Source organism: Mesorhizobium sp. KR2-14, from assembly GCF_040049255.1.
GTDB lineage: Bacteria > Pseudomonadota > Alphaproteobacteria > Rhizobiales > Rhizobiaceae > Pseudaminobacter.
Map to the genome: position 1 here is coordinate 338,748 of NZ_JBDZDR010000004.1, position 101,029 is coordinate 439,776.

Annotated in this window: 99 protein-coding genes and 1 riboswitch (1 of these 100 running past the window's edge); of the genes, 67 read left to right on the forward strand and 32 right to left on the reverse strand. The window is 63.2% G+C overall.

The window, feature by feature from the left end:
• From ABLE86_RS13780 to ABLE86_RS13790, 3 genes are all read left to right on the forward strand, one after another.
• Nucleotides 1-428, forward strand: the 3' portion of a protein-coding gene (locus tag ABLE86_RS13780; protein ID WP_348779524.1) for a DUF1489 family protein. It extends 10 nt beyond the left edge of the window; the window shows 428 of its 438 coding nt (coding positions 11-438); its start codon lies beyond the left edge, outside the window; it ends in the stop codon at nt 426-428.
• Nucleotides 429-493: 65 nt separating this feature from the next.
• Entirely contained in the window at nt 494-1,231 is a 738-nt protein-coding gene (locus ABLE86_RS13785; RefSeq protein WP_348779525.1) for a VWA domain-containing protein, read from the forward strand.
• Nucleotides 1,228-1,923, forward strand: a complete 696-nt coding sequence (locus tag ABLE86_RS13790; protein WP_348779526.1) for a DnaJ domain-containing protein — start codon at nt 1,228-1,230, stop codon at nt 1,921-1,923. Before ABLE86_RS13785 ends, ABLE86_RS13790 begins: the two co-directional genes overlap by 4 nt.
• Before the next feature lie 46 nt (nt 1,924-1,969).
• Here the strand turns inward: ABLE86_RS13790 and ABLE86_RS13795 are convergent, their stop codons facing one another.
• Nucleotides 1,970-3,397, reverse strand: a complete 1,428-nt coding sequence (locus tag ABLE86_RS13795; RefSeq protein ID WP_348779527.1) for a D-alanyl-D-alanine carboxypeptidase family protein — start codon at nt 3,395-3,397, stop codon at nt 1,970-1,972.
• Between the two features lie 272 nt (nt 3,398-3,669).
• Between ABLE86_RS13795 and ABLE86_RS13800 the strand changes: the two genes are divergently transcribed.
• The 3 genes from ABLE86_RS13800 (at nt 3,670) to clpA (ending at nt 7,052) form a co-directional block, all read left to right on the forward strand.
• The gene (locus ABLE86_RS13800) at nt 3,670-3,996 is read left to right on the forward strand and encodes a phasin family protein (protein WP_348779528.1); all 327 of its coding nucleotides are present in this window, start codon (nt 3,670-3,672) and stop codon (nt 3,994-3,996) included.
• 261 nt (nt 3,997-4,257) lie between these two features.
• Nucleotides 4,258-4,587 carry an ATP-dependent Clp protease adapter ClpS gene (gene clpS / locus ABLE86_RS13805; protein WP_348779630.1) on the forward strand — a complete coding sequence of 110 codons (330 nt, stop codon included), beginning with the start codon at nt 4,258-4,260 and terminating at the stop codon, nt 4,585-4,587.
• A gap of 8 nt (nt 4,588-4,595) precedes the next feature.
• Nucleotides 4,596-7,052: an ATP-dependent Clp protease ATP-binding subunit ClpA gene (clpA, locus tag ABLE86_RS13810; RefSeq protein ID WP_348779529.1), complete on the forward strand. Its 2,457-nt coding sequence runs from the start codon at nt 4,596-4,598 to the stop codon at nt 7,050-7,052.
• A gap of 65 nt (nt 7,053-7,117) precedes the next feature.
• Here the strand turns inward: clpA and ABLE86_RS13815 are convergent, their stop codons facing one another.
• Nucleotides 7,118-7,537 (reverse strand): VOC family protein, encoded by a 420-nt coding sequence (locus ABLE86_RS13815; protein WP_348779530.1) that lies wholly within the window; start codon nt 7,535-7,537, stop codon nt 7,118-7,120.
• Nucleotides 7,538-7,831: 294 nt separating this feature from the next.
• On the opposite strand from ABLE86_RS13815, the gene ABLE86_RS13820 reads away from it, so the two are divergent.
• Complete coding sequence (locus ABLE86_RS13820; protein ID WP_348779531.1) at nt 7,832-8,554, forward strand: AzlC family ABC transporter permease; 723 nt, start codon at nt 7,832-7,834, stop codon at nt 8,552-8,554.
• Complete coding sequence (locus ABLE86_RS13825; protein ID WP_348779532.1) at nt 8,551-8,898, forward strand: AzlD domain-containing protein; 348 nt, start codon at nt 8,551-8,553, stop codon at nt 8,896-8,898. Before ABLE86_RS13820 ends, ABLE86_RS13825 begins: the two co-directional genes overlap by 4 nt.
• Nucleotides 8,899-8,944: 46 nt before the next feature.
• On the opposite strand, the gene ABLE86_RS13830 is transcribed toward ABLE86_RS13825, so the two are convergent.
• The gene (locus ABLE86_RS13830) at nt 8,945-9,370 is read right to left on the reverse strand and encodes an HIT family protein (RefSeq protein ID WP_348779631.1); all 426 of its coding nucleotides are present in this window, start codon (nt 9,368-9,370) and stop codon (nt 8,945-8,947) included.
• Nucleotides 9,371-9,455: 85 nt separating this feature from the next.
• Here ABLE86_RS13830 and ABLE86_RS13835 point away from each other — a divergent pair, with 85 nt between their 5' ends.
• Nucleotides 9,456-9,785 (forward strand): multidrug efflux SMR transporter, encoded by a 330-nt coding sequence (locus ABLE86_RS13835; protein ID WP_348779632.1) that lies wholly within the window; start codon nt 9,456-9,458, stop codon nt 9,783-9,785.
• A 3-nt stretch (nt 9,786-9,788) separates the two neighbouring features.
• On the opposite strand, the gene ABLE86_RS13840 is transcribed toward ABLE86_RS13835, so the two are convergent.
• Genes ABLE86_RS13840 through ABLE86_RS13850 form a run of 3 tightly spaced genes read right to left on the reverse strand, consistent with a single transcriptional unit; the run spans nt 9,789 to nt 12,270 of the window.
• Nucleotides 9,789-11,012: a GNAT family N-acetyltransferase gene (locus tag ABLE86_RS13840; RefSeq protein WP_348779533.1), complete on the reverse strand. Its 1,224-nt coding sequence runs from the start codon at nt 11,010-11,012 to the stop codon at nt 9,789-9,791.
• Nucleotides 11,013-11,063: 51 nt separating this feature from the next.
• Entirely contained in the window at nt 11,064-11,792 is a 729-nt protein-coding gene (locus ABLE86_RS13845) for a glycerophosphodiester phosphodiesterase (RefSeq protein ID WP_348779534.1), read from the reverse strand.
• A gap of 13 nt (nt 11,793-11,805) precedes the next feature.
• Nucleotides 11,806-12,270 (reverse strand): RidA family protein, encoded by a 465-nt coding sequence (locus ABLE86_RS13850; protein WP_348779535.1) that lies wholly within the window; start codon nt 12,268-12,270, stop codon nt 11,806-11,808.
• Between the two features lie 134 nt (nt 12,271-12,404).
• On the opposite strand from ABLE86_RS13850, the gene ABLE86_RS13855 reads away from it, so the two are divergent.
• The 14 genes from ABLE86_RS13855 (at nt 12,405) to lpxB (ending at nt 26,744) form a co-directional block, all read left to right on the forward strand.
• Nucleotides 12,405-13,232, forward strand: coding sequence for a cell envelope integrity EipB family protein (locus ABLE86_RS13855; RefSeq protein ID WP_348779536.1), 828 nt, complete (start codon nt 12,405-12,407; stop codon nt 13,230-13,232).
• 278 nt (nt 13,233-13,510) lie between these two features.
• Nucleotides 13,511-14,293 carry a 30S ribosomal protein S2 gene (gene rpsB / locus ABLE86_RS13860; RefSeq protein ID WP_348779537.1) on the forward strand — a complete coding sequence of 261 codons (783 nt, stop codon included), beginning with the start codon at nt 13,511-13,513 and terminating at the stop codon, nt 14,291-14,293.
• Nucleotides 14,294-14,420: 127 nt separating this feature from the next.
• A complete protein-coding gene (tsf, locus tag ABLE86_RS13865) occupies nt 14,421-15,344 on the forward strand; it encodes a translation elongation factor Ts (RefSeq protein ID WP_348779538.1) in 924 nt (307 codons plus the stop codon).
• A gap of 154 nt (nt 15,345-15,498) precedes the next feature.
• Nucleotides 15,499-16,221 carry a UMP kinase gene (gene pyrH / locus ABLE86_RS13870; protein ID WP_348779539.1) on the forward strand — a complete coding sequence of 241 codons (723 nt, stop codon included), beginning with the start codon at nt 15,499-15,501 and terminating at the stop codon, nt 16,219-16,221.
• A 45-nt stretch (nt 16,222-16,266) separates the two neighbouring features.
• Complete coding sequence (frr, locus tag ABLE86_RS13875; RefSeq protein ID WP_348779540.1) at nt 16,267-16,827, forward strand: ribosome recycling factor; 561 nt, start codon at nt 16,267-16,269, stop codon at nt 16,825-16,827.
• Nucleotides 16,824-17,585, forward strand: a complete 762-nt coding sequence (locus ABLE86_RS13880; protein ID WP_348779633.1) for an isoprenyl transferase — start codon at nt 16,824-16,826, stop codon at nt 17,583-17,585. The genes frr and ABLE86_RS13880 overlap by 4 nt, the downstream gene beginning before the upstream one ends.
• Before the next feature lie 11 nt (nt 17,586-17,596).
• The gene (locus tag ABLE86_RS13885; protein ID WP_348779634.1) at nt 17,597-18,409 is read left to right on the forward strand and encodes a phosphatidate cytidylyltransferase; all 813 of its coding nucleotides are present in this window, start codon (nt 17,597-17,599) and stop codon (nt 18,407-18,409) included.
• A gap of 107 nt (nt 18,410-18,516) precedes the next feature.
• Nucleotides 18,517-19,656 (forward strand): RIP metalloprotease RseP, encoded by a 1,140-nt coding sequence (gene rseP, locus ABLE86_RS13890; protein ID WP_348779541.1) that lies wholly within the window; start codon nt 18,517-18,519, stop codon nt 19,654-19,656.
• A 219-nt stretch (nt 19,657-19,875) separates the two neighbouring features.
• Nucleotides 19,876-22,278: an outer membrane protein assembly factor BamA gene (gene bamA, locus ABLE86_RS13895; protein ID WP_348779542.1), complete on the forward strand. Its 2,403-nt coding sequence runs from the start codon at nt 19,876-19,878 to the stop codon at nt 22,276-22,278.
• 51 nt (nt 22,279-22,329) lie between these two features.
• Complete coding sequence (gene lpxD / locus ABLE86_RS13900; RefSeq protein WP_348779543.1) at nt 22,330-23,373, forward strand: UDP-3-O-(3-hydroxymyristoyl)glucosamine N-acyltransferase; 1,044 nt, start codon at nt 22,330-22,332, stop codon at nt 23,371-23,373.
• 7 nt (nt 23,374-23,380) lie between these two features.
• Complete coding sequence (fabZ, locus tag ABLE86_RS13905) at nt 23,381-23,848, forward strand: 3-hydroxyacyl-ACP dehydratase FabZ (RefSeq protein WP_348779544.1); 468 nt, start codon at nt 23,381-23,383, stop codon at nt 23,846-23,848.
• Between the two features lie 13 nt (nt 23,849-23,861).
• The gene (gene lpxA, locus ABLE86_RS13910) at nt 23,862-24,695 is read left to right on the forward strand and encodes an acyl-ACP--UDP-N-acetylglucosamine O-acyltransferase (protein ID WP_348779545.1); all 834 of its coding nucleotides are present in this window, start codon (nt 23,862-23,864) and stop codon (nt 24,693-24,695) included.
• Nucleotides 24,670-25,572 (forward strand): UDP-2,3-diacylglucosamine diphosphatase LpxI, encoded by a 903-nt coding sequence (gene lpxI / locus ABLE86_RS13915; RefSeq protein WP_348779546.1) that lies wholly within the window; start codon nt 24,670-24,672, stop codon nt 25,570-25,572. The genes lpxA and lpxI overlap by 26 nt, the downstream gene beginning before the upstream one ends.
• Nucleotides 25,569-26,744, forward strand: coding sequence for a lipid-A-disaccharide synthase (gene lpxB, locus ABLE86_RS13920; RefSeq protein ID WP_348779547.1), 1,176 nt, complete (start codon nt 25,569-25,571; stop codon nt 26,742-26,744). Before lpxI ends, lpxB begins: the two co-directional genes overlap by 4 nt.
• Before the next feature lie 70 nt (nt 26,745-26,814).
• Here the strand turns inward: lpxB and ABLE86_RS13925 are convergent, their stop codons facing one another.
• The gene (locus ABLE86_RS13925) at nt 26,815-28,029 is read right to left on the reverse strand and encodes an NADP-dependent isocitrate dehydrogenase (RefSeq protein ID WP_348779548.1); all 1,215 of its coding nucleotides are present in this window, start codon (nt 28,027-28,029) and stop codon (nt 26,815-26,817) included.
• 260 nt (nt 28,030-28,289) lie between these two features.
• Here ABLE86_RS13925 and ABLE86_RS13930 point away from each other — a divergent pair, with 260 nt between their 5' ends.
• The 4 genes from ABLE86_RS13930 to rpsD all read left to right on the forward strand — a co-directional run bounded on the left by ABLE86_RS13930 (nt 28,290) and on the right by rpsD (nt 31,191).
• Nucleotides 28,290-29,156, forward strand: a complete 867-nt coding sequence (locus tag ABLE86_RS13930) for an RNA methyltransferase (protein ID WP_348779549.1) — start codon at nt 28,290-28,292, stop codon at nt 29,154-29,156.
• On the forward strand, nt 29,149-29,937 hold the full coding sequence (gene murI / locus ABLE86_RS13935) for a glutamate racemase (RefSeq protein ID WP_348779550.1): 789 nt from the start codon (nt 29,149-29,151) through the stop codon (nt 29,935-29,937). Before ABLE86_RS13930 ends, murI begins: the two co-directional genes overlap by 8 nt.
• A 156-nt stretch (nt 29,938-30,093) precedes the next feature.
• Nucleotides 30,094-30,282: a DUF3008 family protein gene (locus tag ABLE86_RS13940; protein WP_348779551.1), complete on the forward strand. Its 189-nt coding sequence runs from the start codon at nt 30,094-30,096 to the stop codon at nt 30,280-30,282.
• Nucleotides 30,283-30,573: 291 nt separating this feature from the next.
• Entirely contained in the window at nt 30,574-31,191 is a 618-nt protein-coding gene (rpsD, locus tag ABLE86_RS13945; RefSeq protein ID WP_348779552.1) for a 30S ribosomal protein S4, read from the forward strand.
• A gap of 211 nt (nt 31,192-31,402) precedes the next feature.
• On the opposite strand, the gene ABLE86_RS13950 is transcribed toward rpsD, so the two are convergent.
• Nucleotides 31,403-32,302, reverse strand: a complete 900-nt coding sequence (locus tag ABLE86_RS13950; RefSeq protein WP_348779635.1) for a hypothetical protein — start codon at nt 32,300-32,302, stop codon at nt 31,403-31,405.
• 217 nt (nt 32,303-32,519) lie between these two features.
• Between ABLE86_RS13950 and ABLE86_RS13955 the strand changes: the two genes are divergently transcribed.
• A complete protein-coding gene (locus ABLE86_RS13955; protein ID WP_348779636.1) occupies nt 32,520-33,080 on the forward strand; it encodes a nitroreductase in 561 nt (186 codons plus the stop codon).
• A 40-nt stretch (nt 33,081-33,120) separates the two neighbouring features.
• Here the strand turns inward: ABLE86_RS13955 and ABLE86_RS13960 are convergent, their stop codons facing one another.
• Nucleotides 33,121-34,002 carry a CoA ester lyase gene (locus tag ABLE86_RS13960; RefSeq protein WP_348779553.1) on the reverse strand — a complete coding sequence of 294 codons (882 nt, stop codon included), beginning with the start codon at nt 34,000-34,002 and terminating at the stop codon, nt 33,121-33,123.
• Complete coding sequence (locus ABLE86_RS13965) at nt 34,002-34,460, reverse strand: MaoC family dehydratase (protein ID WP_348779637.1); 459 nt, start codon at nt 34,458-34,460, stop codon at nt 34,002-34,004. The genes ABLE86_RS13960 and ABLE86_RS13965 overlap by 1 nt, the downstream gene beginning before the upstream one ends.
• A gap of 146 nt (nt 34,461-34,606) precedes the next feature.
• Here ABLE86_RS13965 and ABLE86_RS13970 point away from each other — a divergent pair, with 146 nt between their 5' ends.
• Nucleotides 34,607-35,746, forward strand: coding sequence for a DUF2336 domain-containing protein (locus ABLE86_RS13970; protein WP_348779554.1), 1,140 nt, complete (start codon nt 34,607-34,609; stop codon nt 35,744-35,746).
• 107 nt (nt 35,747-35,853) lie between these two features.
• On the opposite strand, the gene parE is transcribed toward ABLE86_RS13970, so the two are convergent.
• The 15 genes from parE to ABLE86_RS14045 all read right to left on the reverse strand — a co-directional run bounded on the left by parE (nt 35,854) and on the right by ABLE86_RS14045 (nt 49,624).
• Entirely contained in the window at nt 35,854-37,902 is a 2,049-nt protein-coding gene (parE, locus tag ABLE86_RS13975) for a DNA topoisomerase IV subunit B (protein ID WP_348779555.1), read from the reverse strand.
• Nucleotides 37,903-38,113: 211 nt separating this feature from the next.
• Nucleotides 38,114-38,392, reverse strand: coding sequence for a helix-turn-helix transcriptional regulator (locus ABLE86_RS13980; protein WP_348779556.1), 279 nt, complete (start codon nt 38,390-38,392; stop codon nt 38,114-38,116).
• Between the two features lie 4 nt (nt 38,393-38,396).
• A complete protein-coding gene (locus ABLE86_RS13985; RefSeq protein WP_348779557.1) occupies nt 38,397-38,714 on the reverse strand; it encodes a type II toxin-antitoxin system RelE/ParE family toxin in 318 nt (105 codons plus the stop codon).
• A 53-nt stretch (nt 38,715-38,767) separates the two neighbouring features.
• The gene (gene gcvP / locus ABLE86_RS13990; protein ID WP_348779558.1) at nt 38,768-41,578 is read right to left on the reverse strand and encodes an aminomethyl-transferring glycine dehydrogenase; all 2,811 of its coding nucleotides are present in this window, start codon (nt 41,576-41,578) and stop codon (nt 38,768-38,770) included.
• Between the two features lie 16 nt (nt 41,579-41,594).
• Nucleotides 41,595-41,963, reverse strand: a complete 369-nt coding sequence (gcvH, locus tag ABLE86_RS13995) for a glycine cleavage system protein GcvH (RefSeq protein ID WP_348779559.1) — start codon at nt 41,961-41,963, stop codon at nt 41,595-41,597.
• Nucleotides 41,964-41,970: 7 nt separating this feature from the next.
• Nucleotides 41,971-43,068, reverse strand: a complete 1,098-nt coding sequence (gene gcvT, locus ABLE86_RS14000) for a glycine cleavage system aminomethyltransferase GcvT (protein ID WP_348779560.1) — start codon at nt 43,066-43,068, stop codon at nt 41,971-41,973.
• 148 nt (nt 43,069-43,216) lie between these two features.
• Nucleotides 43,217-43,303, reverse strand: a riboswitch (glycine riboswitch).
• Between the two features lie 141 nt (nt 43,304-43,444).
• Nucleotides 43,445-43,831 carry a helix-turn-helix transcriptional regulator gene (locus tag ABLE86_RS14005; protein WP_348779561.1) on the reverse strand — a complete coding sequence of 129 codons (387 nt, stop codon included), beginning with the start codon at nt 43,829-43,831 and terminating at the stop codon, nt 43,445-43,447.
• Between the two features lie 181 nt (nt 43,832-44,012).
• Entirely contained in the window at nt 44,013-44,804 is a 792-nt protein-coding gene (locus ABLE86_RS14010) for a molybdopterin-binding protein (RefSeq protein ID WP_348779562.1), read from the reverse strand.
• Between the two features lies 1 nt (nt 44,805).
• Nucleotides 44,806-45,594 (reverse strand): cytochrome b/b6 domain-containing protein, encoded by a 789-nt coding sequence (locus tag ABLE86_RS14015; protein ID WP_348779563.1) that lies wholly within the window; start codon nt 45,592-45,594, stop codon nt 44,806-44,808.
• Nucleotides 45,595-45,794: 200 nt separating this feature from the next.
• Nucleotides 45,795-46,631: an S-formylglutathione hydrolase gene (fghA, locus tag ABLE86_RS14020; RefSeq protein ID WP_348779564.1), complete on the reverse strand. Its 837-nt coding sequence runs from the start codon at nt 46,629-46,631 to the stop codon at nt 45,795-45,797.
• Nucleotides 46,628-47,032, reverse strand: coding sequence for a type II toxin-antitoxin system VapC family toxin (locus ABLE86_RS14025; RefSeq protein WP_348779565.1), 405 nt, complete (start codon nt 47,030-47,032; stop codon nt 46,628-46,630). Before ABLE86_RS14025 ends, fghA begins: the two co-directional genes overlap by 4 nt.
• On the reverse strand, nt 47,022-47,291 hold the full coding sequence (locus tag ABLE86_RS14030) for a hypothetical protein (RefSeq protein ID WP_348779566.1): 270 nt from the start codon (nt 47,289-47,291) through the stop codon (nt 47,022-47,024). The genes ABLE86_RS14025 and ABLE86_RS14030 overlap by 11 nt, the downstream gene beginning before the upstream one ends.
• 60 nt (nt 47,292-47,351) lie before the next feature.
• Nucleotides 47,352-48,008 (reverse strand): DUF1345 domain-containing protein, encoded by a 657-nt coding sequence (locus tag ABLE86_RS14035; protein ID WP_348779567.1) that lies wholly within the window; start codon nt 48,006-48,008, stop codon nt 47,352-47,354.
• A 1-nt stretch (nt 48,009) separates the two neighbouring features.
• On the reverse strand, nt 48,010-48,483 hold the full coding sequence (locus ABLE86_RS14040; protein ID WP_348779568.1) for a YaiI/YqxD family protein: 474 nt from the start codon (nt 48,481-48,483) through the stop codon (nt 48,010-48,012).
• A 13-nt stretch (nt 48,484-48,496) separates the two neighbouring features.
• Nucleotides 48,497-49,624 (reverse strand): S-(hydroxymethyl)glutathione dehydrogenase/class III alcohol dehydrogenase, encoded by a 1,128-nt coding sequence (locus ABLE86_RS14045; protein ID WP_348779569.1) that lies wholly within the window; start codon nt 49,622-49,624, stop codon nt 48,497-48,499.
• 130 nt (nt 49,625-49,754) lie between these two features.
• Between ABLE86_RS14045 and ABLE86_RS14050 the strand changes: the two genes are divergently transcribed.
• The 15 genes from ABLE86_RS14050 to ABLE86_RS14120 all read left to right on the forward strand — a co-directional run bounded on the left by ABLE86_RS14050 (nt 49,755) and on the right by ABLE86_RS14120 (nt 67,985).
• Nucleotides 49,755-50,189 (forward strand): ion channel, encoded by a 435-nt coding sequence (locus ABLE86_RS14050; protein ID WP_348779570.1) that lies wholly within the window; start codon nt 49,755-49,757, stop codon nt 50,187-50,189.
• 96 nt (nt 50,190-50,285) lie between these two features.
• A complete protein-coding gene (locus ABLE86_RS14055) occupies nt 50,286-52,298 on the forward strand; it encodes an acetyl/propionyl/methylcrotonyl-CoA carboxylase subunit alpha (RefSeq protein ID WP_348779571.1) in 2,013 nt (670 codons plus the stop codon).
• Between the two features lie 139 nt (nt 52,299-52,437).
• Nucleotides 52,438-55,974, forward strand: coding sequence for a DNA polymerase III subunit alpha (dnaE, locus tag ABLE86_RS14060; protein ID WP_348779572.1), 3,537 nt, complete (start codon nt 52,438-52,440; stop codon nt 55,972-55,974).
• A 503-nt stretch (nt 55,975-56,477) separates the two neighbouring features.
• A complete protein-coding gene (locus ABLE86_RS14065) occupies nt 56,478-57,368 on the forward strand; it encodes a VOC family protein (RefSeq protein ID WP_348779573.1) in 891 nt (296 codons plus the stop codon).
• Nucleotides 57,365-58,198, forward strand: a complete 834-nt coding sequence (gene kdsA, locus ABLE86_RS14070; RefSeq protein WP_348779574.1) for a 3-deoxy-8-phosphooctulonate synthase — start codon at nt 57,365-57,367, stop codon at nt 58,196-58,198. Before ABLE86_RS14065 ends, kdsA begins: the two co-directional genes overlap by 4 nt.
• A gap of 98 nt (nt 58,199-58,296) precedes the next feature.
• Nucleotides 58,297-59,571, forward strand: a complete 1,275-nt coding sequence (gene eno / locus ABLE86_RS14075) for a phosphopyruvate hydratase (RefSeq protein ID WP_348779575.1) — start codon at nt 58,297-58,299, stop codon at nt 59,569-59,571.
• A gap of 167 nt (nt 59,572-59,738) precedes the next feature.
• Nucleotides 59,739-60,056 (forward strand): septum formation initiator family protein, encoded by a 318-nt coding sequence (locus tag ABLE86_RS14080; protein ID WP_348779576.1) that lies wholly within the window; start codon nt 59,739-59,741, stop codon nt 60,054-60,056.
• Nucleotides 60,057-60,241: 185 nt separating this feature from the next.
• Entirely contained in the window at nt 60,242-61,285 is a 1,044-nt protein-coding gene (gene pdhA, locus ABLE86_RS14085) for a pyruvate dehydrogenase (acetyl-transferring) E1 component subunit alpha (protein ID WP_348779577.1), read from the forward strand.
• Between the two features lie 15 nt (nt 61,286-61,300).
• On the forward strand, nt 61,301-62,692 hold the full coding sequence (locus tag ABLE86_RS14090) for a pyruvate dehydrogenase complex E1 component subunit beta (RefSeq protein ID WP_348779578.1): 1,392 nt from the start codon (nt 61,301-61,303) through the stop codon (nt 62,690-62,692).
• A gap of 15 nt (nt 62,693-62,707) precedes the next feature.
• Entirely contained in the window at nt 62,708-64,063 is a 1,356-nt protein-coding gene (locus ABLE86_RS14095) for a pyruvate dehydrogenase complex dihydrolipoamide acetyltransferase (RefSeq protein WP_348779579.1), read from the forward strand.
• 11 nt (nt 64,064-64,074) lie between these two features.
• A complete protein-coding gene (locus ABLE86_RS14100) occupies nt 64,075-64,713 on the forward strand; it encodes an SGNH/GDSL hydrolase family protein (protein WP_348779580.1) in 639 nt (212 codons plus the stop codon).
• Between the two features lie 15 nt (nt 64,714-64,728).
• Entirely contained in the window at nt 64,729-66,174 is a 1,446-nt protein-coding gene (lpdA, locus tag ABLE86_RS14105) for a dihydrolipoyl dehydrogenase (RefSeq protein WP_348779581.1), read from the forward strand.
• Between the two features lie 79 nt (nt 66,175-66,253).
• Nucleotides 66,254-66,538 (forward strand): GlsB/YeaQ/YmgE family stress response membrane protein, encoded by a 285-nt coding sequence (locus ABLE86_RS14110; RefSeq protein WP_348779582.1) that lies wholly within the window; start codon nt 66,254-66,256, stop codon nt 66,536-66,538.
• A gap of 8 nt (nt 66,539-66,546) precedes the next feature.
• Nucleotides 66,547-67,524 (forward strand): lipoyl synthase, encoded by a 978-nt coding sequence (gene lipA / locus ABLE86_RS14115; protein ID WP_348779583.1) that lies wholly within the window; start codon nt 66,547-66,549, stop codon nt 67,522-67,524.
• Nucleotides 67,524-67,985, forward strand: coding sequence for a type II toxin-antitoxin system RatA family toxin (locus tag ABLE86_RS14120; RefSeq protein ID WP_348779584.1), 462 nt, complete (start codon nt 67,524-67,526; stop codon nt 67,983-67,985). Before lipA ends, ABLE86_RS14120 begins: the two co-directional genes overlap by 1 nt.
• On the opposite strand, the gene ABLE86_RS14125 is transcribed toward ABLE86_RS14120, so the two are convergent.
• The gene (locus tag ABLE86_RS14125; RefSeq protein WP_348779585.1) at nt 67,986-68,471 is read right to left on the reverse strand and encodes a CinA family protein; all 486 of its coding nucleotides are present in this window, start codon (nt 68,469-68,471) and stop codon (nt 67,986-67,988) included. It abuts the gene before it with no gap.
• Complete coding sequence (locus ABLE86_RS14130) at nt 68,468-69,664, reverse strand: bifunctional 2-C-methyl-D-erythritol 4-phosphate cytidylyltransferase/2-C-methyl-D-erythritol 2,4-cyclodiphosphate synthase (RefSeq protein WP_348779586.1); 1,197 nt, start codon at nt 69,662-69,664, stop codon at nt 68,468-68,470. Before ABLE86_RS14130 ends, ABLE86_RS14125 begins: the two co-directional genes overlap by 4 nt.
• Before the next feature lie 169 nt (nt 69,665-69,833).
• Here ABLE86_RS14130 and dusB point away from each other — a divergent pair, with 169 nt between their 5' ends.
• From dusB to hflX, 8 genes are all read left to right on the forward strand, one after another.
• Nucleotides 69,834-70,844, forward strand: a complete 1,011-nt coding sequence (dusB, locus tag ABLE86_RS14135; protein ID WP_348779587.1) for a tRNA dihydrouridine synthase DusB — start codon at nt 69,834-69,836, stop codon at nt 70,842-70,844.
• Nucleotides 70,841-71,977 (forward strand): nitrogen regulation protein NR(II), encoded by a 1,137-nt coding sequence (locus tag ABLE86_RS14140; RefSeq protein ID WP_348779588.1) that lies wholly within the window; start codon nt 70,841-70,843, stop codon nt 71,975-71,977. Before dusB ends, ABLE86_RS14140 begins: the two co-directional genes overlap by 4 nt.
• A complete protein-coding gene (ntrC, locus tag ABLE86_RS14145) occupies nt 71,974-73,428 on the forward strand; it encodes a nitrogen regulation protein NR(I) (protein WP_348779589.1) in 1,455 nt (484 codons plus the stop codon). The genes ABLE86_RS14140 and ntrC overlap by 4 nt, the downstream gene beginning before the upstream one ends.
• A 158-nt stretch (nt 73,429-73,586) precedes the next feature.
• Entirely contained in the window at nt 73,587-75,839 is a 2,253-nt protein-coding gene (locus ABLE86_RS14150; protein ID WP_348779590.1) for a PAS domain-containing sensor histidine kinase, read from the forward strand.
• Nucleotides 75,829-77,190, forward strand: coding sequence for a sigma-54 dependent transcriptional regulator (locus ABLE86_RS14155; RefSeq protein WP_348779591.1), 1,362 nt, complete (start codon nt 75,829-75,831; stop codon nt 77,188-77,190). The genes ABLE86_RS14150 and ABLE86_RS14155 overlap by 11 nt, the downstream gene beginning before the upstream one ends.
• Before the next feature lie 34 nt (nt 77,191-77,224).
• On the forward strand, nt 77,225-78,601 hold the full coding sequence (trkA, locus tag ABLE86_RS14160) for a Trk system potassium transporter TrkA (protein ID WP_348779592.1): 1,377 nt from the start codon (nt 77,225-77,227) through the stop codon (nt 78,599-78,601).
• A gap of 284 nt (nt 78,602-78,885) precedes the next feature.
• Nucleotides 78,886-79,134, forward strand: coding sequence for an RNA chaperone Hfq (gene hfq, locus ABLE86_RS14165; protein ID WP_348779593.1), 249 nt, complete (start codon nt 78,886-78,888; stop codon nt 79,132-79,134).
• On the forward strand, nt 79,135-80,532 hold the full coding sequence (gene hflX, locus ABLE86_RS14170; RefSeq protein ID WP_348779594.1) for a GTPase HflX: 1,398 nt from the start codon (nt 79,135-79,137) through the stop codon (nt 80,530-80,532). It begins immediately after the preceding gene.
• A gap of 8 nt (nt 80,533-80,540) precedes the next feature.
• On the opposite strand, the gene mazG is transcribed toward hflX, so the two are convergent.
• Nucleotides 80,541-81,365 carry a nucleoside triphosphate pyrophosphohydrolase gene (gene mazG, locus ABLE86_RS14175; RefSeq protein WP_348779595.1) on the reverse strand — a complete coding sequence of 275 codons (825 nt, stop codon included), beginning with the start codon at nt 81,363-81,365 and terminating at the stop codon, nt 80,541-80,543.
• A 97-nt stretch (nt 81,366-81,462) separates the two neighbouring features.
• Nucleotides 81,463-82,512, reverse strand: a complete 1,050-nt coding sequence (locus tag ABLE86_RS14180) for a LacI family transcriptional regulator (RefSeq protein WP_348779596.1) — start codon at nt 82,510-82,512, stop codon at nt 81,463-81,465.
• Nucleotides 82,513-82,743: 231 nt separating this feature from the next.
• On the opposite strand from ABLE86_RS14180, the gene ABLE86_RS14185 reads away from it, so the two are divergent.
• The 6 genes from ABLE86_RS14185 to ABLE86_RS14210 all read left to right on the forward strand — a co-directional run bounded on the left by ABLE86_RS14185 (nt 82,744) and on the right by ABLE86_RS14210 (nt 88,819).
• Nucleotides 82,744-83,997: an ABC transporter substrate-binding protein gene (locus ABLE86_RS14185; protein ID WP_348779597.1), complete on the forward strand. Its 1,254-nt coding sequence runs from the start codon at nt 82,744-82,746 to the stop codon at nt 83,995-83,997.
• A 139-nt stretch (nt 83,998-84,136) separates the two neighbouring features.
• Nucleotides 84,137-85,018, forward strand: coding sequence for a sugar ABC transporter permease (locus tag ABLE86_RS14190; protein WP_348779598.1), 882 nt, complete (start codon nt 84,137-84,139; stop codon nt 85,016-85,018).
• Nucleotides 85,015-85,896, forward strand: coding sequence for a carbohydrate ABC transporter permease (locus ABLE86_RS14195; protein ID WP_348779599.1), 882 nt, complete (start codon nt 85,015-85,017; stop codon nt 85,894-85,896). The genes ABLE86_RS14190 and ABLE86_RS14195 overlap by 4 nt, the downstream gene beginning before the upstream one ends.
• Nucleotides 85,897-85,963: 67 nt before the next feature.
• Complete coding sequence (ugpC, locus tag ABLE86_RS14200) at nt 85,964-87,079, forward strand: sn-glycerol-3-phosphate ABC transporter ATP-binding protein UgpC (protein ID WP_348779600.1); 1,116 nt, start codon at nt 85,964-85,966, stop codon at nt 87,077-87,079.
• A 10-nt stretch (nt 87,080-87,089) separates the two neighbouring features.
• Complete coding sequence (locus ABLE86_RS14205; protein ID WP_348779601.1) at nt 87,090-88,133, forward strand: hypothetical protein; 1,044 nt, start codon at nt 87,090-87,092, stop codon at nt 88,131-88,133.
• The gene (locus ABLE86_RS14210; protein ID WP_348779602.1) at nt 88,130-88,819 is read left to right on the forward strand and encodes a D-lyxose/D-mannose family sugar isomerase; all 690 of its coding nucleotides are present in this window, start codon (nt 88,130-88,132) and stop codon (nt 88,817-88,819) included. Before ABLE86_RS14205 ends, ABLE86_RS14210 begins: the two co-directional genes overlap by 4 nt.
• A 74-nt stretch (nt 88,820-88,893) precedes the next feature.
• Here the strand turns inward: ABLE86_RS14210 and ABLE86_RS14215 are convergent, their stop codons facing one another.
• Nucleotides 88,894-89,850, reverse strand: a complete 957-nt coding sequence (locus tag ABLE86_RS14215) for a phytanoyl-CoA dioxygenase family protein (protein WP_348779603.1) — start codon at nt 89,848-89,850, stop codon at nt 88,894-88,896.
• Nucleotides 89,851-89,961: 111 nt separating this feature from the next.
• Here ABLE86_RS14215 and ABLE86_RS14220 point away from each other — a divergent pair, with 111 nt between their 5' ends.
• Nucleotides 89,962-90,828 (forward strand): AraC family transcriptional regulator, encoded by an 867-nt coding sequence (locus tag ABLE86_RS14220; RefSeq protein WP_348779604.1) that lies wholly within the window; start codon nt 89,962-89,964, stop codon nt 90,826-90,828.
• Nucleotides 90,829-90,897: 69 nt separating this feature from the next.
• Here the strand turns inward: ABLE86_RS14220 and ABLE86_RS14225 are convergent, their stop codons facing one another.
• Together ABLE86_RS14225 and ABLE86_RS14230 are read right to left on the reverse strand one after the other, a co-directional pair.
• Complete coding sequence (locus ABLE86_RS14225) at nt 90,898-91,599, reverse strand: polysaccharide deacetylase family protein (RefSeq protein WP_348779605.1); 702 nt, start codon at nt 91,597-91,599, stop codon at nt 90,898-90,900.
• Between the two features lie 12 nt (nt 91,600-91,611).
• On the reverse strand, nt 91,612-92,346 hold the full coding sequence (locus tag ABLE86_RS14230; RefSeq protein ID WP_348779606.1) for a glycosyltransferase family 25 protein: 735 nt from the start codon (nt 92,344-92,346) through the stop codon (nt 91,612-91,614).
• Between the two features lie 334 nt (nt 92,347-92,680).
• Here ABLE86_RS14230 and ABLE86_RS14235 point away from each other — a divergent pair, with 334 nt between their 5' ends.
• The 8 genes from ABLE86_RS14235 to ABLE86_RS14270 all read left to right on the forward strand — a co-directional run bounded on the left by ABLE86_RS14235 (nt 92,681) and on the right by ABLE86_RS14270 (nt 100,755).
• Entirely contained in the window at nt 92,681-93,895 is a 1,215-nt protein-coding gene (locus ABLE86_RS14235; RefSeq protein ID WP_348779607.1) for a septal ring lytic transglycosylase RlpA family protein, read from the forward strand.
• 131 nt (nt 93,896-94,026) lie between these two features.
• A complete protein-coding gene (locus ABLE86_RS14240) occupies nt 94,027-95,190 on the forward strand; it encodes a D-alanyl-D-alanine carboxypeptidase family protein (RefSeq protein WP_348779638.1) in 1,164 nt (387 codons plus the stop codon).
• 92 nt (nt 95,191-95,282) lie between these two features.
• Nucleotides 95,283-95,954 carry a dTMP kinase gene (tmk, locus tag ABLE86_RS14245; protein WP_348779608.1) on the forward strand — a complete coding sequence of 224 codons (672 nt, stop codon included), beginning with the start codon at nt 95,283-95,285 and terminating at the stop codon, nt 95,952-95,954.
• Entirely contained in the window at nt 95,951-97,006 is a 1,056-nt protein-coding gene (locus ABLE86_RS14250; RefSeq protein WP_348779609.1) for a DNA polymerase III subunit delta', read from the forward strand. Before tmk ends, ABLE86_RS14250 begins: the two co-directional genes overlap by 4 nt.
• Nucleotides 97,007-97,095: 89 nt before the next feature.
• A complete protein-coding gene (gene metG / locus ABLE86_RS14255) occupies nt 97,096-98,649 on the forward strand; it encodes a methionine--tRNA ligase (RefSeq protein WP_348779610.1) in 1,554 nt (517 codons plus the stop codon).
• Nucleotides 98,650-98,651: 2 nt separating this feature from the next.
• Entirely contained in the window at nt 98,652-99,443 is a 792-nt protein-coding gene (locus ABLE86_RS14260; protein WP_348779611.1) for a TatD family hydrolase, read from the forward strand.
• A gap of 3 nt (nt 99,444-99,446) precedes the next feature.
• A complete protein-coding gene (locus tag ABLE86_RS14265) occupies nt 99,447-100,265 on the forward strand; it encodes an MBL fold metallo-hydrolase (protein WP_348779612.1) in 819 nt (272 codons plus the stop codon).
• 19 nt (nt 100,266-100,284) lie between these two features.
• A complete protein-coding gene (locus ABLE86_RS14270; protein WP_348779613.1) occupies nt 100,285-100,755 on the forward strand; it encodes a YbaK/EbsC family protein in 471 nt (156 codons plus the stop codon).
• Nucleotides 100,756-101,029: the final 274 nt, after the last annotated feature.

Genomic DNA, 101,029 nt, shown 5'->3' on the forward strand with positions numbered 1-101,029 from the left:
ACCTCATAAAACTCTGCGTCGGCTGCGACAGCGTCGAAGACCTGGAAGAGTGGATAGCCTTCCGGCTCGACGAGCGCCGGCGTGCGGGCGAACCGGTCGAACAGTACCATACGACCCGAATGGTCCCGACACGGCGCGACGAGCTCCTCGACGGCGGCTCGCTCTATTGGGTCATCAAGGGCAGCGTCCAGTGCCGCCAGCGGCTGGTGGATATCCGGCCTTTCGTCGACGACGAGGGGATTTCGCGCTGCCACCTGGTGCTCGATCCGGCGGTGGTGCGCACCGGTTGGCAGCCGCGCCGCGCCTTCCAGGGCTGGCGTTATCTCAAGGCCCCTGACGCTCCGGCCGATCTTGGCGCCGGTCAGGCCGGTCTGGCGGAGATGCCGGCGAAACTCAGGCAGGAGCTTGCGGAGCTAGGGCTTCTCTAGCTCCGGCAGCCAACCAGCTCGCTCCGGCCTTGCAAGCTTGCCGGCGCCGCTACATCTTCATGCGCATGAGCGAGCAGAAGCCACCAGCCCCGAAAGGCAGCAGCGGCGCCGTTTCCTCCGGCCCGCGCTCCAGCGCGCAGGATATCTCGGCCTTCGTCAACAAGGCGAGGGAGCTCGCGGCCACGGGAACGGGCTCCGGCCGTCTCATTTTAGCGCTGGACGCGACGATGAGCCGCCAGCCTACCTGGGATCTCGCCTGCGCATTGCAGGGCGAGATGTTCGATGCCGTTGGCAAAGCCGGTGCGCTCAATGTCCAGCTTGTCTATTTTCGCGGGCTGGGCGAATGCCGCGCCTCCAAATTCGTGGCCGACACCGCCTCCCTGAAGCGTCTGATGACTGGGCTCGAATGCCGCGGTGGGCACACGCAGATCGGCAAGGTGTTGTCGCATGCCCTGAAAGAGACATCCCGGGGCAAGGTTGAAGCGCTGGTCTATATCGGCGATGCGATGGAGGAAGATGTCGATTCGCTTTCGGTGAAGGCCGGGCAGCTAGGCCTTCATGGCGTGCCGGTATTTCTGTTCCAGGAAGGGCAGGACCATCTCACCGAGGCTGCTTTCAAGGAAATCGCCCGGCTTTCCGGCGGTGCCTGGTTCCGCTTCGACCGAACATCGGCTGCCAACCTGGCAAAGCTCCTGTCGGCCATTGCAGTCTACGCCACGGGCGGGTTGAAGGCGCTTGAAGCGCGCGGCAGCAGCGAGGATCGGCTGCTTCTAAGCCAGTTGCGCGCAGGTGGCCGGCCATGAGTGTCTTGCTCGGGCTGCTGGGAACTGCGGCGATTGCGCTGTTGGTGCTCGCCCTGTTCGTTCGCACAGATGCCTCTGCGCTTGCCCGCAGTTTGCGCATCGCCGGCCCGGCGCTTGTCGGGATTGTGGGCGTTGGCCTGCTTCTGCTCGGCCGCGTCGGCGTTGGCGGCATGCTCGTGTCTGCGGCGGCCGCCTGGTATGCCAACGGCCTGCGTCGCACTCGGCCCCAAAGGGCTCCGCCCGGCCGCTCCACGGTGCGCACTGCCGCACTGGAGATGGTTCTGGATCACGAAACCGGCAGGCTGGACGGGCTGGTGCTTGCCGGAAGATACGAGCAGAAGCAGCTCGCCTCGCTCGGCCTCAGCGCGCTTTTGGAGCTGTACTCGGAACTTTATAGCGATTCCGAGAGCCGCCAGCTCCTAGAGAGTTATCTTGATAGCCGGTTTCCCATCTGGCGAGAAAACGCGCAGCCTGGTGGTGGTCACCGGCATGGTGTTGCGCCAGGTTCTGGCGCCATGACTAAGGAGGAGGCCTACCAGATCCTTGGTCTTGAAGCGGGGGCCACCCCGGCGGATGTCCGCAAGGCGCATCGCCGATTGATGCAGCGTCTGCATCCCGATGTCGGAGGCTCGTCTTTCCTGGCGGCGCGGATCAACGAAGCCAAGGACATTCTGCTCACCAATCACGACTAGATCTCCTTCGACGCGGATACAACCGGGAGTGTTTCAGGCCTGACTGCTAGTTCTGTACTGCGTAGCAGCTGATCTTCTGCTTCTTCAGCGCGGCGCAGGCGTCCCAGGCGGCAACCTTGGAGCCGAAGCCGCCGAAGCGCGCGCGGTAGTAGGTCACGCCGCCCTTCTCGAAGGGGACAGTGAACGGCGAAGCCTTGCGAAGCGGGCCGGGAGCCACCTTGGTCGTCTTCTCCAGGATGGCTTCGGCCTCGGCGCGGCTAGGCGAAGAGGCGATCTGCACCACCCAGCCCGAAGGGGCGGCTACGGAAGCGGTCTTGACCGGATCGACCTGCGGGGCGGCAACGGCTGCCTCAAGCGCCGCCTGCGGGCGCGGAGCCGGGTCTGCATAGGCCTGCAGGGTGGGGGCGGGGACTTCTTCCGGCGTTGGCTCTGCCTTGGCCTGTTCGAAGGGCACGGCCGGCGCTTCATCCATGTCGACCGCGGCCTCGGCCACCAGTGCTTCGGTGTCGGGGCGCATGTCCGGCGTCGGAGCATCCTGCTTCGGCAACTGCAGCTTGCCGACAGCGTCGAACTGGGTGCTGCCAGCCTTTGCCACCAGCGGAGCGGCCTTGCCGCCATTGGAGGCAGCCGGCAGATACTTTGCGATCAGGTCGGTCATGTGCTTGTCGCGGCTTGCGCCGCTAGCACCGCCCATCACCACCGCAACGATGCGGCGGTTTCCGTCCGTCACCGACGAGACGAGATTGAAGCCGGAGGCGTTGGTAAAGCCGGTCTTGATGCCGTCCACGCCCTTCACGCGACCGAGAAGCCGATTGTGGTTCGGCATGACCTGGCGGCCGAAGGTGAAGGAGCGCGTCGAGAAATAGCCGTAGTACTGCGGGAAGTGCTCCCGCAGCGCGATGCCGAGCGTGGCCATGTCGCGCGCGGTCGTGAACTGGCCCGAATTCGGCAGGCCGTTCGCATTGCGGAACACCGTTCCGTTCATGCCGAGGCTGCGCGCCTTGGCGGTCATCATGCGGGCAAAATTCTCTTCCGAACCGCCGAGCATCTCGCCAAGGGCGGTCGACGCGTCGTTGGCGGATTTGGTCACAAGGGCGAGGATGGCGGATTCGACCGAAACCGATCCGCCGGCGCGGACGCCGAGCTTGGTGGGCGGTTCCGCCGCAGCCTTGGCGGAGAAGGGAACGCGCGTCTCCTTGGTGATCTTGCCGCGCGATAGTGCCTCGAACGTCAGGTAGAGCGTCATCATCTTGGTGAGGGAGGCCGGATAGCGGCGCGAATCCGCATTCGCCGAGAACAGCGTCTTGCCAGTGTTCGCGTCCACCACAAGGGCGGCGTACCTGGGGTTCTGCTTGCTTTGCGCGGCGGCTGGAGCGGCTATCGCGAGGCTGATGACTACGGCGAGAAGGCCTGCAATCGCGGATCGTGCGGAGAAGGCCTGCCTGAAGGCAGCGCCGGCAAACGCTTGACGCACTGTTTCACCCTTTGATTGTTGTTGCACTTTGAGGCGGCAAGGGTCCTGCCTCACTTGGCGGGACAGTAGGTCCACTGCGTTACCAATCCGTTTATGGTAACCGGGACGTTCACCTTTTTAGTCGAGTTTTAGAAGGAATTGAGGCAGCGGCCGCGTGGGTCCGGTCTCCCGGCATTGCATTGACTTTTTGTGCACTGCACAATAAGTTTATTGCGACGCAAAATAGCATGCGCCGAAACCACCAGCTGCACACGCGGAAAGGGAATGCGCAAATGTTGCAATTCGAAGAGATCAACAAATTCGGCAAATCGTTCGTCGACAGCGGGCTGAAGAGCTTCGCTGCCGTTTCCAAGAATGCCCAGGCCATTGCCGTCGAGACGACCGAGTACGGCAAGAAGTCGTTCGATGCAGGTGCCACCACGCTCGAGCGCGTGATGACCTCCGGTTCGCTGGAAAAGGCGCTGGAGATCCAGGTTGACTATGCGCGGCAGGCCTATGAAGGGTTCGTCAGCGAAGCCACCAAACTCGGCTCGCTCTATGCAGACCTCGCGAAGGAGGCTTACGGGCCGTTCGAGGCCATGGTAAGCAAGACGAAGTAGGTTTAGTCAAACGCTTCGGGGTTTTCGCCCCGCTGCAAGCCCGGTTGCGTGGCGCAGCCGGGCTTTGTCGTGTTTCGGTCCTGGGGGATCACGAAAGGGAGAAATCGTCGGCTTCCCGGACCGCAAGCATATTGTCACCCACACAGAAGAGCTTAAAATCTCAAATTGATTACCTACATTCCGTTTTCGGGTGAGGAACTCGCGAAAGACATGGAACTTGTGAAGAGCGTCGGGGGCGCCATGACAATGCGAATGGCGCGTATGCAGAGTGGCGGTGACGGAGGAAACACCCCCGGGAGGGGAACGGCGGTCATCACACGCACAAAGGCCAAGACCAAGAAGCCGAGTCTCTATCGGGTTTTGATCCTCAACGACGACTACACTCCGATGGAGTTCGTGATTCACATTTTGGAGCGCTTTTTCCAAAAGGATCGCGAAACCGCCACACGCATCATGTTGCATGTTCACAATCATGGCGTGGGCGAGTGCGGGGTCTATACGTTCGAAGTGGCAGAGACCAAGGTGTCTCAGGTCATGGACTTTGCCCGACAGAATCAACATCCGCTGCAATGCGTGATGGAGAAGAAATGAGGTTTTGAATGCCGGCTTTCTCCCAGGGCCTCGAAAAGGCGCTTCACCAGGCGCTCACCTTTGCCAATGAGCGTCATCACGAATACGCAACGCTCGAGCATCTGCTGCTGGCCTTGATCGACGACGCCGAGGCGGCGGCGGTCATGCGCGCCTGCAACGTGGACCTCGAAGAGCTCCGGCGCACCGTCATCAATTACATCGATACCGAGCTGGATAATCTCGTTACCGGCTATGATGAGGATTCCAAGCCGACGGCCGGATTCCAGCGCGTTATCCAGCGCGCGGTCATCCACGTGCAGTCGTCCGGCCGCGAAGAGGTTTCGGGCGCCAACGTGCTGGTTGCGATTTTCGCCGAGCGGGAAAGCCACGCTGCCTATTTCCTGCAGGAACAGCAGATGACCCGTTACGACGCGGTCAACTACATTTCGCACGGCATTGCCAAGCGCCCGGGCGCCAACGAGACCCGTACACCGCGCGGCGCCGAGGATGATCAGACCGGCTCGCACGGCAATGATTCCTCGGAAGACAGCGGCAAGAAGAAGCAACAGGATGCGCTGAGCGCTTATTGCGTGGACCTGAACAAGAAGGCCCGCGCCGGCAAGATCGATCCGCTGATCGGTCGCGCGGAAGAGATCAACCGCACCATCCAGGTGCTGTGCCGCCGCTCCAAGAACAACCCGCTCTATGTGGGCGATCCCGGCGTCGGCAAGACGGCCATCGCCGAGGGCCTGGCCAAGCGCATTGTCGAGGGCGACGTTCCCGACGTCCTTGCCGACGCGACCATCTTCGCGCTCGACATGGGCACGCTGCTGGCCGGCACCCGTTATCGCGGCGATTTCGAGGAGCGGCTGAAGCAGGTCGTCAAGGAGCTGGAAGAGTATCCGGGTGCGGTTCTGTTTATCGACGAGATCCACACCGTCATCGGCGCGGGCGCTACGTCCGGCGGTGCGATGGATGCCTCGAACCTGCTCAAGCCGGCACTGTCGTCCGGCGCGATTCGTTGCATCGGTTCAACTACTTACAAGGAATTCCGTCAGTTCTTTGAGAAGGACCGCGCGCTGGTGCGGCGCTTCCAGAAGATCGACGTGAAGGAGCCGACCGTCGACGACGCGATCGAGATCATGAAGGGCCTGAAGCCCTACTATGAAGAGTTCCACAAGGTGAAATACACCAACGACGCCATCAAGGCGGCGGTGGAACTGTCGGCGCGCTACATCAGCGATCGCAAGCTGCCTGACAAGGCGATCGACGTGATCGACGAAACTGGCGCTTCGCAGATGCTGCTGCCGGAAGGCCGCCGCAAGAAGACGATCGGCATCAAGGAGATCGAAGCGACCATCGCCACCATGGCACGCATTCCGCCCAAGACGGTTTCGGCCGACGACGAGCAGGTGCTGGCCAATCTGGAAAGCGAGCTGCGCCGCGTCGTCTATGGCCAGGATACCGCCATCACCGCGCTTGCCTCGGCAATCAAGCTGGCACGCGCGGGCCTGCGCGAGCCTGAGAAGCCGATCGGCTCCTATCTGTTTTCCGGCCCCACCGGCGTCGGCAAGACGGAGGTTGCCCGGCAGCTCGCCTCGTCACTGGGCGTGGAGCTGATCCGCTTCGACATGTCGGAATACATGGAGCGCCATACCGTTTCGCGGCTCATTGGCGCGCCTCCCGGCTATGTCGGCTTCGACCAGGGCGGTTTGCTGACCGATGGCGTCGACCAGCATCCGCACTGCGTGCTGCTGCTCGATGAGGTCGAGAAGGCCCATCCGGACCTATTCAATATCCTGTTGCAGGTCATGGATCACGGCAAGCTGACCGATCATAACGGCAAGCAGGTCGACTTCCGCAACGTCATCCTGATCATGACGACCAATGCGGGCGCGGCCGACATGGCCAAGGCTGCAATCGGCTTCGGCTCGTCCAAGCGCGAGGGCGACGACATGGAGGCGATCAACCGGCTGTTCTCGCCGGAGTTCCGCAACCGTCTCGACGCGATAATCCCCTTCGGCTCGCTGCCGGTGCCGGTGGTGCATCAGGTGGTGCAGAAGTTCGTGCTCCAGCTGGAAGCACAGCTTTCGGAGCGTGGCGTCACTTTCGACCTGTCGCCCGAGGCCGTCGCCTGGCTGGCCGACAAGGGCTACGACGAGCGCATGGGTGCGCGGCCGCTTGGCCGGGTCATCCAGGAGCACATCAAGAAGCCGCTTGCCGAGGAGGTACTGTTCGGCAAGCTCAAGAAGGGCGGCACGGTTCGCGTCACGGTCGAGACGAAGGAAGGCGGCGAGACCGGCCTGAAGCTCGAGACCATCGCCGACGAGGTGCCGGTCAAGCCGAAGAAGGAAGAACCGCGCAAGGCCCCGGCCAAGAAGCCCGCGGCGAAGAAGGCGGCCGCCAAGAAGGCGGTCGCGCAGAAGCCAAAGGCTCGCGACGGAAACAAGCGCAGCCTGGTGCCGCAATTGCCCCGCAAGGGCTGATCTGACGGCGCACGGCTAGTGAATGGACCGCCGGCTGCAAGATGCGGCCGGCGGTCTTTTTAGGTTCATACGCCGAAGCTTACGAAACCGGCCTCGCTGATCGCCCAGGCCGGGTTCCAGGCTATCTCCCATGCATGCTCGTCCGGATCGGCGACATAGCCGCTGAACCCGCCATGCGGCGGTTCGACCGGCGCCTTGAGCAGGCGGCCGCCGCTGGTAACCAGCCGGTCTATGGCGGCCTGCACGTCGCTGCGCTGCGGTACGTTGTGGCCCAGTGCAAACGCGCCGGGCTGCATGGGCTTGCGCCCCATATCGGCGGCAAGCGCGCTTTCCAGCCACGTGCCGAGCATGAAGCCGTTCATCTGGTAGAAAACGATTTCGTCGTTCTCGAACACCGGTTTCCATCCAAAACCCTCGACGTAGAACCGGCGCGAGCGGGCAAGATCGCGGATGCCGAGTGTGATGACTGAGATTTGCTGTTGCATGACCATATCCCTAACGTTTCCGCGGCGCACCATGCGGCGCGGTTTCCGTCATGGGACTTGGCGCGACGCGCCAGCCAGAGCTTCCCCGAGGAAACGACCGGGCTAACCAAACCGGTCCGCCTTTTTAGACGGTCGAAGGCTAGCGGCTACTTTCCGCCCGTTCAAGAATCGACGCGGTTGTCTCCTGACAATCCTTCCCCGGCTGGCATAAGACTTTGGCGTCGTGCCGTTTTTCGCCCCATGCTAATCAGCGCTTCGATGTCCGACGAATCTGCCCCCATAACCCGGAACATTGTGCTCGCCCAGACCGGGCGCGGCAGATGGTATCTGCGCGGGGTGCAGACGGCGGTTTCGGTGCCCGGCCTCATCCTGGCCAGCGCCTTCATCGGCTTTGCGGGCCTTGCAAAGGAATCAGGCCTCACGCTCGGCCAGGCCGTTTTCATGACTGGCTTCGTCTGGGCGCTGCCGGCGAAGGTGGTGCTGATCGGCGCAATTCTTTCGGGGGCCTCGCTGCCTGCCGCCGCTCTGGCGGTTGCGCTGTCTTCCATCCGCCTCACGCCGATGGTGGTGGCGCTGGTGCCGGAACTGAAGGGCCCGCGCACGCCGAAATGGGTGCTCTACTTCCTGTCCCATTTCGTCGCGGTCACATCCTGGGTTCTGGCCATGGAGCGGCTCAGCCGCATACCGCGTGAGATGCGTACTACCTACTATGCGGGACTGGGCTCGACGCTGCTGCTGGTCAACGTGGCCGTGGTGGCCTGTGTGTTCCTTCTGGCGGAAAACATGTCGCCGCTCGTCTCGGCGGCTCTCTTTCTGCTGACGCCGATGTATTTCCTGACCTCGCTGTGGGGCTCGGCGCGGGAGCGGGCAGGGCATGTCGCGATGGTGATGGGGCTCGTGCTCGGCCCGGTCTTTCACGCCCTCTGGCCGGGATTTGACCTGCTGGCGGCCGGCCTTTGCGGCGGGCTGGGCGCCTATGCCTATCATCGATTGTCGCGAAGGCGGGCGCTGTCATGACCTTTCAGTCTGTCGATGCCTGGTGGTGGCCGTTCCTGTTCATTCTTGTCGCGGGTTGGCTCGCGACCGATAGCTGGCGGTTCCTCGGCGTATATCTGGGTGGCCGCATTTCGGAAAAATCCGATATTCTGGTGCTGGTGCGCACCATCGCAACGGCGCTCGTTGCGGCGGTCATCGGAAACCTGATCATATTTCCCAGCGGGGCGCTGGCGGCAGCGCCCATCGTGCTGCGAATGGGTGCGGTGGTCGTGGGCTTTGCTGCCTATATGCTGCTCGGCCGGCGCGTGCTCGCCGGCATCGTCGCCGCCGAGATTGTCCTCGCCGTGGGGCTTTTCACGCTATAGGCGCAGAGCGAGGCCGGAACACCTCGGTTCCGGCCGAAAGGTCGACTCAGGCGGAAGCCAGGGCGGCGCGCAGCTTCTCGGCGTTCGCGACCAGCACTTCCTGCTGTTCCATCTGCCCGGTGTGGGGCTTCAGCGCCACGCCCTCGAACCGCGGCAAAATGTGGACGTGCAGGTGGAAGACCGTCTGGCCAGCGGCGGGTTCATTGAACTGCATCACGGTCACGCCGTCAGCTTCGAAGGCTCGCTTTGCAGCGCGGGCGATCTTCTGAACGGCGGCCATGAGGGGGCCAAAGGTTGCCGGGTCGGCATCGAGAAGGTTGCGCGAGGGCGCCTTGGGCACCACCAGCGTGTGGCCCGTGCCTTGTGGCATCAGATCCATGAACGCAATCGCGTGCTCGTCCTCATAGACCTTGTGCGCCGGCAGTTCGCCGCGAAGGATCTTGGCGAACACATTGGTATCGTCGTATCTCATCATCTGCCCTCTCGTCGTCAGCGTGTTCGCGTCATAGTCGTTTCGGGGGCTTCCCGCAATCAACCGGTCAGGAATGCGAATGCAGTTGAACTATGTCTTTCTGGTCGTCGCCATCGTCTTCGAGGTCATGGCAACCGCGGCGTTGAAGGAGACGCACGGTTTCACCCGGCCTTTGCCGTCAGTGGCCACCGCCATCGGCTACGCGCTGGCATTCTACTTCCTGTCGCTTGCGGTGCGCAGCATGCCAATCGGCATCGTCTATGCCATCTGGAGCGGGGCCGGCATCGTCCTCATCACCGCAATCGGCTGGATCTGGTTCCGCCAGGCGCTCGACCTGCCGGCGCTGGTCGGCATGGGCTTCATCGTGGTGGGGGTTGGCATCATCAACCTGTTTTCAAAGACCGTGGTGCACTGAAACCTAGTCGTCACGAGGGGAGAGGTCCTTCCGGAACGGCCGGTGCTCGTCCAGATATTCGCCGATCTCCCGCACTTCCTCGCGCTCGCGCTCGAGATAGGCGGCGACCGCATTGCGCAGGCCGGCATGAGCGATGTAGTGGGCAGACTGGGTGGTGACCGGCCGGTAACCTCGCGCCAGCTTGTGCTCGCCCTGGGCGCCGGCTTCGACGACCCTGAGCCCGCGGGAGATCGCAAAGTCGATCGCCTGGTGGTAGCAGACTTCGAAGTGCAGGAAGGGATGGTCTTCGATGCAGCCCCAGTTGCGGCCGTAGAGAGTGTCGGAGCCGATGAAGTTGATGGCGCCGGCCACATAGCGGCCGTTGCGCCGCGCCATCACCAGCAGCACATCGTCGCGCATCCGTTCGCCAACCAACGAAAAGAAGGTGCGGTTGAGATAGGGCCGGCCCCATTTGCGGCTGCCGGTATCCATGTAGAAGGCGAAGAAGTCGTCCCAGACGCGTTCGGTGAGATCGCTGCCGGTCAGCCAGTCAATTTCGATGCCTGCCGCCAGCGCCTCGCGCCGCTCCTTCTTCAGGGACTTGCGCTTGCGCGAGGCGAGCGTTTCCAGAAAACCCTCGTAGCTCGAATACCCCTCGTTAAAGAAATGGAACTGCTGGTCGGTGCGGGTAAGGAAGCCGGCCGTGCTCAGCGCCGCCATGTCATCCCGCGTGGCGAATGTGACATGGGCCGACGACACGCCGAGCCGCTCGGTCACCAGCCTGAGCCCGGAGGCGAGGGCGGCCCTGACGGAGCCGGCATCGGCTGAACGGCTTGCGAGCAGCCTCGGACCGGTTGCAGGCGTGAAGGGCACGGAAACCTGCAGCTTGGGATAATAGCGCCCTCCGGCACGTTCGAACGCGTCGGCCCAGCCGTGATCGAAGACGTATTCGCCTTGGCTGTGCGATTTCAGATAGCAGGGCACCGCGCCAAGCAGAATGCCGTGCGGGTCTTCGAGGCGCAGATGGTGTCCCATCCAACCCGCGCGACGCACGGCGCAGCCAGAATCTTCCAGAATTTTCAGAAAATCGAATGAAATGAACGGGTTATACGGAGCGGATGAATCGCCGCGTGAAGTCCCGGTCAGGCTGTCCCACTCCGCCTTGGTGAAACCGCCCATCCCGTCCGCGACGCGGATGGCGTAGTCGCCATCCGCTCTTGTCCTATCGCCGTCCCGCGTGCTGTCCATGAGGGTTTAGATACGTGGCCCTTTCGACAGTACAAGAGGCGGGCGGCACATTCAGGCCGCCCGCACCGGATCCGGCTCGAAACCTTCGAACGTCATCTGGTCGGCATGGGCGAAGGTCTGCTCCACCCCTGCCTGGGTGCACACCGTCCAGGTGATGACAGGCATGTGCAGCCTTTCGCGCACGAACCGCACGAAGCGGTTGGGCAGGTCGGACACGCTGTAAGACACAAACGAGATGTCGTGCGCGAGCATGGAGAAATGCGCCTCCAACTCGTGGTCCTTGGTACCGTAGGCGGTCAGGCCAGTTGGAATCGTGCCGGCATGCGCCGGAAACTGGCGGATCAGCCAGTGGTCGAAGGACATGATTGCCGCCTCGCCACGATAAGCATGGAGTAGCGCACAGACCTTTTCCACCAGGCCTTCGTCCCGGCCGGGAATGCCCTTCAGTTCGACCACCAGCGGCACGCGGCCGCGGACATGATCGAGCAGTTGCTGCAGGGTGGGAACATAATCGGCCGTGCCGCCGATGCGCAGTGCGCCCATTTCGGCGGCGGTGCGCTGCCAGACATAGCCTTCCGTGCGCGCCAGCCGCTTCAGGTCGTCGTCATGGAACACGACGGGCACGCCGTCTGCCGACAGATGCACGTCGCATTCGATGGCGTAGCCCCGGTCGATGGCACGGTCGAAAGCCGATAGCGTGTTCTCCCACACGGCCTTGTTGAGGTCGTGGTAGCCGCGATGCGCGATCGGCCGCGCCACCAGCCAGGACAGGTCGGTCATGGTTCCACTTGCCTCAGGCGACTTCGACAATGGCTTCGACTTCGACCGAGGCGTTGAGCGGCAGCATCGCCACGCCCACAGCCGAGCGCGCATGCTTGCCCGCTTCGCCCAGCGCGGCGACGAGGAAGTCCGACGCGCCGTTGGCCACGAGGTGCTGTTCGGCAAAGCCGGGCGCCGAAGCCACGAAGACGGTGATCTTCACCAGGCGCTTGATCCGCTCCAGGTCGCCCAGGGCGGCCTTGATCTGCGCGAGAACATTGATGGCGCAAAGCTTGGCGGCTTCCTGGCCGCCGGCGGTGTCAACGTCCTGGCCGAGCAGCCCGGTGGCCCCCAGCTTGCCGTCCTTCAGCGGCAACTGGCCGGCGGTGAACACGAGGTTGCCGCTCTGCATGAAAGGCACATAGTTGGCCGCCGGCGCGGAAGCCACAGGCAGGGTAACGCCGAGCTGGCTAAGCCGGTTTTCGATTGTGTCGGTCATAGTCATTCCCTATGTCTTGGGTTGGAAATTGGTTGTCGCGCGCAAACTGCTATTTTTGCCTAGCTTCCGCCACGACTTTTTTTAAAACTGACCTCATCAGCGGTCCGTGGGGATCGCGCCACCGGAGCGTCTCCATGCGCGCATCGCGCCTTGCCCTTCTCGCCTTGGTCCCTTCTCTTGCCTTGGGCGTCGTTCCGGCTTTCGCCGGTGCTCCCCTGGTGCCGCATCGCGCCGTCTACGACTTGTCTCTCGACAAGGCTTCCGACCGCTCCGGCATTTCCAGCCTCGCCGGCCGGATGGTGTATGAGTTCAACGGCTCTCCCTGCGAAGGCTACACGGTCAAGTTCCGATTCGTCACCCAGATCGCGACCGGCGGGAACGCGCGCATGACAGATCAGCAGACCACTACCTTCGAGGATGCCGACGGCAAGACATTCAGCTTCGTCACCAAGTCCTTCGTTGACCAGCATCTCGATCACGAGGTGAAGGGCATGGCCACGCGCGAAGCGAACGGCGTCAAGGTCGCCATGGATAGGCCGGAAAAGAGCACGCTTGAACTGCCCGCAACGCAATTTCCCACCCAGCACCTGGTCGAGCTGATCGACAAGGCCAAGGCTGGCGAGACTTTTTACGAGACCAGCCTGTTCGATGGTTCCGAGGACGCCGACAAGGTCATGACCACCACCATCGTCGTCGGCAAGCAGGCCGGGGTCGACAAGGCCGATCCGGAAACGGGGGCGTTGAAGACCCTGGCCAAGGACAAATACTGGCCGGTCGACATCGCCTATTTCGATGAAAGCTCCGGGGGCGGGGAAGAGGTGCCGGAATACCGCATCAGCTTCAAGCTGCACGAGAACGGGCTGACGCGTGACCTGGTCATGGACTATGGCGAGTTCTCCATGGCCGGCAAGCTGGTCGACCTCACCCTTTTCGATACGCCCACCCAGGTCTGCAGCAAATAGCGGGGGGCCTGCGGCAGCGCGGCTGCGCCCCTTGTGCGAGCGCTGGAGGCAAAGGCGCATTGAAATCCACCAGACGGCGCCGGCTGTGCTTGCTTTTCCGCCGTCATCCCTCTATATGCGCCCCCATTCCACACACGGACTTTGGTGTCCGCCGGGAGAAATCCGGCTGAAACCTCCGGTGGCATGGAAAGGGCAGGCGGAGGCCATGGGCTTCATGGCGCAAACCTCCCTCGAAATGTCGGATGTCCGTGGAGGCCAACCGGAAAGGATAAAGAACAATGGCTCTGCCTGATTTCAGCATGCGTCAGCTTCTGGAAGCTGGCGTTCACTTCGGTCACCAGACTCACCGCTGGAACCCGAAGATGGCGCCCTACATCTATGGCGCCCGCAACAACATCCACATCATCGACCTGTCGCAGTCGGTTCCGCTGCTGCATCAGGCTCTCAAGCAGGTTTCCGACACGGTTGCCAAGGGCGGCCGCGTTCTCTTCGTCGGCACCAAGCGCCAGGCTTCGGACATCGTTGCCGACGCCGCGCAGCGTTCGGCCCAGTACTACGTCAACTCGCGCTGGCTCGGCGGCATGCTGACCAACTGGAAGACGATCTCCAACTCGATCCAGCGCCTGCGCAAGCTTGACGAACTGCTGGCTGGCGAAGCCCAGGGCTTCACCAAGAAGGAGCGTCTGAACCTCGAGCGCGAGCGCGAGAAGCTGGACAAGGCCCTCGGCGGCATCAAGGACATGGGCTCGACGCCGGACCTGATGTTCGTGATCGACACCAACAAGGAAGCGATCGCGATCCTCGAGGCCAAGCGCCTCGGCATTCCGGTTGTCGCCATCGTCGACTCCAACTGCGACCCGGACAAGGTCGACTTCCCGATCCCCGGCAACGATGACGCCGCCCGCGCGATCTCGCTCTACTGCGATCTGATCGCTCGCGCCGCCATCGACGGTATCGCCCGCCAGCAGGGCGCGCTGGGCATGGACGTCGGCGCTTCCGCCGAAGCCCCGGTCGAGCCGACGCTCGACGAGGCGCCGGAAAGCACCGCCCCCGAGGCGTAATGGCGCCGGGGGCCGTGGCCCGGCCCCCGATTTTTCCCGGATCGGGCGCGCATTGTCGCGCAGGCGTCAGGCGCATCATCGAAAAGTCGGTGGTGCGCCCACGCATTTCTAACAAAGAGGCTAAAGAATGAGCATTTCAGCAGCACAGGTCAAAGAACTCCGCGATATGACCGGCGCGGGTATGATGGATTGCAAGGCTGCGCTGGCCGAGACCGGCGGCGACATGGAAGCCGCAGTCGACTGGCTGCGGGCCAAGGGCATCGCCAAGGCCGACAAGAAGGCCGGCCGTACCGCGGCCGAAGGCCTGATCGGCGTTGCCGGCGACGGCAACAAGGCTGTCGTCGTCGAGGTCAACTCGGAGACCGACTTCGTGGCCCGTAACGATGCCTTCCAGGAGATCGTCCGCAACGTGGCCCAGGTCGCGCTCGGCATCGAGGGCGAGGGCGACGCCGTTGCCGCTGCCCCCTATCCGGGTTCCGAAAAGTCCGTCGCCGACACGATCAAGGATGCAATCGGCACCATCGGCGAGAACCTCAGCTTCCGCCGCGCGGCCAAGCTGTCGGTTCCGGCGGGCGCGGTTGCGACTTATGTCCACAACTCGGTTGCCGAGGGCCTCGGCAAGCTGGGCGTTCTGGTGGCCGTCGAGACCACCGGCAATGCCGATGCCGCCCGCGCTTTCGCTCGCCAGGTGGCCATGCATGTTGCCGCCACCAACCCGCTGGCCCTGAACGCCGAGCAGATCGATCCTGCCGTCGTCGCCCGCGAAAAGGCGATCTTCGCCGAGCAGGCCCGCGAATCGGGCAAGCCCGAGAACGTCATCGAGAAGATGATCGAAGGTCGCCTGCGCAAGTTCTACGAGGAAGTCGTTCTGCTGAAGCAGGGCTTCGTGCTGAACCCCGACCTGACGGTCGAGGCAGCTCTCAAGGAAGCCGAGAAGGAAATCGGCGCTCCGGCCAAGATCAGCGGTTTCCTGCGTTTCGCCCTCGGCGAAGGCATCGAGAAGCAGGAATCCGACTTTGCGGCTGAAGTTGCGGCTGCGGCGAAGCAGTAACACTCTTCAAGCCTAATTGACGGTTGACGAACAGGGCATCGCGTGACAACGCGGTGCCCTTCGTGTATCGCAGCTTGCAATGCCGGTTGGCTGCACGGCGCCTCGCGCCGGCGTGCATTTCATTTAAACAAACAAAAGATCCAGCGAGGACAGGATGACGGTCAAACCCTTGTACCGGCGTGTGTTGCTGAAGGCGTCGGGTGAGGCGCTGATGGGTGAGCAGCATTTCGGCATCGACGTTTCGGTGGTGGACCGCATCGCCTCCGATATCGCTGAGGCCCGGGCCCTGGGCGTCGAAGTCGGCGTCGTCATCGGTGGCGGCAATATCTTTCGCGGCGTGGCCGTGGCCTCCAAGGGCGGCGACCGCGTGACCGGCGACCACATGGGTATGCTGGCCACCGTCATAAATTCGCTTGCGCTGCGCACCTCGCTGGTCAAGCAGGGCGTCGACGCGGTGGTGCTTTCGGCAATTGCCATGCCGGAGCTCTGCGAGAGCTTCTCCCAGCGCCAGGCGACCGCCTATATGAACGCGGGCAAGGTCGTGATTTTCGCCGGCGGCACCGGCAATCCCTTCTTCACCACCGATTCGGCCGCAGCGCTGCGCGCGGCAGAGATCGGCGCCGATGCGCTGTTCAAGGGCACGCAGGTTGACGGCGTCTATTCCTCCGATCCGAAGATCGACCCCACCGCGACGCGCTACGACCGCATTACCCATGCCGAGGTGATCGCCAAGGGGCTGACAATCATGGATACGGCAGCAATTGCGCTTGCGCGCGAAAACAACATTCCGATAATCGTCTACTCGATACACGAGCAGGGCGGTTTCGGTGAAATCCTCAGGGGCGGTGGCCGCTGCACGGTCGTCGCCGAAACGTAAACCGCAGTGATGGCCTGACGGACTTAAGGTCAAGGAGAGTAAGAGATGAGCAACGGGGCAGATTTCAACGACATCCAGAGGCGCATGGAAGGCGCGATCAACGCCTTCAAGCACGACCTGGCATCGCTGAGAACCGGGCGCGCGTCCAGCAACCTGCTCGATCCGATCCAGGTCCAGGCCTATGGCTCGGCCATGCCGATCACGCAGGTGGCCACCGTTTCCGTACCCGAACCGCGCATGATCTCGGTCTCGGTCTGGGACAAGTCGATGGTGGGTGCTGTCGACCGCGCCATTCGCGAATCCAATCTCGGCTTCAATCCGATCGTCGACGGCACCACGCTGCGCATTCCGCTGCCGGAACTCAACGAGCAGCGCCGCAAGGAACTCGTCAAGATCGCTCACACCTACGCCGAGAACGCCCGCGTGGCGGTGCGCCACGTGCGCCGCGATGGCATGGACCATCTCAAAAAGGCCCAGAAGGACGGCGAGATCAGCGAGGACGATTCCCGCACGCAGTCGGATCGGGTCCAGAAGCTCACCGACGAGACGATCAGCACGATCGACAGCCTTCTTTCCGGGAAGGAAGCCGAGATCATGCAGGTCTGAGGCGTGACTGGCCAAGCCGGCGGCATGAAAGCGAAGATATGACGACGCCTGCGCATGTCGCGATCATCATGGATGGAAACGGCCGTTGGGCAAAGGCGCGCGGGCTTCCGCGCGTCGCTGGCCATCGCGCAGGCGTGGAAGCGCTTCGCCAGACGGTGCGGGCTGCCGCAGACCAGGGAATTTCCTGGCTGACCGTCTACGCCTTCTCCTCGGAGAACTGGTCTCGGCCGAAATCCGAAGTCAGCGACCTGATGGGGCTGCTTCGCATATTCATCCGCCGCGATCTGGCCGAATTGCACCAGAACGGGGTGAGGGTGCGCATCATCGGGGAGCGCGACGGCCTGCAGCCCGACATTGCGGCACTGCTGCACGAAGCCGAGGCGCTCACCGCCGGCAATTCCGCCATCAATCTGGTCATCGCATTCAACTATGGCGGCCGCGACGAAATCGCGCGCGCGGCGCGCAAGATCGCCGAGCGGGTTGCCGCCGGAACTCTTGCGCCTGAAGACATTGACGTCGAAACCGTTTCCGCTGCTCTCGACACCGCCGAAATCCCCGATCCCGATCTGGTGATCCGCACCAGCGGCGAAATGCGCCTTTCCAACTTCCTGCTCTGGCAGGCAGCCTATAGTGAACTCGTATTCATGCCTTGCTACTGGCCCGATTTCACCAAGAGCCATCTGGCCGAGGCGCTGGAGCAGTACGCCTCCCGCGAGCGCCGTTTCGGCGGCTTGCTCGCCAGCGGCGCGGCATCTTGAGCACCAGACAAATGAGCAACCTGCAGCTTCGCGTCATTTCGGGCATCGTCATGGCGGTGGTGGTGCTGGGCCTCACCTGGCTCGGCGGCCTGCCGTTCCGCGTCCTGTCGTCAGCCATTTCGCTGGCGATCTTCTATGAATGGTGCGCCATGTCGCGCACCGAAGCCAATGGCGCGCATCAGTGGTTTTCGGCGGCTCTGCTCGCCGTGGTTCTGCTGGCGCTGCTTGGCGGTTTGCCTGCGGGCGGGGTGCTGCTTGCGCTGGCCGGTGCCGTTCTGGTGTCCGCCGGCTTCGGCCTCGTGCGCGGGCAGGGCAACTGGACTGCCGCCGGTCTCGCCTATGCCGGCCTGTCCGGCATCTCGCTGGCATTTCTGCGCGGGAGCGGCCAGACGGGGCTGATAGCCGTGCTGTTCCTGTTTGCCGTGGTGTGGGCGACGGACATCCTTGCCTATTTCGTCGGCCGCGCCGTCGGCGGCCCGAAGCTTGCTCCCTCGATCTCTCCTGGCAAGACCTGGAGCGGCGCCATTGGCGGCACGGCATGCGGCGTGGCTGCCGGCCTGGCGGTGGCGGTTTGGGCTGGCGCCTCGCTGCTCGTCATCCTGCCGGTGGCGATCCTCCTGTCCGTGATCTCGCAGATCGGCGACCTGTTCGAATCATGGGTCAAGCGCCGACACGGCGTAAAGGACTCCAGCCATCTCATTCCCGGCCATGGCGGCGTCATGGATCGCGTCGACGGGCTTGTTGCGGCGGCCTTCGCGCTGTACTTCATCGGCATGCTGCTTGGCGGCGTCGCGGATCCGGTTGGCGGGTTGTTCCCCCGCTAGTCAGCCTCCCGGGCCGGAATAGGCGAGCGGGCGCCTTGGATTTGCCGGGATCGGCATGACACTCGCGACGCGCGCTTGGCGGGACGATTTGTTTTGGGAGCATGACATTGAACGAGATACTTCCGGCGATGTTCGGCACCAGCAGCCTGCTTTTCGGCACGATTATCCCGTTCCTCTTCGTGTTGACGGTCGTCGTCTTCGTGCACGAGATGGGGCACTATCTGGTCGGCCGCTGGTGCGGCATCGGCATTAAGGCCTTCTCGATCGGCTTCGGCCCGGAACTGATCGGCTTCAACGACCGGCACGGAACGCGCTGGAAGCTTTCGGCCATCCCTCTTGGAGGCTACGTCAAGTTCGTCGGCGACATGAACGTGACGAGCGCCCCAGATGCCGAAGGCGCCGAAGCCTTGTCCGAAGCCGAGCGCAAGGTAGCCTTCCACACCCAGCCGGTTTGGAAGCGCGCCGCCACTGTGTTCGCCGGGCCGCTGTTCAACTTCCTGCTCACGATCGCCGTCTTCACCGTAATTTTCTCGCTCTATGGGCGCTTTGTCTCCGAGCCGATGGTAGCCGAGGTGCGGCCCGACAGCCCGGCCGCCGTGGCGGGCTTCGAGCCCGGCGACCGGTTCGTCAGCGTTGAAGGCGAGCGGGTGGAGACGTTTTCGGATGTCCAGCGCCTGGTTTCGGGCAGGACCGGCGAAAAGACAGTCTTCATGATGCTGCGCGGCGGCAAGGAAATCACCCTGACCGCCACGCCCGAGCCGATGGAGCAGACCGACGCGCTCGGCAACAAGCTCAAGGTCGGGGTCATCGGCGTCGTCAACGACGAGCAGCTCGGCCGACCGCGGATCATCCACTACAGCCCGGTCAGCGCCTTCGTCGAGGCGGTGAACGAAACCGGCACCATCATTGCCCGTACCGGACAGTTCCTGCAGCGTTTCGTGGTCGGTCGCGAGGACAAGTGCCAGCTCGGCGGCCCCGTCAAGATAGCCGGCATGGCGGGCAAGGCGGCCAAGCTCGGCTTCGAATGGCTGGTCCAGCTCGTCGCTTTCCTGTCTGTGGGAATTGGATTTCTCAACCTGTTGCCGATTCCCCCGCTGGACGGCGGCCATCTGCTCTTCTATGGCGTGGAGGCAGTCATCCGTCGCCCGGTGCCGGAGCGGATGATAGAGACATTCTATCGAATCGGCATGCTGATCGTTTTGGGCTTCATGATGTTCGTTTTCTGGAACGATCTGTTTGGATGCTGAAATTTATGAAGAAATTTGGCCAGCGCAGGGGCTCGTTGAGAGGGCGTTTACCATCCGCGTCGATATGCGTGACGCGAATGTCACGCGGGAACGCTAAGTAAATGCAAATTAACCAGAAGCCTTGCGTGTAGGGAAAATCCGGTTAATACGGTAGGGGAAATTGGCCGCACGTCCGGTTTTCTCGCCGTGGGGACTACGAGAAAAAGGTATAATAGCCCGATGAAGGCAGCATCGAATTTTCTAAGCGCCGCGTCCGCGGTGGCTATGTCCGCTTCTTTGGCCGTTCCGGGGGCCGCCGTCGTGCAGCTTTCCGCTGTTTCGGTCGCTTCGGCTGCGGTTATCAGCAATGTCGAAGTGCGGGGCAACAAGCGCATCGAGGCGTCGACGATTCGTGACTACGTTGCCGTTCGTCCCGGCAAGTCGTTTTCCGCCGCCGATATCGACGAGGCCGTAAAGCGCCTCTTCGCCACCGGGCTGTTCTCCGACGTCCGCATCAACCAGGTGGGCTCCACGCTGGTCGTGCAGGTTTCCGAGTTGCAGGTCGTCAATCAGGTCCTGTTCCAGGGCAACAAGAAGATCAAGGACGCGCAGCTCTCCGGTACGGTGCAGCTCAAGCCGCGCGGCGCCTTCTCGACCGCGACGATGGAAGCTGACGCCGAGGCGATCCGCGAGTCCTATCGCCGTATCGGCCGCAACGACGCTACGGTGACCCCGCAGGTCATGGATCTGGGCGAAAACCGCGTCAACGTCGTCTTCAACATCAAGGAAGGCGAGCGCACCAAGATCGCCGCGATCAATTTCGTCGGCAATCACGCCTTCGGCTCGCGCCGCCTGGCCGATGTGATCTCGACCAAGAAGTCGACGATCCTGTCCTTCCTGCTGCGCGACGACGTCTATGACGAGCAGCGCCTGCGTGCCGACGAAGAGGCGCTTCGCCGCTTTTACTACAACCGTGGCTATGCCGATTTCCGCGTGGTCTCGGCGTCCGGCGACCTCAATGAGGCGACCAACACCTACACCGTGACCATCACGGTCGACGAAGGCGATCGCTATACCTTCGGCGATGTTGCCGTCGAGACCTCGATCCCCGAACTCAATGCGGCCGAGCTGCAGTCGATCGTGAAGACCCGCTCTGGCGGCGTCTACAGCGCCAAGAATGTCGAGGAATCGATCATCGCGCTGACGGAATCGGTTGCGGGCAAGGGCTACGCCTTCGCGCAGGTCACGCCGCGCGGTGACCGCAACTTCCAGAACCACACCATCTCGGTCGCCTATACCATCGACCAGGGTGCAAAGGCCTATGTCGAGCGCATCGAGATCCGTGGCAACGACTACACCCGCGACTATGTGATTCGCCGCGAGTTCGACGTCAGCGAAGGCGATGCCTTCAATCAGGTGCTGATCCAGCGTGCGAAGAAGCGCCTTGAGGGCCTTGGTTTCTTTGAGAGCGTTCAGGTTTCGACCGCGCCAGGCAGCGAGCCCGATCAGGTCGTGCTCGTCGTCGATGTGGTGGAGAAGGCCAGCGGGGAGTTCTCGATCGGCGCCGGCTACACCTCTGGCGGCGAGGCGCCCGGCCCGTCGGTGGAAGGCTCCATCACCGAGCGCAATTTCCTCGGCCGCGGCCAGTATATCCGCCTCTCGGCCGGTGGCGGCCGGAACGCGCGCGACTTCATGGTCTCGTTCACCGAGCCCTATTTCCTGGGCAGCCGCGTCGCGGCGGGCTTCGACGTCTATCGTCAGACCCGTACCTTCACCAACTACGAGAACGAGCTGAACGGCGGCACGGTCCGCTTCGGCCTTCCGATTACCGAAACCCTGTCGACGCAGCTCGCCTACAACCTGACCCAGGAAAAGTACAAGTTCCGGGGCGATTGCACGGTCGAGAACGCCGGTAAGGAGTCGGATGATCCAACCAAGGCCGCGCCCTGCGGTCCTGATGAGATTTCTCCGGCCATCGTCGACGGCGTCAAGAACAGCCCGTGGGTGAAATCGTCGGTTTCCGGCACATTGCTCTACAACACCATCGACGACATGAAGAACCCGCATTCGGGTATCTACGCGGCGTTGACCACGGAAGTGGCGGGTCTTGGCGGCGATGCCAGGTTTGTGAAGGTCACCGGCCGCAGCAGCTACTATCAGACCCTGTCGGAAGAGTATGACATCGTCGGTCTGGCGAGCGTTGGCGGCGGTCACGTCGCGGGCTACGGTTCCGACAATCTGCGTATCTTCGATCACTTCCAGAGCAATGATCGCATGATCCGCGGTTTCGAATATGGCGGCATCGGCCCGTACGATCCTCGGAACGACGATCATGTCGGCGGCACCAGCTATCTCAATGCTTCGGCCGAAGCTCAGTTCGCGCTCCCGGTCATTCCGGAGAGCCTCGGGCTGCGCGGCGCAGTCTTCGCCGACGCGGCCACCCTGTTCGGCAACAAGATTCCTGTCAGTCAGGGCGGTGTGGACATCGTCGGCAAGGGCATGGAATGGCGTGCATCGATTGGCGCCGGCCTGATCTGGGCCTCGCCGTTCGGTCCGCTGCGCGTCGACTACGCCATCCCGGTCGTCAAGCAGGATGGGGATGCGGTGCAGAACTTCAACTTCGGTATTTCGACCCGCTTCTGATCGAAAGCTGGCAAACTTCCGGGCCGTCTGGGCCCGGAAGAAAAGGTACACATGTCCGACCCGGTCTTCTTCGTGCCGTCGCGCCGTTTCACGGCGCTTGAGATCGCGAACCTCACCGGCGCGGAGCTCGTCGATGCCAGCCTTGCCGAGAAGGTGGTTTCCACCATTGCTCCCGCCAGTGAAGGCAGCAGCGACGCCCTGGTTTTCATCGAAGGCAAGCGCAATGCCGGCAGCGTGGAGAGGCTTCGCGCTGCCGCGGTGCTCTGCACGCCGGATATAAGCGGTTTGATTCCTTCGGGAATCGCGGTTCTGGTTACGCCCAAGCCGCAGGTGGCTTTCGCCCAGGTCGGCCGGCTTTTGTTCCCCGCTGCCGCTACGCCCAGCACCATGACCGGCGAGACCGGTATCTCGCCGCGCGCATATGTGGATGCCAGCGCGAAACTTGAAGACGGGGTGATCGTCGAGGCTGGCGCGGTGATCGGTCCCGGCGTTGCCATCGGCACCGGCACCATCATCGCCCCCAACGCCGTGATTGCGGCCAATACGCAGATCGGTCGCGACTGTTATGTCGGCCCGAATGCCAGCGTCCAGTGTGCGTTCGTCGGCAATCGCGTCGTCATCCACAGCGGCGCCAGCGTCGGCCGCGAGGGCTTCGGCTTCGTCGGCGGCGCCCGCGGGCCCGAACGCATCCCGCAAATCGGCCGCGTCATCGTCCAGGACGACGTCGAGATCGGAGCCAACACCACGGTGGACCGCGGCACCATGGCCGATACGATCATTGGCGAGGGCACAAAGATCGACAATCTGGTCCAGATCGCCCACAACGTGCGCATCGGCCGCGGCTGCATCATTGCCGGGCACTGCGGCATTTCCGGTTCCGTCACCATCGGCGACTACGTCATGATGGGCGGTCGCGTCGGCCTTGCCGATCACCTCACGATCGGTAGCGGCGCCAAGCTGGCCGCTGCCAGCGGTTTCATGAACGACGTGCCTGCCGGCGAAGTGTGGGCTGGCCTGCCGGCTCGGCCCATGATGGAATTCATGCGCGATGTTGCCACCATCCGCAAATTGTCATCAAAGCCCAAGAGGGGGTGAGACGAACATGGCCGATAACGCCGTAACGACACTCGAAGCTGTCGATATTCTCGGTCTTCTGAAGTTGCTGCCGCACCGCTATCCGATGCTGCTGGTGGACAGGATTGTCGACATCGACGGCGACAATTCCGCGGTCGGCATCAAGAACGTCACGTTCAACGAGCCGCATTTCGCCGGCCATTTCCCGGACCAGCCAGTCATGCCGGGCGTGCTCATCATCGAGGCGATGGCGCAGACCGCCGGCGCGATCTGCATCAAGAGCCAGGGCGACGACAAGCCGTCGCTCGTCTATTTCATGACCATCGACAACGCCAAGTTCAGGCGGCCGGTGGTTCCGGGCGATCGTCTTCACATCCATGTGAAGAAGTTGAAAAAGCGCGGCAATATCTGGCGTTTCGCTTGCGAAGCCATGGTTGACGGGGCAAAGGCTGCGGAAGCGGAAATTTCGGCGATGATGTCGCCGCCCACGGCCTGACCAGCGAGAATTTATGCAGACTGAAACCTTCGTCCATCCATCGGCCGTTGTCGAGCCGGGAGCGCAGCTTGGTGCCGGCGCACACATCGGGCCATTCTGCCATGTCGGCCCAGAGGTGGTGATCGGCGCGGGCACGCGGCTCATCAGCCATGTCACCGTCCTCGGCGCCACCACCCTTGGCGAGAACTGCACCGTGCACTCGCAGGCCGTGCTGGGCGGTTTGCCGCAGAACATGAGCCACAAGGGCGGCCGCACGACGCTGACGATCGGCAACAACTGCACGATCCGCGAATTCGTCACCATGAACACCGGTACGGACAATTCGCGCGGCGCAACCATCGTCGGCGACAACTGCAACTTCCTTGCCTATTGCCATGTCGCGCATGACTGCGTCATCGGCAACAACGTCACCTTCGCCAACGGCGCCACGCTGGCCGGCCATTGCGAGATCGGCGACAATGTCGGCATTGGCGGCCTGAGCGCGGTGCACCAGTTCGTGCGCGTCGGCCGCAACGCATTCCTCGCCGGCGGCTCCATGATCGCGGGCGACGTGATTCCCTTCGGCATCGCCGTGGGTAACCGCGCGAAGCTGCGCGGCCTCAACATGGTCGGCCTGCGGCGCTCGGGCATGTCGAAGGCGGAAATCAACACGTTGCTGCGCGCTTACAGAACGATCTTCGACCGCAGCCGTCCCGTCAGCGAGAATATCGAGATCGCGCGGGCTGAGTTTGCGGATTCGCCGACCGCGATGCTGATCGTCGATTTCATCAGCGACCGCGGCAAGCGCCACTACACCGTTCCGCCAGTGAAGGGTGCCGTCGATGACGACGCCGACGATCAGGACTGAGCCGGAGATCCGGATCAAGCTTGCTCCCGGAGACAGGGTAGGTATCGTCGCGGGCAGCGGAAGACTGCCCATCAACGTGGCCGAGCGCCTGGTCGCAAGCGGCCATGCGCCCTTCGTGGCCATGATCGAGGGCGAGGCAGACCCCGCATCTCCGCTGGCCGCTTGCGAGCACGATTTCCTCGAACTGGAAAACTTTGCCGGCCTCGTGCCGATGCTGAAACGCCGCGGTGTCACCCATGTCATCCTGGCCGGCGGCGTAGACCGTCGCCCGAAATGGCAGAAGGTGCGCCCCAGCCTCATGCTGTTGAGAATACTTCCGCGGGCAATCGCCGCCCTGACGCGTGGCGACGACGGGTTGCTGTCGGCTCTCGTCAAGGGCCTGGAAGGCTTTGGCCTCAAGGTCGTGGGCGCGCATGAGGTCGTGCCCGACCTGCTCGCGCCCTCCGGCCTCATGACGCGCGCAGCGCCGCAGAAAGCCGATTGGGCGGATCTTGATGCCGGTCTGGAGGCGGCGCTGGCTATCGGCCGGCTGGATATCGGCCAGGGCGCGGTTTCCGTCGGCGGCCGCGTTATCGCCCTGGAGGGCATCGAAGGCACGGATTGTCTGCTTGCGCGCGTGGCCGACATGCGTGACCATGGCCGCCTCGCGGGCAGGAAACGGGGGGTTCTGGTGAAGTGCGCCAAGCCGGGGCAGGAGAGGCGGGCCGACCTGCCCGCAATCGGGCCGACCACCGTCGAGGGCGCCCACTCGGCCGGCCTTGCCGGCATTGGCGTGGAGGCCGGCAGCGCCTTCGTGCTCGACTACGGCGAGATGGTGAAGCGCGCGGATGAGCTCGGGCTGTTCGTTATCGGCCTGACCGCCGGTGAGCGGAAATGACGGTTTCGCCGCCGCTAAAAATTGCAATCGTGGCCGGAGAAGAGTCCGGGGATCTCCTTGGCGCAGATCTCGTTCGCGCCTTGCAGCGCGCCACGGGGCGCGATGTGGAACTGGTTGGCATTGGCGGCCGCCACCTTCAGGCGCTGGGCCTGAACCCGCTTTTCGACGGCAGCGAGATCGCCCTGATGGGCTTTACCGCGATCCTGCGCGACCTGCCGCGGCTGATCCGCCGCATTGGCGAAACGGCCAGGGCAATCGCCGCCTCGAAGCCAGACTGCCTCATCACCATCGATAGCCCGGATTTTTCGCTGCGCGTCACCACCAAGGTGCGCGCGCTGAACCCCGACATTCCCATCGTCCATTATGTCTGCCCCAGCGTTTGGGCGTGGCGGCCGGGGCGAGCCAAGGCCATGCGGCCGCATGTCGACCGGGTACTGTGCATCCTGCCGTTCGAAGTTTCGGAACTCGACCGCCTCGGGGGTCCTCCGGGCACCTATGTCGGCCACCGGCTGACGCAGGAGCCGGGTGTGATCGCTGCATCCGCCGCTCAGGCGCAACCGCGCGACCTTTGGGCCTCGCGGGAAAAGACGCTGCTTCTGCTGCCCGGCTCCCGCCGCGGCGAGGTTAGGGGTCTTCTGGAGCCTTTCGGCGAGACGGTGACGGCGCTGCGTGCGCGTGGCCACCGCCTGCGGCTTCTCCTGCCTACCGTGCCGCACGTGGCCGAAACTGTCCATGCCGCCGTTGCCGGCTGGGAACAGCAGCCCGAAATCATCCTGGAGCCGTCGCGCAAATGGCAGGCCTTTGGAGAGGCCGATGCCGCGCTGATCGCTTCGGGCACAGTGTCGCTCGAGCTGGCGCTGTCGGGAGTGCCAATGGTTTCGGCCTACAAGCTCGACGCCATCGCCAGGGTCCTGCAGGGCATGGTCACCGTATGGTCCGCACTTCTGCCCAACCTGATTGCGGATCGCGCAATCGTGCCGGAATTTTATGATCGCTATGTGCGGCCTGAAAACCTGGCCCGGCAGCTTGAGGCGCTCTTTGAGGACACCGGCTTCCGCGCCTGGCAGAAGGACGGTTTTGCGGAAGTCGCCCGACGCATGGCAACCTCCCGACCCTCCGGCGAGATCGCGGCCGAAGCAGTGCTTGCCGAGATCGCGAGAAAAGCTGACTAGCTGGCCGGCTGACTTCACAATGAAGTAGCCCCGGATCACTCCGGGGCTTTTTCCGTCAGGGCTGCGTGTCTCAGGCCGACATCGCGGCGCGCAGGTTCTCGTCGATCTTGTCGAGGAAACCGGTGGTGGAGAGCCAGGGCTGGTCGGGGCCGATCAGCAGCGACAGGTCCTTGGTCATGAAGCCGGCTTCAACGGTCTGCACGCAGACGCGCTCCAGCGCGTCGGCGAACTTCTTCAGCTCGGCGTTGTTGTCCAGCTTGGCCCGGTGGGCCAGGCCGCGCGTCCACGCGAAGATCGAGGCGATCGAGTTGGTCGAGGTTTCCTCGCCCTTCTGGTGCTGGCGGTAGTGGCGGGTAACGGTGCCGTGGGCGGCCTCGGCCTCAACCGTCTTGCCATCCGGCGTCATCAGCACCGAGGTCATCAGGCCGAGCGAGCCGAAGCCCTGCGCAACCGTGTCAGACTGCACGTCGCCGTCGTAGTTCTTGCACGCCCACACATAGCCGCCCGACCACTTCAGGCTGGAAGCGACCATGTCGTCGATCAGGCGGTGTTCGTACCAGATCTTCTTTTCCTTGAACCGCGCCTCGAATTCCTGCTCGTAGACCTCCTGGAACAGGTCCTTGAAGCGGCCGTCATAGGCCTTGAGGATGGTGTTCTTGGTCGACAGATAGACCGGGTAGCCGCGCAGCAGGCCATAGTTCAACGAGGCGCGAGCAAAATCGCGGATCGACTCGTCGAGGTTGTACATGGCCATTGCCACGCCCGAGCTCGGCGCGTCGAACACCTCGTGCTCGATGACCTGGCCGTCTTCGCCCACGAACTTGATGGTCAGCTTGCCCTTGCCGGGGAACTTGAAGTCGGTGGCGCGGTACTGGTCGCCGAAGGCGTGACGGCCGACGATGATCGGCTGGGTCCAGCCCGGCACCAGGCGCGGCACGTTCTTGGCGATGATGGGCTCGCGGAAGATCACGCCACCGAGGATGTTGCGGATGGTGCCGTTGGGCGACTTCCACATCTTCTTGAGGCCGAATTCCTCGACGCGCGCCTCGTCGGGCGTGATGGTCGCGCACTTGACGCCGACGCCGTACTGCTTGATCGCGTTCGCCGCGTCGACCGTCACCTGGTCGTCGGTGGCGTCGCGGTGCTGGATGCTGAGGTCGTAGTACTTCAGATCGATGTCGAGGTAGGGGTGGATCAGCTTTTCTTTGATGAACTGCCAGATGATGCGGGTCATCTCGTCGCCGTCGAGTTCGACGACGGGATTGTCCACCTTGATTTTTGTCATTGAAATGCCTCGTTCTGGGAGCGGAACCCGATGGTTCCAGCGGTTTTACGAAGGGAGTCCGGGCCCCTATAGCAAAGCGGGGGGAACCGCGCAAACGCTACCGCCCCGCCATGGGCAGGCGGCTTGCCGCGGCAGCCCAGTCCAGGCGCGGAAGGGCAGAATTGCAGCCGAAAATACCGCACCGGCCATGCCTGCGGCGGTTTCGTTTCGTTTAAACTTGTGCAAGACAGGGCGCCGGAAAACCGGCTTTGAATAGGACAATGGCAGGCACGGATCGCGACAAAACCCTCATCACCGGCGGCCCGGCAATCATCCTGGTCGAGCCGCAGCTGGGCGAGAACATCGGCATGGTGGCGCGCGCCATGGCCAATTTCGGGCTTTCGGAACTGCGGCTGGTCAATCCACGCGACGGCTGGCCGAGCGAGAAGGCGCGTGCGGCCGCGAGCAAGGCAGACCATGTCATAGATGGCGTGGTGGTGTTCGAGACGCTGGAGCAGGCGGTGGCCGACCTGAACTTCGTCTTCGCCACCACGGCGCGCGAGCGTGACGGCTTCAAGCCTGTACGCGGCCCGGAAGAGGCGGGAACGGCGCTGCGCGGGCGCACGGCGGCTGGCGAGCGCACCGGCATTCTGTTCGGGCGCGAGCGCTTCGGCCTGTCGAACGAGGAAGTCGCCCTGGCCGACGAGATCGTCACCTTCCCGGTCAACCCGGCTTTCGCCTCGCTCAACATCGCCCAGGCGGTGCTGCTGATGTCCTATGAATGGATGAAGTCCGGCTTCGTGACCGGCGAGCAGACGCCGTTCACGGGCCCGGAGCTGACCCCGGCCAGCAAGGAACAGCTGAACGGCATGATCGGGCATCTGGAGGCCGCGCTTGACGCGCGTGGCTATTTCCGCCCCGCGGCCAAGAAGCCGAAGATGGTCGACAATCTGCGCGCCGTGCTGACCCGTCCGGCCTTCACGCTGGAAGAGATCAAGCTTCTGCGCGGTGTGATATCATCGCTGGATTATTTCTCGCCGAAGGCACCGCGCGGTGCGGGCTATCCGGAAAGAAAAGCGAAAGCAGATCGTGATACGCATGACGTCAACGAGACCGTGAAAGGCGAGGGACCCTCGAAGGATGACTGATCGGCCGGTGCTGATGTTCGATTCCGGCATTGGCGGGCTCACCGTGCTGCGCGAGGCGCGCGTGCTGATGCCCGACCGCCGTTTCGTCTATGTGGCCGACGATTCCGGCTTTCCCTATGGCGACTGGGAGGAAGAGGCGCTGAAGCGGCGCATCGTGGACCTCTTCGCCGGGCTGCTCGAGACCCATCGGCCGGAAATAGCGGTCATTCCTTGCAACACAGCCTCCACGCTCGTTCTGTCGGACCTGCGTGCCGCGTTCCCGCAAACGCCTTTCGTTGGCACCGTGCCGGCCATCAAGCCTGCGGCCGAGCGCACTCGGTCCGGGCTCATTTCGGTTCTCGCCACGCCGGGCACAGTCAAGCGTGCCTACACGCGCGACCTTATCCAGTCCTTCGCCAATGAGTGCCATGTGCGGCTGGTCGGCAGCCAGAATCTGGCCCGCATGGCGGAGGCCTATATCCGTGGTACGGCGCTGGACGATCAGGCCGTCAAGGCCGAGATCTCGCCCTGTTTCGTCGAGCAGGATGGCCAGCGCACCGACATCGTCGTGCTGGCCTGCACCCACTATCCGTTTCTGGCCAATGTGTTCCGCCGGCTTGCACCCTGGCCGGTAGACTGGCTGGATCCCGCCGAGGCGATTGCGCGCCGTGCGCTGTCGCTCCTCGCGCCGTCCACGAACACCGAGCCGGAGCACGAGCCCGACGTGGCGATCTTCACCTCCGGCAAGCCGGATTTCCCCACGCGCCGGCTGATGCAGGGTTTCGGCCTTTCGGTAGGTTGAGCGTTTTATCGGAACCTGATGCCGATCCGCGGGTTTTCCTGATTGCGCCGTGCGTCCGATTGGACGCGCAAGGGGTAACGACCTGCCCGGCAGAACCTTCTCCAAACACCTCCGATGTTGAGATGGCGCGCGGGGCCGTCACAAGGAGTCGAAACCATGCCTGCCACATCCAAAGCCCAGCAAAAGGCAGCCGGGGCCGCGCTTGCGGCCAAGCGGGGCGAAACCAAGGTCAGCTCGCTCAAAGGCGCGTCCAAGCAGATGTACGAATCGATGAGCGAGAAGCAGCTCGAGGAATTCGCCGAGACCAAGCGCGAAGGCCTGCCCGAGCACAAGGCCAAGCACTGACTTATGCACGCGGGCACCAGCGCCGGTCGCTGAGAGCCGGCCGGTGCTGGACGCCGGTGTGTAGAACAGCTACTTTCCGTAAGCACTCGTCCAAATGCGTTGACTTTCCGCGCGGCGTCACATATTGACCCGCCAGCCGTGCAGCGATGCGCGGTCTACGTGTCCCGTGGGTTTTTCCGCCAGCTTTGCGCGGGAAATCCTGTCAGGTCTCGATAAAGGAGGCCAGAGGAGGGCGCGTTTCCTTCGCTCGGAGCATGAGGTTCCGGGCATATTTGTTTGAAAGGGAATGCGATGAGCAAGCGCGAATCCGCCAAGTATAAACTCGACCGCCGTCTTGGCGAAAACATCTGGGGCCGTCCGAAGTCTCCGGTCAACAAGCGCGAATACGGCCCGGGCCAGCACGGCCAGCGCCGCAAGGGCAAGCTCTCGGACTTCGGTCTGCAGCTGCGCGCCAAGCAGAAGCTGAAGGGCCACTACGGCGACATTTCGGAAAAGCAGTTCCGCAAGACCTATGACGAGGCCAACCGCCGCAAGGGCGATACGCCGGAGCACCTGATTGGCCTGCTGGAGTCGCGCCTGGACGCCATCGTCTACCGCGCCAAGTTCGTTCCGACGATCTTCGCTGCACGCCAGTTCGTCAACCACGGCCACATCAACGTGAACGGCCGCCGCGTCAACATCGCTTCGTACCGCTGCAAGGCCGGCGACGTGATCGAGGTCCGCGAGAAGTCGAAGCAGCTCACCATCGTTCTGGAAGCTGTCTCCCTCGCTGAGCGTGACGTGCCGGAATACATCGAAGTCGACCACAACAAGATGGTCGCCACCTATCTGCGCGTGCCCGGCCTTTCCGACGTGCCGTTTGCGGTCCAGATGGAACCGAACCTGGTCGTCGAATTCTACTCGCGCTGATTTCGGTCATCGCTACGATTTTTCAAAGGCCGCCTTCGGGCGGCCTTTGTCATTTCAGGCTCTGTTGATTGCGGCAGTCGTTCTCTGAATGCGCCTCGGCCTGGAATGAGGCAGCCTGCGACGTACCGCCCGGCGCTAACGGGTATCCAGGGAAAAGGCAGCAGCCTCACCGACGGACCGAAGCAGCAAAATCGGCGAACTTGGCGCCCGCTCAGTCCGCGCCGTCGTCGGGATCGGTCGCGTTGTTCTCATTGGCCACGACCTCGACGTCCTGATTGTGCCCGGCAACGACCGTGAAATCGCGCTGGTAGATGCGATCACGGTTCTTGGCCACGATGGTGTAGTCGCCTTCGGAAAGCACCATGGAGGCAAAGGCGCCGACGCTTTCGCGAACCGGATCTCCGGATGTCGTCAGCACCGACCAGGAGGTGTCGGCCAGCGCCTCGCCGCCTTCTTCGCGCACCAGCTTGAGCGTCACTTCAGCGGCGCGGTGCTCGACGGTTGCCTCCGTCAGCTTGCCGGCCTCCACGCGGATGTCGGACCGGATCACCGCATTCACAGAGCCGTAGGTGGAGACGACGTGATAAGTGCCGGCGTTGAGCCGAACGATGGAGTTGGCGCTCACATCCGGAATGATCAGCGCGCGGTCGCCGTCTGCGCCGGCCTGCGCCTCGTAGATCGAGAAGCGCAGCTTGTCGGAAGGAATGCGCACGCCGCCGGCCAGAACCGCATCGAGCTTCAGCCCGCCCGCATCCAGCACAACGTTTTCGTGCTTGGGCTGCGAGCCGACGGTAATGCGCTTCGTGGCCCCCGCGCGCCCGAACGAGGCATGAACCAGATAGCTGCCCGGCTCCAGCCGGAACAGGCTGGTGCCGCCCTCTGCCGAGGCGACCAGCGGCAGCTTCCCGTCAGGCCCCGGCTCCGGGCGAAACACCCGCCACACCAGTCCGCGATTGATCTCGCTGCCCTTGTCGGTCAGCTTCGCCGCAAGCGTCACCTCGCCGGTCGCCTGCGGGCCGGCCGGCGTGCCGCCGTGGGACGACGAATAGCCGGTGATGGCGGGCAGCTTGAGGCCCTGAATCGGGTTGACCTCCTCGGCCGAACTCGCCATGGGCGACAGCGCAAATGCCGCGGCAGCGGCAATGGTCGGCAAATGTCTTGAGAATCCGGCGAGCATGGCTTGTTTGAAGCGGAATGCGGTGGCAATTTCAAGTCAGCAGTTCAAGCGCCAGTACCGCAAATAGCCAAAAGCCGCCGCAGCTCTGTCGGCCGCGCTTCAGCCAAAAAACCAGGAGAATGCCGTGACGCAGTCACCGATCATAGAATTCATGCTGAACAGAAGCTCGGCGCCGATCCCCGAGCTGCGCGAGCCGGCACCCAATGACTCCGAAATCGAAACGATGCTCACCATCGCCTCGCGAGTGCCGGACCATGGCCGGCTGGAGCCTTGGCGCTTCATTCTCTATCGCGGCGAAGCCCGTCACCGCATCGGCGAGCGGCTTGCCGCGCTTGCAGAGGCCCGGGAGGGGCCGCTTACCGAAGGCCGGCGCCAGCAGGAACTGACGCGCTTCTCGCGCGCACCGCTGGTCATCGGCGTGGTTTCGAGCCCCAAGGAAAACCCAAAAATTCCCAAGTGGGAAATGTTTCTCTCCGCCGGCGCGGCGGCCATGAACCTGGTCATTGCCGCCAATGCACTCGGCTACAAGACCAACTGGATCACCAACTGGTATTCCGACGTGGAGGAGGGCAGGCGCATCCTCGGCCTGGCTCCGCACGAAAGGGTCGTCGGTTTCATCCATATCGGCACTTTCGACGGCGCAGGGCCCGAGCGCCCGCGCCCGGAGGTCACCAGCCTTTACGGCGACTATTCGGGGCCCTGGGAAGAATAGGCTTCTTTTGCGCGTCGAACCTGCCGGGCGCAATTTGCGCCTAGGCCGCAACGCCAGCCGCCCGCGCCCGCGCCAGAAGGCGCTCGGCGCGGAGCAGGTGGGGGCGGTCATACATCTGCCCCTCCAGTGCCACGACGCCCGGATTTTCCGCGGCCTGGAATGCGCTCACCACGGCCTGCGCATGCGCGACCGCTGCGGGCGAAGGCGTGAAGACCTCGTTGATGACCGGCACCTGCGCGGGGTGGATGGCCATCTTGCCCGTAAACCCGTCGCGCTCGGCCTCCTCGCATTCGCGGCGGAAGCCATCCATATCGCGAAAGTTCGGGAAAACCGTATCGATTGCCGCAACCTCCGCCGCCGCTGCGCCAAGAATTGTCATGGCGCGGGCAAGGCGGAACACGTCCATGTAGCGCCTTTGCTCGTCGCGCGTTGCGCGCGCGCCAATCGCCGCCGAAAGGTCTTCTGCGCCCCAGGTCAGCCCGGCCAGCCGCGGGCTGGCGCCGGCATAGCTTCCGGCGGCCAGCGTGCCGGCGGCCGTTTCGGTGACGATGGGCAGTATGGCGATGCCGCCATCCGGCAGCCCGTTTTCAGCCTCCAGCACGCGCAGTTTCACCGAAAGGCGCTGCACATCCGCGCCACTGTTCGACTTTGGCAGCATGATGCCCGCGGGGCACGCCGGAACCAGCGCGGCCAGGTCATCGTCGGTCAGGCCGGTCGACAGGTCGTTAACGCGGACATAGACCGCCGGGCCCTTTTTATCCTGTTGTGCTCGCAGGGACTCGGCGGCCGTTACGCGCGCGGAAACCTTGTTCTGCGCCGACACTGAATCTTCCAGGTCGACGATCACCACGTCGGCTTCCGACGAAAATCCCTTTTCCAGCTTCCGTTCCGAATCGCCGGGTACGAACAGCAACGAACGCATTAGACCGAAACCGTCTTCTTCTTCATCATCGCCTGGCGGATGCAGCGGGCCACCAGCACGCCGTTCTGGTTATAGGCGCGATGCTCGAATTCGACGATGCCGCGATCCGGCTTGGATTTCGAATCGCGCACTGAAAGAACCTCGCTCTCAACCCGGATCGTATCGCCGTGGAAAACCGGATTGGGAAAAACCGTCTCGGTCATGCCAAGATTGGCGATGGTGGTGCCCAGTGTCAGGTCATGAACCGAAATGCCGATCATCAGCCCGAGCGTGAACAGGGAATTGACGAGCGGCTTGCCCCATTCGGTCTTGGCGGCGAAGTCGAAGTCGATATGCAATGGCTGCGGGTTCAGCGTCATGGTCGAGAACAGCATGTTGTCGCCCTCGGTAACCGTTTTGGTCAGCGTATGGCGAACGACCTGGCCGACGGTGAACTCTTCAAGATACAGCCCTGCCATCATCTCCTCCTCTGCCTCAGCCGCTTGATAGTCTCCGCCACCGGCGGCGACAAGCAGGTTAACGGATATGGTGAACTGTTCGTAAACCATTTTTCCCTAGCGTGTGTGCAGGGGGCGCCGGGACTGCCGGCGAATAGGTCGTCGGAATGATTGTCGGACATTTCCTGAAATGGTTGGACACGGCTCGTGTATCCGAGCGCGCGGCGGCAGCAAGCGCGCTGGCCCGGGCCTATGTGCAGAAGGAACTCCCCTTCGAGGATCGCTGTGCCGCCGAAGCGGCGCTGACGTTCCTGTTGGACGATCCTTCCGCAAAGGTTCGGCAGGCCATGGCCGAGGCGCTTTCAATGAGCCGCCATGCGCCGTTCCAGGTCGTCAGCGTTCTGGCCGGCGACCAGCCTGAGGTCGCCGCGTCCGTCATCGCCCGTTCTCCGCTCTTGACCGATGCCGACCTGATCGATCATGTCGCCTCGGGCTCGGGCGCCACCCAGAGCCTTATCGCCAGCCGCCCCATCGTTTCCATGGCGGTTTCTGCCGCCATTGCCGAGGTTGGCGAGGCCGAAGCGTGCCTCGCGCTCCTGTGCAACGACGGGGCCGAGATAGCGATGCTCAGCTTCCGTCGCATGGCCGAGCGCCACGGCGATGTCGCGGTGGTTCGCGAAGCGCTGATCGCCGACACTCGCCTTCCATCCGATTGCCGCCACATGCTGCTGGTCAAGGTGGGGGAGGCGCTGAAGCGCTCGCCGCTTGTCGTGGCGTTGATGGGTGAGGCCCGCGCCGAGCGCGTTCTGCGCGATGCTTGCGTACGTGCCTCGCTGACGCTGATCGAGACCACGCCTTCGCAGGAACATGCAGCGCTCATCGAGCACCTGCGCCTGCGCGGCGACCTGACATCCGGTTTCCTCATTCGGGCCATAGCGCACGGCAAGGTGGATTTCTTCGGTGCTGCAATGGTCGCCCTGACCGATCAGGGCGAGGCGCGCGTGCGCGCGCTGCTGGCCAGTGGCCGCGACGTGGCGCTGGCGGCCCTGTTCCGCAGTGCAGGTCTTGCAGCGGCCACACATGGCGTCATTCTCGTCGCGCTGAAGGTCTGGCGCGAGGTCGCCGACGGCAAGCGCATCGCCGGTGCGCAGGAAGTCAGCTGGCTCATGCTCCAGCGGCTTGGCGACACGCAGGCCGAACGCGATCTGGCGAGCCTGCTGAAGGCAATTCACGTCGATGCGCTGCGCGACAATGCGCGCCGGCATGCTCTCTCCATTGCCGCCTCAACGGACCTGCGCGCGGCCTGACCCGGCCGCTCCTCGGTGGGGAATTCAGTCGGCGCGGGTTGGCTGGAAGAAGCCTTGAAGCCCCGCCGCGCCGGTTCCTTATCTTGGCTGCGCGCGCGGCATCTTGATCAGATGTCCAGTTCCCGTGCGTATTCAGCGCGCTCCTGGATGAAGCGGAACCGCGCCTCCGGCTTGGTGCCCATCAGCGCATCGACGGAAGACTTCGTCACCTCTTCGTCCTCCACGATGTCGACGCGCAACAGCGTGCGCTTCTTCGGGTCCATCGTGGTTTCCTTGAGCTGCGCCGCCATCATCTCGCCCAGGCCCTTGAAGCGGCCGATCTCGATCTTGCCGCGTCCGGTGAACTCGGTGCGCAGCAGTTCATCCTTGTGCGCATCGTCGCGCGCATAGGCGGTCTTGCCGCCCTGGCTAATGCGATAGAGCGGCGGCACGGCCATGTAGAGATGACCGCCGCGAATGAGCTGAGGCATCTCCTGGTAGAAAAAGGTGATGAGCAGCGAGGCGATATGCGCGCCGTCCACGTCCGCGTCGGTCATGATGATCACGCGGTCGTAGCGCAGGTCCTCCTCGCGGTATTTCGAGCGCGTGCCGCAGCCCAGCGCCTGGATCAGGTCGCCGATGAGCTGGTTCGAAGTCAGCTTGTCGTGGCCGGCGCTGGCAACGTTGAGGATCTTGCCGCGCAGCGGCAGAATTGCCTGCGTGGCGCGGTCGCGCGCCTGCTTGGCCGAGCCGCCGGCCGAATCGCCCTCCACGATGAACAGTTCTGCGCCTGCCGCCGCATTCTGCGTGCAGTCGGCCAGCTTGCCGGGGAGGCGCAGCTTGCGCACTGCGGTCTTGCGCGAGACTTCCTTTTCCTGGCGGCGGCGCAGGCGCTCGTCGGCGCGCGCGATCACCCATTCCAAGAGCTTGGTGGCTTCCTGCGGATTGTCGGCCAGCCAGTGGTCGAACGGGTCGCGTATGGCGGTTTCCACCAGGCGCTGCGCCTCGATGGTCGCCAGCTTGTCCTTGGTCTGGCCGACGAATTCCGGCTCGCGGATGAACACCGACAGCATGCCGGCGGCCGAGATCATCACGTCTTCGCTGGTGATCACCGAGCCGCGCTTGTTGCCGACCAGTTCGGCATAGCCGCGCAGGCCGCGCGTCAGCACGTTGCGGAAGCCGGCCTCATGCGTGCCGCCTTCGCCCGTCGGGATGGTGTTGCAGTAAGAATTGAGGAAGCCGTCGCCGCCATACCAGGTGACGGCCCATTCCATCGAACCGTGACCGCTCTGGCGTTCGCTCTTGCCCGCGAAGATCTCGCGGGTGACCTGCATCTCTTCACCCAGCGAGGCGGCGAGATAGTCCTTCAGGCCGCCCGGAAAATGCAGCGTGGCCTTCGCCGGTGTCTGGTCCTTTTCCTTGATCAGCAGCGGGTCGCAGTTCCAGCGGATTTCGACGCCGCCGAACAGATAGGCCTTGGACCTCGTCATGCGGTAGAGCCGCGCCGGCTCGAACCTGGCTTCCTTGCCAAAAATCTCGGGGTCGGGGCGGAAGCGGGTCCTGGTGCCGCGCCGGTTGTGCACCTCGCCGAGATGCTCCAACTCGCCGAGTGGCTTGCCGCGCGAAAAACGCTGGCGATAGAGCTGGCGGCCACGCGCCACTTCCACCTCGAGAAGGTCAGAGAGCGCATTGACCACCGAAACGCCGACGCCGTGCAGGCCGCCGGAGGTCTCGTAGACCTTGGAGTCGAACTTGCCGCCGGAGTGCAGGGTGGTCAGGATGACTTCCAGCGCCGGCTTCTTGAACTTAGGGTGGGGATCGATCGGAATGCCGCGGCCGTTATCGGTGACGGTCAGGAAACCATCGGCGCCAAGCTCCACATCGATGAAGGTGGCGTGCCCGGCCACCGCCTCGTCCATGGAGTTGTCGATGACTTCGGCAAACAGGTGGTGCAGCGCCTTCTCGTCGGTGCCGCCGATATACATGCCCGGCCGCCGGCGCACCGGCTCCAGCCCCTCAAGAACTTCAATATCGGCTGCGCTATAGCTTTCGCCGCTCTCCTTGGCCGGCTGCGGCGCGCGCTTGGCGGCGGCTTGCACCAGCGGGTCGGCCGGACGCGAGGTGGGGAGCGGCGGCTGCTTGCCGAGATTCGCAAAAAGATCGGTGCTGTCGTCCATAGGGCGTACGGATTTCCAGTGATTCGAGTTGACTGTGATATTGCCACGCTTTGCGTCGCGCGCGACAGGGTTCCCGTTCCGTTCGGGGAAATATGGGTGCTTTCTACAGGCTTCCGGCCGCAAAGCTCAAGGGGGCGGCGCCGGTAATGTTCGAGTTGGCGTTTTAGGGGCTCTGAGCAGGCGATGGGAGGCCGACGCGCCCTTCGGCCGCCTACTCGGGCACCAACTCAAGTCGCAGGCGCGTGCCGGTGGCGGCAGCATAACGCCGCAAGGTCGCCAGAGTCGGCGAAACACCGCCGCCCTCAAGCCGTGCCACGGCCGATTGCGTGGTGCCGATCTTCTCCGCGAGCTCGGCCTGAGACAGATGCGCGTCGTTGCGGGCTCGGATCAGTGCCTCGATGATCTCATATTCGGCGTTCGCTTCGTCGTATTCCTTGCGAAATTCCGAATCTTTCATCCAGCGCTTTTTGAGTTCCGAAATCTTTGTCATGACGTCACTCTTTCATACGCTCGCGGGCAAGGCTCAGTGCCCCGGCAGGTGTCTTCTGGGACTTCTTGACGAAGACATGCAGAATGATCACGCGGCGTCCGGTGACGGTCAGGTAGATGCCTCTGGCTATGCCATCGGGCCCTTTGGCCCGAAGCTCCCAAAGCTTGCCTTCGAGATGTCTGACATGCGGCTGCCGCATGCGGTCCAGCCCGAGTGTCTCAACCATCTCCATCAGCCGCAGAAGCCGCGCCCGGAGCGACACAGGCAAGGCCTCAAGCTCGTCATCGACTTCCTTGCCAAGCGTCTCGACCGTCCAGCCCATAGCGCTATATAGCGGATGCGCTATGGGCTTTCAACGGCGAGCGGGGTGGCCGCTTACTCTGCTGCGCCGAGATACTCGCTCAGCGGCGGGCACGAGCAGACCAGGTTACGGTCGCCGCCGACATTGTCGATGCGCGAAACCGGCGGCCAGTATTTTGCCGCGGTGTCGGCATTGCCGGCCGGGTAGGCGGCCTCGAGCCGCGAGTAGGGGTGCGTCCACTCGCCGGCCAGTGCTTCGGCTGCCGTGTGGGGAGCATTGACCAGCGGGTTGTCCTCGCGCGGCCACTCGCCCTTCGCCACCTTCTCGGCCTCGCCGGCAATCGCGATCATCGCCTCGCAGAAGCGGTCGACCTCGTGCTTGGGCTCGGACTCGGTCGGCTCGACCATCAGCGTTCCGGCCACCGGCCAGGACATGGTCGGCGCATGGAAGCCGTAGTCGATCAGGCGCTTGGCCACGTCCTCGACGCTGATGCCGGCTTTGTCCTTCAGCACGCGGGTGTCGAGGATGCACTCATGCGCCACGCGGCCGTTGCGGCCCTTGAACAGCACGGGGAAGTGCGGCTCGAGCTTGGCAGCAACATAGTTGGCGCTGAGGATGGCCGTCTCCGTGGCGTGCTTCAGCCCTGCGGCACCCATCATGCGGATATACATCCAGGTGATGGGCAGGATCGACGCGCTGCCGAACGGGGCGGCCGACACCGCATGCAGCGAGCCTTCGGCGACATGGCCCGGCACGTAGGGCTTCAGATGCGCCTTGACGCCGATCGGGCCGACGCCGGGGCCGCCGCCGCCATGCGGGATGCAGAAGGTCTTGTGCAGGTTCATGTGGCAGACGTCCGCGCCGATGTCGCCCGGACGCGCCAGTCCGACCAGCGCGTTCAGGTTGGCGCCGTCGAGATAGACCTGCCCGCCATGCTCGTGGATGACCGCGCAGATGTCGCGGATGCCTTCCTCGAACACGCCATGCGTCGAAGGGTAGGTGATCATCAGCGCTGCAAGGTTGTCTGCATGCTGGGCAGCCTTGGCCTTCAGGTCCTCCACGTCGACATTGCCGTCGTCGTTGCAGTGAACCACCACCACGCTCATGCCGGCCATGGCGGCGCTGGCGGGGTTGGTGCCGTGCGCCGAGGACGGGATAAGGCAGATATTGCGGTGATGGTCGCCGCGCGACTGGTGGTAATGGCGGATCGCCAAGAGGCCGGCATATTCGCCCTGGCTGCCCGCATTGGGCTGCAGTGACACGGCGTCGAAGCCGGTGATCTCTGAGAGCCAGCGGTCCAGATCGTCGATCATCTCACGATAGCCGACGGAATGGCCGGCCGGCGCGAAGGGATGCAGGTTGGCGACCGACGGCCAGCTCACCGGCATCATCTCGGCGGCTGCGTTGAGCTTCATGGTGCAGGAGCCGAGCGGGATCATGGCGCGGTCGAGCGCCAGGTCCTTGTCGGCGAGCCTGCGCAGGAAGCGCATCATGTCCGTCTCGGAGCGGTTCTCATGAAAGACCGGCTGGGTGAGGAAACCCTTGGCCCGCGGGTTGGCGGGCAGGGACACCTTGTCGGCTGCGGCAGGCGTCGCACCGAACAGCGCGGCGATCGCCGCAAGGTCGGCCTCGGTCGAGGTCTCGTCGAAGGTCACGCCGACGCGGTTCTCGTCGAAGATGCGCAGCAGCCGGCCGTCCTTCTCGGCGGCCGCAGCGATCTCCTTGGCTTTGCCCTTCGTGACGACCGTTACCGTGTCGAAGCGGCGCGCGCCCGCCACTTCCACGCCGGCAGCCGCGAGACCTTGCGCCAGCCGCTCGGCCAGTACGTGAACCTGCGTGGCGATCGACTGCAGGCCCTGCGGGCCGTGCCAGATCGCATAGGACGCCGCCATGTTGGCCAGAAGCGCCTGCGCCGTGCAGATGTTGGAGGTCGCCTTGTCGCGGCGGATGTGCTGCTCGCGCGTCTGCAGCGCCAGCCGGTAGCCGGGGCGACCGTCGGCATCGACCGACTGGCCGACGAGGCGACCCGGCATCAGGCGGGTAAGCGCGTCGGAAACGGCGCAATAGGCAGCGTGCGGGCCGCCATAGCCCATCGGCACGCCGAAGCGCTGCATCGAACCGCAAGCAATATCGGCACCGAGCTTGGCAGGCGCCTCGGAAATGGTCAGCGACAGCGGATCGGCGACGAAGATGACGATTGCGCCGGCCGCCTTGGCCTTCTGTATGGTTGCGGCATGGTCGCCATAGACGCCGTGCGTGTCAGGCCAGGAGACGATGAGGGCGGCGGTGTTGTCGCCGATAGCCTCAGCGCCGACCGTGATGCCGAGTGGCTCGGCGCGCGTCCTGACCACGTCGAGCGTCTGCGGGTGCAATTCACCCGCCAGAACGACTTCGCTGCGCTTCTCGCGGTGGTGACGGAAGGCGATGCCCATGGCCTCGGCCACGGCGGTCGCCTCGTCCAGCAGCGAGGCGGAGGCGACCGGCAGGCCGGTCAGTTCCGTCACCAGCGTCTGGAAGTGGAACAGCAGTTCCAGACGCCCCTGGCTGATCTCGGACTGGTAGGGCGTATAGGCCGTGTACCAGGCCGGATTTTCGAACAGGTTGCGCTGAATGACCGGTGGTACCCGGCACCCGTGGTAACCGGCGCCGATGAAGCTTTTCAGCACCGTGTTCTTCGCCATCTTGGCCGACAGTTCCGTTAGCGCGTCCGCCTCGCTTGCGGGCGCCGGCAGGTCCAGCGCGCGGTCGAGCCGGATCGACTTCGGCACGGCCTGTGAGATCAGCGTCTCGACTGACGGCACGCCGAGCACGGCCAGCATGGCGCGCGCGTCGGCCGTGCTCGGGCCGACATGGCGCGTTTCGAAGGGGTAGGGGGCAATGGTCATTCAGTCACCTTTGTCCTTATCCGATAAGGGCTTTGTAGCCTGCTTCGTCGAGCAGGCCCGTAAGCTGGCTTTCGTCCGCCAGCTTCATCTTCCACAGCCAGCCGTCGGTGGTGGCTGCCGAGTTGACGAGCGCCGGGTCGGACGACAGGGCTGCATTGGCTTCGATGATCTCGCCGTCGACCGGCGCATAAACGTCGGAAGCCGCCTTCACGGATTCAACGACGACGGCCACGTCGCCTTTGACAACCTTGCGGCCGCTTTCCGGCAGTTCCACGAAAACCAGATCGCCGAGCTGTTCCTGGGCGTAGTCGGTTATGCCCACGGTCGCCACGCCGCCCTCGACGCGGATCCATTCGTGGTCGTCAGTGAAATAGGTGGTTGCCATGAGAAATTCATCCTTTGCGATAGCGATGCTGCATGAAGGGTAGTGGGTGTATCTCGACGGGCACCTTGGTGCCGCGCACGTCTGCGAAGAGTTTTGTCTCGGGCGCCAGCGCCACCGAGACGTAGCCCATGGCCACAGGCGAACCGACGGACGGTCCGAAGCCGCCGGACGTGATGCGTCCGACCGGGTTGCCCGCCTCGTCGAAGAGGCTTGCGCCGGCGCGCACCGGCTGCCGGCCCTGCGGCTTCAGCCCCACGCGCTTTTCGGTCGCGCCTTTCTGGATTGCAGCGCGCAGCGCCTCCGCGCCCACGAACTGGCCGGAAGCGCGAAGATCCTTGGAAATGGCCCACATCAGCCCCGCGTCAATCGGGTTTGTCTCAGGTGTGATGTCTTGGCCGTGCAGGCACAGGCCGGCTTCCAGCCGCAGGCTGTCGCGGGCGGCAAGGCCGACCCACATCACGCGCTCGTCGGCAAGCAGCGTCTCCAGCAGCGCGCGGGCGTCGGCTTCCGGCAGGCCGATCTCGAAACCGTCCTCGCCGGTGTAGCCGGAACGGCTCATGAACCAGTCCTTGCGCGGCTCGAAGCCATGCATGAACAACAGCTCGCCTGTTTCCACCCCGGCGCGCGAAAGGGCGGCCCACGCCTCGGGGCCCTGTATGGCGAGGAAAATGCGGTCGAGAGGTGTAATCGTGCAGTCGAGGCCCTGGGCCAGCTCGCGCAGATGCGCCTCGTCTACGGCTGCGTTTCCGGCATTGGCCACGACCATGAAGCGATCGGCGCCGAGCCGGGTGATGATCAGGTCATCGATTACGCCGGCCTGCTCGTTGAGGAGGAAGGTGTATTTTGACTGGCGCTCTGCAAGCGCGAGAGGATCGAGCGGGCAGGCCTTGGCCAGAAGGGCCGCTGCCTCGGGTCCTGAGACCTCGAAAAGCTTCATGTGCGAGATGTCGAATAGGCCGACATGCTCGCGCGTATGCTGGTGCTCGGCCATCACGCCGGGCGTATAGGTAAGCGGCATCGACCATCCGGCGAATGCGCCAAAGCGCGCGCCGGCGGCACGATGCAAATCCTCGAGGGGAAGGTTCCTGGTGTGGGCGCCCGTCATGACATCTCCAGAGTCGCACGTGTTCAGCCGCTACTGCGGCAGTCCGTGCCCCTCTGTCTGAAGCCTGAGAGACTCGCGCAACCGGAACTCTGTCGGCAGCGCTTACACCTTCGGCGCGGGGTGTTACCCCCGACTTTCCAGAGCGTCTTTCCCGTCCACGGTTCTTTTGCCTGAGAGATTTCGGGCGATTTCCCCTTCGGCGACAGCTTCCGCTGTTCTCTCCCGCAAACAGGTGGGTCCGTTTCCGAACCCGCGACGACTCATAGCTAGACCATGGCGGACACTTTGTCACGCCTCTTGGGCTGAAAGCGCGATTTTAATGTCGCCGAAGGTGCGACTGGGCGAAAATGAAAATATTGGGATTGCTGCGGCCCTGCTAGCCGGCGAGGCGTTCCATGTCGCTCTGCAGCCGGCGGATCAGATGGCCGGTTTCCGCGTGAAGGTTGCGAAGCTTGCCGAGCTGGGCGCCCAGCACTTCCATTGTTTCGTCCTCGTGGTCATCGCCGGTTTCCACGGGCGCGGTGCCGATGCCGTGCAGCACCCAGCACGGGCTCACGCCAAGCAGGCCGGAAAGCATGCTGAGCCGTTGCGCGCCCGGCTGCGAGCGGTCGCACTCCCAGGCCTTGATGGTGGATGCTTTGACGCCGAGCCTAAGTGCGAGCTGCCTGATGCTCATGCCACTGGCCTCACGGGCCCTGGAAAGCCGGCCGCCAATGGTGTCGAAATCCGGAACTTCGTCGTAAATATTCGTGGTGTCGGACACCCGATTTGCCTCCTGTGGTTGGCTGGTTTGTCGCGCTCGCGGAAACAGAGCGCGGGTCGTCAAGGATGGTGCACCGGGGCGGCGGTGGCAAGTTTTTGCCGGTAAAATCGTGTAAATGCCTGTATTTAGGCGAGTTTCCTGCGCTGCTTGACGCGCCGCGTCGTGGCGAATCGTCGAACCTTCAGATGCCGCCATACCAGTCGTAGCCGCGATCCTCCCAATATCCGCCGCGCCCGTCTCCGATGTTGGCGAAGCTGTCCACCAGCTCGATCTTGCGCAGGTATTTTGGCATCTTGTAGCCGAGCTGGCGCTCCACCCGTACGCGTAGCGGCGCGCCGTTCTCGACTGGCAGCGGTCCGCCGTTGAGGCCATATGCCAGGATGGTCTGCGGGTGGCGTGCATCGACCATGTCGACCGAGCCGTAATATTTGATCGGCCCGTCCTCGTCGTTGTCTATCGTGTCGAGGCAGTAAAACACCGCATAGCGGGCCTCAGGCTTCACCTTGGCCATGTCCAGCACCAGGGCCAGCGGCACGCCGGTCCATTTGGCAATGCAGCTCCAGCCCTCGACGCAGTCGTGCCGGGTGATCTGGGTGCGGGAGGGCATGGCCATCAGCTGGTCGCGTGAAAGTGACAGCGGATTTGCGACCAGGCCGGTGACTTCCAGCCGCCAGTCGGCGAAATTGTTGGCGAGCAGCCCCTTGTAGGTGTCGTCGTCGGGGGCGGTCACGCCGTTGGGGCGCTGTGGCTGGCGGATGTCGGCCTCGGTATATTCCTGCGCCAGCGCATCGCGACCGGCCAGCAGCCGCTGCACACGGTAGGTCAGGTCGTTGGCGCGCTCCAGCATATGCCGCACGCTGCTGTCGGTGTCGGACAGCGAATCGAAGGCATCGCAGCCCGACAGCGCCAGGCCGGATCCGCCGAGCGCGGCGGCCGTCAGGAAGCGGCGGCGGTTGATGCGGAAGCCAGCCACGTCACGTCTCCTTGTCACTGTCCGGCGGATCGGCCCGATACCACCCGGTGACGACCGACCGCAGCTCGTTTATCGGCCCAGCGGCAACGATCATCACCATGTGGACGATGAAGAAGGCGACCAGCAGCAGCATCACCGTGAAATGGATGGTGCGCGCGGTCTGGCGCCCGCCCAGAATGTCGGTCAGGAATGGGATCACCGTGTCCATGCTCGGCGACATCGCAAGCCCGGTCAGGATCATCAGCGGCAACAGGATCAACAGCACCGTTGCGTAGGACAGCTTCTGCAACGTGTTGTAGCGCCGCCCGTGATGGAAGCGCAGCCGGGCATGGTCGGCTATGTCGCCGGGCAGGTTTTTCAGGTCCTCCACGCGCGGCGCCAAGTCCCGGCGCAGATGGCCGTTGACGATGCTGGCGACGAGCCAGACAAGCAGCGTGCCGGAAAGCACCCAGGCGAAGAAGAAATGGATCACGCGGCCGGTGGCGAGATCCTGATAGGAGGGGATGGTCGCCCAGGCGGGGAAGGCGCGGGACTGCGGGTTATCCTTCGGACCAGAGAGCGCCAGCACGCCAGTGGTGTCGAAGCGATGGCCGAAGACCTCGGTGTAACCCTTTGGGCCATCGGCGGTATTTTCGGCCTTGAACCTCAGCACCGCATTGTCGAAGCCGAAGCCGGACTGCTTTCCGATGTAGAGCGCGGGATGGGCGTTGAAGATTTGCAGGCCGCTGAGCAGCAGGAAGAACAGTGCAATTGCCCAGACCCAGTGGGTCAGGCGGGTCCAGGCAGACATGCGGTATATCAGGTTCCCGGCACTGGCCCGTGCCGGTCCCGCTTTATCTGGCGCTCCCTTGAATGCCGCTCTCTCCATCCGCCTGGACCTCCGGACGCTCGGGATATCCCGACGCGCCTTGGTCAACGCATATTACCGCCAGGCGGTGGAGATGACAGCGCTGGTTTGGTCGCGGCAATGACAATGTCGCGACGGCAGCGTTACCTGGCCAGCCGCTCGGCATGCCAGCGGAGGTGGTCGTCCATGAAGGTCGAGATAAAGAAATACGAATGGTCATAGCCTTCGCGCATGTTCAGCGTCAGCGGAATGCCGGCTGCCTTGCACGCCTCGTCCAGCAACCACGGCCGCAGCCCGTCTTCCAGGAAGCCGTCCGCCGAGCCCTGGTCGACCAGGAATTCGGGGAAGCGCTTGCCGTCCTCGATCAGGGCCACTGCATCATAGGCCCGCCATGACGCTTCATCCGCGCCGAGATATTTTTCGAACGCCGGCTTTGACCAGCCGGCCACCATCGGACGCGTGATCGGCGCGAAAGCCGAGCAGCTCTTGAAGCGCTCCGGTTGCTTCAGCGCGATGGTCAGGGCTCCGTGGCCGCCCATGGAGTGGCCGAAGATCGCCTGGCGCGACATGTCGGCGGGAAATTCCTTCGCGATGAGGGCCGGAAGCTCCTCGGTGATGTAGGAATACATGCGGTAGTTCGTTGAGAACGGCGCCTGCGTGGCGTCGAGATAGAAGCCTGCGCCGCAGCCGAACTGCCAGTTGTCCTTCTCGTCCGGAATGTTTTCCCCTCGCGGGCTGGTGTCGGGGCACACCACGATCAGTCCGAGCTCTGCGGCCAGCCGGCGGTATTCGCCCTTGTCCATGACGTTCTGGTGGGTGCAGGTCAGGCCCGACAGATACCAGACGGCCGGGCAGGGGCCGTCCTTGGCCTGCGGCGGCACGAAGACAGCGAAGGTCATGTCGCAGGCGCACGCCTCGGACGCATGGGAGTAGACGCCCTGGACGCCGCCATGGGATTTTGCGGTGGAAATGGTTTTCATGAAATCGGCTCGATCAGTTCGGTTGGGATGTTGAGAGTGCCGGCAAGTGCCGCAAGGCGCCTGTCGGCGGTGATGAGGGGCTCTCGCCGTTCCAGCGCGAGGGCGAGATAGAGGCAGTCGTAGACCGGGTGGTGCAATCTCAGCGCCAAAGCCAAGGCTTGCGGCAGCACCTCGGCATCGGAGACCAGTTCGGTCATGGAAAGCTGAAGGATTTCAATACACTCGACGCACCTTTCAGGGGGCAGTTCACCGCCGCGAGCGCGCTTGCAGAGAACATTGGCGGTTTCCACCAGCAGGAACGTCGGGGCTATGAGCCCCGGCAGAGCCCGAAACGGATCCGCCGCCGTGCTGAACTCTGTATCCACGAACCAGTGACTAGCCACGCTGGCATCAATGATCATCGTCCAGCCCGGACAGATCTTTACCAAGATTGCTTTCGCGATCCGAGCGGATCTCATCGATGATCTGCTGGCCGGAGGCGCGCCTTGAACTTGCGCGAATTACTTCCATCCGGCGGACGATTTCTTCCCGGCTGGGCTTGGCCTTCTCGGCCAACGCTTCCCGGGCGAGCTGCTCGGTCGACTTGCCGGCGACCCTCGCCCGCTCCTTCAGCCGCAAAAGCACTTCGTCGGGAATGTTCCTGATGATCATGCTGCCCATGGAGTTTCTCCGAGTGATATCACAATGATATCACCGTCGGCCGGGCATGCAAGCAAGGCGTCAGCTCGCCAGCGAAACCACCAGGTTCACCGCGGCGGCGACGATCACCGTGTTGTAGAAGAACGAGATGATCGAATGAACCATCGCGGTGGCGCGCATGGTCGTTCTGGTGATACCGGTGTCGGCGGTCTGCGCGGTCATGCCGATCACGACCGAGAAGTACAGAAAGTCCCAGCCGCAAGGGCGCTCGGTGCCGGGGAACTCAAGGCCGCCGACCGGTCTCCTGCTGCGCCTGTCGCTCGCGTCCGTGTCCTTGTCACCCTTCCAGTAAAGATTGGCGTAGTGCAGGCTGGCCATCGTGTGGATCGTGAACCAGCCGAGCGGCAGCGAAAGCATGGAAAATGCGAGCCAAAATGGGTGCGGAATCTGCTTCGCGTTCATCAGCACGAAGAGCGAGCCGACCGCCACGCACACCACTGCAAAGGTCACCAGGAAGATGATCCAGACCGGTTCGTCTGCTTCCTGCGCGCGGCGACTCAGGAAGTCAGGCGTCAGGCGCGGCATCTGCCGCAACACCAAGGCGATGTAGGCGATGAAATAGACATTCGCGCCGATCGAATAGGACAGCGGGTGCTGCAGCAGCATGGCGACGACCAAGGCTACCACACCGGCCGCGGCGCTCATCAGGAAAATGACATGCCGGCCGAAAGGCTTCATTTCATCCCTCCGCGGTGCGGGCAGTCTGAAGCGCGCGCCGAGCCGTCTGGTCGAGCGCCCCCAGGAAGCGGGAGCGATCCTGTGGCGTGAAGGATGCGTTATAGCCCTTGCTCTCGCCGGTTTCGCGCAGATGTTGCTTCAGGTCGCGCATGGCCACCGCCATGCCGATCGTTTCGGGCGTGAAGGGCTTTCCGGTCACCCCCAGCACATGCGCGCCCAGCGCCACGGTGCGTGCGGCCAGCGGAATGTCGGCCGTCACGACGATGTCGTTCGGGCGCGCATGCTCGACGATCCAGTCATCGGCCGCATCCGCGCTCTTGGAAACCACGACGTGGCGCACCATCGGGTCGCGGGAAGGGCGCAGGCCCCCGTTGGACACGAAGGTGACCACAAGCCCCAGCCGGTCCGCGACCTTCTCTGCCTCGGCCTTCACCGGGCAGGCGTCAGCATCGACATAGATGATCGGGTCCGGCATGGGTTTTCTCGGCTCAGTACAGCACGACCGAGCGGATGGACTTGCCCTGGTTCATCAGGTCAAAGCCCTTGTTGATGTCTTCCAGCGGCATGGTGTGGGTGATCATCGGGTCGATCTGGATCTTGCCCTCCATGTACCAGTCGACGATCTTCGGCACGTCGGTGCGGCCGCGCGCGCCGCCGAAGGCGGTGCCCTTCCAGGTGCGTCCGGTGACCAGCTGGAACGGACGGGTCGAGATTTCCTGGCCGGCGCCGGCGACGCCGATGATGATCGATTCGCCCCAGCCGCGATGCGCAGATTCCAGCGCCTGGCGCATCACCTTCACGTTGCCGGTGCAGTCGAAGGTGTAGTCGGCGCCGCCGATTTGGTCGGCCCCGCGCTTGGTCATGTTGACCAGATAGGGCACGATATCGCCATCGACCTCGGTCGGGTTGACGAAATGCGTCATGCCGAAGCGCTCGCCCCATTCCTTCTTCTCGTTGTTGAGATCGACGCCGATGATCATGTCGGCGCCGGCCAGGCGCAGGCCTTGGATGACGTTGAGGCCGATGCCGCCCAGGCCGAACACGATCGCGGTCGCGCCGATCTCCACCTTGGCGGTGTTGATGACCGCGCCGATGCCGGTGGTGACGCCGCAGCCGATGTAGCAGATCTTGTCGAAGGGCGCGTCGGGATTGACCTTGGCCAGCGCGATCTCGGGCAGAACGGTGAAGTTCGAGAAGGTCGAGCAGCCCATGTAGTGGAAGATCTTGTCCTTGCCGATGGAGAAGCGGCTGGTGCCGTCGGGCATCAGGCCCTGGCCCTGCGTCGAGCGGATGGCCGTGCACAGGTTGGTCTTGCGGCTGAGGCAGGACGGGCAGGAGCGGCATTCGGGCGTGTAGAGCGGGATGACGTGGTCGCCCTTCTTAAGCGAGGTCACGCCCTTGCCGACGTCGACGACGACGCCCGCGCCCTCATGGCCGAGGATGGCCGGGAAGATGCCTTCCGGGTCGGCGCCCGACAGGGTGAACTCGTCGGTGTGGCAAATGCCGGTCGCCTTGATCTCGACCAGAACCTCGCCTTCGCGCGGTCCCTCGAGATCGACTTCCATGATCTCCAGCGGCTTTCCGGCGGCAACGGCCACGGCGGCACGGGTTTTCATCAGGCAAGTCCTCCAGGGTATGGAATGGTGTCAGAATCTCTTCGGCGGGTCTTTCGGCCCCCGGCAATGGCTAAGCGAAATACCCGCTTTTTGCCATAGCAGAGCCACCATCTACATTATAAGCTCCAGAATGGTAGCCAATCTGCTCCTCGCTACGATTTTCGAGGTTCTGACCTTCCTTGTCCATGCTGCCGGCTTGATCGGCCTTACCCATGTGATCGCCTATCTCCTCGCCCACCCGCTCATCGACGGCAAACAGGGCGAAAAAGTCTTCGCCATGGCGGTGCTGGCGCTCGGCCTCTTTCTGCTCGTCAGCGTCGAAATCGCGCTTTGGGCTGGCGGCTTGCTGGCCCTGGGCGCGTTCAAGCACTTCGAAGAAGCGTTCTATTTCTCCACCTCGGCCTTCGCGACCATCGGATTCAACGACGTCGCACCGGCCAGGGAATGGCGGCTGCTCACCTCGATGGAAGGTGTCACGGGCTTCCTTATCATGGGCTGGACGGCGGCCTATCTTGTCACCTCCGGCATCCGTTTCGGCCCCTTCGAGCGCGACAAGCATTTTTGAGGGCAACGTCCGCGCGGCTGCGCTCGTCATTCCGGCACTTGAGGCGTGGCGGGATAGCCCATAGAACTGGAGGCTCGTCAGGGGAAAGACGTCTGCATGTTCAAGAAGATATTGATCGCCAATCGAGGCGAGATCGCCTGCCGCATCATCAAGACCGCTCGCCGCATGGGCATTGCCACGGTCGCCGTCTATTCCGATGCCGACCGCGACGCGGTGCATGTCGAGATGGCCGACGAGGCGGTGCATATCGGCCCTGCCGCAGCGGCGCAAAGCTATCTGCTGCCAGAAAAGATCATCGAGGCGTGCAAGGCGACGGGGGCCGAAGCCGTGCATCCCGGCTACGGCTTCCTTTCAGAGCGGGCGTCGTTCTGCGAAACCTTGGAAAGCGAAGGGATCATCTTCATCGGCCCGAAGTCCAAGGCCATCCGCGCCATGGGCGACAAGATCGAGTCGAAAAAATTCGCCAACCATGCCCGGGTCAGCACCGTGCCGGGCTATCTGGGCGTGATCGAGGATGCCGACCATGCAGAGCGGATCGCCGGTGAGATCGGCTATCCGGTGATGATCAAGGCGTCCGCCGGCGGCGGCGGCAAGGGCATGCGCGTCGCCTGGGACAGGGCCGAAGTGCGCGACGGTTTTGAGCGCGCCCGCTCCGAAGCAAAAAGCTCCTTCGGCGACGACCGCGTCTTCATCGAGAAATTCATCGTCGAACCGCGTCACATCGAGATTCAGGTGCTGGCCGACGCATATGGCAACGCCATCTATCTCGGCGAGCGCGAATGCTCGATCCAGCGCCGCAACCAGAAGGTTGTCGAGGAGGCGCCGTCGCCTTTCCTTGATGAAAAGACGCGGCATGCCATGGGCGAACAGGCGGTCGCGCTGTCGAAGGCGGTGGACTACCAGAGCGCCGGCACGGTGGAATTCATCGTCGACCGCGATCGCAATTTCTACTTCCTAGAAATGAACACCCGCCTGCAGGTGGAGCATCCGGTGACCGAACTCGTCACTGGCGTCGACCTGGTCGAGCAGATGATCCGCATCGCGGCCGGTGAGAAGCTGGCAATCCGCCAGGAAGTTGTGCGGCTGAACGGCTGGGCGGTGGAAAGCCGGCTCTACGCCGAAGATCCCTATCGCAACTTCCTGCCTTCCATCGGCCGGCTCACCCGTTACCGGCCTCCGGAGGAAGGAACATTCGGTGACATCGTCATCCGCAACGACACTGGGGTAACGGAAGGCTCCGAGATTTCGATGTTCTACGATCCGATGATCGCAAAACTCTGCACCTGGGCGCCGACCCGGCTGGAGGCGATCGACGCCATGTCGGAGGCGCTGGACGAGTTCGTGGTCGACGGCATCGAGCACAACATTCCGTTCCTCTCGGCGCTGATGCAGCATCCACGCTGGCGCGAGGGCCGTCTCTCCACCGGCTTCATTGCCGAGGAATATCCCGACGGCTTTGCGCCGATGAAGCCGGACGACAATGAAAAGGCGGTGCTGGCTGCCGTCGCAACGGCGGTCGAACTGTTGCGCCGCGACCGTCTCGACCGGCTGACCGGGCGGCTGGCGCCGCATTCGGGCGTGCTGAAGCCGGACTGGGTGGTGCGCCTGGATGACGAATACATCCCCGTATCGATCGGCGAGGGCATGGTATCGATCCCCATGGAAATCGACCTCTCCGTCGCCGGAGGCAAGCTGCTGACGGTCATTTCCGACTGGCGCCCAGGCGAGCCGGTGTGGCGCGGAACGGTTGGCGGCCATACGGTGGCAGCTCAGATCCGGCCGATCAACAACGGCGTCCGCATTGCCTGGCGCGGGCTTTCGGCGTCCGCGCGCACCATGCTGCCGCGCACGGCCGCGCTCGACAAGCTGATGCCGGCCAAGGTTGCGCCCGACACGTCGAAGCTGCTGCTGTGTCCGATGCCGGGCCTCGTCGTGTCGATCGCGGTTGCCGAAGGGCAGGAGGTCAAGGCCGGCGAGACGCTGGCCGTGGTCGAGGCGATGAAGATGGAAAACGTGCTCCGCGCCGAGCGCGACCTTACTGTTGAGAAAATCATCGCCCAGCCGGGCGACAGCCTGGCCGTGGACGCGGTGATCATGGAGTTCGCATGAAGCGCGCCGTCTGACGGGCCCGACCGGCGCGACGAACGCCACGTTGCGCCGCCTTCCTGTGATGGTTACCTATTCGGACTGGACCCGGCCACTCTCATTCGAGACAATGGCCTGATCCGACTCTCGAAACGAAATGCCGATGACCAGCGACCGACCGCCGCGCGACCCTATCCTGCGTAGTGCTCTTTCAGCGCGAGCCAATGCAGCGCCCAAGGCGCCCGAAACGCCGACGCGCGCCTTCGTCCACCTGCGCGTCCACTCGGCCTATTCGCTGCTGGAAGGCGCGCTGCCGGTCGGCAAGATCGTCGGTCATGCGGTGAAGGACGAAGCGCCGGCCATCGCCGTCACCGACACCAACAATCTTTTCGGCGCCCTGGAGTTTGCCCAGAAGGCCACCAAGGACGGCGTGCAACCGCTGGTGGGCTGCCTGCTCTCCGTCGATTTCAGTGACGGCACCGATGCCAGCCCCGTCCGCAAGCAGGGCGTGGAACTCCATTCGGTGGTTCTGATCGCCGCGACCGAAGCCGGCTATGCCAATCTGGTCCGCATCGTCAGCCGCGCCTATCTGGAAACGCCGTCGGGCGAGCCTGTGCACGCCAAGCTCGAATGGGTCGGCAATCTGTCCGAAGGCATCATCTGCCTCTCCGGTGGGCCGCGCGGGCCGATTGGCACCGCCCTCAAGAGCGGGCACGCCGAACTCGCGGAAAGCCGGCTGCTGGCCTTGCACGCAATGTTCGGTGACCGGCTCTATGTCGAGCTGGAGCGTCTTGGCGGCTACGACCGCGCGGTGGAAGCCGCGACCATCGATCTCGCCTACCGCCACCGGCTACCGCTTGTGGCCACCAACGAGGCCTTCTTCCCGGCGCGCGGCGACTATGAGGCGCATGACGCGCTGATCGCCATTGCCGAGGGCTCGGTTGTCGCCGAGGACAACCGCCGGCGGCTGACGCCTGACAATTTCCTGAAATCCCAGAAGGAGATGTCGCAGCTCTTTGCCGATCTGCCCGAAGCGATCGACAACACGATCGAGATCGCCCGGCGCTGCTCGTACTATACGCAGACACGGAAACCGATCCTGCCGCGCTTCGCCGGTGCCGATGTGGCTGATGCCGAAGCCGCCGAAAGGGCGGAGTCCGAGGAACTGGCGCGTCAGGCCCGCGAAGGCCTTGCCAACCGCATCGCCACGCGCGGCATCCACCCCGGCTTCACCGAGGAGCAGTATCGCGAACGCCTGGAGTTCGAGATCGGCATCATCCAGCGCATGAAGTTCCCGGGCTACTTTCTCATCGTCTCGGACTTCATCAAATGGGCCAAGGCGCAGGGCATTCCGGTGGGGCCGGGCCGCGGATCGGGCGCGGGCTCGCTGGTCGCCTATGCGCTCACCATCACCGACGTCGACCCGCTGCGTTTCTCGCTGCTGTTCGAGCGCTTCCTCAACCCCGACCGCGTCTCGATGCCCGACTTCGACATCGACTTCTGCCAGGACCGGCGCGAAGAGGTGATCCGCTACGTGCAGGCCAAATATGGCCGCGACCAGGTCGGCCAGATCATCACCTTCGGTACGCTGCAGGCGCGCGCGGTGCTGCGCGACGTAGGTCGCGTGCTACAAATGCCCTATGGCCAGGTCGACCGGCTGTGCAAGATGGTGCCGGCCAATCCCGCCAATCCAGTCACGCTTGCTCAGGCCATCGAGGGCGAGCCGCGCTTTGCGGAAGAGGCCGAGCGCGAGCCCATCGTTCAGACGCTGCTCGACATGGCGCAGAAGCTGGAGGGCCTCTACCGCCACGCCTCCACCCACGCCGCCGGCATCGTGATCGGCGACCGTCCGTTGTCGGAACTGGTGCCGATGTACCGCGATCCGCGCTCGGATATGCCGGTCACCCAGTTCAATATGAAATATGTCGAGCAGGCGGGGCTGGTAAAGTTCGACTTCCTCGGCCTGAAGACGCTTTCCGTGCTGCAGACGGCCGTCAAGCTCATCAGCCGGCGCGGCGTTGATATCGATCTTGCCCAGATCCCGCTCGACGATCCCAAGACCTATGCCATGCTGTCGCGCGGCGAAACAGTCGGCATCTTCCAGGTTGAAAGTGCCGGCATGCGCAAGGCGCTGATCGGCATGAAGCCCGACTGCATCGAGGACATCATCGCGCTGGTGGCGCTCTACCGCCCGGGCCCGATGGAAAACATTCCCATCTACAACGCCCGCAAGCACGGCGAGGAGGAGATCGCCTCCATCCACCCCATGATCGACCATCTGGTGAAGGAGACGCAGGGCGTCATCGTCTACCAGGAGCAGGTCATGCAGATTGCACAGGAGCTGGCCGGCTACTCGCTCGGCGAAGCCGACCTTCTGCGCCGCGCCATGGGCAAGAAGATCCGCGCCGAGATGGACAAGCAGCGCGAGCGCTTTGTCTCGGGCGCGGTGGAAAAGGGCGTCAGCAAGCAGCAGTCCGATTTCATCTTCGACCTGCTGGCAAAGTTCGCAGACTACGGCTTCAACAAGTCGCACGCCGCCGCCTACGCCATCGTCTCCTACCAGACGGCCTATCTGAAGGCGCATTACCCGGTCGAGTTCCTCGCCGCGTCGATGACCTACGATATGTCCAACACCGACAAGCTGTCAGACTTCCGGCAGGATGCGTTGCGACTGGGCATCGACGTGGTGCCGCCTTCGGTCAGGACCTCATACAGGCCCTTCGAGGTCGGCGAGAACCGCATCTTTTATGCGCTCGCCGCCATCAAGGGCGTGGGCGAGGCGGCGGTCGATCACATCGTGGCCAAGCGCGCCGAAAAGCCCTTCGAGGATCTGGAGGATTTTTGCGAGCGCATCGATCCCAAGATCGTCGGCAAACGCGTCTTCGAAAGCCTGATCAATGCCGGCGCGCTGGATTGCTTCGGCCACGACCGTGCTTCGCTGATGGCGGGGGTGGAGCGCATGATGGGCCTTGCCTCGCGCTCACAGGCCGATGCAGCCGCCGGCATAACCGACATGTTCGGCGCGGCTTCGCCCAGCCGCCAGAAACAGCTGCATCTGCCCGCCGCCGAGCCGTGGCTGCCTGCAGACCGGCTGCACCGCGAGTTCCAGGTCGTGGGGTTCTATCTCTCCGCCCACCCGCTTGACGAATACAAGGCGGTGCTCGGGAAGATGCGTGTCCAGACCTGGACCGAATTTTCCGCTGCCGTGAAGCGTGGCGCCACCGCCGGGCGTCTGGCCGGCACCGTCACCTCCAAGCAGGAGCGCAAGACCCGCACCGGCAACAAGATGGGCGTGGTGATGTTCTCCGATACTTCGGGCCAGTACGAGGCGGTGCTGTTCTCCGAGGCGTTGGCGCAATATCGCGACCTGCTCGAGCCCGGCAAATCGGTCGTCATCACCGTCGCGGCAGAGAACCGGCCCGAAGGCGTCAACCTGCGCATCCAGACCGCGCATTCGCTGGAGGACGAGGCCAGCCGCGTGCAGAAGGCGCTGCGCGTGTATCTGCGCGATGTCTCGCCGCTCAACATGCTGGCCAACCAGCTCACCACGAAGGGCGAGGGGCAGGTGAGTTTTGTCGTGATCAAGGACAACGCCCAGGGCGAGGTCGAGATCGAGCTTCCCAATCGCTATCGCATATCCCCGCAGATCGCCTCCGCCATGCGCGCGGTGCCCGGCGTGGTCGAGGTGGAGCTGGTGTAGGACTGGCGATCGGCAGGACGGCCGGAAAGGCCGCCGCCGACCGCATCTGCATCGGACTGCCGGTTGAGAGTCCGAGCCCCGGGGCCCCGGAACCTCCGCATCTCGCTTCGCTCATGCTCCGGCCCGAGGACGACGGAAGAAAGGCTGCGGCATACCTTCAACGTCGTGTCCAACAACCTTCGACAATCTGCAGGAACCTTCAACAAGTTGAGATTGATTGTGCCCAGTAGCCCTCGACGCTGGCGATTGGCGTCGGCCGCCCCACTTCCGTCATCCTCGGGCCGGAGCACGAGCGTAGCGAGTGCGGAGGTTCCGGGGACCCATGCTGGTCGGCCAAAGCTGCCGCTGCGGTGCAGAAAGAGGGCCGCAGATTTACTCAGACGAGCGCGTCCGATGACCGCCCGTCTTATCAGGTTCAACGGCCAGACGCGAAAGCGGGCGTGGCGACGATGGAGCGCGCCGGCGCTTGAACGCGCGCGAAAATTCGGGCACATGGCAGCACGATGAGCACCACCGCCAGTCCTCGCGAACTCGACCACCTCGTGCTGCCGACCGCGGCGCTCGACACGGCGCGCATCCGGCTTGAGGCGCTCGGCTTCACCGTCGCACCCATAGGCGTGCATCCGTTTGGCACCGAGAACGCCTGCATCTATCTGGCCGACGGCACATTTCTCGAACCCTTGGTGGTAGGAGATCCGGCCAAGGCTGCCGAGGCGGTGGCGGCCAACAACGTGTTCGTCGCGCGCGACCAGGCATTTCGTGAGCGCAATGGTGCGGAAGGGCTTTCGGCGGTGGTATTCGCCACGCGCAACGCCGATGCCGACCATGACGCATTCGTGCGCGCCGGCGTGTCGGCAGGTCCCCGGCTCGATTTCTCGCGGCCCTTCGTCGACGCCTCCGGCAAGGAAGACACCGCCTCCTTCCGGCTGGCTTTTGCCGCCGAGACTGCGGTGCCGGACACCTTCTTTTTTACCTGCGAGCGCGCGAACGCGCCCAAGGTCGACCGCTCCGCGCTTCAGGCCCACACCAACGGCGCGCGGCGTATCACGGCCGTTGTGGGCTGCGCCGAAGACCCCGCCGGCCACAGGCAATTCTTCGAGGCCGTCACTGGTGCTCCGGTTACGTCGCCCGCAGCCGGCCGGATCGAAGTCTGCCTGCCCAATGCCGCGATCGCGATCGCGGACGCGGCCGGCTTCAGCATCGAGTTCGGGCTGGATGCGCCGTCCGGCTCGCCGCTGCGGCTTGCGGCAATCGTGTTTGGCGTCGCCAGCCTCAGCCAGGCCAAGGCCCATTTCGATGCCGGCGGCGTCGGCTACCAACAGCGCGGCAGCCGGCTGGTAGTGCCGCCAGCGGCCGGGCAGGGCGCTATTTTCGCTTTCGAGGAGCTTTCATGAACGCGCCGAATTCGTCAGTCACCGTGGGCAAGGCAATCTTCGGCAACAGCGCGCCGCTGGCGCTGATCGCCGGGCCTTGCCAGCTCGAGTCCCGCCAGCATGCCTTCGACATGGTCGGCGCGCTGAAGGAGATCACCGAGCGGCTGGGCATCGGGCTCGTCTACAAGTCCAGCTTCGACAAGGCCAACCGCACGTCGCTGTCGGGCAAGCGCGGTGCCGGGCTCGATGCGGCATTGCCAGTCTTCGAGGACATCCGCAAGGAGTTCGGCCTGCCGGTGCTGACCGACGTGCACACCGAGGAGCAGTGCGCCCTCGTCGCGCCGTCGGTGGACATCCTGCAGATCCCCGCCTTCCTCAGCCGCCAGACCGACCTTCTCGTCGCCGCCGCCAAAACCGGCAAGGTGGTCAATGTGAAGAAGGGCCAGTTCCTCGCGCCCTGGGACATGAAGAACGTGGTGGCCAAGGTCGTCGGCTCGGGCAATGCCAATGTGATGGTCACCGAGCGCGGCGCTTCCTTCGGCTACAACACGCTGGTCTCGGACATGCGCTCTTTGCCGATCATGGCCGAGATGGGCGCGCCGGTGATCTTCGACGCCACCCACTCGGTGCAGCAGCCGGGCGGGCAGGGCGGCTCTTCGGGCGGCGAGCGGCGCTTCGTCGAGACTCTGGCGCGGGCGGCCGTGGCCGTGGGCGTCGCCGGCGTTTTCATCGAAACGCACCAGGACCCCGACAACGCCCCCTCCGACGGCCCCAACATGGTGCCCCTGAAAGACATGCCGGCATTGCTCGAAAGGCTGATGGCGTTCGACCGGGTGGCCAAGGGCAAATGAGCGGTGCATTCCGGCTTTGCCGGGGCGTACTAGATTGCCTTTTTCCCGGCTTTCGCTAAGAGGCACGAATATTTCCGCCACATCCGAGGGACCCTTCAATGACCGCCATCATCGACATCATCGGCCGCGAAATTCTCGACAGCCGCGGCAACCCCACCGTGGAAGTGGACGTGGTGCTGGAAGACGGCTCGATGGGCCGCGCAGCCGTGCCTTCGGGCGCCTCGACCGGCGCGCATGAGGCTGTGGAATTGCGCGACGGCGGGCCGCGCTATCTCGGCAAGGGCGTGGAGCGTGCGGTTGAGGCCGTCAACGGCGAGATTTTCGAGGCCCTCGGCGGCATGGAAGCCGAGCACCAGGCCGAGATCGACCAGACCATGATCGATCTCGACGGCACCGCCAACAAGAGCCGCCTGGGCGCCAACGCCATCCTCGGTGTTTCGCTCGCTGTCGCCAAGGCCGCGGCCGTGGCCTCCAACTTGCCGCTTTACCGTTATCTCGGCGGCCCCAACGCCCGCGTGCTGCCGGTGCCGATGATGAACATCATCAATGGCGGCGCCCATGCCGACAACCCGATCGATTTCCAGGAATTCATGATCATGCCGATCGGCGCGTCGTCGTTGCGCGATGCCGTGCGCTGGGGCTCGGAAATCTTCCACACGCTGAAGAAGCGCCTCAAGGACGCCGGTCACAACACCAATGTCGGCGATGAGGGCGGCTTCGCGCCGAACCTCAAGAGCGCCCAGGCGGCCCTCGACTTCATCATGGAGTCGATCGAGCAGGCCGGCTACAAGCCGGGCGACGACGTGGCAATCGCCCTCGACTGCGCGGCGACCGAGTTCTTCAAGGGCGGCAACTACGTCTACGATGGCGAGCGGAAGACCCGCGACCCCAAGACCCAGGCCAAGTATCTGGCCAAGCTTGCTGCGGACTACCCAATCATCTCGATCGAGGACGGCATGGCCGAGGACGATTGGGAAGGCTGGAAGATGCTGACCGACCTCGCCGGCGACAAGGTGCAGCTGGTCGGCGACGACCTCTTCGTTACCAACACCGCGCGCCTGCGCGACGGCATCCGCATGGGCGTGGCCAACTCCATCCTGGTCAAGGTCAACCAGATCGGCTCGCTCACGGAGACCCTGGATGCGGTGGAGACCGCTCACCGCGCGGGCTACACCTCCGTCATGTCGCACCGCTCTGGCGAGACCGAGGACTACACCATCGCCGACCTCGCGGTGGCGACCAATTGCGGGCAGATCAAGACCGGCTCGCTCGCCCGTTCGGATCGGCTCGCGAAATACAACCAGCTCATCCGCATCGAGCAGGAACTGGGCAAGCAGGCGCGCTACGCCGGCCGCTCGATTCTCAAGGGCTGAGCCGCGCTGCTTTTCCAGCGCAATCCTGATTCAAGGGCGGGGGCAACCCCGCCCTTTTTCATCGCCGGATCGGTTTCGGACGATGCCGCTCCGGCGCTCCAATCGTCGCCGTCGTAACCGGACATTAAGCATGATTGGTCCACAAGGAAGCGTCAGGGATTTGCGCCATGTGGACACGTCAGCACAAAGAAAGAAAAACCGGCCGGCTCATCGTGCCTGGCCTGGCAGTGCTCTTCCTTTCCTATTTCGGCTTTCACGCCTACCACGGCGAGCTGGGCATCTATTCCAAGTATCAGCTCAAGGCGCAGGCGGCCGGTCTGCAGTCGCAGCTGGATGCCATGCGTGCCAAGCGCATCGAGCTTGAGCGGCGGGTTCAGCTGTTGCATGATGGAACCCTGGAAAAGGACATGCTGGACGAGCAGGCCCGCAAGGCGTTGAATCTGTCCCATGCGGATGAGCTGACAATCATCCGCTCTTCGGATTGAGTAGATTAACCGAAAGTCGGTTAATCACTATTATTCCCAATGATTGCAGGCAGTTAGTTGCATGCCTGCCATGCATTTTCCGCATGGCGAAAGTGCGAATTGCGTGCTAGCGTCAATCCAGATCGGAGAGGCGACAAGCTCGGCTTCTCCAATGTCCGCAAAGAGACATTACCAGGGAGTGATGCATGGCTTCTGTCGCCAGGAAGGCGTCCGCTAAATCGAGGGCGGACGGCAAATCGAATTCCGCGCTCGTGGCGCCGAAACCCGCCGAGTTCACCCGGGATCAGGAACTCAAGGCCTATCGCGACATGCTGTTGATTCGGCGCTTCGAAGAGAAGGCCGGCCAACTTTACGGCATGGGCTTCATCGGTGGCTTCTGCCACCTCTATATCGGCCAGGAAGCTGTCGTCACCGGCATGCAGATGGCGCTGCGGGAAGGCGACCAGATGATCACCGCCTATCGCGACCATGGCCACATGCTTGCGATGGACATGTCGCCGCGTGGCGTGATGGCCGAGCTGACCGGTCGCCGTGGAGGCTACTCCAAGGGCAAGGGTGGCTCCATGCACATGTTCTCCAAGGAGAAGAATTTCTATGGCGGCCATGGCATCGTCGGCGCCCAGGTGTCGCTGGGCACGGGCCTGGCCTTCGCCAACCGCTATCGCGACGACGGCAGGGTTGCGCTGACCTACTTCGGTGACGGCGCGGCCAACCAGGGCCAGGTCTATGAAAGCTTCAACATGGCCTCGCTGTGGAAGCTTCCCGTGGTCTACATCATCGAGAACAACCGCTACGCCATGGGCACGTCGGTCACCCGTTCGTCGGCCGAGACCGATTTTTCGCACCGCGGCGCGTCGTTCAAGATTCCCGGCATTCAGGTCGACGGCATGGATGTGCGCGCGGTGAACTCCGCCGCCGATCTGGCAGTCGAATGGTGCCGCACGGGCAAGGGCCCGATCATCCTTGAAATGCTGACCTACCGCTATCGCGGCCACTCCATGTCGGACCCGGCAAAGTATCGGACCAAGGAGGAAGTGCAGAAGATGCGCTCCGAGCACGATCCGATCGAGCAGGTCAAGGCGCGCCTGTTTGACAAGAAGTGGGCGACGGAGGACGAGCTCAAGGCAATCGACAAGGAAGTCCGCGACATCGTCGCCGATTCCGCCGAGTTCGCGCAGACCGATCCCGAGCCGGATGCGTCCGAGCTCTACACCGACATCACGCTGTAAGGGGAGCGCAGAGACATGCCGATCGAAATTCTCATGCCCGCGCTCTCGCCCACCATGGAAGAGGGCAACCTCGCGAAGTGGCTCAAGACCGAAGGCGACAAAGTCGTCGCCGGTGACGTGATTGCGGAAATCGAAACCGACAAGGCCACCATGGAAGTGGAAGCCGTAGACGAAGGCACGCTCGGAAAAATCCTGGTTCCTGCCGGCACCGAGGGCGTCAAGGTCAATACGCCGATAGCTGTCCTGTTGGGCGATGGCGAAAGCGCTGCCGATATCGGCAAGGCGAAGGCTGCGCCCGCCGCGCCGGAAGCCGCGCCTCAACCGGTGTCCGAAGCCGTCCAGGAAACGAAGGCTGAGGAGAAGGTTCCGGCCGCGCCGAAGGTAGAAGTGGCCGCAGACCCCGATATTCCCGCCGGCACCGAAATGGTGACGATGACGGTTCGCGAAGCGCTGCGCGATGCGATGGCCGAGGAGATGCGCCGCGATCCCGACGTTTTCGTCATGGGTGAAGAGGTTGCCGAATACCAGGGCGCCTACAAGATCACGCAGGGGCTTCTGCAGGAGTTCGGCCCGCGTCGCGTCGTCGACACCCCGATCACCGAGCATGGCTTTGCCGGCGTTGGCGTGGGCGCGGCGATGGCCGGCCTGAAGCCGATCGTCGAATTCATGACCTTCAATTTCGCCATGCAGGCGATCGACCAGATCGTAAACTCGGCGGCCAAGACGCTCTACATGTCGGGCGGCCAGATGGGCGCGCCGATGGTCTTCCGTGGCCCGAATGGCGCAGCTGCCCGCGTCGCCGCGCAGCACTCGCAGTGCTATGCGGCCTGGTACAGCCACATCCCTGGCCTGAAGGTGGTGATGCCCTATACGGCTGCCGACGCGAAGGGCCTGCTCAAGGCTGCCATCCGCGATCCGAACCCGGTCATCTTCCTCGAGAACGAAATCCTCTACGGCCAGTCCTTCGACGTGCCGAAGCTCGACGATTTCGTGCTGCCGATCGGCAAGGCGCGCATCCATAAGGCTGGCAAGGACGCCACCATCGTCTCGTTCGGCATAGGCATGACCTATGCGGTCAAGGCGGAGGCCGAGCTGCGCGAAATGGGCATCGATGTCGAGATCATCGATCTGCGCACCATTCGCCCGCTCGACTTCGACACCATCATCGCTTCGGTGAAGAAGACCAATCGTCTGGTCGTGGTCGAGGAAGGCTTCCCGCAGAGCTCGGTCGGCGACTATATCGCCAACCAGGTCTCGCAGCGCGCCTTCGACCATCTCGATGCGCCGGTCATCACCATTGCCGGCAAGGACGTGCCGATGCCTTACGCCGCCAATCTCGAAAAGCTCGCATTGCCGAATGTCGGCGAGGTGGTCGAGGCGGTCAAGGCCGTCACCTATCGCGGCTGAGGGAGGGCGCGGAAAATGCCGATCAACATCACCATGCCCGCCCTTTCGCCGACCATGGAAGAGGGCAACCTCGCCAAGTGGCTGGTCAAGGAGGGCGACAAGGTTTCGCCCGGCGACGTGATCGCCGAGATCGAGACCGACAAGGCGACGATGGAAGTCGAAGCCGTCGATGAAGGCACCGTTGCCAAACTGGTCGTTCCGGCCGGCACGGAAGGCGTGAAGGTCAATGCCGTGATCGCCATTCTGGCGGGCGAGGGCGAAGATGCAGGTGCCGCTGCCAAGGCTGACAGTGGCGCCAAGCCGGCTGCTCAACAGCCCGAAGCGGCAAAGGCAGCCCCGGCAAAGGCCGAGGAAGCCAAGCCTCAGCCCGCGCCGGCCGCTCAGCCTGCTCAACTCGCCGCTGCGAACGGTGCGGCAGTGTCCTCCGGGGCACGCTTCTTTGCGTCTCCGCTGGCACGTCGCATCGCCAAGGATGCCGGCGTCGATCTTGCCGCGCTGACTGGCACCGGCCCGCATGGGCGCGTGGTGAAGGCCGATGTGGAAGCGGCGATCGCCGGTGGCGTCGCCAAGGCTGCCCCGGCAGCCGCACCGGTCGCGGGCGTTCCGGCTCCGGCCGCCAAGCCGATGTCGGACGAGGTGCTAAAGCTGTTCGAGGCGGGCTCCTACGAGCTCATCCCGCACGACAACATGCGGAAGGTGATTGCGCGGCGTCTGGTTGAGGCCAAGACCACCATCCCGCATTTCTACCTGACACTCGACTGCGAACTCGATGCGCTGCTGGCGCTTCGTGCGCAGCTCAACGCGGCAGCCCCGATGCGCAAGACGGAAAAGGGCGACGTGCCGGCCTACAAGCTGTCGGTCAACGACCTGATCATCAAGGCGATGGCGCTGGCGCTGCGCGACGTGCCGACCGCCAACGTGTCGTGGACAGATACGGCCATGATCCAGCACAAGCACTCGGATGTCGGCGTCGCCGTCTCGATCCCGGGCGGGCTGATCACGCCCATCGTGCGCCGGGCCGAGGGAAAGAGCCTGTCCACCATCTCCAACGAGATGAAGGACCTGGCCGCGCGAGCCCGCGACCGCAAGCTGAAGCCCGAGGAGTATCAGGGCGGCACCACGGCGGTTTCCAATCTCGGCATGTTCGGCGTCAAGGATTTCTCCGCCGTCATCAACCCGCCGCACGCGACCATCCTGGCCATTGGCGCAGGCGAGGAGCGGGCGGTGGTGAAGAGTGGCGAGATCAGGATCGCCAACGTGATGTCGGTGACGCTGTCGACGGATCATCGCGCGGTCGATGGCGCGCTGGGCGCCGAACTGCTCGGTGCCTTCAAGCGGCACATCGAGAACCCGATGGGCATGCTGGTCTAGGAGCGGGCCCGGTGAAAACCGTCCTCTGCTACGGCGACTCGCTGACCTGGGGTTACAATGCCGAAGGTCCTTCACGCCATGCGCTGGAGGACCGTTGGCCGAGCGTGCTCCAGGCGGCGCTGGGAGACGAGGTGCGGATCATAGCCGAAGGCTTGAACGGCCGCACCACCGCTTTCGACGACCACTCGGCCGGCGAGGATCGCAACGGCGCGCGCATGCTGCCGACGCTGCTCGGCACGCATTCGCCGCTGGACCTGATCATCATCATGCTCGGCTCCAACGACATGAAGCCCTGGGTCCATGGCAATCCGCTTGCCGCGAAGCACGGCTTGGGGCGGCTGGTGAAGATCGTGCGCGGCCACGCCTATCCGCTGGAGGCGGAAGCGCCGCAGATCCTGCTGGTTTCGCCGCCCCCGATCCGCGGCACCGAGAATGTGGAGTTTGCGCAAATGTTCGCCGGCGGCGACGTTGCGTCGGCCAAGCTGGCGGGCCTCTATTCCGCGCTGGCCGATGATGCCGGCTGCGGCTTTTTCGACGCAGGCTCCGTTGCCGAAACCACGCCGCTCGACGGCGTGCATCTGGATGCCGCCAACACACGCAAAATTGGCGAAGCGCTCGCGCCTCTGGTGCGGGTCATGCTTGCGCTTTGATCTTTGGAGATGACTGTGGCCGAAAACTATGACGTGATCATCATCGGTTCCGGACCTGGCGGCTATGTCACGGCAGTGCGCTCGGCCCAGCTCGGCTTCAAGACGGCGATCGTCGAGCGCGAGCATCTCGGCGGCATTTGCCTGAACTGGGGCTGCATTCCCACCAAGGCGCTGCTGCGTTCGGCAGAGATCATGCACTATGCCGAGCACGCCAAGAACTATGGCCTGAAGATCGACGGCACGGTCAGCGCCGACGTCAAGGCTGTGGTGGATCGCTCGCGCGGCGTTTCGGCGCGTCTGAATGGCGGCGTCGGCTTCCTGATGAAGAAGAACAAGGTCGACGTGATCTGGGGTGAGGCGAAGCTGTCGAAGCCGGGCGAGATCGTCGTCTCGAAGTCTTCGAAGAAGCCGATGGAACCGCAGCATCCGGTGCCCAAGAACGTCAAGGGTGAGGGCACCTACCCCGCCAAGCACATCATCCTTGCGACCGGCGCGCGCCCGCGTGCGCTGCCCGGCATCGAGCCGGACGGCAAGCTGATCTGGACCTATTTCGAGGCCATGGTCCCGCAGGAACTGCCGAAGTCGTTGCTGGTCATGGGCTCGGGCGCAATCGGCATTGAGTTCGCCAGCTTCTACCGCACCATGGGCGTCGACGTGACCGTGGTCGAAGTCATGCCGGCGGTGATGCCAGTCGAGGATGCGGAGGTCTCGGCCTTCGCCAAGAAGCAGTTCGAAAAGCAGGGCATGAAGATCCTTCTCGAGGCCAAGGTGACCAAGGTCGAGAAGGGCGCGAACTCCGTCACCGCCCATGTCGAACTCAAGGACGGCAAGGTCGAGAAGATCACCGCCGACCGAATGATCTCGGCCGTCGGCGTGCAGGGCAATATCGAGAACCTCGGGCTGGAGGCGCTCGGCGTGAAAACCGACCGCGGCTGCGTCGTCATCGACGGCTACGGCCGCACCAACGTGCCGGGCATCTATGCAATCGGCGACGTTGCCGGCCCGCCCATGCTCGCCCACAAGGCCGAGCATGAGGGCGTGATCTGCGTCGAGAAGATCGCCGGCCTGCCGAACGTCCACCCAATGGACAAGCTGAAGATTCCGGGCTGCACCTATTGCAACCCGCAAGTCGCCTCGGTCGGCCTGACCGAAGCCAAGGCCAAGGAAGCCGGCTACGACATCCGCGTCGGCCGCTTCCAGTTCGGCGCCAATGGCAAGGCCATCGCGCTCGGCGAGGATCAGGGCTTCGTCAAGACCATCTTCGACAAGAAGACCGGCCAGCTTCTCGGCGCGCACATGATCGGCGCGGAAGTGACCGAACTGATCCAGGGTTTTGTGGTGGCGATGAACCTCGAAACCACCGAGGAAGAGCTGATGCACACGATCTTCCCGCATCCGACCCTTTCGGAGATGATGAAGGAGAGTGTGCTCGACGCCTACGGCCGCGCGTTGAACGCATAGCCGCAGGCGCCCCGCCGGGCTGTTGTTTCGGTAGCTGGTGGCTTATATGGTCTTGGCAAACGGTCGCCAGGAGACTGTGATGGACCAAAGCGTTGGTATCATGAGCATGCCGGGAGTCGGCTTTTTCGGCATGCTCGTCATCGGCTTTCTCGCCGGCTATGTCGCCGAGAAGACCATGAACCGCGACCACGGATTTCTCACCAACATCCTGGTCGGCATCGCAGGTTCGTTTGTCGGCGGCACGCTGGCTGGCCTTCTCAAGGTCCATTATTACGGCTTCTTCGGCAATCTGCTGGTCGCCATAGCCGGGGCGATCATCATTCTCTGGATATTCGGCCGCGCGCAGCCGGCGCGGCCACGCTAGGAACAGACATGGTTACAGTGCTCGATTTCGTTTCGGCCCCACAGCGCGTGCGGCACCCGGAAAAGGCCCACCGGCCCGACCAGGAGGTGCTGCGCAAGCCGGATTGGATCCGCGTCAAGGCGCCGGTGTCCAAGGGCTACATGGAAACGCGAGAGATCGTGAAGTCGCACAAGCTGGTGACGGTGTGCGAGGAGGCGGGCTGCCCGAATATCGGCGAGTGCTGGGAAAAGAAGCACGCCACCTTCATGATTATGGGCGAGATCTGCACCCGCGCCTGCGCCTTCTGCAACGTGGCGACGGGCAAGCCGCTGCCGCTCGACCCGAACGAGCCTGAGAGCGTGGCCAAGGCTGTAGCCCAGATGGGGCTTTCGCACGTTGTCATCACCTCGGTCGACCGCGACGATCTGGCGGACGGCGGCGCACAGCATTTCGCCGATGTGATTTATGCCATCCGTGCCCTGAACCCCGCGACCACCATCGAAATCCTGACGCCGGACTTTCTGCGCAAGGACGGCGCGCTGGAGATCGTGGTGGCGGCCAAGCCCGACGTGTTTAACCACAATCTCGAGACCGTGCCGTCGAACTACCTGACCGTGCGGCCCGGCGCGCGCTACTTCCACTCCATCCGCCTGTTGCAGCGGGTGAAGGAACTCGACCCGTCGATCTTCACCAAGTCCGGCATCATGGTCGGGCTCGGCGAGGAGCGCAACGAAGTGCTGCAGCTGATGGACGACCTGCGCAGCGCCGATGTCGACTTCATGACCATCGGCCAGTACCTGCAGCCGACCAAGAAGCACCATGCGGTGAAGAAGTTCGTCACGCCTGAGGAATTCAAGTCCTACGAGACGATCGGCATGACCAAGGGCTTCCTTCTGGTCGCTTCGAGCCCGCTGACGCGTTCGTCGCACCATGCCGGCGACGACTTCGCAAAGCTGCGCGCCGCCCGCGAAGAGCATCTCAGGAAGACTGCCAAAGCTTCCGACTGATGCCAAAATTCGAGACCATACGCCGAGTGTCCCACGCGCCGGACCAGATGTTTGCGCTGGTTGCGGACGTGGAGAAATATCCGCAGTTCCTGCCTTTGTGCGAGGGGCTGACCGTGCGTTCGCGCAAGGAGCGCGACGGCCGCACCGTCCTCGTCGCCAGCATGACCGTGGGCTACAAGGCGATAAGGGAGACCTTCACCACCCAGGTCCACCTGAAGCCGGACGAGAATACGATCGACGTGAAGTACCTCGATGGTCCGTTCAAATATCTGACCAATATCTGGCGCTTCGATGACGCTGACGTCGGCGCGACCGACATCCATTTCTTCATCGATTACGAGTTCAAGAGCCGCGTTCTCGGTGCGCTGATGGGGGCGATGTTCGACCGCGCCTTCCGCATGTTTGTGGAGGCGTTCGAAAAGCGCGCGACCGAAATCTACGGCCCGGCCAAGGTGGCCTGATCAGCCGAGGGCCTTCAGGCCCATGGAAAGAGCGGTCCGCACCGTCTGGTGGCGGATGAAATCGCGCCCTTCATTCGGAAAGACGCGGCTCTCCGCGATGGTCGGCTGGCCCCGCAGCGCCAGCCCAAACCAGACAAGCCCGACCGGCTTTTCTGCCGAACCGCCATCTGGACCGGCAATGCCGGTGACGGCGAGCGCGATGTCCGCGCGGGAGTTGGCTAAGGCGCCAGCGGCCATTTCCAGCGCGGTTTCGCGCGATACCGCGCCGTGCGCCTGCAGCGTGGCGGCGGAAACGCCCAGCATGTCCATCTTGGCTTCATTGGAATAGGTGACGAAGCCGCGGTCAACCACGGCCGAAGAACCCGGAATGTCGGTCAGGGCGGCTACGATCATGCCGCCCGTGCAGGACTCGGCCGTCGCCGCCATGATGCCGTGGCGCGCACAGGCCTTCAGGAAACTGTCGGCGAGTTCGCGCAACTCGTTCATTCGGGCAGTTCTCCGGGGTAGACCACGCTTGCCGTGGCGATTGCCGCGATGCCTTCCTCGCGGCCGACGAAGCCAAGCCGCTCATTCGTCGTCGCCTTGACCGAAACGCGGCCTTGGTCGATACCGAGCATGTCGGAAAGCGCCGCCGTCATGGCCTCGCGATGCGGTCCGACGCGCGGGGCCTCGCAGATCAGCGTGATGTCGGCATTGGCGATGCGACCGCCCTTCGAACGCACCAGCTTGACGGCGTGTTCTACGAAGATGCGCGAGGCAGCACCTTTCCACTGCGGGTCCGAAGGCGGGAAATGGGTGCCGATGTCGCCTGCGCCGATTGTCGCCAGCAGGGCATCCGTCAGCGCGTGCAGGCACACATCCGCATCGGAATGGCCGGAGAGCTTCTTGCTGTGGGGAATGTCGACACCGCACAGCGTCACATGATCGCCCGGCTCGAAGCAATGCACGTCATAGCCATTGCCGGTGCGCACGTCCGGAAAGCTGCTGTTCGAGGCGGAAAGACGTTGGTCGGCCATGGCGATATCCCTTGCCCAGGTCAGTTTCACATTGTCGGGCAGGCCGGGCACGATACGCACCGGCATGCCGATCCATTCGGCAATCGCCGCATCGTCGGTGAAGTCGTTGCGGCTTTGTGCATGGGCCTGCTGGTGTGCTGCGAGGATCGCCTGGTATGGAAAGCCCTGTGGCGTCTGCGCGGCATGCAGCCCGGCCCTCGCAACGGTTTCAGCGATCGTGCCGTCCGCCGCCTCGCGCTTCAGAGTATCCGAAACGGGCAGGGCAGGCAGCGCGCCGTGACCTCCGTCGATGGCAGAAATGACGCGGTCGATGAGCGAGGCGTCGACGAAAGGACGCACGCCATCATGGATCAACACCTTAGCGGGGCGATGCTCGCCCAGAGCCAGAAGGCCCAGGCGTGTCGAATCCTGCCTTGTTGCTCCGCCATGCACCACTATGACCCGATCGGCGAGTTCGCCCAAGGCTGCGCGCAGCAGTTCGCCGTCGTCGGGGTGAATCACGACAGCGACGGCGCCGATGCCGGGGTGATCAAGAAAAGTTGCAACCGTGCGGGCAAGAACCGCCCGGCCGCCGATATTGCGATATTGTTTGGGACCATCCGCCTGGCCAGCACGTTCGCCACGGCCGGCGGCAACAATCACCACGGCGGTGGAGGCTGGCATGTTTGACGATTCCGGTTCGCGTTTTTCCATGGCTGAGGCTTAGTCGCAGCCCGCGTGGAAGGCCAGACTTTTCCCGCCGGCGCCTTGTCCGCGCCACTTTCCCGCATTGCACAATAGGTGCGAACTGTTTAGAAAATAAGCATACAGGAATATTGCTCGGTATTTGTGCATGCCAGAAATCCCAACCCACGCGGAACCGCTCGAAATTGGCGGCGTGAAAATCCGTAATCGGGTTTTCCTGGCGCCGATGTCTGGCATCACCGATGACGCCTTCCGCAAACGCGCCTATGCGCATGGTGCCGGGCTTGTCGTGTCGGAGATGGTTGCGAGCGGCGAGCTTGCAAAGGGGCATTCCGAATCTGGGCGGCGCATTCGTCATTCCGGCCTGCCGGTGCACATGGTGCAGCTTGCCGGCCGCGAAGCGAAACATATGGCCGAGGGCGCGCGTATCGCCGCCGGCGAAGGCGCCGACATCATCGACATCAATATGGGCTGTCCCGCAAAGAAGGTGACCGGTGGCTATGCCGGCTCGGCACTGATGCGCGATCTCGATCATGCCGTGTCCCTGATCGATGCCGTTGTCGGCGCGGTGGATGTGCCTGTGACCGTGAAGATGCGGCTCGGCTGGGACGAGGCGGCCCTCAACGCGCCGGTGCTGGCGCGGCGGGCAGAAGATGCCGGTGTCCGTATGGTCACGGTGCACGGCCGCACGCGCTGCCAGTTCTATCAGGGCAAGGCCGACTGGCGTGCCATTGCACGCGTCAAGGAGGCGGTTTCCATCCCCGTTGTGGCCAATGGCGACGTATGCAGCCCCGCCGATGCCGCGGAGATCCTGACGCAGTCCGGCGCGGACGCCGTCATGGTCGGGCGCGCCAGCTATGGAGCGCCGTGGACGGCAGGCGCCATCGCCACCGGGGGCAATGCAGGCGTACCGCGCGCAGCCAAGGAGCTGGCCGACTATGTCGTCGCGCATTACGAGGACATGCTGGCGCTCTATGGCGTGGAGAGCGGCTTGCGGCAGGCGCGCAAGCATCTCGGTTGGTACCTCGATCGCCATGCGGAGGCGACTTCGGCGGAACTGCGCAAGGCCGTGATGACAGCGCTCGATCCGTCGGCGGTGATCCGCAGCCTGCGGGAGGCGTTCGCAGTCTCCGATGCCGATGCGAGGGACGCCGCATGAGCGCGAATGATGTCTCTCGCTTCGCCGACGCCGCGCAGATCGTGCTGAACACGATCCGCCGTCCGGTAATCATGATCGGCCCCGACGACCACATCACCTATGCCAATGCCGATGCCGAGGACTTTTTCCGCGTGAGCGCCGCCATGCTCGCCCGCACGACACTGGACCGTTTCGTGCCCTTCGGCAGCCCCATCCTGGCGCTCATCGAGCAGGTGCGCGAGCGGCTTGCTCCGGTCAACGAATATCGGGTCGATATTTCCTCGCCGCGCCTGGGCGTCGAGAAGATCGTCGATATCTATGTCGCGCCGGTGCCGGAACTGCAAGGCTCGGTGGTGGTGATGTTCCAGGAACGCTCGATGGCCGACAAGATCGACCGGCAGATGACGCATCGCGGGGCGGCGCGTTCAGTCACCGGCCTTGCCGCCATGCTGGCGCACGAGATCAAGAACCCGCTCTCGGGCATCCGCGGCGCTGCGCAGATTCTTGAGACGGTCGTTTCGGACGACGATCGCGCCTTGACCCGGCTGATCACCGAAGAGACGGATCGCATCGTGGCGCTGGTCGATCGCATGGAGGTGTTTTCGGACGAGCGGCCGATCGACCGCCATCCGGTCAACATTCACGTTGTCCTGGATCGGGTGAAGGCCATTGCGAGGAACGGGTTCGCAAGCAAGATCAACATATTGGAGGAATATGATCCATCGCTTCCTCCCGTCTTTGCCAATCGGGATCAACTGATCCAGGTGTTCCTCAACCTGGTGAAGAATGCCGCCGAGGCCATCGGTACGCGCACGAACGGCGAGATAACACTTTCCACGGCGTTTCGCCCGGGCATGCGGGTCTCGGTACCCGGGTCGCAGGATCGCGTTTCGCTGCCGCTCGAATTTTGCGTGCATGACAACGGACCCGGTGTGTCGGAGGATATTCTGCCGATCCTGTTCGATCCCTTCATCACCACAAAGCCCAACGGCTCGGGCCTGGGGCTCGCGCTCGTTGCCAAGATCGTGGGCGAGCATGGCGGCGTCATCGAATGCGAGTCCACACCACGGGGCGCGACATTTCGGGTGCTGATGCCGGCGTGGGCGGACACGTCCCTGCCTCGCGGCGAAACCGACGAAGGGGGCAGGGAATGACGCTGCGCGGCAACATATTGGTGGCCGATGACGACGCTGCGATCCGCACCGTGCTGAGCCAGGCTCTGTCGCGCTCGGGCCATGAAGTGAGGGTTACCTCCAACGCGGCCACGCTATGGAGATGGGTAGCGGCAGGCGAGGGCGACCTGGTTATCACCGACGTCGTCATGCCGGACGAAAACGCCTTCGACATGCTGCCGCGCATTAAGAAGGCGCGACCGGATCTGCCGGTGATCGTCATGAGTGCGCAAAACACGTTCATGACGGCGATCCGCGCATCCGAAACCGGCGCCTATGAGTATCTGCCGAAGCCGTTCGACCTCACCGAACTGCTGAACATCGTCAATCGCGCCCTGTCCGAGCCGAAGCAGCCGAAGCTCGAGACGCGCAGCGACGAACAAGCGGAGGCAATGCCGCTGATAGGGCGCTCTGCGGCGATGCAGGACATCTACCGGATGCTGGCACGCATGATGCAGACCGATCTGACGGTGATGATCTCGGGCGAATCCGGCACCGGCAAGGAACTCGTTGCCCGTGCCCTGCACGAATTTGGCCGGCGCCGCAACGGGCCCTTCGTTGCCATCAATATGGCGGCTATCCCGCGCGATCTTATCGAGTCGGAGCTTTTCGGCCACGAGAAGGGCGCCTTCACCGGGGCCCAAAGCCGTTACTCAGGCCGATTCGAGCAGGCGGAAGGCGGCACGCTGTTCCTGGACGAGATCGGCGACATGCCGATGGAGGCGCAGACGCGCCTGCTGCGCGTGCTGCAGCAGGGCGAGTACACCACCGTTGGCGGCCGTACGCCGATCAAGACCGACGTGCGCATCGTTGCCGCGACCAACAAGGACCTTCGCGCCGGTATCAGCCAGGGGCTGTTCCGCGAGGACCTGTTCTACCGCCTGAACGTCGTGCCGCTGCGCCTGCCCCCCCTGCGCGAACGCTCGGAGGATGTTCCGGACCTCGTCCGGCATTTCTTCAAGCGCGCCGAGAGCGAGGGATTGCAGGCGAAGCGAATTTCCGGCGGCGGCCTCGAACTGATGAAGCGCTATCCGTGGCCCGGCAATGTGCGCGAGCTGGAAAATCTTGTCCGGCGCCTGGCCGCGCTTTATCCGCAGGATGAAATTTCCACGGAGATCATCGAATCCGAGTTGCGCACCAGCCCGGAGCCGACCGCGGAAGGCGGGGCAGTTCCGCATGAGCTGTCGATCGGACAGGCCGTGGAGATGTTCCTGCAGCGCTATTTCGCGTCTTTCTCCGGTGACCTGCCTCCGCCGGGCCTTTATGAGCGCATTCTGGCGGAGGTGGAGTATCCTCTTGTGCTCGCCTCGATGACGGCGACCCGGGGAAACCAGATCAAGGCGGCGGAGTTGCTGGGTCTCAACCGCAATACTTTGCGCAAGAAAATCCGTGAACTTGGCGTAAACGTTTATCGCAATTCCAAGCAGAACTGATTTCTCCGGGGGATATCGAAAAAATCCGCGCCAATCTTTTCGGCGGCTGACCGCTCTTGTTGCATAATCGCCACAATGCGTTGCATAGGTCGACGCAATTGCGGTCTTGTAGCGGTGGCATGGCGAATCAGGCGAAAAAATCGGGGCGGACAACGGTCGTGCCAGAGGCAAGCGTGGAAGGGCGGCGCCTGCTCGCTCTGCCCGGCATCCTGGCCATCGTCGGCGCGCTGCTGACGGCGGCGATTTCCTTCGCGATATTGGTCGGGGCCACGCCGCTGACACCGAATGAGACGATCACGCTGATCATCATCGGTGTGAATGCCGCCTTCATCCTGTTCCTTGTCGGCCTGATCGTGCGGGAAGTTCACCGCATCCTCTCGGCACGGCGCGTCGGAAAGGCTGCATCCAGGCTGCATGTGCGCATCGTCACGATGTTCGCGCTGGTTGCGGCCATCCCCGCCATCACTGTGGCAGTCATCGCCTCCATCACGCTCAACATCGGTCTCGACCGCTGGTTCGAAATCCGGACCAAGACGATCGTCAACTATTCGCTTTCGATCGCTGACGCGTATGTCCAGGAAAATGCGCGCAACCTGCAAGGTACCACGCTGTCCATGGCCTATGACCTGGACAATGCGCGCACGCTCTACAATCTCGACCGCACCGGGTTCCGCAATTTCATGAGCCAGCAGGCCGTGGGTCGCGCGCTGGCCCATGCCGCTCTGATCAATGCTGACGGCTCATTCGTCATGACTGCGCAGACGCCGGCCGAGTTTGCCATGCCCGAACCGCCCGCGGGAGCGGTGGAGACGGCGGCGGACGGCAAGCCGGTGCTGATCGAGCCGCGCACGCGCAATATTGTGGGCGCCATCATAAAGCTGCGTGAGCTCGACGGACTCTATCTCTACACGATGCGGCTGGTTGACCCCGAGGTCATCAAGGCGCGCGAGATCGTTCGCGCCAATGCGGACGAATACAGGGGGCTGGAAGCCAACCGGCGCACGTCGCAGGTGGCAATCGCGCTTCCCTATCTGTCGCTCACGCTGATCGTTGTTCTCTCCGCAATCTGGACCGGCATCGCGGTTGCCGACAGGCTCGTGCGACCGATCCGCCAGCTGATCGGCGCGGCCGATGAGGTTGCCACCGGAAACCTGGACGTTTCCGTGCCGGTGCGCCCCTCCGATGGCGACGTCGCCTCGCTGGGCAACACGTTCAACAAGATGCTGCTGCAGCTGAAATCGCAGCGCGATGAAATCCTGGGAGCCAAGGACCTAGCCGACGAACGGCGTCGATTCTCGGAGGCCGTGCTCGAGGGCGTTACCGTAGGTGTCATCGGCGTCGATCCGTTCGGCACCGTCACCATCGTCAACAACTCCGCCGAAACCATGCTGGCAATCTCGGCCGACGCTTCGGTGGGGCAGAACCTCTCGGTGATCCTGCCGCATGTGGGCCGCGTCTTTGAAATCGCGCGCACCTCAAGAAAGCACGTTTACCGCGAGCAGGTCACTTTCTACAGGGCCGGGGCGGAGCGCACATTCAATGTGCAGGTGACGATCGAGGAAGGCGACGGCGAGAAGCAGGACAAGTCCTATGTCGTCACGGTCGACGACATCACCGACCTGTTGCAGGCGCAGCGGTCTTCCGCCTGGGCCGACGTCGCCCGCCGAATTGCCCACGAGATCAAGAACCCGCTGACACCGATCCAGCTCTCGGCTGAGCGCATTCGCCGGCGCTACGGCAAGGTGATCACCGAGGATCGCGAGGTGTTCGACCAGTGTACGGACACCATCATCCGTCAAGTCGAAGATATCGGTCGCATGGTCGACGAATTCTCGGCCTTCGCGCGCATGCCGAAGCCCGAGATGAAGAACATCGACCTGCGCGAGCCGCTTCGCGAGGCTTCGTTCCTGGTCGAAGTCAGCCGGTCGGAAATCGCCTTCGAACGCGATTTCGGCACCGAGCCCCTCAAGGGCACATTCGACAGCCGCCTTCTTTCCCAGGCGTTCGGCAACATCATCAAGAACGCCTCCGAGGCGATCGAATCGGCCCAACGCGAGAACGGGGAAAAGGGTGCTATCCGCATCCAGGCGCGGCGCGACGGCTCCATGTTCCGTATCGATGTCATGGATAACGGCAAGGGCTTGCCGCGCGAAAATCGTCAGCGATTGCTCGAGCCGTATATGACCACGCGCGAGAAAGGCACCGGCCTCGGCCTCGCGATTGTCAAAAAGATCGTCGAAGACCACGGCGGCCGGTTGGAGCTCCATGACGCACCGGCCGATTTCTACGAGGGTCGGGGCGCGATGGTCAGCATACTGTTGCCTTCGACGGCCGAAGCCCCGACGCCGCAGCGCGGCGAAGTAAGTGTTGAGAACGAAGTGAAAACTGAAAAGGTCGGTAATGGCATCTGACATTCTTGTCGTCGATGACGAAGAAGATATTCGAGAGCTCGTCGCCGGTATCCTGAGCGATGAAGGCCATGAAACGCGAACGGCGCACGACGCCGACAGCGCGCTGGCGGCAATTGCCGACCGTGTTCCCAGGTTGGTGTTCCTCGATATCTGGCTGCAGGGGTCGCGCCTGGACGGCCTGGCGCTGCTGGACGAGATCAAGGTCATGCACCCCAACCTCCCGGTGGTGATGATTTCGGGCCACGGCAACATCGAGACGGCGGTTTCGGCGATACGGCGGGGTGCCTATGACTTCATCGAAAAGCCGTTCAAGGCCGACCGGCTGATTCTGATCGCCGAAAGGGCGCTGGAGACGTCGAAGCTGAAGCGCGAGGTCTCTGACCTGAAGATGCGCACCGGCGACTCGTTCGAACTCATCGGCATGTCGTCGTCCATGACCCATTTGCGCCAGACCATCGAGCGCGTGGCCCCGACAAACAGCCGCATCATGATTGTCGGCCCATCCGGTTCGGGCAAGGAGCAGGTGGCACGCGCGATCCACGCGATGTCGTCGCGCAAGAACGGGCCCTTCGTCTCGGTCAATGCCGCGACCATCACGCCCGAGCGCATGGAGATCGAGCTTTTCGGCACAGAATCCAATGGCGGCGAGCGCAAGGTCGGCGCTTTGGAGGAAGCACACCGTGGCATCCTCTACCTGGACGAGGTGGCCGACATGCCGCGCGAGACCCAGAGCAAGATCCTGCGCGTGCTGGTCGACCAGCAATTCGAACGGGTGGGCGGTACCAAGCGTGTGAAGGTGGATGTGCGAATCATCTCCTCAACCGCGCAGAACCTGGAGGCAATGATCGCCGAGGGGCGCTTCCGTGAGGATCTCTATCACCGGCTTGCGGTGGTGCCTGTAGTGGTGCCCGGGCTGGCAGAGCGGCGCGAGGATATTCCCTATCTCGTCGACGGCTTCATGAAGCAGTACGCGCGGCAAGCCGGCATCAAGCCGCGCCGCATCGCCGACGATGCAATGGCGGTTCTGCAGGCGCACAACTGGCCGGGCAACGTGCGGCAGCTGCGCAACAACATCGAACGCTTGATGATTCTCGTGCGCGGCGACGGCGCGGATACACCGATCACTGCCGACCTGCTGCCGGCGGAGATTGGCGACGTGATGCCGCGCGCGCCCAGCCAGTCGGACCAGCACATCATGGCGCTGCCGCTTCGCGAAGCGCGGGAGATGTTCGAACGGGAATATCTGATCGCGCAGATCAACCGTTTCGGCGGCAACATCTCGCGCACCGCGGAGTTCATTGGTATGGAGCGTTCGGCGCTACATCGCAAACTGAAGTCGCTCGGGGTTTAGCTTGTTTCATTCGCATATCCGGTCGGCGGTTTAGATGCGTGTCATTATCTGCGGGGCAGGGCAGGTCGGCTACGGCATTGCCGAGCGGCTTGCCGCTGAGAAGAACGACGTTTCGGTCATCGACACGTCGCCGGAACTGATTCACGCTATAATGGACGCGCTGGACGTGCGTGGCTTCGTTGGCCACGGCTCGCACCCGGAGGTGCTGGAGGCAGCCGGGGCGCAGAACGCCGACATGATCATCGCCGTCACACTCTACGACGAGGTCAATATCGTCGCCTGCGAGGTGGCGCACGCGCTCTTCAACGTGCCGATGAAGATTGCGCGCATCCGCGCCCAGTCGTATCTCAGGCCGCACTATCAGGACCTTTTCTCGCGCGAGCACTTGCCGATCGACGTCATCATCTCGCCGGAGATGGAAGTGGGCGAGATGGTGCTGCGGCGCATCGCCATTCCTGGCGCAATGGACGTGGTGAGCTTTGCCGAGAACAAGATCGCGATGGTGGCGATCGAGTGCCTGGAGGATTGCCCGGTCGTCCACACGCCTCTCTCACAGCTTTCCGATCTGTTCCCGGACCTGCCATCGACGGTTGTCGGCATCGTGCGGGCTGGCAAGCTGTTCATCCCGCGCTCGGTTGATCGTCTCGAACCGGAAGACGTCGCCTATGTGGTGACGACCAAGGACCAGGTGCGCCGCACCCTTGGCCTCTTCGGCCATGAGGAACAGGAGGCCACGCGAATCGTCGTTGCCGGCGGCGGCAATGTCGGCCTCTACGTCGCCAAGATGATCGAGCAGCGGCAGTCGCGCACGAAAATCAAGATCATCGAAGCAAACCGCGACCGTGCCATCACCGTTGCCGACGAGCTTCGTCGAACCGTGGTGCTTAGCGGCAGCGCTCTGGACCAGAACCTGCTTTTGCAGGCGGACATCCAAGATGCGGACCTCATGGTCGCGCTGACCAACAACGACCAGGTGAACATCCTGTCCAGCGTCATGGCCAAGCGTCTTGGCTGCAAGGCCAACCTGGCGCTGATCAACAATCCGACCTATCAGGATCTGACCAAGTCGCTCGGCATCGATGCGCATGTGAACCCAGGGGCCGTCACCATTTCGCGGGTGCTACAGCACGTTCGCCGTGGGCGCATCCGCGCCGTGCACAGCGTTCAGCGGGGCGCGGCGGAGATCATCGAGGCCGAGGCCCTGGAGACCTCGCCGCTGGTGGGGGCATACTTGCGCGACCTCAACCTGCCGCATGGCATTCGCATCGGCGCGATCTACCGCGATGGCCAGGTGATCAAGCCCAGCGGCGGATCGAAAATTCAGCCAAAGGACCGGGTGGTCATATTTGCGCTTGCCGAAGCGGTGCGGCAGGTGGAGCAGATGTTCCGCGTCAGCCTCGAATTCTTCTGATTTTCCTAACGTAAACTGGTATTGTCATGGCGTTTTACGCACACGCTCAGGATTCTCCGGCCGGGCCGAAAATTGCAGATGGTTGTGCTCAAACTTTTGTCGCAACCGGAATTTTTGGCGTTGCAGAAGAAACGCCGGCCTGATAACCGCATAAGTGGAATTACTTTGATACAACTCGTTCTGCTTGTCGCAGACGCGGCAAGGGGCGGTTTGCACGCTTGACACAGGCTTGTAACTTTGGCGCAGTGGCCGGCAAATCGACGGGGTCGAGAAAGATAAGAAAAATGGCGGAACGCACGCAAAATCTCCAGGATCTGTTCCTGAATTCTGTTCGTAAGAGCAAGAACCCACTCACGATCTTCCTCATTAATGGCGTCAAGCTTACAGGCGTTGTGACCTCGTTCGACAACTTCTGTGTCTTGCTGCGCCGCGACGGGCATTCACAACTCGTCTACAAACATGCAATCTCTACCATCATGCCGAGCCAGCCGGTTCAGATGTTCGATGGTGAGGAAAATTCTCAGGGAGCCTGATTGGCCCAAGACAAGAACGCCGGAAACGGCGAGCGCAGGCCCGGGAACAATGGCCCGGGTCTCACCCCCGGTGAGAAGCTGACAAGCGCTGTTGTTGTCGTACCTGTTCTAACGCGCCAGCCGCGCGGGGAGGACGATTCGAATCGCCCCCGCATGACGCGCTCGTCCGAGGCTCGCCTCGAAGAGGCGGTAGGTCTGGCGGCCGCGATCGATCTCAATCCGGTTCACACCGCAGTCGTGACGGTGAACGACCCGCGCCCGGCCACCCTGCTGGGCAGCGGCAAGGTCGATGAGCTTGCCGAGGTGGTCAAGGAGACCCATGCAGAGTTGGTGATCGTCGATCACCCGCTTACGCCGGTGCAGCAGCGCAATCTGGAAAAGGCGACGAACGCCAAGGTGCTCGACCGCACCGGCCTGATTCTCGAAATCTTTGGCCGGCGTGCGCGCACCAAGGAAGGCACGCTGCAGGTCGATCTCGCTCATCTCAACTACCAGAAGGGCCGGCTGGTGCGCAGCTGGACCCACCTTGAGCGCCAGCGCGGCGGCGCCGGTTTCCTCGGCGGCCCCGGCGAAACGCAGATCGAAGCGGACCGTCGTGCGCTTCAGGAAAAGATCATCAAGCTCAAGCGCGAGTTGGAGACGGTGCGCCGCACCCGCGACCTGCATCGCGCCAAGCGCCGCAAGGTGCCGTTTCCGGTCGTTGCGATCGTCGGCTACACCAATGCCGGCAAGTCCACCCTGTTCAACCGGCTGACCGGAGCAGGCGTGCTGGCCGAGGACATGCTGTTTGCCACCCTCGACCCGACTTTGCGCCGGGTGCGCCTGCCACATGGCACGCCGATAATCCTGTCCGACACGGTTGGCTTCATCTCCGATCTGCCGACTCATTTGATTGCCGCCTTCCGAGCCACGCTGGAAGAGGTGGTTGAGGCCGATCTGATCATCCATCTGCGCGATATTTCAGACCCGGACACTGCCGCGCAGGCGGAGGACGTAGAGCGCATTCTTGGCGATCTCGGCGTCGATCCCGCGGATGACATGCGAATCATCGAGGTCTGGAACAAGATCGACCGCCTGGACGAAGGCAATCGCGCGCGTCTTCTGGCCGAGAGCGAGCGCGGAAAGCCTGCGCCGCCGATCGCCGTCTCCGCCATAACAGGCGAGGGCATCGACACACTCACGGGGGCGCTGATCGAAGAGCGATTGTCGGGAGAGTTGAAGCCGATAACGGTCGAGCTTGCGCCCGACCAGCTTGGTTTGATCGACTGGCTCTATCGGAACGGCGATGTCGTCAAACGCGCTGACAACGAGGACGGCAGTGTGACGATTTCCATGCAGGCCACGGCGGCTGCATGCGAGGAGATCGAAGCCAGATTAAGACGTCACAACAAGGGGTAGGGCGCGCGTTACTTCGCGCCCTTTGCCTGCTGCCAGAGCGCTTCCATTTCCTCCAGCGTTGCCTCCTGCAACCTCTTCCCAGACTTTTCCAGCGCACTCTCCACATGATGGAAGCGCGTGCGGAACTTCTCGTTGGTGCCGCTCAGTGCGGCCTCCGAATCGATTCCCAGATGGCGCCCGAAGTTGACGAGCGCGAACAGCACGTCGCCGAATTCGTCCTGGATCGCGGCTTGGTCGGCGCTGGCCATCGCTTCGCGAAGCTCGCCGATCTCTTCCTCGATCTTGTCGAGGATCGGTGCAGCCTCCTTCCAGTCGAAGCCGACACGCGCCGCCTTTTCCTGTAGCTTCAACGCACGTGTGAGCGCCGGGAATGCGACGGGAACGCCGTCGAGAAACCCACTGCCATGGTCCTCCGGATCCTGGCCGCGAGCCAAGCGCGCTTCGCGCTTCTCGGCCTTCTCTTCCGCCTTGATCGATTCCCACATGCCCTTGGCCATGCCGGCGCCGCGCGCCTCTTCGTCGCCGAAGACATGCGGGTGGCGGCGGATCATCTTCGTGGTGACCGCCTCCACCACATCGCCGAAATCGAACTCGCCGGCCTCCTTGGCCATCTGCGCGTGATAGACCACCTGTAGAAGAAGATCGCCCAGTTCCTGGCGCAGGTCGTCGAAATCGCCACGCGCGATTGCGTCGGCGACCTCATAGGCTTCCTCGATTGTGTAGGGCGCGATAGTCTGGAAATTCTGCTCGATGTCCCACGGGCAGCCGGTGACCGGTGCGCGCAGCGCGGCCATGATTTCAATCAGCCGCGAGATGTCTTTGGATGGCTTCATGGCCGTGTACTAGCCCTGTTACAGCGGATGTTCGGCCGGGCGTGTTTGCCGCTGGCGCCGGTCATCATCGATGATTGGAGGGGTTAAAGCCGATCGCTCATGTCGTCGCAACAAAATTGAGTTCTGGCTTCTGCAGGATCTGCAACTCGTTCGGATCGCGCCCGGCTATTGCCGCCAGCAGAGCGCGCCCCATCTGCCAGCCAGCATCGGTAATATCTTCGTAGATCGTGTCGATCTGGGGGCGTACGAGGTTGAAAAGCCCGGAGGTGCGCTTGGCGACAATTCCGATGTCCCGGCCCGGGTTCAGCCCGCGATCGCTGATTGCGGCCATCACGGCAAGCGCGGAAACCTCGCCGCCGCAGACATAGCCGTCGGGCGGATTGGGTTCGCCCAAGCGCTGGAACACTTGTGCCTGGATGTCTGCTGCGGAGCTGTCGAGGTCGACGCCTTCCGCCAGTTCGAAGGAGACGCCAGATTCGCGTACAGCGCTCATGAAACCATACTGAACGTGTTGGAAAAACGTGAAACGGCGCGGCGGCATGATGATCGCCAGCCGTTTGCGGCCGCTTCCGATCAAACGCTTCGTTGCTTCGTAGGAGAAGCTGTAATTGTCGAAATCCACATAGGGATGAGGGGTGCCGAGCTCGGTGCGCCCGTGACACACAAACGGGAAGTCGTGCTCGAGCAGCAGCTTCACGCGTTCGTCGAATGGTTCGGTGCGCGAGAAGACGATGCCGTCCGCCATGCGGTTGCGCATGATATGGCGTACGGGATCGGTGCTCGGCGCATTGGCGAAATGCGGCGTGACCACCAGGTGATAGGCCGTGTTGCGCAGCGCCTCCGTCAGGCCGCGGATCAACGACGTGCTGAAGCCCAGTATCTCTTCATGGGGATCGAGCACGAGCGTGATGACATTCGTGCGCCCTGTGCGCAGCCTCTGCGCGGCACGGTCGGGCAGATAGCCGATCTCTTCCGCAACCCGCTGCACTTTCTGGCGCGTTTCAAGGGCGATCTGGGGCGCGCCGCCCAGCGCCCGCGATACGGTCGTCACGGCCAGGCCGGTCAGCTCCGCGATCGTGCGAAGCGTAGGCTTGGCCACCGCGTCATCACCTGTCTCGCGTCTCCCGCCTCTGTCCGTACCGTCCATCCGTCGTGCCTCATCAATGCTGCCGAATTACGCGCTTGTAACGTTATAAATCCGCCCAAACGACATTAAAAGACTGGGAGGCGCCCTCTTTACAGCAGCTCTTGGCTCGCCGCCAAGATGACGTTGAGCGGAAACAGTGCGCGCGGCCGCGCACCTTGACACCAACCTGATTTATATCGTTATAAATTCACAGCTGGCGCATTTTGTCGCCATGTCATAGGGGAGGTTTTCATGTCACTGCGTACGATTACAAAGCTTGCTGCGAGTGTCGCGCTTATCGCAATTACCTCGGGTGCCGCAAAGGCGGCCGACAATGTCGAGGTTCTGCACTGGTGGACGTCGGGAGGTGAAGCCGCTGCGCTGGACGTGCTCAAGAAGGACCTCGAATCCAAGGGCGTGACCTGGTCCGACATGCCGGTCGCCGGCGGCGGCGGCGAGGCGGCCATGACCGCGCTGCGCGCCCGTGTCACCGCAGGCAACCCGCCTACGGCCGTGCAGGCGCTGGGCTTCGACATCACCGACTGGGCCAAGCAGGGCGTCGTGGGCGACCTGAGCGAAGTCGCCAATGCGGAAGGCTGGGACAAGGTGATCCCGACCGCGCTGCAGAACTTTTCCAAATTCGATGGCAAGTGGATCGCAGCGCCTGTGAACGTCCACTCCACCAACTGGGTGTGGATCTCCAAGAAGGCGCTGGATGCCGCCGGCGGCAAGGAGCCCCAGAACTGGGACGAGTTCGTCGCCATGCTCGACAAGATGAAGGCAAACGGCATCACGCCGCTCGCCCATGGCGGCCAGCCCTGGCAGGACGCGACCCTGTTTGACGCGGTGGTGCTGTCGCTGGGCACCGACTTCTACAAGGCATCCATGATCGATGTCGACCCCGCGGCGCTGGGCGGCGACAAGATGAAGGAAGCGTTCAGCCGCATGGAAAAGCTGCGCTCCTATGTCGACGACAACTTCTCCGGCCGCGACTGGAACCTGGCTTCGGCCATGGTCATCGAAGGCAAGGCCGGCGCGCAGATGATGGGCGACTGGGCCAAGGGCGAGTTCCTCAAGGCCGGCCAGAAGCCGGGCACCGACTTTGTCTGCATCCGCTTCCCCGGCACTCAGGGCGCTGTCACCTTCAACTCCGACCAGTTCATGATGTTCAAGGTCGGTGAGGACAAGCAGAAGGCGCAGCTCATGATGGCCTCGGCCATCGAGGACCCGAAGTTCCAGTCGGCCTTCAACGTGGTGAAGGGCTCGGTGCCCGCACGCACCGACGTGCCGAACACAGACTTCGACGATTGCGGCAAGAAGGGCATGGCCGACCTGGCCGAGGCCAACGAGAAGGGCACGCTGTTCGGCTCCATGGCCCACGGCCATTCCGTGCCGGCCTCGATCAAAAATGCGATGTACGACGTCGTCACGCGACACTTCAACGGCGACCTGTCGACGGACGACGCGCCGGCCGAACTCGCTGCCGCGGTTGCGGCCGCACAATAAGGCGTGGGGGCCTGCCGGCGGGGGCGATGTCTTTAGCACCCGCCGGCAACTTTGAGAGAGCGCCGTGCAGCCGTCCGGCCGCTCCTGTTCCAGCGCGCAATATCGGTGGCAGATGCCGCCGTTTGCGGGATAACGCATAATGCCGACACGCAATCAGTTGCAGTCCATCGTGCCGAAATTGGTGCTCGCGCCCAGCTTCGCGATGGTCCTGCTCTTCGTCTATGCCTTCATTCTCTACACCGGCTATCTGTCGCTGACGGATTCCAAGATGCTGCCCTCCTACGGGCTGGTCGGCTTCGAGAACTACGCGAAGCTGTGGAAGCTACCGCACTGGTGGCGGGCGCTGACCAACCTGGCGATCTTCGGTGTGCTTTACATCGCGGTGTGCTCGGTGCTCGGCCTGTTCCTGGCCATTCTGCTCGACCAGAAGATAAGGGCAGAGGGTTTTCTGCGCCCGATCTATCTCTACCCGATGGCCCTGTCCTTCATTGTCACTGGCACCGCGTGGAAGTGGTTCCTCGACCCGGGCATTGGCCTCGAGCACACCATGCAGATGTGGGGCTGGGAGAGTTTCTCCTTCACCTGGATCAAGGACCGCAATCTGGCGATCTACACGGTTGTGATGGCCGCGGTCTGGCAGTCGTCGGGCTTCGTCATGGCGATGTTCCTGGCGGGCCTGCGCGGCGTGGACAACGAGATCATCAAGGCGGCCCAGATCGACGGCGCCTCGACCACGACCATCTATCGCCGCATCATCATCCCGCTGATGCGGCCCGTTTTCCTGTCGGCCTTCGTGGTGCTCGCCCACCTGGCCATCAAGTCTTATGACCTGGTGGTGGCGCTGACCGGCGGCGGGCCGGGGCAGGCGACCGAACTGCCGGCTACCTTCATGTATTCCTACACCTTCACCCGCAACCAGATGGGCATCGGCGCCTCGTCTGCGGTGATCATGCTGATCATGATCTTCTCCATCATCGTCCCATATCTCTATTCGGAACTGCGGGGAGGGCCGCGCCAATGAGCCTGCCTTCATCCGACAACGCGACGCAGGTCAACAGGCTGACGCGCGGGCTGATCTATATCGTGCTCGTGCTGTTTGCGATCTACTACCTGCTGCCGCTCTACGTGATGATCGTGAACTCGGTGAAGCCGCTCTCCGAAATCCGCGAAGGCAACATGCTCGCCTTTCCGAGAGAAGTGACGCTCGATCCATGGTTCACCGCCTGGTCGACGGCGCAGATCGGAGTGCAGGCGACCGGCCTGAAACCCTATTTCATCAACTCGATCCTGATGGCGGTGCCAGCGGTGGCGATCTCGACATTCCTCGGAGCGCTGAACGGCTTTGTCCTGACCAAATGGCGTTTCAGGGGCGACAATCTGGTGTTCGGGCTGATGTTGCTGGCCTGCTTCATCCCGTTCCAGATCGCGCTCATTCCCGCCGCCCGCATCCTGGGCATGCTCGGCGTTGCCGGGACGACGCGCGGGCTGGTGTTGATCCATGTGGCCTATGGCCTCGGCTTCACAACCCTGTTCTTCCGCAACTACTATGCCGCCTTTCCGACCGAACTGGTAAAGGCCGCGCAGATCGACGGCGCCAGCTTCTTCCAGATTTTCCGACGCATCCTGCTGCCGTCCTCCGCGCCGATCATCGTGGTGACGGTGATCTGGCAGTTCACCAACATCTGGAACGATTTCCTGTTCGGCGCCTCCTTCGGCGATTTCAAGTCGCAGCCCATGACAGTGGCGCTGAACAACCTCGTGTCGTCCTCGAGCGGCGTGAAGGAATACAACGTCCATTTTGCCGGCGCGATCCTGGCGGCGCTGCCGACCCTGGTCGTCTACATCGTGTCGGGCCGGTATTTCGTGCGGGGCCTCATGGCCGGCGCGGTGAAGGGTTAGAGCATCGGACCGAAAAGTGGAATCCGGTTTTCGGAAAATCCGATGCTCAGATAAAGAGATAGATCGCATGTCGTTCCTACAAATCCGCAATCTCGAAAAGACCTTCGGCAGCGTGAAGGTTCTGAAGGGCATCGATCTCGACGTCGAGGAGGGCGGCTTCCTGGTCCTTGTCGGACCCTCCGGTTGCGGCAAGTCTACCCTGCTCAACTCCATCGCCGGGCTGGAGGCCATCACCGGTGGCTCGATCAGCATCGGCGGCAGGGTGATCGACAAGCTGCATCCTTCGCAGCGCGACATTGCCATGGTCTTCCAGTCCTATGCGCTGTACCCAAACATGAGCGTGGCGGGAAACATCGGCTTTGGCATGGAGATCCGCGGCGTGCCGAAGCCGGAGCGCGAAAAGGCCATCGCTTCCGTTGCCGAGATGCTGCAGATCGGCCATCTGCTCGACCGCAAGCCCAGCCAGCTTTCCGGCGGCCAGCGCCAGCGCGTCGCAATCGGCCGGGCGCTGGTGCGCAATCCGCAGGTGTTCCTGTTCGACGAACCGCTGTCCAACCTCGACGCCAAGCTCCGCGTCGACATGCGCACCGAAATCAAGCGCCTGCATCAGCGTATGGGCACGACCATCGTCTATGTCACGCACGACCAGATCGAAGCGATGACGCTGGCGACCAAGATAGCGGTGCTGAAGGACGGGCTGCTACAGCAATCGGGCACGCCGGCGGAAATCTACAACAACCCGGCCAATCTCTTCGTCGCTGACTTCATGGGCTCGCCCGCCATGAACCTCATCCCGGTGACGATCGCCAAGAACGGTTCGTGCGTCTCCCTCTCGACGCACCGCGACGAACAGGAACCGCTGGTGCTCGGCGTGCCCAATGCACCTTCAGGGTTGGCCGCGCATAACGGCAAGGAGGTGATCTTCGGCATCCGCCCCGAAGCCCTGACCGACCGCGACGGCGCTGACCGCAATGCGCTCAATGTCGCCGAGAGCGAATGCCTGATCGAGGTGGTCGAGCCAGCGGGCTCCGACACTTTCGCCGTGACCCGTCTGGGCAAGAAGCACGTCACCGCGCGGCTGCGCGCAGACGCAAATGTCGCCGCCGGCAACAAAATGAAGCTGGCGTTCAATCTCGACAAGGCGGTGTTCTTCGACCCGGCCAGCGGCCAGCGGATCGTCTGAGGGGCGGAGAGTGACCGCCGTCAACAGCCGCGCTCTGGCCGCCGAAGCGAAAGCGGCCGCCACCGCCGCAGCAGTGGCTGGATCGAACTGGCGGCTCACATGGGATCGTGGGCAGGCCGACGTCTTCGCCACTGGCGGTTCCCTGCACAACCTGGTTTTCCGCCTGGACAATGGCTGTGCCGTCGCGCCGCTGGCGGAAGCCCCCTGGATCGGTGATCCCTCTGTCGGGACAGATGCATCGATCCCGGCGCATCTGCACCAGCTTGGCGGCGAGTGGGCTTGCGTTCCGTTCGGGACGGCAATGGTTGACCCGCTTCACCACGGTTTTGGCACAGACAACGCATGGCATGCAGTGGAACAAGCGGCGGATGCGATCACGCTGGCCATCGACTATCCGGAACACCATCCGATAAAGAGCCTGGAGCGCCGTTTAATTGGGGTTGCGGGGCAGGCGGCCATCGCCATTGAGTTGACGGTCGAAGCGCGGACCCAATGCATCTTGCCGGTTGGCCTGCATCCGATCTTCCGGCTTCCCGAAGAAGGGCGCGGCATGCGGCTAGATCCCGGTCCCTTTGTGCGCGGTTATACCTTTCCGAAGGTGTTCGAACCGGGCGTCTCACGTCTGAGGCCAGGTGCAGAGTTCACGTCACTCGACGCAGTGCCGCTGGCGGGCGAGGGGGTAGCCGATCTTTCGCGGCCGCCGGCCGATCTGCGCGAAGAAATACTTCAACTTGCCGACGTGGGCGGCTGCGTTTGCATCGACTACCCGGACGACGGGTATCGAGCGCGGCTGGACTGGAACGCGGATGACTTTCCCTCGCTGGTAATATGGCTCTCCAATCGAGGCCGCGCCGCGCCGCCCTGGTCGAACAGCTTTCGGGGCATCGGCATTGAGCCGGTGAACGGCTTTTTCGACGACACGGGACTTGCATTCCATGCACCGGCTGACCTGGCGCTTGGACGCCAATTCCACGCCGGCGAGAGATGGACGACACACTATCGAATTTCGGCATCCATTCTTGCCGCCCCCCAACATGAAGGACCGACAGCATGAAGCGCTCGCGCGTCAATGAAATCATCCGCGAAGGAGACGCCTTCATCCGCTCCTTCGGCTATGTCATGCCGCCTTTCGCCTATTGGTCGCCGGGGGAGATGAAGACGCGGCGCCCTGCCGGAATCATCGACTCGCGCCTCGGCTGGGACATCACCGACTACGGGCAAGGCAAATTTGACGAGCTCGGCCTGTTCCTGTTCACCGTGCGCAACGGCCGCGCAGAGGACCTCTCGCGCGGCAAGGGCATGCTCTACGCCGAAAAGATCATGATCTCGCGCAAGGACCAGCTTTCACCCATGCACCGCCATGTGGTGAAGGCCGAGGACATCATCAACCGCGGCGGCGGTAAGCTGGTCATCGAGCTGTTCATGCCGGACGAAGAGGGAAATATAGACCGAAACCGCGAGGTCGAGGTTCCGACAGACGGTGTCATCCGCAAGCTGCCGGCAGGCGGCTTGTTGAAGCTCGATCCCGGCGAGAGCGTGACCCTGCTGCCCGGCGTGTGGCATGCGTTCTGGGGCGAGGGGGCAGACGTGCTGATTGGTGAGGTATCGACCGTGAACGACGACCTGACTGACAACATCTTTGCCGATCCGATCGGGCGCTTTTCCAGCATCGAGGAAGACGAGGCGCCGCTGCATCTGCTGGTGTCGGACTACGACCGCTTCATCGACGGCAAGGGCTGATAGGGCCGGACACGGACCACACTCGGTTGGACAAGGGGCGGCGGCTTTAAAGAAGACCCGCCGCCCCTTCCAATTCAGTGCCAGCTGTCGAGGCCAAGTAGCTTGCGGCCAAGCTCGTTCAACTCAGCCGTCTTGGCGTTCTTCTTTTCCCACTCGCGTGGGTCGCCGGGGAACGCCGCACGCGTTGGTGCCTCGCGCTCGCGCCAGGAGTGGATGCGGGCTTCGCGTTCTTCGTTGTCTTCCTCGTCGGCCGGAAACATCGAGATGTATTGCGCCATGCGCACCCGGTCCTTGGAGTGGTTTGGCCGCACCCCATGCGCCAGCAGCGTGTTGAAGATCAGAAGGTCGCCGGGGTTCATCTCGATATTGGTGATCGTCAGGCCGGTCAGGTCCGGGTGGTGCGGATCGCGATCGGCGGGCTGCGTCTTCACCCATTCCTCGAAATTCTCGAACAATTCGGGAATGCACTGGAAGCCGCCGATGTCGCCATCCTGCTTGACGAGCGAAAGCACGCCCTGGACGCCGATCGGCAGGGGCCGAAGCGAAGTATCGCTGTCCCAGTGGATGAAGCCGTTCGGGTTGCCCGGCGTTTTCTTGGGCGGATTGAGATTGGCGCGATCAATGGCAACCCAGAGATCCTCCCTGTCCCAGATGTCGACGAAGGCATCGTAGACGCGCTGTACCTGCCGATTGTCCCAGAGGTACTGGTGGTTGTAGATTTCTACCATGCCGGCGCCGTTCAGCTCCTTCATCAAATGATCGCGGCGCTGCGGCGCATACCAGGTTGATGGATCCTTCGGGTCCTTTTCGTCGAATTCCCAAAGCAGGTCGATCAGCCGCTGGACATTCTCCTGCGGCACGGCGTTGCGCACGATCACATAGCCCTTTGTGGTCCAGTGCTGCCAATCGGCCTCGCTGAGCACGCGCAGCGGCAGCGTCTTCTTGATGTCCTTGAGCTGCGTGGTGACGTTCTTCGACGTCGGATGGCTGTCCTTCTTCAGATCTGTCGCGTGCGCCACGGTTTCCTCCATTTTCCGCCTGGTCCTTGATGGCACGATGCTAGTGCGAGCCCGCGGAGGGAAGTTGTACTGGTGGCGCTCATCCTGATACTATTCTGGCGTTTCAATGCGAATGTTGCCCGAATGAAGCCGTTTCTGGAAAAGCTGCAGCCGATGCCTGGCACTTCATGGGCCATGCTCAACCGCCGGCTCGACGACCAACTTCCCTTCCAGTGGCATCACCATCCGGAGCTGGAACTGACGCTGACGCTCAATTCGCGCGGACAGCGTTTTATTGGCGATCACATTGGCAGCTATGACGACGGCGACCTCGTGCTGATCGGGCCGAACCTTCCGCATAGCTGGAGTTCGTCCGAGAAAATCGACCAAGCTGGCCCGCACGTTGCGTTGGTCATGTGGTTTCGGCCGGAATGGGCGCAGACGCTTGCGGGCACGTTCGTCGAACTCGGCGCCGTTGCTGCCATGGTGGAGCGCGCCGCCACCGGGTTGAAATTCACCGACGCCTATGCTGCGAAGGCGCGGCCGGTCATCGAGGACCTGTTTACGCGCCCGCCACACGAGCGGCTGCTGTGCCTTATGCAGGTGCTGAACATGCTGGCGCAGGATGCTGGCGCCGAGCCGCTTGCGAGCCCGCGAAGCGTGCCGACGCCGTCCAGTCAGGATCGTTCAAGGATCGACCGTGTGCTCGATCACATCCATCTCAATTACGCAGCGGGCCTATCGCTCTCGGAACTGTCCGATGTCGCGGCACTAAGTCAGTCGGGCCTGCACCGGCTGTTTCGCCGTCACACGCATATGTCGATCACGGACTACATCATGCGTCTGAAGATCGGCGAGGCCTGCGCCATGCTTTCCGGCACCTCGAAGCCGATCGCGCATATAGCCGAGGCCGTGGGCTACGAAACGCTTGCCAACTTCAACCGGCAGTTCAGGGCGCTCAAGGGAATGACGCCCCGCAGCTATCGCCGGAGCTTTCGCGCCGCGGGGTGAGGTTTAGGCGCCCCAGACGACAAGGAGCGGGTGAAAGCCCTTTACGAGTCTCGTTTCGCCGCTGAAACGTCAGTCCATAAGGCATTTCCTGATGAAGTGCAGCCAGGTGTCGTGGCGCCGCACGGTCATGCGCGGCAGGAGCAGCATGTCGTCCTGCGGCCGGGCGTGGCCCCGGTTCACCGTGGTCGCGTTTGTGTAACCCGCTTCCTCGACTATCTGCCGGAGCTCGCCATTCTGACCGCCGTAGGGATAGCAGAAGGCGTCGACGGCGCTGCCCAGCATGTCTTCCAGCTCGTGGCGGGCGTCGGTGATCTGGCGCCGCGCCTCGCTTGGCGCGACGGTTGGCAGCCGCACATGATCTAGCGTGTGCGAGCCGACCTCATGGCCGCGCGCTGCCCACTCCCGCATCTCGGCCTTCGACATGCAGGCGGCATAGGGAACGCCCAGCGGCACGTCCCATTCATTGGAGCCGCCGATCTGCCGGCTGACGAAATAGTTCGTGGCCGTGAAGCCGAATTCCTGCAGCACGGGCATCGCATTGACATAGACGTTGCGAAAGCCGTCGTCGAAGGTAATGCCCGCGACCTTGCCGGTCTTCTCGCCGCGCAAATAGGGCAACAGGTCGCGCATCGAGAGGCCGGTGAAGCCCAGCCGCTTTAGCCACGTCATCTGGCGGCGAAAATCGCGCGGATCGACCGTCAGCGCGCGAAAGCGGCTGCCGCGCGGGGCGGGGATGTCGATCTGGTGGTACATGAAGATCGGAATTGGCATGTCTGGCACCGCTCAACGACGACGCATTGCCGCCAGCCTTGCGCGCATCGCAATTCTGGCTCTGTAGATCGGGCGCAACAGCTCGCGCTTGAGTTTCGAAATCTGCCGCTTCGGCTTGAGAGTGCTGCCGCCAAGGGTGGGCGATATTTCCCGAATTCCCCCAGGTACGACAGACCGGGGCACCACGCCGGTCACCCACGGCATCTGGAGCAGAACGTCGACCGGACGATCCACGGTTTCGGTTGCCTTGAGCAATCGTGCCGCCGCGTCGCGGCTGACGAGCTGCGTCACCATGCCAAGCCCAGCGCAGACGGGCTCGATCAGCGAAACGTCTTTCGACCGGGCTACGATCCGGCCGTTGTCGCGGCCGTCGCGGAAGGGAAAACGGATGAAGCCTTCGCGCTCGATATTCGCCAGTGCGAGTTCGAGCCCATCGAAGAAGGGCGCGACTGGGGCCGCATCGTCTTCCATGATGAGCGCGGCGTCGAGCTTCTGGTCGAGAATGGCCTGCCAGGCGCGCCGATGGGACAGGAAGCAGGCGATCTCGTTGCGGTTCAGTTCAAACGGGTAGATTGGCCGATGCAGGCGAGGGCGGTAGAATTTTTGAATGCCCTCTTCGTCAAGCAGCTTTCCGTCCACGGCATCGATGACTTCCGCCGGGAAGGGCAAGCTGGTCAAAAGCGTTTGGACGTGCTCCCTGCGCTGCTCTGCGCGCGCGAGGTGGATGATGAACGCCTTTACGATCATGCAGTATCTTTCAGGCCCAAAAGCTGGAATTAAGTCAGTAAGCTTCGGAAGTTCTTACACCAAGTAGCCGATGCTGGAAGCCCGTAAGCACTATCAAGGCGCTGCTCCGAATCCATTCGGCCGCAAATTCCGTCAGGCGCAACGAGTGTCAACCGGCGGCTAGCCATCTCTCCAGTGTCGATGCACTCGTGCCCAGTTCTCGCCACAATCGGTTAACGGTGCGCTAACAAATTACCGAATATGAGAGGGATTGGAGCTGTGAATGCGGGCGGATGTCCACCGCATTTGGTTTTGTATTGCGTAGCTTGATGACATCTTCAGGGGACAATCGATAATGCTGATTTTGGCGCGCCGGCACATTCGCCGCGCTTCAACCGTCGCTGTTTTTGCGTTGTCCGCTGCTTTTCTTGCCGCTTGTGCAGCCCCGACGCCAAAGCCTGCCAGCAAGAAGCGTCCGAAGGAGTTCTTCGCCGAGTCCGAATACGGGGTCAAGGCCAGTCCGCGGGTTACCAACAAGCGTTCGAACCTACCGCGTGGAGGAGGGCGAGACCAGCTCGGCCGCCCCTACACGGTGCGCGGGAAGGTCTACTATCCGAAAGAAGAAAAGAACTACAAGGTGGTCGGCGCCGCTTCCTGGTATGGCGATGCCTTCCATGGCCGCCTTACCGCCAACGGCGAAATCTACGATATGACGCACCTTACGGCGGCGCACCCGACCATGCCGCTGCCGAGCTACGCGCGGGTCACCAACACGAAGAACGGAAACTCCGTCATCGTGCGCGTCAACGATCGCGGCCCATACTCGGACGACCGCGTGATCGATCTCTCGCGCCGAGCTGCCGAAATGCTCGACTATATGAACGGTGGTACGGCCGATGTGAAGGTCGAATATGTCGGTCGTGCACCGCTCGATGGCCAGGACGACCAGTTCCTGCTCGCGTCGTTCCGGCCGGGCAATGGCGCGCCGGATCCGTCGATCGGTTTGCCCAGCGGTGTCATGATCGCCATGAACGGGTCGACACCCAGTGCGAATGTTGGATCGATGGTCCCGGTGCCCACCTTCTCGCCAATGCAGCCGCAACTACCGACCTCGAGCGACCTGCCGTTCGGCCAGGCCATTGCGGTCAGCAGCGTCATTTTGCCGGATTTCGGGCCGATCGTTCCCCAGCGGCCGACCCGGCCCACACAGCTTGCGCTTGCCAGCATGTCCTACGCGGCAGAAGCTCAGAGCAGCGCTGCAGCTGCATTTGCAGCGGTGGATGGAGGGGGCATTGCTGGCGACGCGCAGTGGAAGCGCGGCGATCAGGGTTCCGTTTCGAGCCCGATCGCAGCCTACATTGCGGTCGGAACCTTCAGCCGAAGCGACGAAGCCAAGCAGGTTGCCCGCTCTCTTTCGGCGGTTGGCAAGGCAACGGTCGAACGCACCCGCATCAAGGGGGCGAGCCTTTACACGGTCAGCCTTCATGCAGACGGCCGGGCTTCTCTCGACGCGATGCTGGAAAGCGCCTGGGCGAATGGCGCGCCGGACGCGTTTCCGGTTCGAGACTAGTTGTTGAGGCTGTGGTGGCATGAAGTCGGGCGGGGCAGGGCCCCTCTCGGCGTCGAACACTTGCTACCTTGTCGATTGGCCTGTTACCCTATTTCCAGTCCAAGCTGCAAATTAACTGGACTGGTGTTGTGATGCCTTTTCGACCGTCTTTCTTTGCCGCGTTTTTGAGCCTCGCACTGGTTTTTAGCTTTGCGGCATCCGCCAACGCTCAATTGTTCGAATCGAAGGCCAAAGAGGCTTTCATGATCGATGCGGACACGGGATCGATCCTTTTTTCCAAGAACGCCGACACGCCATTTCCGCCAGCTTCGCTTGCCAAGCTCATGACCATGGAGGTCGTGTTCCATGCGATCAAGGAAGGCCGCTACACTCTCGACGATACATTCGCGGTCAGCGAAAATGCGTGGCGCAACGGCGGCGCAAAGTCCGGCGGCTCGACCATGTTCGCCGCCCTCAAGTCCACCATCCGCCTGGAGGATTTGATCAAGGGGATCGCCGTGCAGTCCGCTAATGATGGCTGCATCATCATTGCCGAAGGCATGGCCGGCAGCGAGGAGAATTTCGCAACGCTGATGACCGAGCGCGCACGCGAACTGGGTCTCACGAAGTCGGTGTTCAAGAATTCCACGGGCCTTCCCGCCGATGGCCAGGTGATGACGGCGCGCGAACTCGTCGAACTGTCTGAGCACATCTGGCGCGAATACCCTGATCTCTACAAATATTTTGCCGAGCCGGACTTTACCTGGAACAAGATCACCCAGCGCAATCGCAACCCGATCCTTGCCATGGACATCGGTGGAGATGGCCTGAAGACTGGCTATACGGAGGAATCCGGCTACGGCATCGTGGGTTCGGTCAGCCGTGACGGCCGCCGCATCTTCGTGGCCCTCAGCGGAATGAGCAGCGACCGCGAGCGCTCCGAGGAGGTGCGCAAGATCCTGGACTGGGGCATGCGGGCCTTCCAGAAGACCCAGTTGTTTGCCGATGGCGAGGTCGTGGCAGAAGCAGGCATATACGGCGGGGCCAAATCGGGTATCGCGCTGAAGGCACACGGGCCGATTTCGATTCTGGTTCCGATCACCAACCGCGACCGACTGACCGCGCAGGTGGTCTATGAGGGGCCAATCATCGCACCGGTCGAAGAGGGAACCCGAATTGGCACCTTGCGCGTCAAGATCGGCGACACGCTAAGCCAGGAAACACCGCTCTATGCGGCTGAAAGCGTGGGGCTGGGTCCCTTGCACAGGCGTGCTCTCGACGCGGTCGGAGAGTTGCTCATCGGCTGGATGCGCTGATCATCGTAAAAGTGGACGTATCGTCCCCACCGGCATAAGACGGGGTCAACCGGTGCCGGACCGCAGTTCCGGTCCGAGTAAGGACAATTGAATTGACGCGCGGACTTTTCATAAGCTTCGAAGGTGGCGAGGGCGCCGGCAAGTCGACGCAGATCAAGCTGCTGGCGGCCAAGCTTCGTGCGAAGGGCTATCGGTTGACCGTCACGCGGGAGCCCGGCGGTTCGCCCGGCGCGGAAGCGGTACGCCACGTCATTCTGTCGGGCGCGGCCGAGACTTTCGGCCCGAAGATGGAAGCTTTGCTGTTTGCAGCAGCGCGCTCCGACCATATCGAGCAGGTCATCCGGCCAGCCATCGAGCGCGGCGACATCGTGCTGTGCGATCGCTTCGTCGATTCATCGCGCGTCTATCAGGGCGGTTCGGGGGAAATCGATCCTGTCTTCATGACGGCACTCGAGCGCGTCTCGCTCAACGGCATGATGCCGGACCTGACGCTGATCTTCGATATCGATCCGGCGCTCGGAATGCAGCGTGCGACAGCGCGGCGGGGCGATGATGCCGCGGACAGGTTCGAGAAGGAGACGCTCGCGGTCCATCGAAGCCGCCGCGAAGCCTACCTTGAAATCGCCCGCAAGGAGCCCGAGCGCTGCATCGTCATTGACGCGTCGCAGCCCGTTGAGACGGTCGAGCACGCGGTGACGGAAGTTGTTTTCCGGACCGTCGAGGCGTGTTTTGCAAGCGCCCCGGGCCAGGCCCAGGAGGCGTGATGTTCGAACGCATCGCACCAGAGCAGCACGACACTCTGGACGGCGTGCCGGAGCCGGCCGAAAACCCGTTCCTGTTCGGGCATGAGACCGCAGCTGCCATGCTTGCCGCCGCCTACCGCGCCCGAAAACTGCCGCACGCGCTGCTGCTGGCCGGGCCCCAGGGCATCGGCAAGGCGACGCTGGCGTTTCATCTTGCCTATCACCTGTTGAAGAACCCGGAGCCTTCGCAAGCTCCGGAGACGCTGTCTTCGCCTGATCCGGCCTCGCCGCTGTATCGTCAGGTCGCGATGGGGGCGCATCCGGGCGTCCTTCACCTGACACGGCCGCTGAATGAAAAGACGAAGGCCTTCAAGACGGTCCTGACCGTGGATGAAATCCGCAAGGTCAACCGGTTCCTCTCAATGACTTCCCATGATGGAAGCTACCGCGTGGTGATCGTCGATCCCGCCGACGACATGAACACCAATGCGGCAAACGCACTGCTCAAGAACCTCGAGGAGCCCCCGGCAAAGACGCTGTTCATCCTCATCACCCATTCGCCGGGCGGCCTGCTGCCCACGATCCGTTCGCGCTGCCAGATGGTTAGGTTGTCGCCGCTCGACGCAGGCACTCTGCTGCAGGCGCTTGGGCGCGCCGACACTCCGCTGCCGGACAGCGCGGAAGCGCGCGCGGCGCTTGCGGAGCGGGCAGGGGGCAGCGCGCGCAACGCAATCGTCCTGACACAATATGGCGGGCTGGAGATCGCGGAGGCCGTCGACGGGCTTCTGGCCGCGCCGCATCTGGACGTGGCCGCCGCGCACAAGCTGGCCGAGGTGGTGGCCGCGCGCGACCAGGCAATGCGTTTCGACATCTTCAACCGCCATGCCCTCGACCTGCTTGCGGATGCCGCCAGCGCCGCCGCACTGAACAGCGATGTCGTGCTGGCCAACCGCTTTTCCGAAGCATGGCAGGAGGCGCGGGCGTCGATCAATGAGGCCGAGATATACAATCTCGACAAGAAGCAGCATGTGCTTAACATGATCATGCGTCTCAACGCGGCCATGCGAATGTGAAGCTCGTCCACTGGCGCGGGATAGCAATCGCTTTCCCGATGCGTTATCTCACCGCTCAATTCACCATTTGAAGTACGAACGGCTTCTTCATGTCCCGCGAAAAATTCTATCTGACGACAGCCATATCCTACCCCAACGGCAAGCCTCACATCGGCCACGCCTACGAGCTGATCGCGACAGACGCGCTGGCACGCTTCCAGCGGCTCGATGGCAAAAACGTTTTCTTCCTGACCGGCACCGACGAGCACGGCATCAAGATGCTGCAGACGGCGCGAAAGGAAGGCATCACCCCGCGCGAGCTGGCCGACCGCAATACGGCCGAGTTCCAGCGCATGGCCGAAGCGCTGAATGCGTCCAACGACGACTTCATCCGCACTTCAGAAAAGCGCCACTATGAGGCTTCCCAGGCGATCTGGAAGGCCATGGTCGCCAGCGGCGACATCTACAAGGGCGGCTACGCCGGCTGGTATTCGGTTCGCGACGAAGCCTATTACGGCGAGGAGGAAACCGAGGTCCGCCCCGACGGCATCCGCTACGGACCGCAAGGGACGCCGGTGGAATGGGTGGAGGAAGAAAGCTATTTCTTCCGCCTGTCGGCCTATCAGGACCGGCTGCTAGCGCACTACGAGAAGCACCCTGAATTCGTCGGCCCGCCGGAGCGGCGCAACGAGATCGTCAGCTTCGTCAAATCCGGACTGAAGGACCTGTCGGTTTCCCGCACCACCTTCGACTGGGGCATTCCGGTGCCTGGCGACGAGAAGCACGTGATGTATGTCTGGGTCGATGCCTTGACCAACTACATCACGGCTCTTGGCTATCCGGACACCAATGCCGAACGCTGGCGCTATTGGCCCGCCGATGTTCACGTCATTGGCAAGGACATCACCCGCTTCCACACGGTCTACTGGCCCGCATTCCTGATGTCTGCCGGCCTCGAATTGCCGAAGCGTGTCTTCGGCCACGGCTTCGTGTTCAACCGCGGCGAGAAGATGTCGAAGTCGGTCGGCAACGTGATCGACCCGTTCGCGCTGGTTTCGCACTATGGCCTCGACCAGGTTCGCTACTTCCTTCTGCGCGAGGTGCCGTTCGGCCAGGATGGCAACTACAGCCACGAGGCGATCGTCAACCGCACCAACGCCGACCTTGCCAACGACCTAGGCAATCTCGCCCAGCGCTCGCTGTCGATGATCGCCAAGAATTGCGGCGGCGTGGTTCCGCAGCGCGGCACCCTGGCCGAGGCCGACAACGCATTGCTGGAGCAGGCCAGTGCAGCGCTCGTCACCGCGCGCAAGACGATGTCCGAGCAGGCAATCCATCAGGCGCTCGCCGCCATCTTTGCCGTCGTTGCCGAGGCAAACCGCTATTTCGCCGCGCAGGAACCCTGGGCGCTCAAGAAAACAGACCATGCGCGCATGGAAACCGTGCTTTACACGACGGCCGAAACGATCAGGCGCGTCGGCATCATGTGCCAGCCCTACATCCCGGAGGCAGCGTCCAGGCTGCTCGACCTTCTCGCCATTCCGGCCGAGGAGCGCAGCTTCGACAGGATCGCCGACAACCACGCGCTGACGCCGGGAACCGCGCTGCCGGCTCCCCAGGCGGTTTTCCCACGCTATGTAGAGCCTGCCGCCGCCGAGTCGTGAAAATGCTTGTCGATAGTCACTGCCATCTCGACTTTCCCGACTTCGCCCAGGAGCGCGCCGACATCGTCGCGCGCGCCCAGGCAGCGGGAGTCGGGCGCATGGTCACGATTTCCACGCGGGTGAAGCGGTTTCCCGAGATATTGGAGATCGCGGAGGCCTTCGACCCGGTGTACTGTTCTGTCGGCACGCATCCGCACAATGCCGGCGAAGAGATCGACGTCACGGCGGACGATCTCGTAAAGCTGGCAGCACATCCGAAGGTGGTGGCGATCGGCGAGGCCGGGCTCGACTATTTTTACGACAAGGCGCCGCGCGATGCGCAGGCGCAGAGCTTCCGAGCCCACATCGATGCGGCCCGCCGCACCGGTCTGCCGCTGGTCATCCATTCGCGCGACGCCGACGACGACATGATCGCAATCCTGGAGGAAGAAAGCGGGAAGGGGGCTTTCCCCTTCGTGCTGCACTGCTTCTCGTCGGGACGAATGCTTGCCCAAGCGGGCGTGCGGCTCGGAGGTTATGTCTCGTTTTCCGGTATAGTGACGTTCAAGAAGTCGGAGGAATTGCGCGCGATCGCGGCGGAGGTGCCTCGTGACAGGCTGTTGGTCGAGACGGACGCACCCTATCTGGCGCCGGTGCCGTATCGAGGCAAGCGCAACGAACCCGCCTATGTCGCGCACACCGCCAAGGTGCTGGGGGAAACGCTGGGCCTTGGCGAGGAAGAGATCGCCGCAATCACGACTGACAATTTCTTCCGCCTCTTCAGCAAGATGCCACGACCGGCGCAGGGCGCCTGAGGCATGACGGACCTGCTTCGCCTCACCATCCTTGGCTGCGGCTCATCGCCGGGAACGCCGCGGATCACGGGCGATTGGGGCGATTGCGATCCGCAGAACCCAAGGAACCGGCGCCGCCGCGCCGCCGCCATGGTCGAGCGTGTCTCCGCCAGCGGTGCCGTCACGCGGGTTGTGATCGACACCGGCCCGGATTTCCGCGAGCAGATGCTGATGGCGGGCGTGAAGCGGATCGATGCGGTCGTCTATACGCATCCGCACGCCGACCATATCCATGGCATCGATGACCTGCGTGGATTCGTGCTGGAACAGCGCCAGCTTGTGGACATCTATGCCGACCAGCCGACCCTGAACCGCCTGTACGAGGCGTTCGGCTATTGTTTCGAAACGCCGCTCGGCAGCTCCTATCCGCCGATCCTGCGGGCGCATGAGATCGAGCATTCGGACCCGGTGTCGATTGAAGGAGAGGGGGGCACCCTCACCTTCATGCCGCTGCCGCAGATACATGGCGACATCATCTCGCTCGGCTTTCGTGTGGGACCGATGGCCTATTGCTCCGACGTCAGCCACTTTCCGCCGGCGACGGCCGAACTGATGCAGGACCTCGACGTGCTGGTAATCGATGCTCTGCAATATCGACCCCACCCGAGCCATCTTTCGCTCAATGAAGCTCTGGAATGGATCGATCGGCTGAGGCCCAAGCGGGCTGTGCTGACGCATATGCACGTGCCGCTGGACTACGCCACCGTCACCGACCAGACGCCGGAGAACGTCGAACCGGCCTATGATGGCATGATCATCGAAATCCCTTTGAAATCAATGTGAACGAGGTGGAGGCTCAACTATGGCTGGCAGTATCGATCGCGTGATGGAAGCTGCGGCGGCCGCCGGGCTCGAGATCGAAATTCGTCGCATGGGAGCCTCCACGCGTACCGCCGAAGAAGCTGCGGAACAATGCGGCTGTTCGCCCGCACAGATCGTGAAATCACTGGTTTTTCAAGGCGAAAGCAGCGGAAAGCTCTACCTGTTCCTGGTTTCGGGACCCAATCAGCTCGATCTTTCCAAAGCTGCGGAACTCGTTTCGGAAGCGCTCAAGCGCGCCGACCCGCGTCACATCCGCGAGCAGACCGGTTTTGCCATCGGCGGCGTCTCGCCATTGGGGCATTTGATCGAGATCCCGGCCTTCGCCGATGAGACGCTGCTGTCCTTCGATCTGGTCTGGGCAGCGGCCGGCGCGCATGACGCCGTGTTTTCCTCCGAGCCCACGGCCTTGTTCGCTGCCGCACGCGCTAGAACGGCCGACCTGGCCGCGTAAGCTCATGTGGCGGGAACGCCACGAGGTTCGCGTCGAAGATGATGCTGTAGCCCGGAGGCCGACTCTGGTGTTCCTGACATCGCGCCTTGGCCTCTCTTGGCCGGGTTCATGAACTTGTGAGTTCCATAATCTATCTTATGTGACTTTTATTTGTAGCCGCAAAGTTAGAATGTCCTGAATCTGCAAAGTAAGAATGTCACACTCCCCGCGTTTGAGACGTGGGGGTTGCGGATGGGACTGGTTGCGATGAGCGAGCGTGATCTGCAGCGGATCG

Excerpts from the sequence above, each read along its gene's own strand:
- ABLE86_RS13785 (WP_348779525.1), top strand. The coding sequence starts at position 494 with ATGAGCGAGCAGAAGCCACCAGCCCCGAAAGGCAGCAGCGGCGCCGTT.
- ABLE86_RS13790 (WP_348779526.1), top strand. The coding sequence starts at position 1,228 with ATGAGTGTCTTGCTCGGGCTGCTGGGAACTGCGGCGATTGCGCTGTTG.
- ABLE86_RS13800 (WP_348779528.1), top strand. The coding sequence starts at position 3,670 with ATGTTGCAATTCGAAGAGATCAACAAATTCGGCAAATCGTTCGTCGAC.
- clpS (WP_348779630.1), top strand. The coding sequence starts at position 4,258 with ATGCAGAGTGGCGGTGACGGAGGAAACACCCCCGGGAGGGGAACGGCG.
- clpA (WP_348779529.1), top strand. The coding sequence starts at position 4,596 with ATGCCGGCTTTCTCCCAGGGCCTCGAAAAGGCGCTTCACCAGGCGCTC.
- ABLE86_RS13815 (WP_348779530.1), bottom strand. The coding sequence starts at position 7,537 with ATGCAACAGCAAATCTCAGTCATCACACTCGGCATCCGCGATCTTGCC.
- ABLE86_RS13825 (WP_348779532.1), top strand. The coding sequence starts at position 8,551 with ATGACCTTTCAGTCTGTCGATGCCTGGTGGTGGCCGTTCCTGTTCATT.
- ABLE86_RS13830 (WP_348779631.1), bottom strand. The coding sequence starts at position 9,370 with ATGAGATACGACGATACCAATGTGTTCGCCAAGATCCTTCGCGGCGAA.
- ABLE86_RS13840 (WP_348779533.1), bottom strand. The coding sequence starts at position 11,012 with ATGGACAGCACGCGGGACGGCGATAGGACAAGAGCGGATGGCGACTAC.
- ABLE86_RS13845 (WP_348779534.1), bottom strand. The coding sequence starts at position 11,792 with ATGACCGACCTGTCCTGGCTGGTGGCGCGGCCGATCGCGCATCGCGGC.
- ABLE86_RS13850 (WP_348779535.1), bottom strand. The coding sequence starts at position 12,270 with ATGACCGACACAATCGAAAACCGGCTTAGCCAGCTCGGCGTTACCCTG.
- ABLE86_RS13855 (WP_348779536.1), top strand. The coding sequence starts at position 12,405 with ATGCGCGCATCGCGCCTTGCCCTTCTCGCCTTGGTCCCTTCTCTTGCC.
- rpsB (WP_348779537.1), top strand. The coding sequence starts at position 13,511 with ATGGCTCTGCCTGATTTCAGCATGCGTCAGCTTCTGGAAGCTGGCGTT.
- tsf (WP_348779538.1), top strand. The coding sequence starts at position 14,421 with ATGAGCATTTCAGCAGCACAGGTCAAAGAACTCCGCGATATGACCGGC.
- pyrH (WP_348779539.1), top strand. The coding sequence starts at position 15,499 with ATGACGGTCAAACCCTTGTACCGGCGTGTGTTGCTGAAGGCGTCGGGT.
- frr (WP_348779540.1), top strand. The coding sequence starts at position 16,267 with ATGAGCAACGGGGCAGATTTCAACGACATCCAGAGGCGCATGGAAGGC.
- ABLE86_RS13885 (WP_348779634.1), top strand. The coding sequence starts at position 17,597 with ATGAGCAACCTGCAGCTTCGCGTCATTTCGGGCATCGTCATGGCGGTG.
- bamA (WP_348779542.1), top strand. The coding sequence starts at position 19,876 with ATGAAGGCAGCATCGAATTTTCTAAGCGCCGCGTCCGCGGTGGCTATG.
- lpxD (WP_348779543.1), top strand. The coding sequence starts at position 22,330 with ATGTCCGACCCGGTCTTCTTCGTGCCGTCGCGCCGTTTCACGGCGCTT.
- fabZ (WP_348779544.1), top strand. The coding sequence starts at position 23,381 with ATGGCCGATAACGCCGTAACGACACTCGAAGCTGTCGATATTCTCGGT.
- lpxA (WP_348779545.1), top strand. The coding sequence starts at position 23,862 with ATGCAGACTGAAACCTTCGTCCATCCATCGGCCGTTGTCGAGCCGGGA.
- lpxI (WP_348779546.1), top strand. The coding sequence starts at position 24,670 with ATGACGACGCCGACGATCAGGACTGAGCCGGAGATCCGGATCAAGCTT.
- lpxB (WP_348779547.1), top strand. The coding sequence starts at position 25,569 with ATGACGGTTTCGCCGCCGCTAAAAATTGCAATCGTGGCCGGAGAAGAG.
- ABLE86_RS13925 (WP_348779548.1), bottom strand. The coding sequence starts at position 28,029 with ATGACAAAAATCAAGGTGGACAATCCCGTCGTCGAACTCGACGGCGAC.
- ABLE86_RS13930 (WP_348779549.1), top strand. The coding sequence starts at position 28,290 with ATGGCAGGCACGGATCGCGACAAAACCCTCATCACCGGCGGCCCGGCA.
- murI (WP_348779550.1), top strand. The coding sequence starts at position 29,149 with ATGACTGATCGGCCGGTGCTGATGTTCGATTCCGGCATTGGCGGGCTC.
- ABLE86_RS13940 (WP_348779551.1), top strand. The coding sequence starts at position 30,094 with ATGCCTGCCACATCCAAAGCCCAGCAAAAGGCAGCCGGGGCCGCGCTT.
- rpsD (WP_348779552.1), top strand. The coding sequence starts at position 30,574 with ATGAGCAAGCGCGAATCCGCCAAGTATAAACTCGACCGCCGTCTTGGC.
- ABLE86_RS13950 (WP_348779635.1), bottom strand. The coding sequence starts at position 32,302 with ATGGCGAGTTCGGCCGAGGAGGTCAACCCGATTCAGGGCCTCAAGCTG.
- ABLE86_RS13955 (WP_348779636.1), top strand. The coding sequence starts at position 32,520 with ATGCTGAACAGAAGCTCGGCGCCGATCCCCGAGCTGCGCGAGCCGGCA.
- ABLE86_RS13960 (WP_348779553.1), bottom strand. The coding sequence starts at position 34,002 with ATGCGTTCGTTGCTGTTCGTACCCGGCGATTCGGAACGGAAGCTGGAA.
- ABLE86_RS13965 (WP_348779637.1), bottom strand. The coding sequence starts at position 34,460 with ATGGCAGGGCTGTATCTTGAAGAGTTCACCGTCGGCCAGGTCGTTCGC.
- ABLE86_RS13970 (WP_348779554.1), top strand. The coding sequence starts at position 34,607 with ATGATTGTCGGACATTTCCTGAAATGGTTGGACACGGCTCGTGTATCC.
- parE (WP_348779555.1), bottom strand. The coding sequence starts at position 37,902 with ATGGACGACAGCACCGATCTTTTTGCGAATCTCGGCAAGCAGCCGCCG.
- ABLE86_RS13980 (WP_348779556.1), bottom strand. The coding sequence starts at position 38,392 with ATGACAAAGATTTCGGAACTCAAAAAGCGCTGGATGAAAGATTCGGAA.
- ABLE86_RS13985 (WP_348779557.1), bottom strand. The coding sequence starts at position 38,714 with ATGGGCTGGACGGTCGAGACGCTTGGCAAGGAAGTCGATGACGAGCTT.
- gcvP (WP_348779558.1), bottom strand. The coding sequence starts at position 41,578 with ATGACCATTGCCCCCTACCCCTTCGAAACGCGCCATGTCGGCCCGAGC.
- gcvH (WP_348779559.1), bottom strand. The coding sequence starts at position 41,963 with ATGGCAACCACCTATTTCACTGACGACCACGAATGGATCCGCGTCGAG.
- gcvT (WP_348779560.1), bottom strand. The coding sequence starts at position 43,068 with ATGACGGGCGCCCACACCAGGAACCTTCCCCTCGAGGATTTGCATCGT.
- ABLE86_RS14015 (WP_348779563.1), bottom strand. The coding sequence starts at position 45,594 with ATGTCTGCCTGGACCCGCCTGACCCACTGGGTCTGGGCAATTGCACTG.
- fghA (WP_348779564.1), bottom strand. The coding sequence starts at position 46,631 with ATGAAAACCATTTCCACCGCAAAATCCCATGGCGGCGTCCAGGGCGTC.
- ABLE86_RS14025 (WP_348779565.1), bottom strand. The coding sequence starts at position 47,032 with ATGATCATTGATGCCAGCGTGGCTAGTCACTGGTTCGTGGATACAGAG.
- ABLE86_RS14030 (WP_348779566.1), bottom strand. The coding sequence starts at position 47,291 with ATGGGCAGCATGATCATCAGGAACATTCCCGACGAAGTGCTTTTGCGG.
- ABLE86_RS14035 (WP_348779567.1), bottom strand. The coding sequence starts at position 48,008 with ATGAAGCCTTTCGGCCGGCATGTCATTTTCCTGATGAGCGCCGCGGCC.
- ABLE86_RS14040 (WP_348779568.1), bottom strand. The coding sequence starts at position 48,483 with ATGCCGGACCCGATCATCTATGTCGATGCTGACGCCTGCCCGGTGAAG.
- ABLE86_RS14045 (WP_348779569.1), bottom strand. The coding sequence starts at position 49,624 with ATGAAAACCCGTGCCGCCGTGGCCGTTGCCGCCGGAAAGCCGCTGGAG.
- ABLE86_RS14050 (WP_348779570.1), top strand. The coding sequence starts at position 49,755 with ATGGTAGCCAATCTGCTCCTCGCTACGATTTTCGAGGTTCTGACCTTC.
- ABLE86_RS14055 (WP_348779571.1), top strand. The coding sequence starts at position 50,286 with ATGTTCAAGAAGATATTGATCGCCAATCGAGGCGAGATCGCCTGCCGC.
- dnaE (WP_348779572.1), top strand. The coding sequence starts at position 52,438 with ATGACCAGCGACCGACCGCCGCGCGACCCTATCCTGCGTAGTGCTCTT.
- ABLE86_RS14065 (WP_348779573.1), top strand. The coding sequence starts at position 56,478 with ATGAGCACCACCGCCAGTCCTCGCGAACTCGACCACCTCGTGCTGCCG.
- kdsA (WP_348779574.1), top strand. The coding sequence starts at position 57,365 with ATGAACGCGCCGAATTCGTCAGTCACCGTGGGCAAGGCAATCTTCGGC.
- eno (WP_348779575.1), top strand. The coding sequence starts at position 58,297 with ATGACCGCCATCATCGACATCATCGGCCGCGAAATTCTCGACAGCCGC.
- ABLE86_RS14080 (WP_348779576.1), top strand. The coding sequence starts at position 59,739 with ATGTGGACACGTCAGCACAAAGAAAGAAAAACCGGCCGGCTCATCGTG.
- pdhA (WP_348779577.1), top strand. The coding sequence starts at position 60,242 with ATGGCTTCTGTCGCCAGGAAGGCGTCCGCTAAATCGAGGGCGGACGGC.
- ABLE86_RS14090 (WP_348779578.1), top strand. The coding sequence starts at position 61,301 with ATGCCGATCGAAATTCTCATGCCCGCGCTCTCGCCCACCATGGAAGAG.
- ABLE86_RS14095 (WP_348779579.1), top strand. The coding sequence starts at position 62,708 with ATGCCGATCAACATCACCATGCCCGCCCTTTCGCCGACCATGGAAGAG.
- ABLE86_RS14110 (WP_348779582.1), top strand. The coding sequence starts at position 66,254 with ATGGACCAAAGCGTTGGTATCATGAGCATGCCGGGAGTCGGCTTTTTC.
- lipA (WP_348779583.1), top strand. The coding sequence starts at position 66,547 with ATGGTTACAGTGCTCGATTTCGTTTCGGCCCCACAGCGCGTGCGGCAC.
- ABLE86_RS14120 (WP_348779584.1), top strand. The coding sequence starts at position 67,524 with ATGCCAAAATTCGAGACCATACGCCGAGTGTCCCACGCGCCGGACCAG.
- ABLE86_RS14125 (WP_348779585.1), bottom strand. The coding sequence starts at position 68,471 with ATGAACGAGTTGCGCGAACTCGCCGACAGTTTCCTGAAGGCCTGTGCG.
- ABLE86_RS14130 (WP_348779586.1), bottom strand. The coding sequence starts at position 69,664 with ATGCCAGCCTCCACCGCCGTGGTGATTGTTGCCGCCGGCCGTGGCGAA.
- dusB (WP_348779587.1), top strand. The coding sequence starts at position 69,834 with ATGCCAGAAATCCCAACCCACGCGGAACCGCTCGAAATTGGCGGCGTG.
- ABLE86_RS14140 (WP_348779588.1), top strand. The coding sequence starts at position 70,841 with ATGAGCGCGAATGATGTCTCTCGCTTCGCCGACGCCGCGCAGATCGTG.
- ntrC (WP_348779589.1), top strand. The coding sequence starts at position 71,974 with ATGACGCTGCGCGGCAACATATTGGTGGCCGATGACGACGCTGCGATC.
- ABLE86_RS14155 (WP_348779591.1), top strand. The coding sequence starts at position 75,829 with ATGGCATCTGACATTCTTGTCGTCGATGACGAAGAAGATATTCGAGAG.
- trkA (WP_348779592.1), top strand. The coding sequence starts at position 77,225 with ATGCGTGTCATTATCTGCGGGGCAGGGCAGGTCGGCTACGGCATTGCC.
- hfq (WP_348779593.1), top strand. The coding sequence starts at position 78,886 with ATGGCGGAACGCACGCAAAATCTCCAGGATCTGTTCCTGAATTCTGTT.
- mazG (WP_348779595.1), bottom strand. The coding sequence starts at position 81,365 with ATGAAGCCATCCAAAGACATCTCGCGGCTGATTGAAATCATGGCCGCG.
- ABLE86_RS14180 (WP_348779596.1), bottom strand. The coding sequence starts at position 82,512 with ATGGACGGTACGGACAGAGGCGGGAGACGCGAGACAGGTGATGACGCG.
- ABLE86_RS14185 (WP_348779597.1), top strand. The coding sequence starts at position 82,744 with ATGTCACTGCGTACGATTACAAAGCTTGCTGCGAGTGTCGCGCTTATC.
- ABLE86_RS14190 (WP_348779598.1), top strand. The coding sequence starts at position 84,137 with ATGCCGACACGCAATCAGTTGCAGTCCATCGTGCCGAAATTGGTGCTC.
- ABLE86_RS14195 (WP_348779599.1), top strand. The coding sequence starts at position 85,015 with ATGAGCCTGCCTTCATCCGACAACGCGACGCAGGTCAACAGGCTGACG.
- ugpC (WP_348779600.1), top strand. The coding sequence starts at position 85,964 with ATGTCGTTCCTACAAATCCGCAATCTCGAAAAGACCTTCGGCAGCGTG.
- ABLE86_RS14210 (WP_348779602.1), top strand. The coding sequence starts at position 88,130 with ATGAAGCGCTCGCGCGTCAATGAAATCATCCGCGAAGGAGACGCCTTC.
- ABLE86_RS14215 (WP_348779603.1), bottom strand. The coding sequence starts at position 89,850 with ATGGAGGAAACCGTGGCGCACGCGACAGATCTGAAGAAGGACAGCCAT.
- ABLE86_RS14220 (WP_348779604.1), top strand. The coding sequence starts at position 89,962 with ATGAAGCCGTTTCTGGAAAAGCTGCAGCCGATGCCTGGCACTTCATGG.
- ABLE86_RS14225 (WP_348779605.1), bottom strand. The coding sequence starts at position 91,599 with ATGCCAATTCCGATCTTCATGTACCACCAGATCGACATCCCCGCCCCG.
- ABLE86_RS14230 (WP_348779606.1), bottom strand. The coding sequence starts at position 92,346 with ATGATCGTAAAGGCGTTCATCATCCACCTCGCGCGCGCAGAGCAGCGC.
- ABLE86_RS14235 (WP_348779607.1), top strand. The coding sequence starts at position 92,681 with ATGCTGATTTTGGCGCGCCGGCACATTCGCCGCGCTTCAACCGTCGCT.
- ABLE86_RS14240 (WP_348779638.1), top strand. The coding sequence starts at position 94,027 with ATGCCTTTTCGACCGTCTTTCTTTGCCGCGTTTTTGAGCCTCGCACTG.
- metG (WP_348779610.1), top strand. The coding sequence starts at position 97,096 with ATGTCCCGCGAAAAATTCTATCTGACGACAGCCATATCCTACCCCAAC.
- ABLE86_RS14260 (WP_348779611.1), top strand. The coding sequence starts at position 98,652 with ATGCTTGTCGATAGTCACTGCCATCTCGACTTTCCCGACTTCGCCCAG.
- ABLE86_RS14265 (WP_348779612.1), top strand. The coding sequence starts at position 99,447 with ATGACGGACCTGCTTCGCCTCACCATCCTTGGCTGCGGCTCATCGCCG.
- ABLE86_RS14270 (WP_348779613.1), top strand. The coding sequence starts at position 100,285 with ATGGCTGGCAGTATCGATCGCGTGATGGAAGCTGCGGCGGCCGCCGGG.